This is a genomic window from Dyella jiangningensis (genome assembly GCF_003264855.1).
Classification (GTDB): domain Bacteria; phylum Pseudomonadota; class Gammaproteobacteria; order Xanthomonadales; family Rhodanobacteraceae; genus Dyella; species Dyella jiangningensis_C.
This window is the reverse complement of sequence record NZ_NFZS01000004.1, coordinates 1,080,767-1,194,493: the sequence shown is the minus strand read 5'-3', so window position 1 is coordinate 1,194,493 and position 113,727 is coordinate 1,080,767. Positions and strand designations below refer to the sequence as shown.

General features: G+C 64.2%; 102 protein-coding genes (1 of these 102 running past the window's edge). 64 read left to right on the top strand and 38 right to left on the bottom strand.

Translation table 11 applies throughout. From position 1 onward, the window contains the following. Positions 1 to 7: 7 nt before the first annotated feature. A complete protein-coding gene (locus CA260_RS17985) occupies positions 8 to 355 on the top strand; it encodes a hypothetical protein (RefSeq protein ID WP_038621554.1) in 348 nt (115 codons plus the stop codon). A 95-nt stretch (positions 356 to 450) separates the two neighbouring features. Further along, the gene (locus CA260_RS17980; protein WP_146745377.1) at positions 451 to 888 is read left to right on the top strand and encodes a hypothetical protein; all 438 of its coding nucleotides are present in this window, start codon (positions 451 to 453) and stop codon (positions 886 to 888) included. 128 nt (positions 889 to 1,016) lie between these two features. On the opposite strand, the gene CA260_RS20995 is transcribed toward CA260_RS17980, so the two are convergent. Beyond that, on the bottom strand, positions 1,017 to 1,307 hold the full coding sequence (locus CA260_RS20995; RefSeq protein WP_146745376.1) for a hypothetical protein: 291 nt from the start codon (positions 1,305 to 1,307) through the stop codon (positions 1,017 to 1,019). Between the two features lie 412 nt (positions 1,308 to 1,719). Then, positions 1,720 to 2,790, bottom strand: a complete 1,071-nt coding sequence (locus tag CA260_RS17975; protein ID WP_111984362.1) for a serine hydrolase domain-containing protein — start codon at positions 2,788 to 2,790, stop codon at positions 1,720 to 1,722. A 437-nt stretch (positions 2,791 to 3,227) separates the two neighbouring features. Between CA260_RS17975 and CA260_RS17970 the strand changes: the two genes are divergently transcribed. From CA260_RS17970 to CA260_RS17950, 6 genes are all read left to right on the top strand, one after another. Beyond that, on the top strand, positions 3,228 to 3,698 hold the full coding sequence (locus CA260_RS17970) for a RidA family protein (protein ID WP_111984361.1): 471 nt from the start codon (positions 3,228 to 3,230) through the stop codon (positions 3,696 to 3,698). A gap of 140 nt (positions 3,699 to 3,838) precedes the next feature. Then, entirely contained in the window at positions 3,839 to 4,060 is a 222-nt protein-coding gene (locus tag CA260_RS20990) for a hypothetical protein (RefSeq protein WP_146745375.1), read from the top strand. A 58-nt stretch (positions 4,061 to 4,118) separates the two neighbouring features. Beyond that, positions 4,119 to 4,421: a hypothetical protein gene (locus CA260_RS17965; protein ID WP_111984360.1), complete on the top strand. Its 303-nt coding sequence runs from the start codon at positions 4,119 to 4,121 to the stop codon at positions 4,419 to 4,421. Between the two features lie 93 nt (positions 4,422 to 4,514). Continuing rightward, a complete protein-coding gene (locus tag CA260_RS17960) occupies positions 4,515 to 4,784 on the top strand; it encodes a hypothetical protein (protein WP_146745374.1) in 270 nt (89 codons plus the stop codon). A 602-nt stretch (positions 4,785 to 5,386) separates the two neighbouring features. Next, on the top strand, positions 5,387 to 5,560 hold the full coding sequence (locus tag CA260_RS21210; protein WP_172461893.1) for a hypothetical protein: 174 nt from the start codon (positions 5,387 to 5,389) through the stop codon (positions 5,558 to 5,560). 182 nt (positions 5,561 to 5,742) lie between these two features. Continuing rightward, a complete protein-coding gene (locus CA260_RS17950) occupies positions 5,743 to 5,985 on the top strand; it encodes a helix-turn-helix transcriptional regulator (protein ID WP_111984357.1) in 243 nt (80 codons plus the stop codon). A gap of 23 nt (positions 5,986 to 6,008) precedes the next feature. Here the strand turns inward: CA260_RS17950 and CA260_RS17945 are convergent, their stop codons facing one another. Then, the gene (locus tag CA260_RS17945) at positions 6,009 to 10,889 is read right to left on the bottom strand and encodes an autotransporter-associated beta strand repeat-containing protein (RefSeq protein WP_272946574.1); all 4,881 of its coding nucleotides are present in this window, start codon (positions 10,887 to 10,889) and stop codon (positions 6,009 to 6,011) included. A gap of 440 nt (positions 10,890 to 11,329) precedes the next feature. Beyond that, positions 11,330 to 12,304, bottom strand: a complete 975-nt coding sequence (locus CA260_RS17940) for a PD40 domain-containing protein (RefSeq protein WP_172461891.1) — start codon at positions 12,302 to 12,304, stop codon at positions 11,330 to 11,332. 323 nt (positions 12,305 to 12,627) lie between these two features. Here CA260_RS17940 and CA260_RS17935 point away from each other — a divergent pair, with 323 nt between their 5' ends. The 4 genes from CA260_RS17935 (at position 12,628) to CA260_RS17920 (ending at position 19,025) form a co-directional block, all read left to right on the top strand. Beyond that, on the top strand, positions 12,628 to 14,607 hold the full coding sequence (locus CA260_RS17935; RefSeq protein ID WP_111984354.1) for a winged helix-turn-helix domain-containing tetratricopeptide repeat protein: 1,980 nt from the start codon (positions 12,628 to 12,630) through the stop codon (positions 14,605 to 14,607). A gap of 212 nt (positions 14,608 to 14,819) precedes the next feature. Further along, positions 14,820 to 15,314, top strand: a complete 495-nt coding sequence (locus tag CA260_RS17930) for a hypothetical protein (protein ID WP_111984353.1) — start codon at positions 14,820 to 14,822, stop codon at positions 15,312 to 15,314. Positions 15,315 to 15,497: 183 nt separating this feature from the next. Further along, complete coding sequence (locus tag CA260_RS17925) at positions 15,498 to 17,090, top strand: tetratricopeptide repeat protein (RefSeq protein WP_111984352.1); 1,593 nt, start codon at positions 15,498 to 15,500, stop codon at positions 17,088 to 17,090. A gap of 192 nt (positions 17,091 to 17,282) precedes the next feature. Further along, positions 17,283 to 19,025 carry an N-acyl-D-amino-acid deacylase family protein gene (locus CA260_RS17920; RefSeq protein WP_111984351.1) on the top strand — a complete coding sequence of 581 codons (1,743 nt, stop codon included), beginning with the start codon at positions 17,283 to 17,285 and terminating at the stop codon, positions 19,023 to 19,025. A gap of 213 nt (positions 19,026 to 19,238) precedes the next feature. On the opposite strand, the gene CA260_RS17915 is transcribed toward CA260_RS17920, so the two are convergent. The 3 genes from CA260_RS17915 to CA260_RS17905 form a co-directional block, all read right to left on the bottom strand. Beyond that, entirely contained in the window at positions 19,239 to 19,481 is a 243-nt protein-coding gene (locus CA260_RS17915; RefSeq protein WP_111984350.1) for a hypothetical protein, read from the bottom strand. Positions 19,482 to 20,307: 826 nt separating this feature from the next. Then, positions 20,308 to 21,645, bottom strand: a complete 1,338-nt coding sequence (locus CA260_RS17910) for a peptidoglycan-binding domain-containing protein (protein WP_111984349.1) — start codon at positions 21,643 to 21,645, stop codon at positions 20,308 to 20,310. 45 nt (positions 21,646 to 21,690) lie between these two features. Then, positions 21,691 to 22,113, bottom strand: coding sequence for a lysozyme inhibitor LprI family protein (locus CA260_RS17905; protein ID WP_172461890.1), 423 nt, complete (start codon positions 22,111 to 22,113; stop codon positions 21,691 to 21,693). Between the two features lie 261 nt (positions 22,114 to 22,374). On the opposite strand from CA260_RS17905, the gene CA260_RS21205 reads away from it, so the two are divergent. Further along, the gene (locus CA260_RS21205) at positions 22,375 to 22,548 is read left to right on the top strand and encodes a hypothetical protein (protein ID WP_172461889.1); all 174 of its coding nucleotides are present in this window, start codon (positions 22,375 to 22,377) and stop codon (positions 22,546 to 22,548) included. Positions 22,549 to 23,398: 850 nt separating this feature from the next. Here CA260_RS21205 and CA260_RS17895 read toward each other — a convergent pair. Then, positions 23,399 to 23,896 (bottom strand): hypothetical protein, encoded by a 498-nt coding sequence (locus tag CA260_RS17895; protein WP_111984346.1) that lies wholly within the window; start codon positions 23,894 to 23,896, stop codon positions 23,399 to 23,401. A 226-nt stretch (positions 23,897 to 24,122) separates the two neighbouring features. Further along, the gene (locus CA260_RS17890) at positions 24,123 to 25,121 is read right to left on the bottom strand and encodes a restriction endonuclease (protein WP_111984345.1); all 999 of its coding nucleotides are present in this window, start codon (positions 25,119 to 25,121) and stop codon (positions 24,123 to 24,125) included. 193 nt (positions 25,122 to 25,314) lie between these two features. Here CA260_RS17890 and CA260_RS17885 point away from each other — a divergent pair, with 193 nt between their 5' ends. From CA260_RS17885 to CA260_RS17870, 4 genes are all read left to right on the top strand, one after another. Beyond that, positions 25,315 to 26,262 carry a hypothetical protein gene (locus tag CA260_RS17885; RefSeq protein ID WP_111984344.1) on the top strand — a complete coding sequence of 316 codons (948 nt, stop codon included), beginning with the start codon at positions 25,315 to 25,317 and terminating at the stop codon, positions 26,260 to 26,262. A 159-nt stretch (positions 26,263 to 26,421) separates the two neighbouring features. After that, positions 26,422 to 26,793, top strand: a complete 372-nt coding sequence (locus CA260_RS17880; protein ID WP_111984465.1) for a hypothetical protein — start codon at positions 26,422 to 26,424, stop codon at positions 26,791 to 26,793. Between the two features lie 498 nt (positions 26,794 to 27,291). Further along, complete coding sequence (locus CA260_RS17875) at positions 27,292 to 28,134, top strand: hypothetical protein (RefSeq protein WP_238149808.1); 843 nt, start codon at positions 27,292 to 27,294, stop codon at positions 28,132 to 28,134. Positions 28,135 to 28,575: 441 nt separating this feature from the next. Further along, entirely contained in the window at positions 28,576 to 29,268 is a 693-nt protein-coding gene (locus CA260_RS17870; RefSeq protein ID WP_111984343.1) for a CDGSH iron-sulfur domain-containing protein, read from the top strand. Positions 29,269 to 29,320: 52 nt separating this feature from the next. Here CA260_RS17870 and CA260_RS17865 read toward each other — a convergent pair whose 3' ends face one another. Together CA260_RS17865 and CA260_RS17860 are read right to left on the bottom strand one after the other, a co-directional pair. Next, positions 29,321 to 29,932 carry a TMEM175 family protein gene (locus CA260_RS17865; protein WP_202864103.1) on the bottom strand — a complete coding sequence of 204 codons (612 nt, stop codon included), beginning with the start codon at positions 29,930 to 29,932 and terminating at the stop codon, positions 29,321 to 29,323. A 75-nt stretch (positions 29,933 to 30,007) separates the two neighbouring features. Beyond that, positions 30,008 to 30,496 carry a DoxX family protein gene (locus tag CA260_RS17860; RefSeq protein ID WP_111984342.1) on the bottom strand — a complete coding sequence of 163 codons (489 nt, stop codon included), beginning with the start codon at positions 30,494 to 30,496 and terminating at the stop codon, positions 30,008 to 30,010. Between the two features lie 284 nt (positions 30,497 to 30,780). On the opposite strand from CA260_RS17860, the gene CA260_RS17855 reads away from it, so the two are divergent. From CA260_RS17855 to CA260_RS17840, 4 genes are all read left to right on the top strand, one after another. After that, entirely contained in the window at positions 30,781 to 31,581 is an 801-nt protein-coding gene (locus CA260_RS17855) for a carbonic anhydrase (protein WP_111984341.1), read from the top strand. A gap of 142 nt (positions 31,582 to 31,723) precedes the next feature. Next, positions 31,724 to 32,257, top strand: coding sequence for a DUF6630 family protein (locus CA260_RS17850; protein WP_111984340.1), 534 nt, complete (start codon positions 31,724 to 31,726; stop codon positions 32,255 to 32,257). Between the two features lie 70 nt (positions 32,258 to 32,327). Further along, positions 32,328 to 32,786, top strand: coding sequence for a hypothetical protein (locus tag CA260_RS17845; protein WP_111984339.1), 459 nt, complete (start codon positions 32,328 to 32,330; stop codon positions 32,784 to 32,786). Positions 32,787 to 32,931: 145 nt separating this feature from the next. Beyond that, the gene (locus CA260_RS17840) at positions 32,932 to 33,285 is read left to right on the top strand and encodes a hypothetical protein (protein ID WP_111984338.1); all 354 of its coding nucleotides are present in this window, start codon (positions 32,932 to 32,934) and stop codon (positions 33,283 to 33,285) included. Positions 33,286 to 33,469: 184 nt separating this feature from the next. Here the strand turns inward: CA260_RS17840 and CA260_RS17835 are convergent, their stop codons facing one another. Then, positions 33,470 to 34,315, bottom strand: coding sequence for a class I SAM-dependent methyltransferase (locus tag CA260_RS17835; RefSeq protein ID WP_111984337.1), 846 nt, complete (start codon positions 34,313 to 34,315; stop codon positions 33,470 to 33,472). 243 nt (positions 34,316 to 34,558) lie between these two features. On the opposite strand from CA260_RS17835, the gene CA260_RS17830 reads away from it, so the two are divergent. Continuing rightward, the gene (locus CA260_RS17830) at positions 34,559 to 35,608 is read left to right on the top strand and encodes an alpha/beta fold hydrolase (RefSeq protein ID WP_111984336.1); all 1,050 of its coding nucleotides are present in this window, start codon (positions 34,559 to 34,561) and stop codon (positions 35,606 to 35,608) included. An 82-nt stretch (positions 35,609 to 35,690) separates the two neighbouring features. Here the strand turns inward: CA260_RS17830 and CA260_RS17825 are convergent, their stop codons facing one another. Together CA260_RS17825 and CA260_RS17820 are read right to left on the bottom strand one after the other, a co-directional pair. Continuing rightward, positions 35,691 to 36,218 (bottom strand): PH domain-containing protein, encoded by a 528-nt coding sequence (locus tag CA260_RS17825; RefSeq protein WP_172461888.1) that lies wholly within the window; start codon positions 36,216 to 36,218, stop codon positions 35,691 to 35,693. Between the two features lie 132 nt (positions 36,219 to 36,350). Further along, positions 36,351 to 36,887, bottom strand: coding sequence for a TetR/AcrR family transcriptional regulator (locus CA260_RS17820; protein ID WP_202864102.1), 537 nt, complete (start codon positions 36,885 to 36,887; stop codon positions 36,351 to 36,353). A 158-nt stretch (positions 36,888 to 37,045) separates the two neighbouring features. Between CA260_RS17820 and CA260_RS17815 the strand changes: the two genes are divergently transcribed. Then, positions 37,046 to 37,711: a glutathione S-transferase family protein gene (locus tag CA260_RS17815; RefSeq protein ID WP_111984333.1), complete on the top strand. Its 666-nt coding sequence runs from the start codon at positions 37,046 to 37,048 to the stop codon at positions 37,709 to 37,711. A 40-nt stretch (positions 37,712 to 37,751) separates the two neighbouring features. Beyond that, positions 37,752 to 38,390, top strand: a complete 639-nt coding sequence (locus CA260_RS17810; RefSeq protein WP_111984332.1) for a glutathione S-transferase family protein — start codon at positions 37,752 to 37,754, stop codon at positions 38,388 to 38,390. A gap of 50 nt (positions 38,391 to 38,440) precedes the next feature. On the opposite strand, the gene CA260_RS17805 is transcribed toward CA260_RS17810, so the two are convergent. Then, on the bottom strand, positions 38,441 to 39,268 hold the full coding sequence (locus CA260_RS17805; RefSeq protein WP_111984331.1) for a class I SAM-dependent methyltransferase: 828 nt from the start codon (positions 39,266 to 39,268) through the stop codon (positions 38,441 to 38,443). 162 nt (positions 39,269 to 39,430) lie between these two features. Here CA260_RS17805 and CA260_RS17800 point away from each other — a divergent pair, with 162 nt between their 5' ends. Both CA260_RS17800 and rsgA read left to right on the top strand, forming a co-directional pair. Then, a complete protein-coding gene (locus CA260_RS17800; RefSeq protein WP_111984330.1) occupies positions 39,431 to 40,483 on the top strand; it encodes a LacI family DNA-binding transcriptional regulator in 1,053 nt (350 codons plus the stop codon). Between the two features lie 293 nt (positions 40,484 to 40,776). Continuing rightward, positions 40,777 to 41,829: a ribosome small subunit-dependent GTPase A gene (gene rsgA / locus CA260_RS17795; RefSeq protein ID WP_111984329.1), complete on the top strand. Its 1,053-nt coding sequence runs from the start codon at positions 40,777 to 40,779 to the stop codon at positions 41,827 to 41,829. Between the two features lie 67 nt (positions 41,830 to 41,896). On the opposite strand, the gene CA260_RS17790 is transcribed toward rsgA, so the two are convergent. After that, a complete protein-coding gene (locus CA260_RS17790; RefSeq protein WP_111984328.1) occupies positions 41,897 to 42,673 on the bottom strand; it encodes a hypothetical protein in 777 nt (258 codons plus the stop codon). Positions 42,674 to 43,118: 445 nt separating this feature from the next. After that, positions 43,119 to 43,949 (bottom strand): endonuclease/exonuclease/phosphatase family protein, encoded by an 831-nt coding sequence (locus CA260_RS17785; RefSeq protein ID WP_111984327.1) that lies wholly within the window; start codon positions 43,947 to 43,949, stop codon positions 43,119 to 43,121. A gap of 301 nt (positions 43,950 to 44,250) precedes the next feature. On the opposite strand from CA260_RS17785, the gene CA260_RS17780 reads away from it, so the two are divergent. The 5 genes from CA260_RS17780 to CA260_RS17760 all read left to right on the top strand — a co-directional run bounded on the left by CA260_RS17780 (position 44,251) and on the right by CA260_RS17760 (position 49,702). Further along, positions 44,251 to 44,646 (top strand): GFA family protein, encoded by a 396-nt coding sequence (locus tag CA260_RS17780; RefSeq protein ID WP_111984326.1) that lies wholly within the window; start codon positions 44,251 to 44,253, stop codon positions 44,644 to 44,646. A 142-nt stretch (positions 44,647 to 44,788) separates the two neighbouring features. After that, on the top strand, positions 44,789 to 46,474 hold the full coding sequence (locus tag CA260_RS17775) for a methyl-accepting chemotaxis protein (protein WP_172461887.1): 1,686 nt from the start codon (positions 44,789 to 44,791) through the stop codon (positions 46,472 to 46,474). Between the two features lie 91 nt (positions 46,475 to 46,565). Further along, on the top strand, positions 46,566 to 46,814 hold the full coding sequence (locus CA260_RS17770; protein WP_238149807.1) for a hypothetical protein: 249 nt from the start codon (positions 46,566 to 46,568) through the stop codon (positions 46,812 to 46,814). 260 nt (positions 46,815 to 47,074) lie between these two features. Continuing rightward, on the top strand, positions 47,075 to 47,656 hold the full coding sequence (locus CA260_RS17765; RefSeq protein ID WP_111984323.1) for an OmpA family protein: 582 nt from the start codon (positions 47,075 to 47,077) through the stop codon (positions 47,654 to 47,656). A gap of 288 nt (positions 47,657 to 47,944) precedes the next feature. Further along, a complete protein-coding gene (locus tag CA260_RS17760; RefSeq protein ID WP_111984322.1) occupies positions 47,945 to 49,702 on the top strand; it encodes an LTA synthase family protein in 1,758 nt (585 codons plus the stop codon). A 492-nt stretch (positions 49,703 to 50,194) separates the two neighbouring features. Here CA260_RS17760 and rho read toward each other — a convergent pair whose 3' ends face one another. Next, positions 50,195 to 51,952 carry a transcription termination factor Rho gene (rho, locus tag CA260_RS17750; protein ID WP_111984320.1) on the bottom strand — a complete coding sequence of 586 codons (1,758 nt, stop codon included), beginning with the start codon at positions 51,950 to 51,952 and terminating at the stop codon, positions 50,195 to 50,197. 153 nt (positions 51,953 to 52,105) lie between these two features. Then, a complete protein-coding gene (gene trxA / locus CA260_RS17745) occupies positions 52,106 to 52,432 on the bottom strand; it encodes a thioredoxin TrxA (protein WP_038621456.1) in 327 nt (108 codons plus the stop codon). A 722-nt stretch (positions 52,433 to 53,154) separates the two neighbouring features. On the opposite strand from trxA, the gene CA260_RS17740 reads away from it, so the two are divergent. From CA260_RS17740 to CA260_RS17690, 11 genes are all read left to right on the top strand, one after another. After that, positions 53,155 to 54,855, top strand: a complete 1,701-nt coding sequence (locus tag CA260_RS17740) for a DEAD/DEAH box helicase (RefSeq protein ID WP_111984319.1) — start codon at positions 53,155 to 53,157, stop codon at positions 54,853 to 54,855. Positions 54,856 to 54,994: 139 nt separating this feature from the next. After that, positions 54,995 to 55,672, top strand: coding sequence for a cell division ATP-binding protein FtsE (ftsE, locus tag CA260_RS17735; protein ID WP_111984318.1), 678 nt, complete (start codon positions 54,995 to 54,997; stop codon positions 55,670 to 55,672). Then, positions 55,669 to 56,661: a permease-like cell division protein FtsX gene (gene ftsX / locus CA260_RS17730; RefSeq protein ID WP_425479748.1), complete on the top strand. Its 993-nt coding sequence runs from the start codon at positions 55,669 to 55,671 to the stop codon at positions 56,659 to 56,661. The genes ftsE and ftsX overlap by 4 nt, the downstream gene beginning before the upstream one ends. A 144-nt stretch (positions 56,662 to 56,805) precedes the next feature. After that, positions 56,806 to 57,648 carry a response regulator gene (locus tag CA260_RS17725; RefSeq protein ID WP_111984317.1) on the top strand — a complete coding sequence of 281 codons (843 nt, stop codon included), beginning with the start codon at positions 56,806 to 56,808 and terminating at the stop codon, positions 57,646 to 57,648. Continuing rightward, positions 57,645 to 58,346 carry a uracil-DNA glycosylase gene (ung, locus tag CA260_RS17720; protein WP_111984316.1) on the top strand — a complete coding sequence of 234 codons (702 nt, stop codon included), beginning with the start codon at positions 57,645 to 57,647 and terminating at the stop codon, positions 58,344 to 58,346. The genes CA260_RS17725 and ung overlap by 4 nt, the downstream gene beginning before the upstream one ends. A 188-nt stretch (positions 58,347 to 58,534) precedes the next feature. Beyond that, complete coding sequence (gene rpoH / locus CA260_RS17715; protein WP_038621444.1) at positions 58,535 to 59,392, top strand: RNA polymerase sigma factor RpoH; 858 nt, start codon at positions 58,535 to 58,537, stop codon at positions 59,390 to 59,392. A 110-nt stretch (positions 59,393 to 59,502) separates the two neighbouring features. Next, positions 59,503 to 60,201: a response regulator transcription factor gene (locus CA260_RS17710; protein ID WP_111984315.1), complete on the top strand. Its 699-nt coding sequence runs from the start codon at positions 59,503 to 59,505 to the stop codon at positions 60,199 to 60,201. Beyond that, a complete protein-coding gene (locus CA260_RS17705) occupies positions 60,198 to 61,628 on the top strand; it encodes a sensor histidine kinase (RefSeq protein WP_111984314.1) in 1,431 nt (476 codons plus the stop codon). The genes CA260_RS17710 and CA260_RS17705 overlap by 4 nt, the downstream gene beginning before the upstream one ends. A gap of 113 nt (positions 61,629 to 61,741) precedes the next feature. Beyond that, entirely contained in the window at positions 61,742 to 64,945 is a 3,204-nt protein-coding gene (locus tag CA260_RS17700; protein ID WP_111984313.1) for an efflux RND transporter permease subunit, read from the top strand. Then, entirely contained in the window at positions 64,938 to 66,137 is a 1,200-nt protein-coding gene (locus CA260_RS17695; RefSeq protein ID WP_111984312.1) for an efflux RND transporter periplasmic adaptor subunit, read from the top strand. Before CA260_RS17700 ends, CA260_RS17695 begins: the two co-directional genes overlap by 8 nt. Continuing rightward, positions 66,124 to 67,587 carry an efflux transporter outer membrane subunit gene (locus CA260_RS17690; RefSeq protein WP_111984311.1) on the top strand — a complete coding sequence of 488 codons (1,464 nt, stop codon included), beginning with the start codon at positions 66,124 to 66,126 and terminating at the stop codon, positions 67,585 to 67,587. The genes CA260_RS17695 and CA260_RS17690 overlap by 14 nt, the downstream gene beginning before the upstream one ends. A 661-nt stretch (positions 67,588 to 68,248) precedes the next feature. Here the strand turns inward: CA260_RS17690 and tal are convergent. The 4 genes from tal to CA260_RS17670 form a co-directional block, all read right to left on the bottom strand. Then, the gene (gene tal / locus CA260_RS17685) at positions 68,249 to 69,202 is read right to left on the bottom strand and encodes a transaldolase (RefSeq protein WP_111984461.1); all 954 of its coding nucleotides are present in this window, start codon (positions 69,200 to 69,202) and stop codon (positions 68,249 to 68,251) included. 38 nt (positions 69,203 to 69,240) lie between these two features. Further along, on the bottom strand, positions 69,241 to 70,533 hold the full coding sequence (locus CA260_RS17680; protein WP_111984310.1) for an NAD(P)/FAD-dependent oxidoreductase: 1,293 nt from the start codon (positions 70,531 to 70,533) through the stop codon (positions 69,241 to 69,243). 49 nt (positions 70,534 to 70,582) lie between these two features. Next, complete coding sequence (locus tag CA260_RS17675) at positions 70,583 to 72,751, bottom strand: primosomal protein N' (RefSeq protein ID WP_111984309.1); 2,169 nt, start codon at positions 72,749 to 72,751, stop codon at positions 70,583 to 70,585. Positions 72,752 to 73,211: 460 nt separating this feature from the next. Further along, positions 73,212 to 74,330 carry a DUF3667 domain-containing protein gene (locus CA260_RS17670; protein ID WP_111984308.1) on the bottom strand — a complete coding sequence of 373 codons (1,119 nt, stop codon included), beginning with the start codon at positions 74,328 to 74,330 and terminating at the stop codon, positions 73,212 to 73,214. Between the two features lie 136 nt (positions 74,331 to 74,466). Here CA260_RS17670 and CA260_RS17665 point away from each other — a divergent pair, with 136 nt between their 5' ends. Both CA260_RS17665 and sppA read left to right on the top strand, forming a co-directional pair. Next, positions 74,467 to 75,834: an MATE family efflux transporter gene (locus tag CA260_RS17665; protein WP_111984307.1), complete on the top strand. Its 1,368-nt coding sequence runs from the start codon at positions 74,467 to 74,469 to the stop codon at positions 75,832 to 75,834. A 116-nt stretch (positions 75,835 to 75,950) separates the two neighbouring features. Further along, positions 75,951 to 77,816, top strand: a complete 1,866-nt coding sequence (gene sppA / locus CA260_RS17660) for a signal peptide peptidase SppA (RefSeq protein ID WP_111984306.1) — start codon at positions 75,951 to 75,953, stop codon at positions 77,814 to 77,816. Between the two features lie 74 nt (positions 77,817 to 77,890). Here the strand turns inward: sppA and CA260_RS17655 are convergent, their stop codons facing one another. Both CA260_RS17655 and CA260_RS17650 read right to left on the bottom strand, forming a co-directional pair. Then, a complete protein-coding gene (locus CA260_RS17655; RefSeq protein WP_111984305.1) occupies positions 77,891 to 78,715 on the bottom strand; it encodes an ABC transporter ATP-binding protein in 825 nt (274 codons plus the stop codon). Positions 78,716 to 78,919: 204 nt separating this feature from the next. After that, the gene (locus tag CA260_RS17650; protein WP_111984304.1) at positions 78,920 to 79,138 is read right to left on the bottom strand and encodes a hypothetical protein; all 219 of its coding nucleotides are present in this window, start codon (positions 79,136 to 79,138) and stop codon (positions 78,920 to 78,922) included. Positions 79,139 to 79,232: 94 nt separating this feature from the next. Between CA260_RS17650 and CA260_RS17645 the strand changes: the two genes are divergently transcribed. After that, positions 79,233 to 80,015 (top strand): SDR family oxidoreductase, encoded by a 783-nt coding sequence (locus CA260_RS17645; protein ID WP_111984303.1) that lies wholly within the window; start codon positions 79,233 to 79,235, stop codon positions 80,013 to 80,015. Positions 80,016 to 80,253: 238 nt separating this feature from the next. On the opposite strand, the gene CA260_RS17640 is transcribed toward CA260_RS17645, so the two are convergent. The 3 genes from CA260_RS17640 to CA260_RS17630 all read right to left on the bottom strand — a co-directional run bounded on the left by CA260_RS17640 (position 80,254) and on the right by CA260_RS17630 (position 84,403). Further along, a complete protein-coding gene (locus CA260_RS17640; protein ID WP_111984302.1) occupies positions 80,254 to 80,886 on the bottom strand; it encodes a DUF4124 domain-containing protein in 633 nt (210 codons plus the stop codon). A gap of 28 nt (positions 80,887 to 80,914) precedes the next feature. After that, a complete protein-coding gene (locus tag CA260_RS17635; protein ID WP_172461886.1) occupies positions 80,915 to 81,859 on the bottom strand; it encodes a DegV family protein in 945 nt (314 codons plus the stop codon). A gap of 126 nt (positions 81,860 to 81,985) precedes the next feature. Further along, positions 81,986 to 84,403 carry an acyl-CoA dehydrogenase gene (locus tag CA260_RS17630; RefSeq protein WP_111984300.1) on the bottom strand — a complete coding sequence of 806 codons (2,418 nt, stop codon included), beginning with the start codon at positions 84,401 to 84,403 and terminating at the stop codon, positions 81,986 to 81,988. A 190-nt stretch (positions 84,404 to 84,593) separates the two neighbouring features. Here CA260_RS17630 and CA260_RS17625 point away from each other — a divergent pair, with 190 nt between their 5' ends. The 7 genes from CA260_RS17625 to CA260_RS17595 all read left to right on the top strand — a co-directional run bounded on the left by CA260_RS17625 (position 84,594) and on the right by CA260_RS17595 (position 95,094). Beyond that, the gene (locus CA260_RS17625) at positions 84,594 to 85,385 is read left to right on the top strand and encodes an AMP nucleosidase (protein WP_111984299.1); all 792 of its coding nucleotides are present in this window, start codon (positions 84,594 to 84,596) and stop codon (positions 85,383 to 85,385) included. A gap of 342 nt (positions 85,386 to 85,727) precedes the next feature. After that, entirely contained in the window at positions 85,728 to 88,685 is a 2,958-nt protein-coding gene (locus CA260_RS17620; protein ID WP_111984298.1) for a TonB-dependent receptor domain-containing protein, read from the top strand. Positions 88,686 to 88,767: 82 nt separating this feature from the next. After that, positions 88,768 to 90,594 carry a tetratricopeptide repeat-containing sulfotransferase family protein gene (locus tag CA260_RS17615; RefSeq protein WP_111984297.1) on the top strand — a complete coding sequence of 609 codons (1,827 nt, stop codon included), beginning with the start codon at positions 88,768 to 88,770 and terminating at the stop codon, positions 90,592 to 90,594. Next, positions 90,584 to 91,201 (top strand): 2OG-Fe(II) oxygenase, encoded by a 618-nt coding sequence (locus CA260_RS17610; RefSeq protein ID WP_111984296.1) that lies wholly within the window; start codon positions 90,584 to 90,586, stop codon positions 91,199 to 91,201. Before CA260_RS17615 ends, CA260_RS17610 begins: the two co-directional genes overlap by 11 nt. Positions 91,202 to 91,246: 45 nt before the next feature. Next, the gene (locus CA260_RS17605) at positions 91,247 to 92,608 is read left to right on the top strand and encodes a tetratricopeptide repeat-containing sulfotransferase family protein (RefSeq protein ID WP_111984295.1); all 1,362 of its coding nucleotides are present in this window, start codon (positions 91,247 to 91,249) and stop codon (positions 92,606 to 92,608) included. A gap of 107 nt (positions 92,609 to 92,715) precedes the next feature. Next, on the top strand, positions 92,716 to 94,038 hold the full coding sequence (locus CA260_RS17600; RefSeq protein ID WP_111984294.1) for an aspartyl/asparaginyl beta-hydroxylase domain-containing protein: 1,323 nt from the start codon (positions 92,716 to 92,718) through the stop codon (positions 94,036 to 94,038). 99 nt (positions 94,039 to 94,137) lie between these two features. Beyond that, on the top strand, positions 94,138 to 95,094 hold the full coding sequence (locus tag CA260_RS17595) for a quinone oxidoreductase family protein (RefSeq protein ID WP_111984293.1): 957 nt from the start codon (positions 94,138 to 94,140) through the stop codon (positions 95,092 to 95,094). An 82-nt stretch (positions 95,095 to 95,176) separates the two neighbouring features. On the opposite strand, the gene CA260_RS17590 is transcribed toward CA260_RS17595, so the two are convergent. After that, positions 95,177 to 96,082: an ion channel gene (locus tag CA260_RS17590; RefSeq protein WP_111984292.1), complete on the bottom strand. Its 906-nt coding sequence runs from the start codon at positions 96,080 to 96,082 to the stop codon at positions 95,177 to 95,179. 53 nt (positions 96,083 to 96,135) lie between these two features. After that, a complete protein-coding gene (locus tag CA260_RS17585) occupies positions 96,136 to 96,408 on the bottom strand; it encodes a hypothetical protein (RefSeq protein ID WP_111984291.1) in 273 nt (90 codons plus the stop codon). A gap of 60 nt (positions 96,409 to 96,468) precedes the next feature. Here CA260_RS17585 and CA260_RS17580 point away from each other — a divergent pair, with 60 nt between their 5' ends. The 3 genes from CA260_RS17580 to CA260_RS17570 all read left to right on the top strand — a co-directional run bounded on the left by CA260_RS17580 (position 96,469) and on the right by CA260_RS17570 (position 97,617). Next, a complete protein-coding gene (locus CA260_RS17580; protein ID WP_202864101.1) occupies positions 96,469 to 96,918 on the top strand; it encodes a PIN domain-containing protein in 450 nt (149 codons plus the stop codon). A 71-nt stretch (positions 96,919 to 96,989) separates the two neighbouring features. After that, positions 96,990 to 97,406, top strand: coding sequence for a hypothetical protein (locus CA260_RS17575; RefSeq protein WP_111984289.1), 417 nt, complete (start codon positions 96,990 to 96,992; stop codon positions 97,404 to 97,406). A gap of 22 nt (positions 97,407 to 97,428) precedes the next feature. After that, positions 97,429 to 97,617 carry a CPXCG motif-containing cysteine-rich protein gene (locus CA260_RS17570; protein ID WP_111984460.1) on the top strand — a complete coding sequence of 63 codons (189 nt, stop codon included), beginning with the start codon at positions 97,429 to 97,431 and terminating at the stop codon, positions 97,615 to 97,617. 1 nt (position 97,618) lies between these two features. Here the strand turns inward: CA260_RS17570 and pncA are convergent, their stop codons facing one another. Then, the gene (gene pncA / locus CA260_RS17565) at positions 97,619 to 98,266 is read right to left on the bottom strand and encodes a bifunctional nicotinamidase/pyrazinamidase (RefSeq protein WP_111984288.1); all 648 of its coding nucleotides are present in this window, start codon (positions 98,264 to 98,266) and stop codon (positions 97,619 to 97,621) included. Positions 98,267 to 98,464: 198 nt separating this feature from the next. On the opposite strand from pncA, the gene CA260_RS17560 reads away from it, so the two are divergent. Both CA260_RS17560 and CA260_RS17555 read left to right on the top strand, forming a co-directional pair. Then, positions 98,465 to 98,833 (top strand): hypothetical protein, encoded by a 369-nt coding sequence (locus tag CA260_RS17560; RefSeq protein ID WP_111984287.1) that lies wholly within the window; start codon positions 98,465 to 98,467, stop codon positions 98,831 to 98,833. 57 nt (positions 98,834 to 98,890) lie between these two features. Next, the gene (locus tag CA260_RS17555) at positions 98,891 to 100,090 is read left to right on the top strand and encodes an MFS transporter (protein WP_111984286.1); all 1,200 of its coding nucleotides are present in this window, start codon (positions 98,891 to 98,893) and stop codon (positions 100,088 to 100,090) included. Positions 100,091 to 100,179: 89 nt separating this feature from the next. Here the strand turns inward: CA260_RS17555 and cls are convergent, their stop codons facing one another. After that, the gene (cls, locus tag CA260_RS17550) at positions 100,180 to 101,583 is read right to left on the bottom strand and encodes a cardiolipin synthase (protein ID WP_111984285.1); all 1,404 of its coding nucleotides are present in this window, start codon (positions 101,581 to 101,583) and stop codon (positions 100,180 to 100,182) included. Between the two features lie 67 nt (positions 101,584 to 101,650). Beyond that, complete coding sequence (locus tag CA260_RS17545; protein ID WP_111984459.1) at positions 101,651 to 102,580, bottom strand: LysR family transcriptional regulator; 930 nt, start codon at positions 102,578 to 102,580, stop codon at positions 101,651 to 101,653. A 100-nt stretch (positions 102,581 to 102,680) separates the two neighbouring features. On the opposite strand from CA260_RS17545, the gene CA260_RS17540 reads away from it, so the two are divergent. From CA260_RS17540 to CA260_RS17530, 3 genes are read left to right on the top strand one after another with little or no spacing between them, the layout of a single operon-like run. Continuing rightward, positions 102,681 to 103,922, top strand: coding sequence for an MFS transporter (locus CA260_RS17540; protein WP_111984284.1), 1,242 nt, complete (start codon positions 102,681 to 102,683; stop codon positions 103,920 to 103,922). Between the two features lie 38 nt (positions 103,923 to 103,960). Continuing rightward, the gene (locus CA260_RS17535) at positions 103,961 to 105,019 is read left to right on the top strand and encodes an SDR family oxidoreductase (protein ID WP_111984283.1); all 1,059 of its coding nucleotides are present in this window, start codon (positions 103,961 to 103,963) and stop codon (positions 105,017 to 105,019) included. A gap of 22 nt (positions 105,020 to 105,041) precedes the next feature. Next, complete coding sequence (locus tag CA260_RS17530) at positions 105,042 to 106,058, top strand: zinc-binding alcohol dehydrogenase family protein (protein ID WP_111984282.1); 1,017 nt, start codon at positions 105,042 to 105,044, stop codon at positions 106,056 to 106,058. A 58-nt stretch (positions 106,059 to 106,116) separates the two neighbouring features. Here CA260_RS17530 and CA260_RS17525 read toward each other — a convergent pair whose 3' ends face one another. Beyond that, positions 106,117 to 107,493, bottom strand: coding sequence for an FAD/NAD(P)-binding protein (locus CA260_RS17525; RefSeq protein ID WP_111984281.1), 1,377 nt, complete (start codon positions 107,491 to 107,493; stop codon positions 106,117 to 106,119). Positions 107,494 to 107,530: 37 nt separating this feature from the next. After that, on the bottom strand, positions 107,531 to 108,109 hold the full coding sequence (locus tag CA260_RS17520) for a cysteine dioxygenase (RefSeq protein ID WP_111984280.1): 579 nt from the start codon (positions 108,107 to 108,109) through the stop codon (positions 107,531 to 107,533). 222 nt (positions 108,110 to 108,331) lie between these two features. Here CA260_RS17520 and CA260_RS17515 point away from each other — a divergent pair, with 222 nt between their 5' ends. After that, the gene (locus CA260_RS17515) at positions 108,332 to 108,625 is read left to right on the top strand and encodes a hypothetical protein (protein WP_111984279.1); all 294 of its coding nucleotides are present in this window, start codon (positions 108,332 to 108,334) and stop codon (positions 108,623 to 108,625) included. 97 nt (positions 108,626 to 108,722) lie between these two features. On the opposite strand, the gene CA260_RS17510 is transcribed toward CA260_RS17515, so the two are convergent. Further along, a complete protein-coding gene (locus tag CA260_RS17510; RefSeq protein ID WP_111984278.1) occupies positions 108,723 to 109,376 on the bottom strand; it encodes an energy transducer TonB in 654 nt (217 codons plus the stop codon). Between the two features lie 175 nt (positions 109,377 to 109,551). After that, positions 109,552 to 110,379, bottom strand: coding sequence for a universal stress protein (locus CA260_RS17505; RefSeq protein ID WP_172461885.1), 828 nt, complete (start codon positions 110,377 to 110,379; stop codon positions 109,552 to 109,554). A gap of 314 nt (positions 110,380 to 110,693) precedes the next feature. Here CA260_RS17505 and CA260_RS17500 point away from each other — a divergent pair, with 314 nt between their 5' ends. The 3 genes from CA260_RS17500 to CA260_RS17490 all read left to right on the top strand — a co-directional run bounded on the left by CA260_RS17500 (position 110,694) and on the right by CA260_RS17490 (position 112,273). Beyond that, positions 110,694 to 111,125, top strand: a complete 432-nt coding sequence (locus tag CA260_RS17500; RefSeq protein ID WP_111984276.1) for a hypothetical protein — start codon at positions 110,694 to 110,696, stop codon at positions 111,123 to 111,125. A 105-nt stretch (positions 111,126 to 111,230) separates the two neighbouring features. Beyond that, the gene (gene trhA, locus CA260_RS17495; protein ID WP_111984275.1) at positions 111,231 to 111,899 is read left to right on the top strand and encodes a PAQR family membrane homeostasis protein TrhA; all 669 of its coding nucleotides are present in this window, start codon (positions 111,231 to 111,233) and stop codon (positions 111,897 to 111,899) included. Continuing rightward, positions 111,896 to 112,273, top strand: coding sequence for a TfoX/Sxy family protein (locus tag CA260_RS17490; RefSeq protein ID WP_238149806.1), 378 nt, complete (start codon positions 111,896 to 111,898; stop codon positions 112,271 to 112,273). Before trhA ends, CA260_RS17490 begins: the two co-directional genes overlap by 4 nt. Before the next feature lie 15 nt (positions 112,274 to 112,288). Here the strand turns inward: CA260_RS17490 and CA260_RS17485 are convergent, their stop codons facing one another. Then, positions 112,289 to 113,727, bottom strand: the 3' portion of a protein-coding gene (locus CA260_RS17485; protein ID WP_111984274.1) for a DUF885 domain-containing protein. 331 nt of this gene lie beyond the right edge of the window; the window shows 1,439 of its 1,770 coding nt (coding positions 332-1,770); the start codon falls outside the window, past its right edge; it ends in the stop codon at positions 112,289 to 112,291.

The window sequence follows — 113,727 nt, the reverse complement described above, 5'->3', positions numbered from 1 at the left end:
AGCGGATATGACGCCAGAGAGCTTTGTTTGGAAACTCCACGCCACGGTCGTGGAGGATAACCACGCCATCTATCGCGCCCTGCTGTTGAATACCGACCCCAAGGATGCCTTCGACCCGTACTGGAAGCGCGTACTCACGATCTTCAGTGATCTGAGCGCAGAACAGCGGGAAGTACTTATAGAACTGACGCGTCAGGTCGCGATTGATACGACCGCCAATGTGCTGGGCGTTATCGATGGGACGCGTGCATTGGAGGACGTCGACGGCGAATTTCGCCTGACCTACGGCGCGCGAAATCTGGCCGGTGACTTGCAGAGCCTATTCCTGGAGCGGGCCGAGCAGCTTGCTCCGTGATGTCTGCTTCCGACCCGATATGCATGACCGGACGCAAGACGTATGAGCCTCTAAGAGTCGCTCAATAGGCCGAAGGAGATGTCGTGGGTCCGTTAGTGGCATTCATACTGGTGGCGTTGATGATGCCGATGCTGCTGCAGTTGGCTGGTCGTATGAGGGGCGGCGACCAACTCCTCCAGCGATCCTTTGACGAACAGACCGCGCTTGTCGGTGGTGCGAAAATTCCGGCCTCACGGCTGTCGGTACTTCACCGCTGGCCCAACAACGCCATGCGAGGACGCTATGGCGATCTGATTCAGATCGACGCCAACTGGCTATGTCGGTCGGAGAATGGGCAGTACGTCGTGGCCATCGCTCAAACCATGCGAGAGCCTGGTGAATGGGCCCGCTTCAGTTGGAGAAGCGCTTCTCCCCGAATCACCTGGACGTGGCGAACGCTCAGCGAAGCCCAGGTACGAAACATGCTGACGGGTGAGCAGAAGGTTTATCGCCGGCTGTTTGGATCGGATTCGTCATCACAAGCGAAAACCTGAAAGAAAGAGGCCAGAGTACTTTTTCTAGGGAACGCACTCTGACCCCTTTTTCTCTTTGTTAGAGCACTCGAAACCTATTCTGTTGGCCGATGGGTAACCGCGCCCTTGGCGCAGCACCCATCTGCTACTTACTTGCCCTCGGGGACGAGGTTGGCCAACTTGCCCTTCTTGTCGAACTGGCAGCTGAAATTTTTCTTGCCGTCCATGCCCGCGTCGGCGGTGCCGGTGATCGTATAGCCGGCATCGGCGGCTTGTATCGGCTGCAGCTGGATGTAATCGTTCTTCACGTCGAATTTCTTCGCTGCAGCGTCGAGGCAGCGAGTAGTCAACTTGCCCGGGTCGGGACGATCGGAAGCAATTGCGTGGGAAGTCAGGGCAAGCCCGAGGGAAGCGGCCAACAGTAGGGAAGGGGTACGCATGGGTCTATCTCCGTACGAGGCACGAGGCTGAAATCATTGCCAGGCGAGTTTGCCCCTCGATTCCTTGCGCAAAGATGAATCGCGTGCACCGGAAAGAGGGGCAGAGTTCACTTTTTCCAAAAAGTCGACTCTGGCTCTCTTTCTCCATTTCTCGACACCACCGCCTTCTACTGGCTGGCTCTGCAGGCACGATACGATCTGGAAAGGGCCAAGCCCGTAGTCCAGGCCTATCGTCCTCTCGTTGATTAAGCAGATACGTGAATCGTCCGCTTCCGACGCATGGCAGACCTGGTTTGGGCCGCGTGGCGTGCTTTCCATCGAACGTCCGAAGCGGACACAAGAATGGCGGGCATGCGCTGGGCGTGGCGGGGTTCATGGAGACCACGCCTTTGCTCGTCGATACGGTATGCCGCTAGTGGATAGCGCGCTTGGCGATGTCCTCCACCAGGGCATCGGAGTCGATCACGCTGGTATTGCCCAGCATGATGATGGTGATGTCCTGGTCCATCACGTGGAAGAACTGGGCTTGCGTGCCCATGATGAGACCGGGTCGCTTGATCACCGGATGCTTCGCGCCCTTGGCGGTGAGTTGATAGGACCACAAGCCGTCGCCGTACTCGTCCAGTCCGGGTTTGATCATCTGCTGCAAGGTGGCTGGCGCAATCAGCCGGCCGGCGAACAGGGCGTTGGCGAACTTCAGGAGATCGCCCGTGGTGGAGTACATGGCACCGGCGGCGTACCAGTTTTCCGGATACACCGGCAGCTCCCGGGAGAGGACTTTCTTGTCGTCGGGGTACCAATACGAATCGGCGAGCCGGTCCACGATGTCGCCATGGTGGAGCACGCCGCTGTCGATCATGTGCAGCGGATCGAGGATGCGCTCCTTGAGCACCTGCTCGTAGGGCTGACCACACATGCGTGAAATGATCTGGCCGAGCACAACGTAGTCGGCATTGTTGTAGTTGAACTTCTCGCCTGGCGTGCTGATGAGCTTGCCGCTGCTGAACTGCGCCAACAGTTGATCACTGGTGTGTGGCAGCTGGTAGACGGGAATGCCTTGCTTCAGCGCCGTGGCTTGATCGGTAACCGCATCGAAACTCGGCAGGCCCGAGGTATGGTTGAGAAGTTGCTGGATGGTTACCTTGCTGCCCGCCTCGCCCACATAGTCCGGCAGGTAGGTCTTGATGGGCTGATCGAGAGCGAGCCGGCCCTGTTCGACCAGTTGAAGGATCAATACCGAGGTGAACAGTTTGGTGATCGAAGCAATCTTGAACCGCGTCTGCGACGTATTGGCGACCCGGAAGGGGATGCTGGCAAGCCCGTAGCTCCTGATCAGGTTGGTCCCGTCGTGCCATTGCACCAGGATCGATCCGCTGTAGTTGTGCGCATTTGCGTATTCGTCGACAAAGTCCGCCACGGCATCGTTCTGGGCAAACAGGCGCGCTGAGCACAACAGGCAAATCATCACGACAATGCAACGCATAACTGACTCCCGGGCAGGGCGAGGCGGGCGCTTCGGTCAATCGCATGAAGCTTAGCCACCACGAGCCCCGTCTTCAGACTCCATGCGACGAAAGCGGCCCTGAAGCGACGAAGAGGGCGCAGGCCGGGATGAAATGCCCGGGCGGACCCGATGGGTTGCGCCCGGCGGGGTAGTGGCCGGTTACGAAGCAGAAAATGTCCCGACGGTTTCCGCCAAGTCGTTGCAACGACCGGCTGAACCCGCAACCCGAAGCGGACATGCTAGGAGTTCTTGGCAAGCGTCCCGGCCGGAGTGACCGTCTATGGGATCGCCGCGTCCGCTTTTTTGACTAGACTTGGACGCCACAGGCAAGAGCAGGAGCTTCTGCTCCCGAGCCGATATAGTGCTCCCTCGGAACAACGCTCGATGTAGCGCCCCTTCACAAGGAGACCGTTCTCATGACCCGCCTCTTGATTCAAACGCTAACCGTTGCAACCGTCGCCTTGGCGAGTGCGTTTGGGGTCCATGCCACATCTGCACAGGAGAGCATCACGCACTATGTTACTGGCGAGAGCACCTATCCCTTCTCACCTGCCGTACGTGCCGGCAACACTGTCTATCTCTCTGGACAAATCGGTAACGATGCATCGGGCCTTGGCAAAGACTTCGATACCCAGGCGCATCTCGCAATGGACAATATAATGTCTGCGGCTAAGCTCGCGGGGATGGGGCCGGAGAACATCGTCAAGTGCACCGTCATGCTAGCCGACATGAAGAACTGGGATGACTTCAATAAGATCTATCGGGCCTATTTTCAGGCGGGGAAATTCCCTGCGAGGAGCGCCTTTGGCGTAACGGGTTTGGCTCTAGGGGCCGCCCTGGAAGTGGAGTGCATCGGTTACATCACAACTCCTGCAATCGCTCGCTAATCCAAGACATCGACTGCCGACTCTTTCCAAGCACGTGTTCCTAGGCGACTGTGTCAGTCGGCACACAGAAATGTCTGCTCCCGGCCCGGAGCGGACCTCACCGAGCAGCGGGTCAGAATAGAGTTCATTCGGATTTGACGATGCGTTTCGATGAGACGGATGAGGCACTGAGACCGGCAACTTGCGGTGTAATCGCCGTTCTAGTTGCTTTGTTCGGTGCCGGCCTGTGCGCTCTTGGCTGGAAATTGAACATCCCGGCGCTGGTGCTGCTTGGCGTCATTGCCGTATGCGCAAGCATACTTAGCGGTATTGGCTTCATCCTATGGGGCTGGTGGAAGGCATTTCGAACGCAATCAAAGTAAGTTGGCTTCCGACCCGGAGCGGACTTTCGCAAGGGTGTGCATGAGGAGGAATGATTGGATGTCGACTGAGATATCAATGGAAACAAAGGTAACGCTGAGGCAGGCGTTCCTCATCATGCATGCCTACTTGAGTCTCCACTTCGAGTTGAGGGGCAATCCCGGCGAGATTGGCGCCTTACTGAGTGATTTGTCGCTTTGGGATACCGAAAGCGGCGGCAAAGAGCCGATGGACGGAGCCGTATTTCCGGATTGGCTGAACTGCGCCAAGGAAGTCCTGTCGGCCGACGCAACGCCAGAGGGTTTTCGGGGTGCCGACATTCTGCTCGACGGCAAACCACCTACGATTAAGGTCAAGCGTTAGAGTCGGCTTCTGACTCACCGCGGACAAGTTGGATATGACGAGACTGATCACTAGGAGATAGCTAGTCCGATGATCGCGTTCAGGGTTCGCGAGATGAGCCAAGCCGAAAGGCGGCGGATGATGCTTGCCGGGGTGCCCATTCTGGCCGCCACCTGGGTTGCAGCCCTCGGGCATAGCGCCGTGGTCTACCTTCCGCTTTTGGTCGTCGTCATCCTGATCTATACATTCTTCTACGGGATGATTTTCAGGGCGCTGGAAATAGCGGAGCAACCTCAGCGTAGGATTCGCTTTTACGCCGGCGTGATCGGAGTCGAATTGGTTTGCATCGCCGTAGCTTTTGGCGTGCATTCGTTGTTGGTGTAGAGGTCCGCTAACGACTGCGGGCTCAATGGGTCAACGCAACACCCAGATGCTTGGTCAGCAGAAGGCGAGTTGCGACGGTATCCGGACTCAGGTTCATTGCTTCAAGGCCGGTAGTCAGGAAGTGCCTCAATTCCAGGGTCGAATGGATTCAGGGGCTGTGGAAGACGTTAGGAAAGCTGCCGAATAGTCGTAAAACGTTGAAACGCATGCAGAACATGATCTCGCCCAGGTGTTGCGTTGACCGACTGAAGTCGCAACCCGAAGCGGACGGTTTAGAACCCAGGCTTTAGCGCGATGGTCCTAGCGATTGACAGGATTTGGATCGTCGCTTGCCCGCGCCACATGAGCTTTCCGTCACGCTGGCGCTCAAGCAGCGGCTATTGTCATTAGGAGATCAGCCCATGGAGTACCACGCTCGCTGCCATTGCAAGCGCGTGCGCTTTTCGTTTCGCAGCCCCGAGATCACGTCCGGCAAACGCTGCAATTGCTCGCTGTGTGTCCGCAGGGGGGCGGTGCTGTCGCCAGACTACATTCCAGCCGCCGACTTCACGCCGCACGCCGATGAGAGCGACCTGACCGTATACGTCTAGAACGACAAGGTCTTGCGCCACTATTTCTGCAAGACCTGTGGCATCTCTATCTACAGTGCCGTCGCTGGCGAAGACGGCAAGGACCGTTATCGAGTCAACCTCGGTTGCGTGGAGGGCCTCGACGCGCTGGCGCTCGACATCACGATTGTCGACGGCAAGTCGCTGCCGCTTGCCGATGCGCCTTGAGTCTTCTGAACTCGTTGTCGTTGCGCGGCGGGTTTGAAGTTGCTTGGGGGCTGTTCAAGCGAGCGTCCACTAAGAACGATCGCCAGTTGGCGGTTCAGATGGCGGGTTCGCCATTCCAACAATAACGGGGTCGAGTTCACTCCTCCGGAGTCCAGAAGTGAGCCTGACCCCGTTGTCGTTTCTTGCTGCACGCCTACCTGATCCCCAACGCACTCAACCCCGCCCGACTCGCACGTCGCACCCGCATATCCGCGCGCCACATCAAAGCCTTCATCGACGGCACCCACCCCAGCACCCCCAACATCGCCATCCGCCTTTCCCTCGCCCTCGACACCACCGCCTTCTACCGGCTGGCGCTGCAGGCGCGGTACGACCTGGAAAAGGGAAAGCCCGTGGTCCGCGCCTATCGTCCTCTTGTTGATTGAGCGGGTTCAGAAACCGCGCGCCCCTAGAGCGCCACGACCACCTGCGTCGAGAGCATCTGCGCCTGGTCACGCTGCCCCTTTTCGTAGTCGTAGCCGAATTTCAACGACGTACGCGCCGAAAGCGTTGCATTGAGGCCGACACTCAACACGCCGCTGTATCGCGACAGGCCGATGCCAACCAGTGGCTGCCATTGCTGCAGGCCGACGAAACTGGCATTGAACGCATCGCCCTGCGAAGCGAGCGTGCGACGGAACTGCGCGCTGGCATTGAAATCAATGGTGCGGCCTTCGTCCAGGTCCCAGTGACGGGCCGCACGCAGGCCGAGGCCGGCCTGCCAGCGATCCAGCGTCTGGGCGTTGGCGCGCAAGCCGAAACCGCCGGCGCCCTGCTCGGCAAAACCGCCGCGCTCGATGCTTGCGTATTCCAGATTGGCGAAGGGCGTGACGCGGGTGCCGGCCCAGTTCAAACGCAGGCCGCTCTCGCCATAGGCTACGTTGTAGTTGCCACTGTAGTCGGTGGATACGCCCTGCGTGCCCGTGCCCAGCAGCAGCTGGCGGCTGACGTCCTGCTGGAAGTGGCCAAAGCCGACGCGCCCCTGCGTGTACCAGTCGCCATTGCGCCAGCCGGCATACACCATGCCTTCCGTACTGCGGCTGTGGTTGCGGTCATAACTCTGATCGAGCTGCTGTCGACCCTGGCTCTGGCCGAAAGCGAAACCCGCCACGCCGGAACTGCCGATCCGCCGATCGTTGCCAACCAGCCATCCGTTCAACTGGAAGCCGACACCGTCATAGCCGGCGCGGGCCATATCGCCACCCACGTTGACATCGTGCGTCCACATGCCGAAACCGGAGTTCTTGCCCAGCAGATCGTCGAAGCGATCCGCCAGCGCACGGCTGGATGCATCGATGGCCTCGAAGGTCATCGCCGCGCTCGCGGCGTGCAACTGGCCGGAGAGGCTTTGCAACGAGGCCTGTGCCGCCTGCAAGGTCGGCGCCTGCTGGAACTGGCCGGCGGCTTGCACGAAGCCACTCGACACGCTCGAGAGATTGCCCGCGGCGATTTTGCTGTCCAGCTGGGTGAACGCGCCCTGCACGCGTTGCGCGCTGACGAACGAAGACGGCGTGTAGGACACGCCATTGCCCGCAGCGGCGGTCGTCACGTTGAGGCCGGTGGTATCCAGCCACGCGCTATTGGCGTCGTAGTTGATGGTGGTTGCCGTGAACACCACGCCGGTGTCCTTGACCAGCTGGCCGAAGGTGCCGGTCAGGCCACCGGTTGCGGTAAGGACATTCGTGTGCGCGTTGCCGACGTAGCCGCCGTCGGCGCCGGTGATTTCGAGCGTGCCTCCGTTGAGCGCAGCTGTTCCGCCGACTGCAAGCTTGCTGCCGAGGCTGACTGACAGGGTGCCAGTGGATGGCTGGCTGTAATTGCCGACCACGTTCGTATCGCCGCCATGGACCGCGATCTTGCCGGCGTTGGTGAGATTGCCGCCAATGCCGGGCACGCCAGGATGCACCGATGCGCCCGAGTAACCGTCGAGGGTGCCCGCCGGGTTTATGGTTACGTCGCCAGGCAAGGCATTCATGGACATGACCGAACCGGTATTGATCGTCATGCCGCCCGTGTAAGTGTTGAGCCCCGCAAGGATCAGTGCGGACGAGCCATTCTGCGTGACGGATCCTGTTCCCGTAATGGTCCCGCCGAAAATGGCCAGCGAGCTATCGAATACGAGGGAGCCGTTGTTCAGGATATCTGACCCAAAAAACGTACTGCCGACCGGACTACCGGGCACGTTGCCCGTGTTGTCGATCTGCAACGTACCGCTCTGGATCACGATGTGCGAGGGACTGATGTTGGCCCCCGACAGCGGTAAGGTGAGGGTGCCCGCGCCGGCTTGCACCAGCGTGCCGTCGTACGCTTGCGAGTTGTAGCTCGTAATCGTGCCGCTGAACGTCACGTCGTCGCTGCGGTCAAATACCAGGCTGCCGTGGTAGAGGCTGATAAGAGTGCCCTGTCCGATGGAGCCCGTCGTGCCTCCGTTGCCAATCTGCAGGGTGCCGCCGCTGATGGTGATGCTGCGCGGATTGAGATCGTCGTTGTCGATGATCCAGGTGCCGCTGGTGGGTCCCGACATGAAGCCGGCGAACGTGGTTTTGCCGGTGACTGCCTGCGAATACAACTGCACGGTGCCTGGGCTGCCGTTCAACGTCAGGAGAGACGTGTTGTTCGAGCCGATGTCGAGGTCGCCATGAATGGAGCCACCGGGCGAGAGCGTCACGAAGTTGACTGCGGTGGGATTCATCTGCACATTGCCGACGATGGTGCCCGCATTTGTCAGCGTCAGCGCTCTACCCATGCCCCCGGCAGTCTGGCTGTCCGGGGCCACAAAAATGGCGCAATCGCCGGCACCCGCGCAGTCCCCTGCCATTGTCCCGGTGGTTTCGATGGTGGAACCGGCAGCGTTTGTCACGCTGCCTCCCTGCTGCAGGTAGAGAGCTGTCGTCGCTCCCGAAATGGTTGCGCCCCCGGTATTTTTTACCACCGCGCTGTCGCCGCTCACGCGGATGGCAAAACCGTTGGCGGAACGGATCGAGCTGCCGACGCCGTCATTGGTGATGCTGCCGCCGTATTGCAGGTCGATCGCGCCCGCGCCACCTGCAATGGCGCCGCCTCCCGTATTTTGAACGGTGCCCGCCGCCAGCAGCGCCCGGATCGCGATGCCGCCGACGGAGCGAATGTTGCTGCCGGGACCATCGTTGGCGATCGAGCCGCCATAGCCTGAGTCGATGCCGATGTCCCCGCCTTCTATCAGTCCGCCGCTGCTGTTTTGGACGGTAGCCACATAACCATAAAGCGCGATGCCAGCATGATTTCCCTGGATGATGCCGCCGTCATGGTTCTGCACCGCAGGGGTGTCGAAATAGGCGCTTCCGGCATCCACGGCAACGCTCGTGTTGCCACCAAGCACGCCCGCATTGTCCAGGCCTCCGCGACCTTGCAGCGCGATGTGGTTCGACAGCGAGGCCCCTTGATCTACCTGCAAGGTGGACGTGGGACCATATGACACATTGCTGACGCCAACGGTGATGTCACCGGCCCCCAGTGCCGCTCCCGCAGCAACCTCCAGCGTGCCGGCGTTCACCATCGTGCCGCCTGCATAGGTATTGGCGCCGGTCAGGGTCAGCTTCCCCGTACCGAGCTGGGCCATTGCGCCGCTGCCACTGACGATGCCGCTGAACGCCAGGTTGTCACTGCGGTTGAACGCCAGCGACGCATTGTCCGTCACGTTGCCAAGGATCGAACCGGTGGCGCCGCCGTTGCCGATCTGCAAAACGCCGCCGCTGATGATGGTTCCGCCGGTATAGGTGTTGTTGCCGCCCAGCACCAGCGTGCCGGCGTCGGTCTTGACCAGCGCGGTGCCGCCGTCGAGCGCGCTGTTGATGGTGGCCTTGAAGCCTGCGCCGGCCGAGGTTCCGTCACCGACCCGGAGAATGGACTGCGTCGTATCGTCAACGCTGCCGACGAGGTTTATCGCATCACCCTGGATTACGTAACCGTCGCTGGCGAACTGCATGCCTTGCGCATGGACAATGCCGTTGCCATCGTTCACGGTCACCGTGCCCGGTGCACCCTGGAACACGGCAAAAGAGCTGTCGCTGAAAGGCGCGTTGATGGCACCATCGGCGCCGGTCCAGTTGTTGTTCGTGCCGCCTGTTGCCCAGGTGCCATTGCCACCGTTGATGACATTGTTTCCCTTGGGACCGGCATCGCCGTCCCAGAAACTGAAGACCATGCCCTTGGTGTCGACCAGATTGACCTCATGGGCAACGCCGGTCTGCACCGCCCAGCCCGTGGATGGCATGATGCCGAGCGTCAGGCCGTTGTCGACCAGGGACCCGTCGTAGTTGAACAGGCGGTGCACGCCGGGGCCCAGGTCGCCGCCCGACGCGACGTCGATATTGAGCACGCCATCCAGAGTCAGGTTGCCTTTGACGTTGACCAGGTCGCCGGCCTGGGTGCCGCCCGTGGCTTGTCCAAAGCCGAAATTGAGCAACGAGCCGGAAGACAGGGTGAGATTGCCGTTGATGGTGAGCGTGCCGGTGGCCCCCTTGTCACCTGGCGCCAGCGCCGCACCATCGGCCACGAAGACATCGCCGCCCAGCGTGCCATAGCCGCCGAGCGTGGCACCGTTGGCAACGGTGGTCGCACCCGTTGCGGCGGACTGGTTGCCGTTCACGTAGAGTGCGCCGGCATCGATCTGCGTGGTGCCGGTGTAGCTATTGGTGCCGGTGAGAAAGAGAGTGCCGGTGCCGGCCTGGATGAACCCACCGGTGCCCGTGATCACATGGGCGAAGCTCACGTCGTCAGCGCGGTCGAAGGACAGCGTTCCGTTGTTGAGGACGTCGCCGATGATCGATCCGGTCGTGCCGCCACCGCCGATCCGCAGGAGGCCGCCGCTGATCGTGGTGCCGCCGGCATAGGTGTTGGCGCCGGTGAGGATAAGTGCGCCGTTGCCGGCCTGCACCAGTGCACCGCTGCCGCTGACGATGCCATTGAAGGTGATGTCGTCGCTGCGATTGAACACCAGCAGCGCGTTGTCCACCACATCGCCGGTGATCGAGCCGGCCCAGCTGCCATTGCCGATCTGCAGGACGCCCTGGTTGATCGTGGTGCCGCCGCTATAAGTATTGGTGCCGGTCAGCGTCAGAGTACCTGCGCCGCCTTTGATCAGATTGATCGAGCCGCTCAGGTTGTCCGGCCATACGGTGACGGTGTTGGCGCCCACGTCGATGTTGCCGCCGGTGAAGCCGGTTGGACCTACGGGGGGAGACGTCGGCTGCGTGGGTTTGACGTTGCCGCCGCCACCGCCACCGCCACAACCTGACAACCCAAGTGCCATTGCCACGGCCACAGCCATTGCGCATGGCCTGACTAACACACGCACGATCGTACGACCGGGTGCATCCGCACCGCGCCATGCTTCCATGTTTTTCCCCCCTGTGGTCGCAGCATCTTGCCGCAAGAATTGTCAGGGGGCCAGTACGGCCAGTCCGGGCTTCCCAGGCCGCCAGCAAAGGGGGGCGACCAAGGTATTTGAAAGCGGGGTCAGGTTCACTTCTCTCGAGTTAACAAGTGAATCTGGCCCCATTTCCTTCGCTGTCCTGCGAGAGCCGCAAAGCACATGGCGACGTGTTCGGGCACGGCGCGCACGCCCCAGGCTGATGCCAACACGCATGCCACGGCCAACCACCGTCGGGAAACTGGTGCGCGACCACCACGATGAACTCACCACGACGATCACGATTTGCACCGCGGCCATGTGATGGTCCTTCCGCCAGCTCAGCGGCCGCCCGTAATCTTCGTTCGCGTGCTCACATACACATCGCCCGGATCGTCGACGTTGAGCTTGCGACCGAAGTACAAGCGCGTGTCATCCGCCGACAATGAGGCGCGGGTTTCAGAGGCCGGCGTGTTGATGGCTGGATTGTCGATGCGCTTCGGCGGCGACCATGGCGATGCGGTGTCAGTGCGCGTGGATACGTAGATGTCCTGGTCGAACGCGCTGGTGCCGGCACGGTTGGAACTGAACACGATCTCGAGGCCGTCCTTGCTCACGTTGGGCATGCGGTCGTCGGCGGCTGTGCTCAATTCGGCTATGCGCTCGCCGGGCAGTATCCTGCCATCGGGCAGTACCCGGCTCATGTAGATGTCCTGGCCCTGGCTGTCGGGATAGCCGTTGCTGGAGAAGAACAGGCGCGTGCCCTCGGGGGTCTCCACCAGCGACGGGCTGAACTCCGCGCCCACGGTGTTCGGGCCGCTCGGGAAGCAGCCCAGGTTCACCGGTTCCTCCCAGCCGTGGGCCGGATTCTCCCGCGTGATGTACATGTCGCCAGCGGACGGGCCACCCACGGGCGGAGGTGGCGGCGTGTTGCCGGGATAGCAGTCGTCGGCGTTCTGTCGCGAGCTGACGAACAGCAACCACTTGCCGGGCAGCGGCGTCGGGCAGTAATCGAATTCGGACGAGTTCACCAATGGCCCGAGGTTCTCCGCCGCGCCCCAGTCCGATTGCAGCGTGTCGCGATGCGCGCGGTAGAGGTCGAGCTTGCCCTGCGCCCCGGGCACGTTGCGGCTGGAGGCAATGTACAAGTCCAGACCGCTCGGGGATTCGATCGGGCAGCCTTCGGCGGCGGGCGTGTTGATCGCCGAGACCGGCTGCGGATCGCTCCACGGGCCGAAGTGCTGGGCGCTGACGGTACCGGCCAGCAGCAGCCCGACGACGGCCGAGATACCGCAGGTTGCGGATTGCAGTTTCATATGCCTCTCCTTGCAGGTTGGGTGGTCTGATCGGGCTTCGACGCCGGGCTTCTCGGTTCGACGCTTTGGCGCGCGCGGCCACGTGCCCGACATGGCTGCCGCCGGCCGTAGGGACGGCCATCAGGCACGGGCTGGCCCAGGAGAACTTGGGCTCACGGCGATTCGCCTGGTGCGCATGCCGCTGATGCCGGCACGGCCAGTGTCGCGCCGGCATCGCTGTCGGGTCTTGAGGAAAGGCCGAGGCTTTGTGAGGAGAGCTTGGGGAATGTTGGGGCGCACGGGCGTATGCTTTGGACGCCCTCCCGGACCCAGGCAGGCACCCGATGTCCCAGCCGCAGCCGGCCCGCCTTGCCTTCGACGACGTGGTCATCGATGTCGCCGGCCAGCGCCTGTGGCGCGACGGAGTCAGGCAGCCACTGGAGCCCAAGGCGTTCGCCGTGCTGGCCCTGCTGGCCTGCGCGCCGGGGCGGGTGTTCGGACGCGATGAAATCCTCGATGCGGTCTGGGGCCACCGTCACGTCACACCCGGTGTGCTCAACCGGGTGGTGACCATGCTGCGCCATGCACTGGGCGAGGACGCGCAATCTCCACGCTACCTCCGCACCGTGCATGGCGTCGGTTACCGCTTCGAGCTGCCTGCCGCTACGGAGCCGCGGCCTGATACACCGTCGGAGGCACCGACGGCCGACGCTCCCATGCTCGATACCGCGCTCGTGCCGACGCCACACCCGCGCCGCCGTGCCAGCGATGTGTCGCCCATGCGCAAGCTTCTTAAAGCGACGATGTGGCTGCCACCGTTGCTGGCCTTGGTCGCTCTCGCCGGCTGGAAGCTGTGGCCGCGCGACCTGTCCGCCGCCACGGAAGCGGCACCGGTGCTGGAGCAGCGCAGCATCGCCGTGCTGCCGCTGGTGAACGCCAGCGGTGACGCCGGGCAGCAGTTCTTCTCCGACGGGATCTCCGAAAACCTGATCCACGCCCTGTCCCGGTTCGAGGGCCTGAAGGTCATCGGCCGTACGTCCTCGTTCCGCTTCCGCGACGGCAAGGACGAAAGCAAGGCCATCGGTTCGAAGTTGGACGTGGCGTACCTCGTCAGCGGCAGCGTGCAACGCGAGGGCAGTACCGTTCGCATCGGTGTGGAACTGGTTTCCACCGCCGATGGCCACACCGTCTGGACCGAACATTACGATCGGCCCTACCAGGATCTGTTCGCGCTGCAGGACGAGATCGCCCGCGCCATCGCCGGCGCCCTGCAGGCGAAACTGCTGCGCACGTCCTTCGCCACGAAGCAGGACGACCGGCCGCCCAGCGGCAACATCGAGGCCTACAACGCCTATCTGCAAGGCCTGCGAAGTTTCTACATCGGCGATTACCGCAAGGCCATCGAGCTCCAGGAAAAAGCGACGCGGATCGAACCGGGGTATGCCTCCGCCTGGGCGCAACTGTCGACCGCGTGGGCGCTCGTGGGTCAATCCGCGGTGGAAAGCGAAGAGGCGCAACGCGCGTATGCCGAGGCGCGCAAGGCCACCGACGTCGCGCTGCAACTCGCGCCCGACCTGGGTCTCGCGCACGGTGCGCGCGCGAACTTGCTGCTGGCCGCTGATTTCGACTGGCTCGGTAGCATCGCCGAATTCCGCCGCGGGTCGCAGCTTGCGCCGGAAAACGGCCAGATCCGCGGCGGCCTAAGCCGCGCGCTCGCCGCAAGCGGCCACCTGCACGAAGCCATCGAACAGCGCCAGCGCTTCCTTTCGCTAGACCCGCTCTTCGCAGGCAACCACTACCTGTACGCCCACCTGCTGATCGCCTCAGGCCGGCTGGACGCGGCCGAAAGCAGCATCCGCTTTGGTCGCGAACTGCAGCCGCGACCAGGGCCGCCTTCCGACTTGATGTACGTCGCCATCCTGCGCGGCGATGCGAACACCGCGCTGGATGTGGCCGGGCGCCAACCTCCCCTGTGGCGAGAAATGGCACTGGCCGTGGCGGCGCAGATCGGCCCGGATCGCGCCGCGGCGGATGCGGCACTGGCGAAAGCCCTCGAGGACGGGATGTGGAACAAGACCACGCCCTACCTGATCGCGCAGGCCTATGCGCTGCGCGGCGATGCCGACAAAACCGTCGAATGGCTGGAGCGCACCTGGTCCACGCACGACACCAGCCTCCACCGCATGTTGTACGACCCGTTGATCCTGCGCTTCCGCAACGACCCTCGCCTCGCCGCGTTCTGTGCAAAAGTGGGCCTGCCGCCGCCCTCGGCAAGCGAGGCGCTGAGCATCGACCAGATCCTGGCGAACGCGGGGAAAGGCTGAAGCGATAACGGGGCCAGGTTCACTTCTCTGGAGTCCAGAAGTGCATCTGACCCAGTCGTCGCAGACCCCGTTGTCGCGCTTTCCAATGCTCAGCGAGTAAACGCTTGCCCTGACGAACGAATGGATCGAAAAAGCCGAGGGCGACCGGGCGGCGGCGACCAGGCCAGCCTTTGCCCCTTGCGGGCATCACATTCGCGGAATGATTAAGATCGGTGGGCACGCAGCAGGTGACCGAAGGGGAAAAAATGAAGAAGTTCTTCCAGATCCTTGGCGGGATCTTTCTTGTGCTTGTCTTGATCGTTGCAGTCATGGTGGGTGTTGGCGTCTACCAGGGAGCGGGGCTCGACGCGTCCAGCAAGGCCTATGTCGAAGCGAACGTGAAGCCCGTGGTCGCGACCTGGTCGAAAGACGAGCTGATGTCGCGCGCCGCGCCACAGCTGGTCGAGATCATCCGCAAGGATCCGGATCAGCTGGATCAACTGTTCGCCAAGCTCAGCAAGTTGGGCGCCCTGAAAAGCCTGAGTGAGCCCAAGGGGCAAGCACTCTTGGCGGTCAACGCTGGCAGTGGCAAGACGGTAAGCGCGTCATACACGGAGTCCGGGGAGTTCGAGAACGGTCATGCGGACTTCAATATCAAGCTCATTCAAATAGACGGCCAATGGCGCCTCGCCGGCTTCTACGTGAGCTCGCCGATCATGCTTCAGTGAAACGACCAAACAGGCGGGAAGGGTGCACTTTTTGCAGAAGATCAGGCAGACGTGGGGATTGATGCCTCGCGAGCAGTGACTTGCACGACCGGCACTCAGGAGTGACGTGATCTCGGTGTGACGCATGCTGCGCATGCGAATCGATAATCGTTGAATGGACTTTTCATCCCAGGAGAAAGGCACATGGAACGCTCGGGTAGGGATATCGGCAGTTCATCCGGTCGTGGCAAGGCAACAGGGTCGCGACAACGGGTACTGGCCATCGTGCTGGTTGCGCTGGCCGTTCCGTACGGCATCTTCTCCCTGGTTCAATGGCACGCATCCAATGTCGAAAAACGGGAAGCGTCGGCATACACGAATTTCGTGAAAGCGATGGTGCAGGCGGAGTCCATCTCGGATCCACTGCAGCGTTGCCTCCAATACCCCGAGCTGCCTGGAAGTCACTGGAACGCGGAAACCACGCGGTCCTATTGCGAGTTGCGCACCCACAAGACGATGCGGCTCGCCGAGATCGACGCCCTCCTCAAACAGGGGCGTGCCGCCGAGGTTGATCGCACGTTCCAGCAATACCTGGACACTCAGTTGCATGAGGCCGGTCATCCTGGGCTCTTTGACATCGCTTTCGAGAACGCCGGTTTTGACAAGTCGTCCAGCGACACGCGGCGCATCATTGACGCATGGAAGCAGCAGTCTCCTGACAGTGCCTTTGCATTGGGTGCCAGCGGCGTGCAGTACGTCGATGCTGCCCAGGAAGCACGAGGCCGGGACTGGTCAAGGAACCTCGGCGAGCAGCAGGTGATCGATATGCGTCGCCAACTTGTACTGGCGAAGCAGGATCTGGATCGTTCGGTGGCTCTGCTGCCGTCGTTGACCGCGGTCTACAAGTCCATGATCTATCTCGGGGCACTCGCCGGCGCCCAGGATTACCTGGAGAACGCTGCCGCGATGGGGATGAGGGCGGACCCGTACAACTTCTCCATCCGCCTTGAAATGATGAACCTGGCGCAGCCCCGATGGGGAGGGCAGTTCGGAGGTGTGGAGACACAGCGCGCGAGAGACCAGGCAGACGCGCAGCACAACCCTCTGCTGAGGATCCTTGCCCAATATCCGAACCTATATCGCGCCACGTGCAATTGCGGCTATTCGGCGGAGCAGACCCATCAGCTGGTCCTGCAGGCCAGCGACGGAAATGTCACTTCGTACAAGCTGGTCGATCTTGCCGACATGATGTTCGATGCCGATCCGAAACTGGCCGTGCAGCTCTACGCGCAAGCACTTCGCTTTGATCCCACCCATGCGGACGCGCTGCAGTGGCGTTCGCGGTTGCTGATCAACATGCATGACACGCAAGCTGCCATCGACGTCATCGAGGCGGCAGCAAGGCACCACCCGGAGGACAACGCCGTCGCGAATCGGCTGGCCAATATCTACAGGCACGCGGGTCGTATCCGCGAAGCGGAAGACACCTACCTTGCTGTGCTCAAGCGCGACCCGGATGAGCAGTACGCCATGTCCCAGCTGGGGGATCTCTACAATCATGAAGCGCATCAGCCGGACAAGGCAGAGGCGCTTGCCGATGTACTGATAGAACGCCACCCCGACGACCCCCACGGCTACATCGTGCGGGTCTGCAACCAGATGGATCATGACTTGCCCGGCGTCTACGACACCATCCATTACTTTATCGACCACTTCGGTCTGCAGCCGGAATGGAAGGACCAGGTTGCGGAAATGCGGGCGTATCTGGCAAAGCATCCAGAGCCGCCGCGCACATAAGAGTCTGGGCCGTGGAATGGCTCCGAAAGATGGGCACGAGCCGTCGAGGCCGTTTGCGTTGTCGGATTTGGATGGCTGTGCCGATGCGCTCTACCATCGGGGATGGGGCGTATTCCTAGGCTGCGCCCCCAGGGCCCGGGTTGCACAACGTCGCTGCACACTCGTCAACTAACATCCAGAAAGGGCATTGCCATGGTCGCTATTCTGCGTCGTCGTGTTATTCCTCTGGCCGTACTCATGGGTCTTTCGTCGTCGGCGGCGGCGCATGACGTGGTGATCCGGAGCGGCTTGATCTACGACGGCTCGGGCAGCAAACCTTATGCCGGTGAAGTGGCGATCGATGGTGACCGCATCACTTACGTGGGCCCGGCGCGCAAGGGCACGAGCGGCAGCAGGGACAAGACCGTCATTGATGCGCATGGCCAGGCGATTGCGCCCGGCTTCATCAATATGCTGTCGCATCCGGAAGATTCGCTGTTCGTCGATGGGCGCGCGCTGAGCGACCTGACGCAGGGCGTGACGCTGGAGGTCATGGGGGAGATGTCGATGGGGCCCTTGAACCCTGCCATGCAGCACCTGATGGCCGAGCGCCAGATCGACATCAAGTATCCGGTGACGTGGACGACGCTGGGCGAGTATCTGTCCCTGCTCGAACACAAGGGAATTTCACCGAACATTGCATCGTTTGTCGGCGAAGGAACGGTGCGCACCAACGTGTTGGGCGAACGCAATGTGGTGCCGGACGCGACGCAGCTTGCCGCCATGCGTGCGCTGGTGCGGCAAAGCATGGAGGAGGGCGCACTGGGCGTGACCACGGCCTTGATCTATTCGCCCGAAACCTATGCCAAGACGCCGGAGCTGATCGCCATGGCGCAGGAATCGGCACGTTGCGGCGGCATCTACTCGGCCCACATGCGCAGCGAAGGCGACCGCATCGAGGGCGCCATCGACGAGATGATTGCCATCGCCAAAGCCAGCGAGGCTCCGGTCGAGATCTACCACCTGAAACTGGCGGGCAAGGACAACTGGAACAAGATCGACAAGGTGATCGGCACTATTGAGCAGCAGCGCGCGCAAGGCGTATGCATCACGGCCGACATGTATACCTACACGGCGGGCGCCACTGGACTGGATGCGGCGATGCCCTCCTGGGTACAGGAGGGTGGCTTGGAAGCATGGATCGCGCGCCTGCGCGACCCGGCCGTGCGCAAGCGGGTGCTGGCGGCAATGCGCAACCCTCATCCGGCCGACTGGGAAAACCTGCTGGCAGCTGCGGGCGCGGAGAACACGGTGCTTCTGCAATTCAAGAATCCCGCGCTCAAGAACCTGACCGGTAAAAGCCTGGCGCAGGTCGCGCGCGAGCGTGGCGTGAGTCCGGAAGATGCGGCGATCGATCTGGTGATCGAAGACGGCTCACGCGTCGGCATCGCCTATACGTTGATGAGCGAAGAAAACGTACGCCGCATGGTCGCGCTGTCGTGGGTAAGTTTTGATTCTGACGAAACGGGCGCCGCGCCGGAAGGCGTGTTCCTGAAATCGTCACCGCACCCGCGTGCCTATGGCAGCTTCGCCCGCGTCTTCGCGCAATACGTGCGCAAGGACCATGTGCTGACCGTGGAGCAGGCGGTACGCAAGCTGAGCACGCTGCCGGCCGACGTGCTGTCACTGCCTGATCGAGGTCGGTTGAAGGTGGGCGCGTACGCCGATGTAGTGGTGTTCGATCCCGCAACGATCCAGGACCACGCCACGTACGCCAAACCGCACCAGCTGACGACGGGTGTGCAACAAGTGCTGGTGAACGGCCAATTCGCCATCCGTGACGGCAAGGCAACCGGCGCGCCTACCGGCCGCTTCGTCCGTGGCCGCGCCGCCAAGTCACTCGGCGGCAGCTGCAAGGACTCGGCGAGTCAATGGACCTGGACGTGGACGAAGTAGTGCACGTCCTGCCCTGAGCTATCTGGGCGAAGGCGCTGATGCGTTGCCGGCCCGGCAGCGCTACCCGTACCGTAAAGGCATATTCATTCTCTGCAACGGGAAGTAGCTCAGTCGACGCTGTTCCGATTCCATCTGTCATTGCGCACGTAACAGCAAGGCCATGCGACCGCCTTATACACGCCAACGATAGATCCCAAGCCCCATGGACCCGTGTCAGTGGCGAGAATCGAAGCCGTTGTTCTGCTGATGGCCACGCGCAGCGTTTGTAGCTCGCGCGATTCTGGCGGCAACGTATGTGACGAGCTGGATGGCAAAACCTGCGGCTGCTGCGATGTAGATATATATGCCGTGACCCAGTACCGACATCGGACCGATGATGACCGCATAGCTGAGCATCACGAGCCAGCAGATGAAGGCTGCGAACATGATGTAAAGACCGGCTAGCTTCCATGTCATGACGAATCTCTATGCTTGTTGTGAACAGTACTTTTCCTTGCCCAACGCGGCACTTCAGCGATCAAATGTGCAATCGAATGTATCGAGGTGACGGAGTTATCCGGTGCATCACTTCATTGTTGTGAAGCGGTGCTTATTGTTTGGATGGGTACGAAGGATTTAGTCACAGATCAATCTCGTATCCTCAGGTCAACGCACCTTTCAGACGTTGCTTACGTGGGATGATGTTGACAGCCGGCAATGAGATGTAGTTTTCGCGAGAGAGCGAGGGGTAAGTGAAAAATAGGGGTAAGAGCCGGCATGTCGACTCTGACCCGTCTTTTCCGATGCCCCTCCTTCTTGTCGGCCTAAGCTTAGGTTTGGCTTCCGTAAACGATGCCCCAAACGCAGATAGCCAGAATCAACGACAAGGCCACATGATGCACCTTGGATTTGTCTGACATCCCTGAAATCACGCCAAGCAACACGACAAGAACCAACCAGAAGGGAACGCACATTATTTACTCACTTATGCACGAGAACCGAGCGAACAAGGTGCTCAACGGAAGATGGCGGTAGATGGGTGAGGTATGAAAGGCCAGTCGTTTAGGTGCACATGAATGTGGGGCCAAAGGGAAGATCTTCGTCCATCCAAAGCAAAGGCGACTTGCGTTGGTGGTCTACGATTTATAGGGCCGATTTCGTCACCAGTCTTCGCGATGGTCCCGCCATCGAATACCAAGCCAAGTTAGGGCCGCAACGAGGACGAAGACTACCCCGACAGAACTGAGGGCCGCCTACATGGGCGCTCAGAATCAAGCATGCCCCGTCCCCTCATCTCCCGCTTCTATCTAGCCATCACAGGTATTGCCGCCTGGCCTTGCTGAATTGCTTGCTGCTGTACCGGTTCTTGTTGCTTTGCTGGGGTCTGGTCCTGCTGCGATTGGAGCTGCTGGATGGTTTGCCACCACAGAGATGCGCTTTGTTCCATCGGTGTGTTGACCGCGGAAGTAGGTACGTCGGCGTGTTTGGCGAATAGTGCATCGAGCTGGCCTGCTGGCCTTTGCGTGGCCCAGAGGCGGCTGCCATCATCACTTAAGGTGATCTGGTCGATTCTCTCCAGCCCGTTGGCTCTGGCGGACACGGCCAAGGCCGAAGCGATGTTGTCACTCATTTGGTCCGGTGTCCGACCCAATTGTTGGTCCAGGCGATACACCTGTTCGCGGGCCTGTTGAAATAGAGGCTGATCCGGGTGGGCCGGATCATCCAGCCGGGTCGGCGCCTGGGATGGTTGTTGGGCATCCTGCGATTGAACCTGCTCGGCGAGTACCCGGCGTGTCGCGGGACCGGCAACGCCATCGGGTGTCAGCTGGTGATCGCGCTGAAAGGATTCAACCGCTGCCTTGGTTGCTGGGCCGAAAGAACCGTCAACGTTCAGCGGATAACCCACGTTTGCTAGCTTGTTCTGCAATTCAATGACGGAGGCCCCCTCGCTACCAACTCGGAGAAGAGCACTAGCATTGAGATTCGAGTGGTGCTCGGTACGTCGATGATGCGCGCCAGGGAGATCCCGCCCTTCTGCAAGGGCAATCAGCTCGTCCTTCTCGATCGTCGCGCGACCCAGAACGGATTCCCGCACTTTGGTAGAGGAGCTCCTGAAATAGATGTCGTTGTGTTCGATCTTGTAGTCCTGAATCGCAACGACAATGTCCTTGTCCGATAGTTTGGCAAGGTCATATTGCTCACCGAAGGCGGCCTCGAGGCCTCGTTCAAAAATGCCTTTCGTGAGGCCGCGATACTGGACAGAAGTGCTGAACAGTGCCTCCTGTACGGCAGGGCCTCTGTCGGTCAGGTCGACACCGGCATCCTTGAGCCGTCGTGCCTGGACGTCGTAGTGGGTCGACTTGATGAACTGGGTTTGATCCCTTCCGAAATCGGGATCGTCGTTACCGAGTTTTCGCCATTTCTCATTGAACGTGGGCGTGTCTGGCGTCAGGCCGCGAAACTCGTTCTTGTAAGCCGACACTTTGAGATATTCGTTGATCGTTCCAGTGCTGGTGGACAACTGATATGTCCCATAGGAGACTCCGCCGTGGTCCCCCTTGCCCGTGGAAATAGTGGCTGGCCCCGCGCCCTCGTGCCGCTCGGAAACTTCGCCCAGATGATAGTCCCTATCGTTGGTCATGCTCGCCTCCTTTCTTCGCTACTACCCTGAAAGAAACTCGGATTTCTATTGGATAAACAATCTCGCTTCCAAGTCCGACGCCTGTTTTCCGGTTTCGTCGACCATGCAACTTAGTGCATCGAGTTCTGGCCGCTCGAGACCATCAACAATCGCCGCGCAGCGATTGTCCCGATACTGAATCCATATGGTTTCTTCCGCTTTGAGCTTTGCCTGAAGCGCGGGGCCAAGCTTGGCCATCAGTGCGCGATAGGCCTTATTCAGACGCTTGTCCTGATAGTCAAGCTCATCCATCGCGCATGTCCGCATGGGGGCAGTGGCGGATGACGCTTTGTCTAGACATTGCCCATACGAAGGACGCAAACCGTATAAGCGAGAAATCACCGCCTGCTCGTCATGCACTCCGGAAGAAGCGTTGCTGAGGCTGGGTATCAAAAGCAAGGCCATCACCACAGTCCATTTTGTCGTCATTGAAGCCTCCTTTTTAGGTTGTAATCTGCGTGAACTATCGTATTTTTGTCCACCCTCACGGTTGCAAATCAGCATTGCCTCACGCTGCGCTAGGGCCTGGGCCCGTGAGTCCGGAACGCACCGGTGGACCGCGGCGCTAGTTGTCATCGCTCCACGGGAACAACCCCGTCCACGATTTGAATGCCTGACGTCACTTGGCGGATCGAGGTGAGTAGTGGGTTTGCAAGTGAACTCCGCGCGTGGCCGTGGGAGTTGATGTCAATGAACATCAGCACCTTCCGCTCTATTCGAATCTTCGAAGATGTTGATCAAGCTTTTAACTTGATGTGCCATTCCATCGGGTGGGCGCAACGTCTGCACACGATTTCTATCATTCGCTGTTCGCTTATCACGGCTTTGATGAAGCGGGCAGTTTTCTACAAGCACATCCCGTGATCGGGAGGCCACCGCTCCCGAGGGTCGTAAATGATGTTCCGGTCGGCTATTCGGAGCCATCTGCGCTTTACCTAGTCCAATGGCGAGTGCAGCTTTCATCGGAAGGTGGTGTCTCTCGCCATCGCGACGACACAGGTCGTTGTCGTTTCCCATCCGAACTGCCATTTCTCACGTAGCGCATCGGAAGCGATGTGCTGCTACCCATCTTCCATGCGCACTCGACCTGGATCACTCCCCAGGACGGATTCATTAAGGTCCGCCAGCCTGGCGAGCTGGAATCAGGCCCACAGGGTTCCGCCGACCGCCCTGGTCTACCGCCAAAGCGAGTGGCCCATGTTTGAAAACTGGGCAACGCCGACGTTCTATTTTTCAAGGACGGCAAGTTGGTGCGCGAGGCGAGTGGGCGGCCACCCGAGGGGAATGAAGAAGCTCTCAGAGCAGCGCTTCGCGTGGTGGGGCTTTCTCGACCGAAACGGCAGTGAAAGCGGGCTGAGGTGATCCAAGGTGGAGCTCGCAGGCGAACGCGCCTGCAACGTCACCGAGGCCCTGGGATGAGCCGAAGCCAGAAAAGGAAATGGGCGGCCCTTGCGTGGCCGCCCATCAGTCCAGCCGGTCCGCCGTGCTCAGCGGTCCGTTGGTGCTCCGCCAGGATGGCGGTCGCATGCTTGGCCGAGTTGTCCTGCCAACTCGGGAGCAGGGTCAGATTAGGTGACGGACCGTTGTGGTGCCATCAGTGGAATCTTAGTAAGTCGTAAAATCGGGTTTGCCAGTCAGCTTCAGGCAGGTACCCGTCCCATGGTGGACGCCATGCCAGATCGGCCTCGGGTTTCCCGCTCGACGTGGAGCCATGTCAGGTCATCAGGGTCGGCTTGTCGAAAGGAAGCAGCGTGGCGCCCATGTGTTCCATGGATGGCTCGACTCGCTCAAGCAAATCCCGTGGCGCGTCGAGCACCACCAGGATTCGCCCCTTGGCGAGTTCGTCATGGAATTTCCGACGCACCGGATCCTCGACGGCGGATCCCGCCAGCGCGGTAGCCCAACCGCCTACCGCCGCTCCACCCAGTGTCATGGCGGCCGCACCGGCGAATGTAAAACCCAATGGCGGGATCGCTATGGCCACCAAGCCGCCCAGCAACCCCGTTGCCGCGCCGCCAAGCACCCCTCGTATCGCCGCTGGATAGAAGTCGCCTTCGACGACTTTCCGCTCGCAGGGGATGGCCGCCAACTCGATGTCCGAGCGCGCAATCAAAGAGATGTCCCGGTCGGCGATCCCGCAGTCGCGCGCCACCTTCATCGCGACGCCGGCCGCCTGGATGTCTGGCACGCTGAACACATGACGCGTTTTCATGGCCGCGGTATCTTGATGCCGCCAAAAACGTTAGTCCCGATCGAGTAATCACGATGGCAAGCTTTCGTGGCGTTACTGCTATTTCCTTGCTAAGTAGCATCTCGCCGCCGGAGGGGTTGTTCGCTATTCACTTTCACGTTCTGGCCAACCCGTCGCCAAGAAGGTTCAGGTCGACCTTCGAATGACTGAAGAAGTGCACTTGGTGCATTCTTTGTGGCGATCGGCCTCAATGTGTCGGCGCCGTCTCCAGCTCCGGCGTGGTCTTCTCCAGAATCTTCATGGCTTCGCGATTCCTCTTCTCCCAATCGCGTAGCTCCTCATTCGACATGGGTGGGTCTGCCTTGTAGACCTTTTGGCTCGGCGATGCGGCAGCCTGCACGGGAGTGGAAGCAGTCCGGATCGCCGGCGCGCCTTGCGTGGCAATAGTGCTTTGGCGTGGTGCGGGTGAGGACGGCAATGATGCGTTCGGTACGATGGCAGGACGCTCCGGCTGCTGCTTGGGCGGCGCGACCGCGAACAGCAGGCAGACCGCCAGGCCACCGACGAAAACCAAGGGATGATCCAACGCGCCGTCAGGTTCCTTCCTCGCCTGGATGCCCTTGATCGTGGCGAGCAATGCGTGACCATCGACCAGTTCGATGCGTTTGCCGCGAGCGAACGCTGCGGCATCGGACGTGTAGTGACCGAGGGCGACGATCTTCACGGCGGCGGCGCCCCGGTCCACCAGGATGCCGTACATCTCCCGCACGGTCTGCACACCGACGCGTTGTGAGCGCCATTGTTTGCATTGGACCAGGGTGATCTGGCCGTCCTTGCTCAGCTCCAGATCGATACCGCCGTCAGCACCGCCCTGGCCGGTTTCTTTCACGGCATAGCCCTGCCGCCGAAAGGCTTCGCCGGCCAGGCGTTCGAATGAACGCCAGTCCATGCTGCTGAGGCTGTCCATGCCGGTCTGGGACTCCAGCAGGCGGCGACGTCTGCGCCGGTCGAGGAACGACGCAAATGCTGCGGCGCTGCAAACGAATAGGGCGAACCATGCCAAAGGCCTGTCGAGGCCCATCGACACCGCCTTGGCGAACCCCGCCAAGAACGGATGGCTGCTCGACCCCCACAGCCAACCGATGCCGTACTGGATGCCGATGAAGCCGATCAGCCCCAGCACCAGGCACACCGGCCAGTGCAACGACGCCAGCACGTCGAAACCGCGTTCCTTGCGCTTTCCCATATATCCCCCTGATTAGCGCCACTCAAACGTGGTGAGCTAGCGGCATGCCTGAAGGCTATCGCTGAGGAGAAGCCGGTGCCAGCGTCATGGGCGAGCGGGATCGGGCTTGAACCGCTTCTTCGGTGGGTGGACTCTGCTTCCGGGCTTGCCCCGACGATGAAGCATTCCCTAGGTAGCCTTGTCGCCACCGGCTATGCTGGGCCTGCTCGGCGCGGGGGCGCTGATCCAAAAAGGGGAAAACATGGCGACACGATCCAATGGACCGGCAGCTGGCTTTGGCTGGCTGACGAATGGCTTCAGTGCGGGCTTCCGTCATCCCAAGCCCATGCTGGGAGGCGCAGCCCTGCTGGTCGTGGCGTGCCTGTTGCCGACGCTGGTCACGCTGCCGATGCAGTTCGGCGCGATAGGCACCGGCATGGCGCAGAGCCCGACCGCCCTTGTCTCGATGATGGCCATTTCGATGCTGATCAGCTTGTTGATCATGCCGCTCTACGCGGGCTACCTGCAGGTTGTCGACGCAACGGAGCGTGGTTTGTCGGCGAGCGCGCTCGACATTTTCAACCCGTACCGGCGCGGCGAAGCGTGGCGCCTGATCGCATTCGGGCTGGCGAACATCCTGCTTTACATCATCGTGATCGCCATCGTTATCGCGGTGGCAGGCAGTGGCATTGCCAGCTGGTACATGCAGGTGATGACGGCACAGGCCGCCCACCAGCCACCACCGGGTCTGCCGCCGGGCTTTGGCACCGCCATGGCGCTCATCATGGTGTTTGGTCTTTTCATGACGGGCTATTACGCGATCAGCCTTGGCCAGGTCGCACTGGGCAAACGCAGTGTGTTCGGTGCCATCGGCGACGGCTTGGTCGGCGCGCTGAAGAACCTGCTGCCATTGCTCGTGTTTGCCGTGAGCCTCGTGCTCGCCTGGGTTGTGATCGTGATCGCCTTCGCGATCGTCGCGCTTCTGCTGACCCTGATTGGCAAGCTCGTCGGGGCGTGGTTGACGCTGGTGCTGATGATCCCGCTCTACCTCGCCATGATGCTGGCGATGTTCGCGGTGATGTTCGGCGTCATGTATCACCTATGGCGCGACGTGTGCGGTGACGACGCAGTGAGCGGCGTGGCGGCGGCGACTGCTGCCTGATCTGCTGCACGTCGATAATTCATCATTCAAGGCAGGGCCAGGGCGCACTTTTCCATAAAGGCGACTCTGGCCCTGGTTTTTTGAGGACAGAGCATCGTGGCTATCAAAGGCCAGGGCGATGTCTCGATCTTGCCGAAGTATCCGGATCAGGAGAGACACATGCTCAAGAAGACCGCTAGATGGCTGTTCGTCATCTGTGCGATCACGCTCGCAACCGCCTGTGCGCTCAAGCAGGAGGCTGATGCCAAGTTTGGCGATCAGCATTTCAAGACGACGATCGCTCTTGTCGAGTTGTACAAGCTGCGGCATGGAAGCTACCCGGAAAAGCTTCAGGACCTCACCTTTACCGGCGACTGGGATGCCATCGCACTGAACTCCGTGTCGTACAAGCGTGTAGGCGATGGCTATGAACTCGACGTGGTGCGAGGATGGGTTGGATCCCCGGCGTTGTCCTATCCACCGGAATTCTGGAAGGGACTAGGGCTGGTCGCATCCAATGTCGGTGGAGCTCCGGCGGCCTCTCATCATTGAGAGAAGCGGGGCGCATGTGTCGTTATTTCTTTCGCAATAACCACTCTGAACACGCGCTTCTTTCGAGCAGTACGACAACCCATATGAGGGGCATTCGAACAGCCTCGATGGCTATCGAACCTTCACGGCAACTGCGCTCCCTTTGACTCCTGTTTTGGCTCCCGCCCGGGGAACCCTCGACAAAAGAACCTGTCTATCGTGGCTCGCCTCAACACGCGCCGCCGATATGCGCAGGTTTTTGCCGGGGATAATTGGCTTGCATGAGGCAGGGTCGTGGAACGTTCTGGGCGGGGTGGAGATAAACAAGAAGGTGATCGTGCCCGAGGCCTGGCACTGCTCGACAGCGAAACGCGCCAGGCTTTAGGGCGAAGGCGCTGGCGACAGCCGCCGCTGACGCGGCCGGCACTGACGCTCGCATGGGTTCTTGTGTGTGCGCTGCACGCGCTGTTTGCCTTGGCGTTGTGGTACGAAATGCAGCCCGGGTCGCAGCAACGTGCAATGGAAAGCGCCGGCAACGATCGTGCGTTGATTGTTCGGTTGATCGATCGCCCCAGCAAGTCGCCAGCCGCGCCGCCGCCGGGACCATCCACGGTGCCCGAGAAGACGATGGCGCCGCAGCCAGTGGCGACGTCGCCCATCAAGCCAGTAGCGCGCGAAAAGCCCCGCCGTGACGCCATGGTCATGCAGGATCATCAGGCGGCGCCTGCGCCGGCGGCCTCTGTTGCCACGCCGCCCGCCATTCATGTGTTCGGGGTTCATCTGCCGCCCACGGCATCGACGTCGGCAACAGCAGACGCGAACGCCAAGGCCGAACCGGCCAAGCCGACGGATGATCGCCAGATCATGCAGCACGACAGCAACCGCATGCAGTACAAGGCCACGCGCTTCGAAAAGTACTTCCCGCCGCCGAACGAAACCGCCGGTGGCGCCGTGGGGCGTCATATAGGCGATGCGATCAAGGCAATCGCCAAAAGCGTCTGCGATCCCGACAAGAAGAGCACGGCCGCCAACCCGCTATGCGCCGCGCCGCCGCCTCCAGTGTCGTCCATGGATCGCGATGAACGCCTCAACCTGCCACCCGCGCCTTTGGCCAACAATCCAAATCCACCGAAGACGCCACCACTCGCAAGCTGCATCGCCGAGTACAAGGACGGCCAGCCACTATCGTCCGGTTGCCCGGTGAATACACCTGATCTGGCTTTCAAGGCCGAGATGCGCGAATGCATCGATCTGTTCCGCGCAGGCAAGCGCCTCAAGACCTGGTGCCCGGCCGACACGCCCCAACGGGCAGCCACCGAGGCATCGACGCCAACGACCTCGTCGAGCGCCAGTTCGCCCTAGGTACTATCAGACGTGTAGCGTTCTAGCACTAGCGAAGGGCGGAGACGTCGGATCGGAGCGCAGCTTGGATGTCAGCACGGAGAACGTGCAAATGTGCGCTGCATGGTGGCTGGCCGACGCTACCGATGGCGTCGGCGGAATCGCCTGCGTTGCCGTGCCGGCGTCTCGTCAGGTTCGACATCCTTTCGAAGTTGGCGCCTGATCATTGCCACAAGCGCGATGCTCAGCGGAACGACGGTAAGCACGTAGTCGCTCACTGTCCACGGAGCGTTACTTAGGCGCGCCAGGCCGAATACGCTTGCGGCAAAGTCCACGCTCGAATGCTCCCCGTTCGGCTTCTCGCGCCTCTATGGTGTGGTCCATCTCGAATTCACGCGGCCACTTCGTGCATCGGTCCATGGTAGCGAAGCAGAAGTATCCCATGGCCCGGGAGTGATTCGCATGGCATCGGAAGTGACGAACATCCAGGTGACCGTTTCCAGGAATGGTCCGTATCTGGTCGTGGGCGATATCGCGCTGGCGACACAAACGGTTGTCGCTGACAGCGAAGGCGGTTCGGAGAATTGGCAGGAAGGGCCGCCGATGGATCATCCGGCGAGCTACGCGTTATGTCGCTGTGGCATGTCGCGGTCGAAGCCGTTTTGCGATGGCTCGCATAAGACAGTGGGCTTTGATGGTACCGAAACGGCAAGCCGGCAGCCGTATCTCGATCAGGCGCAGGCACTGAATGGCCCCGCGCATACCCTGACCGATGTGGAAAACCTCTGCGCGTTCGCGCGGTTCTGCGATCCCAACGGGCAGGTCTGGAATCAGGTGGCCGAGAGCGATGATCCGCAGGTACGGGCCATGTTCCTTCGGCAGGTGAATCAGTGCCCGTCTGGCCGCCTTGTGGCCTGGGACAGGGCGACTGGTGAGCCCATCGAAACCGGACTGCCGGTATCCATCGGCCTCATCGAGGATCCGGTGGAAGAGTGCAGCGGCCCCCTCTGGTTGCGCGGTGGCATCCCCGTCGTTTCCGCCGACGGATTCAAGTACGAAGTGCGTAACCGCGTGACGCTCTGCCGATGCGGCCAGTCAAAGAACAAGCCCTTCTGCGATGGCGCGCACGCGGCGGTGCATTTCAGGAGCTATTGAACTGCTCCGAGGCGGAATGAAGCGCGTCCCCTGACTCGAGTGACCCCGTGCCTCAAGGCCGATTGGACACGCTCGGCCGCAAGTAGATCGCCAGGCACGTACAAATCAGCACCATGGCGACCATGGGAAGTCGAACGGCTACCAGGGCGGCCAGCACGAACGTGCTCAGCGTGGCCATCGAGCGAATCCTCATGACCTTGCGCTCCGATGCGGAGAGCTTGCGCACGCCCTGCCGGTCGATGGCTTCCCTGCACAACATCACATAGGTGATGTTGATGAAGGCGAAGACCACGGCGTACAGCACGACAGGCACGGGTGCGAGCTCGGAGTCGGCGATCCACGCGGTGGTGAAGGGTACCAGCGACACGCTGAAAAGGTGTCCGAAGTTTGCCCAGATGAGCGATCGCGAAGCCTCGGTGGAGTAACGAAATACGTGGTGGTGGTTCACCCACACGATCGCGAGAAACAGATAGCTCACCGCATACGCGAGCCCTGATGGCCAGAGTTGAATCAATGCGGCGAACGTAGCTTCATGTGGTGGTCGAAGTTCGAGCACCAGCAGCGTAATGACGATGGCAAACACGCCATCGGAGAAGAACAGCAATCGCTCGGGACTCTTGCTCGCGTCGGCCATCGCCAGCACCTCGCCCGCGTAGGGCAGCATCGACTGTAGGTGGATGCGGCAGCGCGCTATCCGGCACGCGCGGTTGCATCCCTTGGGCCCAGTCTAGCGGGAGGATCATCCCTGTTTGCGTCGGGACGCCCAATAGCTGTCCAGCGCCCAGGGACCGGCGCCGCCGATGCACAGCGCGAGCAGCCCGGCGGCGTAGAGCAGGTCCGTTTCGTAGCCGGGTTGGCCGAAGTGCGCACCCATGGCGTCGTAGGACATCAGCTTGATCGAGCTGAAGCCATTGGGCAGATGCACCGTGAAGATCGCGACTGCCAGCACGACAAGCATTGGCAGCGCCGCTAGTGGTATGAACGCGCCCAGGAGGATAAGCAATCCGCCGATCAGCTCGATCGCGACCGTGGACCAGCCCAACAGGCCAGCAAACGGCATGCCTATTGAATGCAGGATGGCAATGAACGCATCGGGGCCGCGGGCGAGCTTCGCATAGCCATGCTCCATGAAGCCCAGGCCGATGATCAGCCGCAACGGCAGGGCGTAGATATCGCGTGGCAACGGAAGGGGAGCAATGGCAAGCCTGGCGAAAAGGGATGTCTTCATGACAGGTTCTTCGCTGTTGTGACCGCGCCGGTTACATGAGTCCCAAAGGATATTCAGGCCTATCCATGTGGCCGGCGCGACCAAGAAGGTGTGCGTGCTAGCGGTCGGGCCCTTTTTCACGGCAGCGCAAGGGTTTCCGAGTGACAATCCCACGGCCGGTCGGCCCTGTCTGGGGATACACGCGGGTCGACGGCAGGCGGTCACGGTGGCATGTCTGCGCTTCATCGACATGACCGGCGCGACCCGTTCCCGTGGGGCGTACTCAGCGTCGTTGGGGGAAGGTCATGCAGGCATCGAAATGGCATATGGCGGCGGTGGCCGTCATGGCGGTCGCGGCGGCGTCGGCGGGCGCCTTGGCGTTGCCTTTGTCGACGGAAAAGGGCGCTTCATCGCCGCATTGGGCTTATACGGGCGAGGCGGGGCCGGCGCATTGGACATCGCTGGATCCGAGCTTTTCCGCCTGTGGCGTGGGCCTGGCGCAGTCGCCTATCGACCTGGAGTCGCGCGACGCCAAACCCGGCAAGGCGGGCGAGTTCCACATCGATTACGAGAAGGGCGATGTGGACCTGGTGAACAACGGCCACACGGTGCAGGCCAATGTCACCGACGCCAAGGACACCGTGGTCTACGAAGGCGATACCTATCGGCTGGCGCAGTTCCACTTCCACTCGCCCAGCGAACACATCGTGGACAAGACGCGGTTTCCGCTGGAAATCCACTTCGTCAATCAGGATGGCGCCAAGCACATCCTCGTCGTGGGCGTGATGGTCAAGCTCGGCGATGAGAATCCGAGTCTCGCACCGGTGTTCCATAGTCTTCCGCCCGCGATGGGCAACGCATCGTCCACCGCAGGGAAGCCGATTCCCGTGGATCTCGCCGCCGTGCTTCCGAAGAACCACGAGGCCTATGTCTACAGCGGTTCGCTGACCACGCCGCCATGCACGGAAGGTGTGCGCTGGATCGTGCTGGCGCATCCCATCCAGATGTCCAAGGCGCAGGTCGCGTCGTTCTCGAAGATGTTCCCGGACAATCATCGGCCGCTGCAGAAGATCAACGGTCGGGAGGTCGACGACGAATCCGAGTAAGCCCGGGCGCCGGCCACCCGGCATGTCGGGCGGCAGCGATGGATCGCGGGCTGTGGCTCGGGCTCTAGCACCCATGCCAGGCAGTGCTATGCAACACGCCCCACAGCGGCGATCATGCCGTTTCGACTTCAGGTGACACGCCATGACGAGCTCCGACGACGATTTCGAATCCAGCCACCACTTTCACGACGATGGCGACAGCTCGCTGGAGGCCCAGGTCTGGCAGTTGCTGCTGTTGATCAACCCCGGTGACGACGACACGGCCTTCCAGCAATTCGCCGGTTATCGCGATGTGGTGGGCGATACGCCGGACGACGACGTCGACGTGGCGCAGGCGGTGGGGCAGGTGGCCGATTGGCGTTCGACATTCCACGTGGGCGCGGACGACACGCGTGCACTGGTGCAGGCGCTGGATGAGCTTTCGGCGCGCTGGAACATCGACATCGATTGGGATGGCGATCCGGACGACGACGATTTCCATGCCGATGTCGATGCCGCCGAACTCATCGGCACCGCGTACGATAATCTCGCCCCGCACGGATACACCTTGTGGGTTCGCGATACCGACGACGACAGCCTCGCGGGCTGGATGACACTGTCGCGCGACACCGAGGCCATGCGCGAGCTGGCGACGGAGCTCGGCGTTCACCTGCGCCGCGGGAATGAGCTGGGCTGAGGGATACTGGCCCGCTGTTGAACGAACCGAGCGCAGGCGTAGGTCACGCTCTACGAACGATGGTTTTCCTATGACTGCAGCGATGCGCTTTCCCTACGCGGGCTTCCTCGCGCGGCTGGAGCAGGCCGGCAGCGATATTCCACGCGACGCACTGGGCACCTTGCCGCCACTTCTCGAAAGTCTGCTGTCTGTGCCGCCTGAGTCGCGCGCCGAGTTGATGGCATCGCTTGCGCTGCTGCTGACCGCGCGCAAGGCCACCCTGCAGGCCGCGTTCGACACCACGCTCGCGGCGGACGAGCTGCGGCGTTATCAAAAGTTCGCCAAGCCGGGAAAGCCGTCGGCACATATCGTGCAGCTTCGCCAGAAGCAGGCGGCGGCACGCCAGGCCACCAGCATCGCGCGTCAGTCGCTGATCAAGGCAGCCGCGACCTTTGTTCGCGTCGCTGGCATCGACGTGCCGGAACGCACGCCCTTGGATATCTTCATCATCGACTGGATCGATACCCACGTTCCCGCCGAAAGCGCCTGAAAGCCGGGCCGCGCATGCGCCCAAAATATGTTCTTTAACATAAATTGCCGCGGCGTAAGCTGGCCGACCGGTAGAGTCATGCATCGCAGGACGGGCCGTCCCTGGGCTCGCCTGTCGACATCGGACACCTGGCGAGGAGTGGACCATGAAGCAGTTTCTGGCGGTTTATCTTGGCAATGAGGCGTCGTTCAATGCATCCGGATGGAACGCCTTGAGCGAGGACGCGCGCAAGAAGCGCGAGCAGGAAGGCATGCAGGCTTGGGGCAAGTGGGTCGAAACCCACAAGGCGGCCATCATCGATACCGGTGCACCACTGGGCAAGACGCTGCGCGTCTCCAAGGATGGCATCGAGAGCACACGCAACAACCTGACCGGCTACACCGTGGTGCGCGCCGACTCGCAGGAGTCCGCCGCCAGGATGTTCGAAGGTCACCCGCATTTCACGATCTTTCCCGGCGACTCGATCGAGATCGTGGAGTGCCTGCCCATGCCGGGATAACGATGCACTTTGGCATGTGAGCGAAGAGTCGGACGTGTGATCCGGCTCTTCGCCGTGCATCGACGGACTTGTGTCGTTTCGCACTCACGGCCACTCAGGACTTCGGCGCGATGCCGATCGTGCAGCCGAGCGAGCCGGTGGTGAAGACCATCCCGAAAACGCGGCCATCGTCATTGCGGCGGAATCAGATCGCCGCGATCAGGAACGCCTCACCCCGCGGCACCTCCATGCCATCTGCGCGACCGGTGAAGTAACGTGCATTGAGATCATCGTTGGACACGTATCTTGCCGTGTCGAAACCCGCCTCGCGCGCGAGCGTCATGATGTCGTCGGGGCTGAAGAAGCTGATGAAGGGCGTGCCGGAGGCGTGCGCGCGTTCGTGCAGCATCTGGTGCATGGGGCGCTCGGCGGGATCGATCAGCTCCAGCGGCAGCAGGAAGGTCATGGCGAGCGAGGAGCCGGGCGCGAGCGTGCCGACCTGGCGCAGCGTCGCGATGTTGGCTTCGCGACTGAGGTACATGGAGACGCCGGTGGAAACCACCACCGCGGGCTCGCGTGTGTCGAAGCCGGCTTCGACCAGTTTCTCCCACCACGATTGGCCGGCTTCGAAATCCACCGGCACGAAGTGCAGCCACGAGGGTATGCCCAGTCCGGATTCGATCAGGCGTTCGCGCTTCCACAGCTGCGGGCCAGGTTGATCCACTTCGAAGACGCGCAGCTGCGAGGCGATGTCCGGCCGGCGTTGCGCGAAGGTATCGAGGCCGGCGCCAAGCAGCACGTATTGCGTCACGCCGTGCGCTACCTGTTCCGCGACCAGGTCTTCGATGAAGCGCGCCCGGGCCACCACGCCGGCGCGAAAGCCGCGGGTGCCTTGCGGATCCATGTCCGGGCGTTGCCGCCAGGTTTCATCCGGCGCCACCAGCTGCAACCCGACCGCATCGTCCAGCACATGCGGAGGTGGATCGATCAGGGTGTGCATGGCGCGCCACAGCGCGACGCGAACAGCAGTCTTCTCCGGCTCGATCTGCATGGCGAGGTTCCAGTGTGGGGGTGTGGCGCCGCGATGCCGTGCGGCAGGGAGCCCTAGAGGTAACGCCGATCCGGGCGGCGGGCAAGGCCCGGAAGGTCGCTGCGCCTGCATGGCCGGTTTGTATCGGCATGTATCACGGGGCCGTCGGATACACAGGCATGCAAAGATCCCGGGTGGGCGACACGATGGCAATACATGGCGATGCTCTCCTATGCCGGTACACCAACCAGCCGGGAGAGGACCATGTCGGACCGTATCGATCAACGCAGGCGCACGTTTCTGGGCACGGCAGCCCTGGGGCTGGCGGCCACGCAGGTGGGCTGGATGTCGCTCGCCAGCGCACAGACGGCCAAGCCCGCCACCGGCGGCAGGGCGAGCGTTCGCACAGGGCACACATCGTTCTCGTCGATCAAGCGCGTGAAGACGGATGCGCTCGACGTGGCCTATGCGGAAGAAGGTCCGGCCAATGGCAAGCCGGTGTTGCTGCTGCACGGCTGGCCGTATGACATCTACAGCTTCGTGGACGTTGCGCCGATCCTGGCGGCGGCCGGTTACCGCGTGATCATTCCGTACCTGCGCGGTTATGGCGACACGCACTTTCTGTCGGCCGATACGCCACGCAACGGCCAGCAGGCTGCGCTGGCCGCCGATGGCCTGGCGCTGCTGGATGCGCTGCATATCAAGAAGGCCATCGTCGCGGGCTTCGACTGGGGCGCACGCACGGCGGACATCATGGCCGCGTTGTGGCCGGAACGTTGCGAGGCGCTGGTGTCGGTGAGCGGCTACCTGATCGGCAGCCAGGCACTCAATCGCGCACCGCTGCCGCCGAAGGCCGAGCAGCAATGGTGGTATCAGTACTACTTCACCACCGAGCGCGGCGCAGAGGGCTATGCGAAGTACACGCACGACTTCGCCAGGTTGATCTGGGAAACCGCCTCGCCGAAATGGGCGTTCGACGATGCCACGTTCAAGCGCTCGGCGGCGGCGCTGGACAACCCGGATCAGGTCGCCGTGGCGATCCACAACTATCGCTGGCGCCTGGGCCTGGCGCAGGGCGAAGCCAGGTACGACGACCTCGAAAAGAAGCTCGCCATGCTGCCGGCGATCGCGATCCCCACCATCACCATGGAAGGCGACGCCAACGGTGCGCCGCATCCCGAACCCAGTGCCTATGCGAAGAAGTTCACCGGCAGGTACGAGCATCGCCTGATCACCGGCGGTATCGGCCACAACCTGCCGCAGGAAGCGCCCGAGGCGTTCGCCAAGGCGGTGATCGACGTCGCCGCGTTCTGAGGCCGCACGAACCCCTGTGCCTGCATCGCAAAAGAAAGGGGCGCCGTGGCGCCCCTGTTCGCATGCGGAACCGAAACGTGGCTTACATGTTCTCGACCGGCAGCACGCGACGGCGCGTGCGTTCACGCAGCGAGCAGTCGCGCAGCGTGTCCGCCATGGCTTCCAGGTCGGGGATGCCGTACAGGCGAACCGACGGCATGTCGCGATCGGAGGAATGCATGCAGAGCAGGCATTGCCCGAGCAGTCGCATGCCGAGCGGCTTCTCAAGGTCGAAGTGATCGACGCGGAACAGCTCGAGGTTGTCCTGCGTCTTCGACAGCAGGCCGCGCTCGACGCGGATGCGCTGCGTGGTGATGGTGTAGCTGACAGAGATGCTCTGCATCCAGTACACCAGTGCCGCGATGCCCAGCGTAATCACCGCGATGACGTACTGTCCGAAGCTGTAGAACACCGCCGGATGGCCCTGGAAGAGCACCTTTTCCACCGTGGCGTCGCGTGCCGCCTGGTACGCCTCGAGGTCGGTGCCGCAGAACCGGCATTTCCTGGCGACGGCCATGATGGATTCGCCGCATACCGGGCACGGTTTGCGCTCTTCGTTGGCTTCGGTCATGTCCCCTCCCTCGGAATGGATGCGTGCTGCTGCCGCGCAAAGTCTGCCCGATTCTGGCATGGCCGGACATGGGCGCGTGAGCAGCCGTTCACGCCGCGTGGGGCGGGACGAGCCGGCCTATGCGCGGCCCGCTCAATCCAGTTTCAGCAGGGCCAGCGCCTGGTGTCGTGCGGATTCACGCAGGGATTTGCGCAGCTCCGGGTCGTTGGTGGTGCGCGCAAGCACCATGCCGCCCACGCACAGCGCCACCATGGCCTCGGCGCGGCGATCCGCGTCGCGGATACCCTTGAGCGCGCAGCGATAGATGTGGCGCATGCCGCGCATGAGGTCGGTATAGGCCTGCTGCGGTTCCAGCCCGGCGCGCGCCACATCGGACGGCAGCGCATACAGCGGGCAATGCAGGTCGATGTTCTCCAGCACTTCATCGCTGAGGTAGAGATCGACGAGCATGCGCGCCATGCGCTTGGGGTCCTTGACCACCTGGTCCGCGTTGGCGGTGGCGAACGGATTGCAGGTTTCGAAACTCGCGACAGCGGCGGCGTAGAGGTCGTCCTTGCTGTCGAAGTGGTGATAGAACGCACCGCGGGTGAGTCCTGCAGAGGCCATCACCTGGTCGATGGTGACCTGCTCGAAGCCGTGGCGATTGAACAGGCGGCGGGCGGATTCCACGACGCGCGCTCGCGTCTGCACTTTATGTTCAGGGCTGTAGGGCATGACTGCGAACCTCCTCGGGGACAGGTATAGCAGGCCTGAAAATATGTTCTTTAACATATTTTGCGGCGGGGTAACCTCGGTCATCGGTCATGGATAACAACCGGAGATCGAACATGAAGATTTACTGGATCAAGGCGCAGGCGCCGCGCCGTGTGCTGGCGCTGGTGAAGTATCTCGGCATCGACGCCGAGTGCATTCAGGTCGACGCGAAGGCGGGCGGTCTCAAGACCGCCGAGTACAAGGCGCTCAATCCCAACGGCAAGGCGCCGACCCTGGTCGACGGCGACTTCGTGCTGTGGGAATCGTCCGCCATCAATGCCTACCTGTGCATCAAGGAAGGCTCCGACCTGTGGCCGGCGCACAACCCTGCCGAACAGGTCGAGGTCATTCGCTGGCTGTCGTGGAACGACAATCACTGGGCAGGCGCGGTGGGGCCGTTCTACTTCGAGTTCGTGGTGAAGGAAACCTTCAACATCGGCCCGCCGGACCGCTCGGAGCTGGCTGCGGCATTGCCCGGCTTGAAGCAACTTGCCGCCGTTCTCGATAGCCATCTGGAAGGTTGCGACTTCGTGGCATGCGGTCGACTTACCATCGCCGATTTCCAGCTGGCCGCGATGGCCTGCGACTGGCGTCGTTCCGAGATGCCGCTGGCGGAATTTCCGAATATCGTCCGCTGGCTCGATGGGCTGGACCGCCTTCCGGCCTGGGCCGATCCGTGGCCGGCCAGCAAGTCGAACGAGGCGCCGGCCGCGCACGACAGGCATGCCAGCCTGGCGTGATGACCACCAACGATTCCAGGCATGACGAAGGGAGGCACGCGTGGCTGATCTGATCCTCACCACATTCAACTGGGTTCCCGACATGCCACGCGGCTATGTGCGTGATTTGCGCGTGCGCTGGGCGATGGAGGAAGCGGGGTTGCCGTATCGCGTCGAGAGCGTGCCGTTCGATGCACGGGGCGCCGAGCACTTCGCGCATCAGCCCTTCGGGCAGGTGCCGTGGTTGACGGATGGCGACGTCTCGATCTTCGAGAGCGGCGCCATCCTGATGCATCTGGGGCAGCGCAGCGAGTCCTTGATGCCCACCGATCCGCAGGGACGCAGCACCGCGATGGAATGGCTGTTCGCCGCGCTGAATTCGGTGGAAATGGCGAGCGTGCCCTGGTCCATCTTCGTGTTCTCCGGGGTGACCGACGAGGCTGCGGGGCGAAAGCTGCTGGATGGTTTCCTGCATGCGCGGCTCACGCATATGGAACCGATCCTGGCGGGGCGCGAATGGCTGGCGGGAACCTTTTCCGTCGCCGACATCGTCATGGCGGACGTCTTGCGGCTGGTCGACCGCTTCGATGGGCTCGCAGCCCACCCTGCGTGCCGCGATTATGTGGCCCGCGCCACCGCGCGGCCCGCGTTCATCAAGGCACATGCCGATCAGATGGCGCATTTCGCGGCGGCGGATTGAGCGGTTCGTGCTTGCTTGACCGAACGCCCGGATTGGCCTTGCCTGTGCAGTCACGATGCGCGGGCGCGGATGATCCAGCAGGCGGCGTTGTAACGCACTTCGTCGCCAAACACGTACGGATCAAAGGCGGGCCTTACGGCGGCGATGACGCGCGTGCGTGTCGCTTCATCGGCCTGCTGCATCGCGACGCCCACCGGCCCCAGGCGCATGAAGTAGCCGATCAGTTCGCTGGACGGATACGTGCAGGTGACGTCGAGCGGCTGGATGTCGACATGCTTCCAGCCGCCATCCGCCAACAACGATGCCGCGCGTTCCCTTTCGGCGAATCCGAACTGGCCCGGCCCGGGCAGGCGTGGAGGAAGCTCGATCACCGACGCCGCCGCGCGTTCGGCCGTGGTCATGTACGGATTCTCTTCCGCGCTTCGCCACACGATGAAGCACAGCGAGGCGTCGTTGCGCGCGGCATACCGCAGGTTGGCAAAGGCGATGACGGCCTGCTCGAAGAACATCACGCCAAGGCGCGAGATGAACATGTCGATGCTGTCGGCGGCGAAGTCATGCGTCTGGGCGTTGTCGCAGATGAACGTCGCGGAAGAGCCATCGCGCCGTGCACGTTCGACCGCGGCTTCCGTCATCGGGCGGGATATGTCCACGCCCACGCATTCGGCGTCTTCACCCAGCGCCCGGGCGGCCGCGAGCGTGGTGTCGCCGGTTCCGCAGCCGATATCGAGAAGACGGCGCGGCGAGCGGGCGCGTACTTCATCGACCAGCACCTCCTTGAGTGGCCGGAACATGCCGTCGAGCACCGGCTGAAGATCGACCCAGGTGCATCCGGAGTGCCCGTTCCAGGCGTCGATGGGCGAAGGCGTGTGGGTCATGTTCGCGTCCCGAAGCGGCCGATCAGCGAAGGGAAGCCTGGGTCATATCGGGTCGACCGGGCGTCAAGGGGGCGCTCGCGGCCTCGTGGTTGCCGGCGCCTTGTAAGCCCCCCGGTCCGGGAGGCATAGTCACCCGGCAGCTTGGCACGGCCGGGAGAAGACATGCGGGTACGCCTGGAAGATGTAGCGCGCGCGACGGGCGTCTCGCCGAAGACGGTGTCGCGCGTGCTCAACGAGGAGCCCTCGGTCAAGGAGTCCACCCGCCAGAAGGTGTTGGCGGCGATGGAATCGATGAACTATCGCCCCAGCCCTTCCGCGCGCGGCCTGGCCGGCAGCCGCTCGTTCCTGGTGGCGATGCTTTATGACAACAACGACAACCCGGCCTCGACCTATCTCGCCGAAATCCAGGACGGCGTGCTCGATGCCTGCGATGCGCACCGTTACAGCATGATGGTGTGCCCGCTGCGCGTACGCGACCAGGATTTCATCCGTCGCGTCGACGCGCTAGTGTCCGACCACCACATCGACGGCGTGATCGTGACGCCACCGCTCACCGACTACGCGCCCTTGCTCAAGCGCCTGCAAGAACACGGCGTGCCGCACGCAAGCATCTCGCCGGTGAACCACGAAGGCGTGATCGGCGTCTGCATGGACGAGCAGAAGGCTGCGAAGGCGCTGGTCGATCATCTCCTGCAGCAGGGCCATCGCCGCATTGCCTATATCGCCGGCTTTGCCAACCACGGCGCCAGCCGCTGGCGACTCAACGGCTACAAGGACGCGATGGCGGCCGCGGGCATCGCCTACGACCCGAAGTATGTGGTGCAAGGCGAGTTCACCTTCGGCTCCGGCGTGCTCGCCGCCCGGCAGCTGTTTACGCTTGCCGAACCGCCAACGGCCATCTTTGCCGCGAACGACGACATGGCGGCCGGCGTGATGTGGGCGGCGAACGAGCGGGGCCTCAAGGTCCCGCAGGATCTCTCCGTCTGCGGTTTCGACGATACGCCGCTCGCCACGCAACTGTGGCCGCCGCTCACCACCGTGCGCCAGCCAGCCCGCGACATGGGCAAGCTCGCGGCATTGCAACTGATGGAACTGCTGCGCGGCCGAGGCACCGGCCTGCTGGTGCAGGTGCCGTATTCGCTGCAGTTGCGCGAGTCGACCGCGCCCGCGCCGCGCGAGGCGCCCGTGAAGGGGCGGCGCAAGGCTCGCATCTAAGCAGCGAAGACAGCCGGCGTGCGCGTTCGACGCACGCGTTTCCGTCATGGCTAACGAAAGACGTGCAGCACTTGCATGTGCTGCATGGCGTGGCTACTCTGCGCCTCCCATCAACCCAACAAGAGGAGGAATAGAACAATGATTGTTGTAGCAGCAGCCTCCGCCGGGTCGACGCGCTTCTGATTTTCTGCCGGCTTTTCGCCGGCGCGCTTCATCTTCCGCTTCGCACCCAGGCGATTCGTTCGGCCCCGTTTCCGGCTGGCCGTCGTTCTCTTTGTCTGCAGGGTGCTCCCATGCCTTTGAATTTTTCCCTCCACCAGCTCGGCTGGCGGCCTGAGTTTGCGCAACACCTGACGCTCGACGATTTCGAGGCGGGCTATCCCGCGCGCGTCGCGGCGGTGCATCGGGGCGGTCTCGATGTGTTCTCCTCGCGCGGGCAGGGCACCGCCGTGGTGCCGCGCCATGTCGAAGCCGATGCCGGTATCGCCGTCGGCGACTGGGTCCTGGTGGAACATGGGGCGGGTCGCGTGATCCGCCTGCTGGAACGTCAGTCGCTCATCGCGCGCACGGCGGCCGGCGAAGAACATCGCCGCCAGTCCATCGCCGCCAACCTCGACGCGCTATTCATCGTGTCCTCGTGCAACGAGGACTTCAATCCATCGCGCCTGGAGCGCTATCTGGCGCTGGCGTTCGACGCCTCGGTGACGCCGGTGGTGGTGCTCACGAAGGCCGACCTGTGCGCCGACGCGGCGGCCTACGTGGCGATGGCCGAACGCTTGGCGCCCTCCATGGCCGTGGTGGCGGTCAATGCCACCGACCCTTCATCGGTGGAACAACTCTCGCCATGGCTGGCGCCCGGCAGGACGGTCGCCTTCGTGGGCTCGTCGGGCGTAGGCAAATCCACGCTGGCCAACCGCGTCATCGGTGCAGACGTGCAACTGACGCATGGCATTCGCGAGGACGACGCGCGCGGGCGTCACACCACCACGTCGCGCGAGATGTTCGCCACCACGATCGGCGCATGGGTCATCGATACGCCGGGCATGCGTGAACTACGCCTGGGCGCGACTGCGCCCGATCTGGGCATGGTCTTCGATGACGTGGAACGGCTCGCCTCACGGTGCCGCTTCCGCGATTGCCGGCATGAAGACGACAGTGGTTGCGCTGTGATCCAGGCTGTCGCGGAGGGGGTGCTGGATCCACGGCGCCTCGACAACTATCGCAAGCTGCAACGCGAAGCGGCACACGCGCAACGCAGCCAGCGCGAAGAGCGTGAGCATGGTCGTCAGTTCGGGCATGTCGTACGGCAGGCCATTCGTGCCAAGCGCGAGCGGCTCGAGCAGTGAATGGCGCGGCGGTGCGAGACCAAGGCGCGACAGAGGCCGCGGGATGCGGCCTCTGTCATCGCAGGAGCTATTTGCCAGCGCCCTTGTAGCTGAGCTCGGTGTTGTAGCTGTCCACGTGGGATGAACTGCTTTCAGTGGCCTCGTTGAGCGATTTGCGCATCGCCTGCGCATCCTGCTTGCCGTACACGTTTTCGACCATGGTCCAGAGCGGCGTTTCCGGATCCTTGCCAAGGTCTTCCCACGACTTGGCAGGTATCACGACGACGAAATCCGGCGCATCGGGACCGGCCTGCTGCATCTCGCCGATCATGTAGTTGCTGGGCCATTTCGTCTTCTCGGCGGCGGCGGCGATCTTCTTGGCAACGTCGATGAAGGCCTCGTGCGGCTCATGGCCATGCTTGAGCTTGAAATCGACCACCTGGATGTACGGCGACGTCAGAGCCATGCCCTTGGGCATGTGGCTCAGGTCATTGCGTGCCTCGACGAATCCGCTCACCTCGCTTTTCAGATGTGGATTCACGCTGGCGCGAAAGATCTGGTCGCAGGCCTTGCTCGTCTCATGCATCGCATCGAAGGCCGACCACGGCACGGCTTCGGTGGTATAGGAATAGGCGTAGGTATCGCCGGTTTCGTGGGACCAGGCGGTCCACGTGTACTTGAAGCCGTGCTGGTTGAGGCACTGGTTGTAGCTCTTGATGCCGGCTTCGTACGCCTGCTGATCCGCCGGGGCCACAAAGTCGGTGTAGTCGCGAATGAGCATGGGCTTGGGCGCATCGGCCGCGGCAATGGCACTGATGCAGCTGCAGGCGGCCACGCTGGCCAGCCAGAGCGTCGACGATTTCATGATGTTCTCCCTTGAGGCAGCGGCCTCGATGATGGGTGCGGTCGCGTTATGGAGCGAAAGCGCGAGAACGTTCGATCACGATGGCAACAGCGTGGAACGAGGTCCTGTCACACGGACCACGGGGACGAAAGAACGACGGGCACGACGTGTCGGCAACACGTTGTGGGTAGGGTGACGCAACGCGCTGTGGCGTCGTCGTGCCCGGCGTGTCGGAAAGGAAAGGTGATGTATTGGCGAACATGGCGCGCCCCGACGTGGTCGATGTTGGCGGCGTCACGCGGAACCGGCCGTTGACCGAAGTGGCGTGACGCGTCTGCCTGAAACAAAGCCGGGCGGCTGGACGAATGTTGCGCTCGTCACGCAAGGTGGAAATACGTCGAAAAGCATAGGCCGCCCATGGGGCGGCCTGGCGGTACCTGGAAACGACCGGCGAAACGCCGGCGAATCAGGGTTTGCTTGCTGTCCAGGTCAGGTCGGTCACGACAGGGAAGTGATCGGACGGATAGCGTCCGGCCTCCTGCGTGGTGACCGTGGCGTAGTGCGTCGGCGTGAAACCGCGCGTGAGGATGAAGTCAATGCGCTGGTCCGGTTGGCCGGTGAAGTTGTGGAAGGTCTTTTCCGGCCCCTCCACTTTGGGCGACGCCACGCGGGCATCCTGCAGCGTCTTCGTCAGTAGCGCGTAAGTCTCGCTGCTCGGCGTGGTGTTGAGATCGCCGGTGAGGATGAAGGGCACGCCCTTGGGCAGTGCCGCGATCCGCGCGACGATTTCCTTCGCGCCCTTCAGTCGCGCCGGCTCGTCTTCCTCGCGATAGGGCAGGTGCGTGTTGTAGTAGTAGAACGTGCGACCCGTGGCGATCTGTTCGAACAGCGCCCAGGTCACCATGCGTGGAAGCGGATGGCCCCAGGTGATGCTGCCGGGTTTGTCGGGCGTATCGGACAGCCAGAAGTTGCCCGAGTCCTTCAGCCGCAGCACGTCCTTTCGATAGAACACGCCCATGTGCTCATCCGCATGCCCACCGAAGCGGTCGATACCGAACCAGGTGTACTCGGGCAACTTGCTCACGACGTAGTCGCCCTGTTCCTTGTGCAGCTCCTGCGTGCCCATCAGGTCGGGGTGCTGTTCGCGGACGGTACGCACGAAGATGTCGCGCCGCGCTTCCCAGCGGTTGGGGCCATCGGCGGCCATGGGCGTGCGCACGTTGAAGCTCATCACGCGCAGCGTCTGCGCGGCGGCGGGGAGGCTGGCAGCCGCCAGCATGGTGAACAGCAGGGACATCAGACGAGGGCGGAACAGGGACACGATCACCTCCGGCGTGCTGAGAAGGTAGGGACCGTAGCACGATCGCCCGACACGATCACTTGGCCTTGAGGTATCGTGCGCGCCACCACCCGGCTACCCACGGTGCACATGGCATGAGCGACACCTCAATCCACTGCAACGGGCAGCCTTGCACAGGCGCGTCGTCACCGTCGTCTCGCGTCCACCCTGCGCAGGCGCATGGAACATCGCCGGCGGTTTCGAACTGGCCTGGCACGACGCCTGACGCATCGCCTCATCGCACCACGGAAGCTCCGCCATGACCCAGCGCGTCGCCACCTGCAGTTGCCGCCAGCTGATGCTGCGCACGACGGAAGAACCGTTGCGCGTCTCCATCTGCCATTGCCACGCCTGCCAGCGCCGCACCGGCAGCGTGTTCGGCGTGCAGGCGCGCTTTCGCGAGGGGAGCGTGGTGATCCGCGGCCGTGCGACCGCGTATGTACGCAAGGGCGATACCGGGCAGGACGCCACCTTTCATTTCTGCCCGGTATGCGGTTCGACGCTCTATTACCGGCTGGATTCCGTCGAAGGCCTGATCGGCGTACCGGTCGGCGCCTTCGCCAACCCGGGGTTTCCGGCACCGAACATCTCGGTGTTCGAGGAGTGCATGCATCCGTGGGTCACGGTGCCCTCGGACATCGAGCACATCCACTAGCCCACAGCGTTTGGACGGCCGATCGCGCGAAGGCAGCCACGTCGATGAACGCAGGCTGGCGCGCAAGAACTTGCTCATCAAGGACAAGCACGCAGCGCCGATATCCGCCATGAGGGGAGATACCGTCTGTGGCAGGGCTATCATGCGCTTTACCGTTCGTCTGAAAATCATCGCGGCCATGGGCATCGCCCTGGCCATCGCTGCTGTCGTGGGTCTGGTCGGCCTGTACGGAGTCCGCGCGACGTACCGGCTCGTCGACGACATGTATCGCACCAACGTGCTGGCCATCGTGGCGGTCACCGACGTGCGCGCCGCCATCATCGATGACCGCCTGGCATTGAACCGCTCGATCATCGATCCCAGCCAGCGAGGTTTGGCGAAGAAGATCGCGGCCGACAAGGAACGACTGGACGCTGCGTGGCGCCGCTACTATCCGGGCATGGTGTCCACGGCGGCCGAACGCCGCGTGGCGGAACAGTTCGAGGCGGTGCGCAAGGAAACGCTGCCCTTGATGGACCATGAGGTCGCGCTGCTGGACGCGGGCAAGACCGACGAGGGGCGCGCGCTCCACGTGAGCAAAGTGTCCCAGGGCATGACCGGCGAGACCGCTGCGATCGACCAGCTCATCAGCATCAACGAAAAGCAGGCCGGGGGTTCGGCGGCCGATGCGGCGACGCACTTTGCGCGTACCTGGCGGCTTTCGCTGGCCATCCTCGCGCTGGGCGTACTGGTGCTGCTGGTCGTCGCTGCGGCCCTCATCCGCACCGTGACGCGGCCACTGAACCAGGCGCGTATGCTTGCGGGTGCCATCCAGCAGGGTAGGCTCAACAACGCCACCATCGTCACCGGCAACGACGAATTCAGCGACACGTTGCATTCGCTGGACGCCATGGATCGCCAGCTCACCGCCATCGTCACCCAGGTGCGCGACGTGGCCGAGCAGGTGAACAGTGCCGCGCGCGACCTTTCCCAGGGCAACGACGACCTGTCCCAGCGAACGCAGGAGCAGGCCAGCTCGCTGGAGGAAACCGCCGCATCGATGGAAGAACTCGCCGCCACCGTGAAGCAGAATGCCGAAGGCGCCGGTCAGGCACGCGAGATGGCGCTGCGCATGCGTCGACGCGCGGAAGAGGGCCGCGACATCGCAGGTTCCGCTGTCGGCGCGATGCAGGCGATTACCCAGGCAAGCAAGGAAGTGGGCGAAATCGTCGGCATGATCGACGAGATCGCCTTCCAGACCAACCTGCTCGCCCTGAACGCGGCGGTCGAAGCCGCGCGCGCAGGCGAACAGGGTCGCGGCTTCGCGGTGGTGGCCACCGAGGTGCGCAACCTCGCACAGCGCAGCAGCGCAGCCGCCAGGAGCATCAAGTCGCTGATCCAGGACACGACGCTCAAGGTGTCCGAAGGTGCCGGGCTGGTGGAGCGCACCGGGCAGGCGCTCAACGACATCGCCGGCGAAGTGCGCGAAGTCAGCACGATCATCGAAGTGATCGCCGCGGCTTCGGAAGAACAATCCGCCGGCATCGGCCAGGTCAACAACGCGGTGACGACGCTGGACGAAGTCACGCAGCAGAATGCTGCGCTCGTGGAAGAGGCCAGTGCGGCCAGCCGGAACACGCTGGATCTGTCCCAGGCGTTGATCAAGCAGGTCGCCTATTTCGCGGTGCAAGGCGAAGCAGAGGCAGCGACGAAGACGGCCGCAACCACCGTGGTCGCCCACGCAGCGCCGTCGAAGCCCTCCGGCACGGCGACGTTCCAGGCTCGCCCGGCGCGACCGTCGGCCACGGCCGAACTGGTCACCGCCGGCGATCACTGGAAGGAATTCTGATCCATACTTCTCTATTGGTACTCAACGCATGGCGCGCTCGCGCGTTCCCTGCGTTGGCCACACCAGCAATGCAACAAGGCGAGAAGGACGCATGCAGTCAGGAGAGTTCGATCGATGGGCAAGGACGCGCAAGCGAGGCATGCTGCGCTTTGTGCTGCGCAGCGGCGTGGTCTTCTACGGCCTGCCGATGTTCTTCATCATGACGTACCTCATTCCGCACCCGCGTCTCACCACCGCGCAGTCGGCGATGCTCTGGCTGATCGCCGGCACAGGCTTTGGCGTGGCGATGTGGCTCGTGCAGGAGCATCGATTCAGAAAGGTGACTCGTCGTCCATCGTGAGTCGCGCTTAACGAAAAACTCCCCTCGATCTTCATCTGGTCTTTCGCCGCAGCGGCGCAGTGTCTCGTGAGACCGCGGTCAGGCGGTTGATGGCTGCGGTGGGTCGGTGTGTGCGTGTGCCTGCATGGCTATGGCATGCGTGACAACCGGGAGGCTTCAGCATAGTCCGCCTGACGTAGGGGGCGGGGTCTCTCGGCATGCAGCTGTCTTGCTGTTCTGGGCAGGCGCACGCATGAAGCCAAACAAGAGGAGACCAACCCATGGCACGCCATACCACCTACGTCGTTCGTGCATTCGCGGGTGCAATGATCGTCGCGCTCTGCGGCTGTTCCGACTTCGTCAAGAAGACCGACTACGACGCCGCCCTCACCGAGTTGCGCGGCAACGATCAGAAGCAGCAGCAGGAGATCGACTCGATCAAGCAGGAGATGCAGCAGAAGTTCGCGCAATACGACTCGCAGATCACGGCCATGCAGGGCCGCATCAGCGTGAATACGATCGCGCATTTCGATACCAATCAGTCGACCATCCGCGATGACGACAAGAAGCAGCTCGATGACTTCGCCAAGATCATCAAGGACCATCACTCCAACGCGGTCATCACCGCCGAAGGCTTCGCCGATCCTTCCGGCAGCGCAGCCCACAACCGCCGCCTGGCGCAGAAGCGCGCCGACGCCGTGCGCGATTACCTGATCCAGACCGGCGGCCTCAACGCCGAACAGGTCCGCGCCGTCGGCTACGGCGAAGTGAAGAACCGCCAGGTCGTGAAGGGCGCCCACGGCGACGAAGGCCAACCGAACCGCCGCGTGACCCTGGTGACGGATTTCACGGGTAGCACCTGAGTCGAGATAGCAATCCCGGTGCACGAACAAGGCCACCCCGGTGGCCTTGTTCGTTTTTGAGGCCGACGCGCCGGCAACATAATTAAGCTTTCGTGAAGCTTGCGTAGAATGGTTTGTGACAGTAAGGTTCCCGCCGGGGAGTCAGGTTCATGCAAGCTTCGACTTAGAACCCTTTTCCGGTGTTCCATCGCAGGCGAGGCGGAAGCCGCTGTAAGAGCGGTTTTGGTCGATATACGGGTGCTTGCTCCCTCTGTCGTTACCGTGCAGCGAAGGAGTTAGCCCGTGAGGATGACCTGGCTATATCGCCTGGGGGTAGTCGTGGCCGCCCTTATGACATTGTCAATTAGTTCGTGGGCGATGGACCGTCTGTCGCTGAATGTCGAGATCGACAGTTATCTGTTTTCGTACGGCTTCTGGGTCAGCTCCATCCCCGTTTCATTGCTGCTGATCAGCCTGATCGCGCTTACGGGGCGTGCATGCGTGTCCCTGTTGGTTTCGCTGGCGTTCCTCGCCGCACTGTATGCGATCAATACGCAAAAGACCGTTCATCTCGCTTCAACCTTGAACGTCTTTGATTTTTATCTGTTGAAAGGCATCGACTGGAGTTCGGTGAGCCTGTTCGCTCACTACATAAACTGGACTTGGATATTGCTGGCATGCGTCGCGCTCGTGCTTGCTGTCGGGTTGCTTTTGCGCCTGGAGAAGCCCGTTCTGCCCCGGAATCTGCTATTGCGCATCTGCATGCTTGCATGTGCCATTGGCGTGGCCGATCAGGTGCTTGTCGGAGATACCGGTCGGCATATTTATGACGCTGATCGGTTGCGTGTGTCATCGCCTTCGCCGTTTCTTACTCAGTTTCACGCGGGCCTGATAGGCAGCCTGTTTTACGCCGGTAACGATATGAATGCCGCGCTGAATGAGCCCATTGACCGGCAGGCGGTCAAAGGTCTCCTGGCTCGCCTGGATATCCATGACAGGTTTGTTCCGGACGCACGTGAGGGGCAGCAGCCGGACGTTGTTGTCATCCAGAGCGAATCATTCTTCGATCCGGGCATCCTGAATCAGGTGTCCGATACGCATCAGCTCCTGCCGACGCTGCATCGGGCATTCGAACATGGTGTAGGCGGGTCCATGACGGTGCCCACGTTTGGAGGTGGCACGTTGCGAACCGAGTTTGAAGTGCTCACGGGCATTCCTCTGGCTGCGTATCCGCACGTCCAGTTTCCTTACCTGCAGATTTCGCGTTTAACCATTCCCGGTCTCGCGCGTGATTTTGAACAGGCAGGCTACGAGACCGTCGCCGTACATGGCAACGGCGGCGAATTTTGGAATCGTCGGCATACGTTCAAGTCGTTGGGATTTTCAAAATTCATAACGGCAAAGACGTTTGGGCCGCAATCGTACAAGGATGGCCTGTACCTGTCTGATCATTCGATGACGGACGAGATCATAGGTCAGCTGGAAAGGGGCGGGCGGCCGCAATTCGTATTCGCGATCAGCATTGAGGCGCACGGCCCGTACAGGGGAGTGCAGGTCAAGGATGAAGCCCTCCGTAGCAGCATTCCAGCTCCCGCGGGGGTATCAGCTACGGCTTGCGAAGAATTCTCGCACTACGGTTACCACATAGCGGCTGCAGATCGGGAATTCGGGCGGCTCTGGGACTACCTCGAGCACAGGAGGCGACCGTATATCCTCGTTTTCTATGGAGATCATCTGCCAGGTCTGGAGGTGGTCTACCAGGAGACGACCTTCCGCAATGGCAAGCCGGCAGAGATGCAGCAAGTTCCATGGGTCGTGGTTGGCAGCGGACTCGATGGTGCCAATAGGCAAGAGATCTACGCCTGGATGCTTCCGCACGAAATATTGAAGCTTGCGCAGGTAAATGGTTCGGAATACCTCGATGTGGCCTTTGCCGCCGGCCGCCTCGCTCTTTCGGGTGGGGACGACGCCGATGGACACCTGCTTGACGATCTCTATTCGGCTGCGCGATTGAATCTGAGCGGTGAATTTGAAGACGCAGACGGGGCCCACAGCAATGCGCCTTAAAACGGGGCTCCGGCTTTCTCGAAAAGGCATGGTGAATATCACGGCGGTATTGCTGCTCGCGAGTCTCGTCACAGTGGTTTATTGGTTGTCGAATCATGGAAGGAAGGCCATGTTGGTCGTGACTCCTTCACGCATTGAGCAATGCTCGCGGCCTCGCATCGCAGCGGATGTGCGCTGGGTAGTCCCCAAAGGGCAGACGGCCGTGATTTACATTTATATGGTGGGCCAAAGCCCGCCTGTCCCGTGGCACGGGGCTGAGGGGCATGGGGAGGCGAGGACAGGTGAATGGGTGGCTGACGGAACCACCCTTGCGCTTACGGCACAGGATGGAACGGTGCTTTCCAAGCACACCATGACGTCCATTGCATGTGAGTGACGACGGCTTAGGGATTTCGCATCCTCCCGTCCTGTGCGTGTGCCGAGGGGCCGGAGAAAATGGTGCAAAAAAAGCCGCCCCGAAGGCGGCTTTTTCTATCGGCGAAGCGCTGGTGATCAGCGCTTCATCGAATTGAAGAACTCGTCGTTGGACTTGGTGTTCTTCATCTTGTCGAGCATGAACTCCATCGCGGCCAGCTCGTCCATCGGATGCAGCAGCTTGCGCAGGATCCATATCTTGGAGAGCAGGTCCGGTTCGATCAGCAGGTCCTCGCGGCGGGTGCCGGAGCGGTTGATGTCGATGGCCGGGTACACGCGCTTCTCGGAGATGCGGCGGCTCAGGTGCACTTCCATGTTGCCGGTGCCCTTGAACTCTTCGTAGATCACCTCGTCCATCTTGCTGCCGGTGTCGGTCAGCGCGGTGGCGATGATGGTCAGGCTGCCGCCTTCTTCCACGTTGCGGGCGGCCCCGAAGAAGCGCTTCGGGCGCTGCAGCGCGTTGGCGTCCACACCACCGGTGAGCACCTTGCCGGAGCTCGGCACCACGGTGTTGTAGGCACGGGCGAGGCGGGTGATGGAGTCGAGCAGGATGACCACATCCTTCTTGTGCTCGACCAGGCGCTTGGCGCGCTCGATCACCATTTCGGCGACCTGCACGTGGCGCACGGCCGGCTCGTCGAAGGTCGAGGAGATCACTTCCGCACGCACGGTGCGGGCGATTTCCGTCACTTCTTCCGGGCGCTCATCGATCAACAGCATGATCAGATGGACGTCCGGATGGTTGTACTGGATGGCCTGCGCGACGTTCTGCAGCATCATCGTCTTGCCGGACTTCGGCTGGGAGACGATGAGGCCACGCTGGCCGCGACCGACCGGCGCCACCAGGTCCAGGATGCGGCCCGTGATGTCTTCGGTGGAGCCGTTGCCGCGCTCGAGCTTGAACGCCTTGCGCGGGAACAGCGGCGTCAAGTTCTCGAACAGCATCTTGTTCTTCGACGCCTCCGGCGGATCGCCGTTGATGTCGTCGACCTTGAGCATCGCGAAGTAACGCTCGCCTTCCTTCGGATGGCGCACGCGTCCGGTGATGTAGTCGCCGGTGCGCAGGTTGAAGCGGCGGATCTGGCTGGGCGACACGTAGATGTCGTCCGGACCGGCGAGGTAGGACTCGTCGGCCGAGCGCAGGAAGCCGAAACCGTCCTGCAGGATTTCCAGCACGCCCTCGGCCCAGATGCCACCGCCGGAGCGGGCGTGGGCCTTGAGGATGGAGAAGATCACGTCCTGCTTGCGGGCGCGCGCGACGCCTTCCTGGATGCCCAGCGACTCGGCGAATTCCAGCAGCTGGATCGCGTTCTTGCGCTTGAGTTCCGTGAGGTTGATCAGGCGATCGTTGCTGCCCGCATCGGCGTAATCATCGTCGACCGGCAGGCCGTTGTTGTTGCGCGGATGCTGCTGATTGCCGCCACCGCCACCGCCCTGGCCACGCTGCTGATTGCGTTCGTGGCGGCGACGACGACCGCGGCCATCGCGATCATTGCGGTTGAACGGCTGGTTGCCGTTGCCGCCACCTTGCTGCTGGCCGCCCTCGCGAGCTTCCTGCGGCGGGCGCTGGCCACCTTCATTTTGCTGCGACTGGCCTGCGGAAGACTCGGTGGCAGGGGCGGGCGCCGGCGCTTCGACGGGCGGCGCGGCGCGTTCGGCGCGCTCGACCGGCGGAGGCGGCGGCATGTCCAGCTGGGCCTGCTTTTCGGCCTTGGCTTCCGCGGCGGCTGCGGCAGCAGCGGCGGATCGGCGTGGTGCGCGAGTGCGGGTTTCAGCCACAGGTTTGGCGTCGGCGCTCTTTGCGTCGTTGGTTTCTTTGCTTTCGATATCAGACACGGGCAAACCTCTGCGGGGCGCCGTTGATGAACAGGAGGGAAGGTTGCGTTGCGCGGACGGCGCGGGGGACAGGACAGTCCCGACGGACGAGAAGAAATCTAGCACTGGGATCGCGGCGGCGTAAAGCGCCGCGATCCAGGAAATTCAGAAAACTTAGATGGCCTTGTCGATCAGCTGGGTGAGCTGACCCTTGCTGACGGCGCCGATCTGGGTGGCTTCGACCTTGCCGTTCTTGAACACCATCAGGGTCGGGATGCCGCGGACGCCGTAGTTGCGGGGCGTCTTCTGGTTATGGTCGATGTTGATCTTGGCGATGCGCAGCTTGCCCTCGTACTGCTGGGCCAGCTCGTCCAGGATCGGCGCAATGGCCTTGCAGGGGCCGCACCATTCCGCCCAGAAATCGAGCAGCACGGGCGTATCGGAATTGAGCACTTCCTGCTCGAAGGCGTCATCGCTTACATGGGTAATCAGGTCGCTCACCGGGGTCTCCGAAGGTAGGCGGGATGGGGCTTTCACGACCTCGCGCCCAGCATCGGCTACACTGGGGCGCCCATGAAGCGCGGGATCGTACTGGAAGGAAGGCTGATGCCGTTGCGGCAGGCCTCCATTCCAACGTAACTCGGGGCACGATTCAAGCGATTCAAGGGAGACACTGGCCCTTTCGCGCGGGTGGCATGATGCCCAGAAAGCCCACAGGGGGTGGGGCGTGGCGCAGCCCAGGCTGGTTGCCTGAGCAAGCCACGCACCGCGGTCTGTGGGCTTTCTGGGCATCACCCGCAGGGCCGCTTCTGTATGCCCACCGCTAGGCGTCGCACCATCTCGACAGGCAACCAGCCTGCCTTCGCTGGCGCAACACCTAGCGGTGGGCATACAGAAGCGGTGACACTCGCGCGAAAGGGCCAGTGTCTCCCTTGGGCGGCCACGGACGGCTCCGTTGACATAGGTGAAAGGGTTTTCCTGGCAGGACAAGCCCTTACATGGGTGCAGTCCTTTGACCTATGCCAGCGGAGCTGTCGGATTACCGCCGCTCCCTCCGGCGCCCGCCAAGGCAAGCGTCGCCGGCACGCGCAATCTCACGATTGGGCCTGCCGCCGTGCCCTCTGGCTGCGCCGAACATCCACCTGTTCCTTGTAACGTCTCACCAGCAAGGAGCCGGGCGGTCGCCGCTGATGGCGCTGCCCGTACCAGAGTCTCCATAAGCAATGTCTCAAACCGTACTCACTGATACTTTTTTCACCAATTTCGACCTCCATCCGCTGCTCCAGCAAGGCCTTGACGAGGCCGGCTTCACCCGCTGCACGCCGATCCAGGCGCTGACCCTGCCGGTCGCGCTCACCGGCCGTGACGTGGCGGGCCAGGCCCAGACCGGCACGGGCAAGACCTGCGCGTTCCTGGTGGCGATGATGAATCGCCTGCTCACCACGCCCGCCGTGGCCGAGCGCAAGGACAGCGACCCGCGCGCCCTGGTGATCGCACCGACCCGCGAGCTGGCCATCCAGATCGAGAAGGACGCCAAGGCCATCGGCCGCCACACCGGCCTGCGCACCGCGCTGATCTACGGCGGCGTGGACTACGACAAGCAGCGCCAGCAGCTCAAGGACGGCTGCGACATCATCATTGCCACCCCCGGCCGCCTGCTCGACTACTACAAGCAGCACGTGTTCGGCTTCGACGGCGTCGAGGTGATGGTGATCGACGAGGCGGACCGCATGTTCGACCTCGGCTTCATCAAGGACGTGCGCTTCATCTTCCGCCGCCTGCCGGCGCGCGAGCAGCGCCAGGTGCTGCTGTTCTCCGCCACGCTGAGCCATCGCGTGCTGGAGCTGGCGTACGAGCACATGCACAACGCGGAGAAGCTCGAGGTGGAGACGGATAACGTCACTGCCGACCGCGTGCGCCAGGTCGTCTACTTCCCCGCCAAGGAAGAGAAGATGCCGCTGCTGCTCAACCTGCTTGAGCGCACCACGCCCACGCGCAGCATCATCTTCGTCAACACCAAGGCAGCGGCCGAGAAGATCACGGATCGCCTGAAGCGCCAGGGCTATCGCGTCGGTGCGCTGTCCGGCGACGTGCCGCAGCTGAAGCGCCAGAAGCTGCTGCAGCGATTCCAGGAAAGCCAGCTCGACATCCTGGTGTGCACCGACGTCGCTGCGCGCGGCCTGCACATCCCGGCGGTCAGCCACGTGTTCAACTACGACCTGCCGCAGGACGCCGAAGACTACGTGCACCGCATCGGCCGCACCGCGCGCCTGGGCGCCGAAGGCGACGCGATCAGCTTCGCCTGCGACCTGTACGCGATGAGCCTGCCGGACATCGAGAGCTACATCGGCCAGCGCATCCCGGTGGCGAACATCGAGGCCGACATGCTGGTGATGCCGAAGGCGCGCGAGCAGGACGCCCAGTTCATGGCCGACACGGCTGCCGACAGCGCCGCGTTTGGCGACAAGGTGGAGCAGCGTGGCGAGAAGGACGGTGGCCCGCGTGGCCGTTCGCGCAGCCGTGGTGGCCGCGACGGCGATCGTCCGCGCAGCGACAAGCCGCGCGAACCGCGCAAGCCGCGTGCCGAGGCCCCGGTCGAAGCGAAGCCCGAAAAGCCCATGGCACCGGAGGCCAACCCGGCCGAAAACGCCGAGGGCGATGGTGCTGCGCGCAAGCGTCGCCGCCGCCGCGGTGGTCGCAATCGTCGTCGCGAGGGCGAAGTGGCGACGACGGAAACCGCCGCACCGGTCGAAGGCCGTGGCCAGCGTGGCGAGCGTCGCCAGCAGCGGGAGCGCACCGGCAACGACGCGAACCACGCGCGTCCGTCCCGCCACGTGGCGATCACCTCGGGCGTGCAGGGCGAAAGCGCCCCCAAGAAGGTGGGCTTCTTCCGCCGCCTGAGCCGGTTCTTCACCGGCCGCTGAGCATGGGCGCGCACGGCGCGCCTACGCATGGCTGTCGCGGACTGAATCCGCGGCAGCCAATGCAAACAAACCGCCTGACCTTCGCGCGTGCTTCCCTTATCCTTGTCGCCAATGCGACATCCAGGATCGGGGACACGCGGTGATCCGCTTCGACCAAGTCAGCAAGCGCTATGAAGGTGGCCATGAGGCCTTGTCGCAGCTTTCCTTTGAAGTGGCGGCCGGCGAGATGGCCTTCGTCACCGGTCACTCCGGTGCGGGCAAGAGCACGCTGCTCAAGCTGCTCGGCCTGATCGAGCGTCCGTCGCACGGCAACATCACGCTGGACGGGCAGAACCTCGGCAAGGTCGGTCGCAGCGGCATTCCGAAATTGCGTCGTCGCATCGGCATGGTGTTCCAGGATCACCGCCTGCTGATGGACCGCACCGTGTTCGCCAACGTCGAGCTGCCGCTGATGATCGGCGGCATGGCGCCGGGCGATCGCAGCAAGCGCGTGCGTGCGGCCCTCGAGAAAGTGGGGCTGCTTTCCTACGAACGCCAGTTGCCCGCCACGCTCTCGGCGGGCGAGCAGCAGCGCGTGGGCATTGCGCGTGCCATCGTGGCCAAGCCGATGCTGCTGATCGCCGACGAACCCACCGGCAACCTCGATCCGACGCTGGCGGTGGAAATCATGGGCCTTTTCGCCGAATTCCAGCAGGTGGGCACCACCGTGCTCGTCGCCAGCCACGACCTGCCGTTGATCAAGCGCATGAAGAAGCGCGTGGTGGTACTGGACCACGGGCGCCTGGTGGCCGATATCGCTTCCGAGGAGGTCCTGTGAACACGCAGACCGACATTCCGCTCAACGAAAGCCCGTTGCTCTCGGAAACGCACGGGCGAGGCGGTCGCCATCGCGCGCGGCCAGTGGCGAGCTGGCGCGAGCATCATGGCTGGAGCGCGGCGGCGAGCCTGCGTCGATTGATGTCGCGTCCGGTCGGCACGCTGCTCACGGTGGCGGTGATGGCGATCGCACTGGCCTTGCCGCTCACCTTCTACCTGCTGCTCGGCAACGTGCAGAAGATGGGCGAGGCGCTGGGCCAGAACCAGACCATCAGCGTGTTCCTGCAGCCCAGCCAGAGCGCGGCGTCCGCCGACCTGATGGCCAAGAAGCTGCGTGACCACGCGAGCGTGGCCGCGGTGACGGTCAAGACCCCGCAGCAGGGCATGGACGAGCTGGCGAAGATGCAAGGTTTCTCCGGCGCGCTGCATACGCTGGACGCCAACCCGCTGCCCTACGTGCTCGAAGTGCTGCCCAAGCCCGACGCCACCGCCGACAGCGTCGACAACCTCGTGTCCGACGTGCGTGGCATGCAGGGCGTGGACCAGGTGCAGGATGGCGGCACCTGGCGCCAGCGCCTGGAAGCCCTGCTTGGCGTGGGCGAGCGCGCGGTGCTGATTCTCGCCGTGTTGCTCGCGGTGGCGGTGCTGCTGGTGGTGGGCAACACGGTGCGCGTGGATATCGCCAGCCGCAGCGAGGAAATCGGCGTGCTGATGCTGGTGGGCGCGAGCCGCGCTTTCGTGCGCCGCCCCTATCTTTATGCCGGTATCTGGTACGGCCTCTTCGGCGGCGTGCTTGCGGTGGGTTTTGCCGTACTGGTGGAATGGGCGCTGGCCGAGCCGGTTGCCCGCCTGGGCCAGGTGTATGCCGGCAAGCTGCAGATCAACGTGCTGCCGGTCTGGCTGCTGGCGGCGGTGCCGCTGGCATCGGCTCTGCTGGGCTGGCTGGGCGCCCGCCTGGTCAGTGCCTGGCAGTTGCGCAAGGCCGCATGAAGCGTGCGCGGGCTCACGTCCGCGCCCAAGTGGTAATGCGGGTGGTGGATTACCGGTGCAAGATACCGGCTGGGATCGCGGTGCGGAGGGTTGCACCCGGGGGACAGGGATAGGGAATCCCGGCCAACAGGTGGATGACAGGGGATGAGTACGAGTTTCAGTAGTCGAGTGATAGGAACGGCGCCCCGGGTGCTGGTGGTGGACGGCTCCAAGGTGGTGCGTCAGCTGATCGCTCGCGTGCTGAAGGCCGAACTGCCGGAATCGGAGGTGGTGGGTGCCGGTTCGGGCGCGGAAGCCAAGGAGCTGCTCGAGGGCGGCGCGTTCGACTTCATCACCATTGCCTTGCGTCTGCCCGACATCGACGGCCTCGAGCTGGCGCGCCATGTGCGTGAATCGGCTGCACAGGCCTATGTCCCCATCGTCGTGGTCTCGGGCGATGTCGACGGTCGCCTGCACAGCCGCACCCTGGGCGAACACGTCACCGACTACTTCGACAAGTCGCTGGGCTTCCAGGCCCTGGCGGAATTCATCCGCGGCTATGTGCGCCCGGCCGATTCGGCCGAAGGCGAAGTGCTGTACGTGGAAGACAGCCGCGTGGTGGCGCTCGCCACCCGTCGCATCCTGGAGAAGCATGGCCTCACCGTGCGCCACGTGATCAGCGCCGAGGACGCGCTGGCGCTGCTGGATACCGCGCGCGAGCAGGGCAAGGTGGGCGCCGACATCGTGCTCACCGACGTCAGCCTGAAGGGCGAACTCACTGGCGGCGACCTGCTCGAACGCATTCGCCGCGAATACGGCTACGGCAAGGGCCGCCTGCCGGTGCTGGTGATGACGGGCGACGAGAACCCGGTCAACCAGGCCGCCTTGCTGCGCACGGGCGCCAACGACCTGGTCGAGAAGCCGATCGAGGAAAAGCTGCTGATCACCAAGCTGCTGTTCCAGTTGCGCGTGTCGCAGCACCTGCGCGAACACGACGAGGCGGCATGACCGAGGACCGCGTGAAGCTGGAGCCGTCCTGGAAGGAGCGCATCGGCGACTACCTCGGCCGGCCGGACATGCAGGCGTTGTCGGCCTTCCTGCGCACGGAGAAACAGGCCGGCAAGGTGATCTACCCGCCGGGGCCGGAAATTTTCGCCGCCTTCGACCACACGCCGTTCGATGCCGTGCGGGTGGTGATCCTCGGGCAGGACCCGTACCACGGCCCGAACCAGGCCCATGGCCTGTGTTTCTCCGTGCGGCCGGGCGTGCAGACGCCGCCGTCGCTGCAGAACATCTTCAAGGAGATCAACCGGGATCTAGGCATCGCGCCGCCGGACCACGGTTGCCTCACGCCCTGGGCGGATCGCGGCGTGCTGCTGCTGAACGCCACGCTTACCGTGCAACAGGCCGCGGCCGGTTCCCACCAGGGCAAGGGTTGGGAGGGTTTCACCGATGCCGCCATCGATGCCCTGAACCGGGAACGGGAAGGCCTGGTCTTCATGCTCTGGGGCTCCTACGCCCAGAAGAAGGGCCAGCTCATAGATGCCCGCCGCCATTGCGTTTTGCGGTCCGTGCACCCATCTCCTTTGTCGGCGCACCGAGGCTTCCTGGGTTGCGGTCACTTCTCGGCGGCAAACCGGTATCTGGAGAGCCGCGGGGTGGCCCCGATCGACTGGTCCCTTCCGCCCCGCGCCGAACTCGGCTGAAACGGGCTTTTCACCACTGCTGAACCGCCCGCCAGGCACAGTGGAGCCTCCCCTGGGATGCACCACTGGACGTGTGTCCCAAATTCCTGTACTATTCAGTTCATGAAAAGGCCGCGGAACTTGCCGGGGCCTTTAGCACTCCTACCACCCGAGTGCTAAGCTGATCCCTCATTCAGGAGGTTCCACACATGTCTCAAGCTTTGGTGACCGCCAACCTGCCGGTGCCGAGTGTCGTCGGCAGTCTGGATGCCTATATTTCGGCGGTCCATCGGATCCCGGTGCTGACCCAGGAAGAAGAGCAGTCCCTGTCGCGTCGCTACAACGAGAGCGACGACCTGGAGTCGGCCCGCAAACTAGTGATGTCGCACCTGCGTTTCGTGGTGCACGTGGCCCGCGGTTACAGCGGCTACGGCCTGCAGCTTTCCGACCTCATCCAGGAAGGCAACATCGGCCTGATGAAGGCCGTGAAGCGCTTCAACCCGGACCAGGGCGTTCGCCTGGTCAGCTTCGCGGTGCACTGGATCCGTGCCGAAATGCACGAGTTCATCCTGCGCAACTGGCGCATCGTCAAGGTGGCTACCACCAAGGCGCAGCGCAAGCTGTTCTTCAACCTGCGCAAGAGCAAGAAGCGCCTGGGCTGGATGAACGCCGAGGAAGTGCGCACGGTGGCGAAGGACCTGGGCGTGCCGGAGGCGACCGTCCGCGAGATGGAATCGCGCCTGTCCGGCCGCGACATCGGCTTCGAAGCCCCGGCCGATGCCGAGGAAGACGCCAAGCCGGCGCCGGAAGCGTTTCTGATCGACGATGGTGCCGACCCGTACGACAACGTGGCCGACGCCGATCAGGCCGACAACCAGCTCGACACGCTGTCGACCGCTCTGCAGAAGCTGGACGAGCGTTCGCGCGACATCATCCAGCGCCGCTGGCTGAACGAAGACAAGGCCACGCTGCAGGATCTTGCCGATGAGTACGGCGTCTCCGCCGAGCGCATCCGCCAGGTCGAGGCCAACGCCATGAAGAAGATGCGCTCGCTGTTTGCCGCGTAACCGCATCGAACGGCGTAACATGCCAACGGCCCCGCTCGGGGCCGTTGGTTTTTGCGGGGCAGGGAAGGCTCCGCGTTCCTGTCACTGGATACGCGCATAGCCTCCTAGCCATGGCCCGAGTGCTGGTCATCGAAGACGACGAAACCACGGCGCGAGAAATCGTCGCCGAGCTCAGCGTGCACGGCATGACCGCCGAATGGATAGCCAATGGGCGCGAAGGGCTCGAACGTGCCTGCCAGGACGGCTACGACCTCATCACGCTGGATCGCATGCTGCCCGGCATGGATGGCATCGACGTGGTCGCCGAATTGCGCCGCGCGCAGGTCGACACGCCCGTGTTGATGATCAGCGCGCTGAGCGATGTGGACGAACGCGTACGCGGACTGCGTGCGGGCGGTGACGACTATCTCACCAAGCCGTTTGCGCCGGACGAGATGGCCGCCCGGGCGGAAGTGCTGCTGCGTCGGCGGCAACCGCAGGCCGTGCAGCGATTGCGCGTGGCCAATCTCGAACTGGACCTGGTGAGCCATGTCGCCTACCGCGACGGCCAGCCGCTCACGCTGCTGCCCACCGAATACCGCCTCCTGGAGTTCCTCATGCGCAACTCCGGCCAGGTGCTCACGCGTTCCATGATCTTCGAGACCGTGTGGGGCTTTCATTTCGACCCCGGCACCAACGTGATCGACGTGCATATCGCGCGGCTGCGCCGCAAGATCGATACGGCCGGCCAGCCGCCGCTCATCCACACCGTGCGCGGCACCGGCTACATGCTGACGGCCGCGCAGGAAACCGCATCGGTGACGCCATGAACGCGCGCCCCAACGCCTGGCATTCGGCCACGTCGCGACTGATCCTGATCTATGGCGCGCTGTTCGCGCTGTGGGGCTTCGTGCTGGTTGGCGTGATCCAGTGGGAAACCACGCGCTATCTCAACAACGTGATCGACCAGATGCTGCTGCAGCGCATGCACTACATCGGCTCGACCGAACCCGATCGCCTGCCGGCGACGGTGGATGCGGCGAGCAAGATCGATCCGCACGGCATCATGTCGGTCGGCCTGTTCGACCACGAGCATCGTCCGCTGGCGGGCAACATCGACAACCTGCCGCGCGCATTGCCGCGCGATGGGCTGGTGCACCAGCTCGCCCACGGCCTGCCGCGCCCGGATCGCGACGCCGAGCGCGTGCGCGCGCGCGGCCTGGCATCCGAGCTGCCCAACGGCGACATCCTGGTGATCGCCAAGGACACCAGCACCATCGACGGCATTGGCGCGATCATCCGGCGTGCGCTGCTATGGGGCGTGTCGCTCACCATCATCCCCGGCCTGCTCGGCGGCTTCCTGCTGCGGCGCGGGCCGGAGAAGCGCATACGCGCCTTGCAGGAAGCCACCGATCCGATCCGCCAGGGCGATCTTTCCAAGCGCTTGCCGGTGAGCCGCCGCGGCGATGAAGTGGACCAGCTCGCCGGCATCGTGAACACCATGCTGGGCGAAATCGAGCGCCTGATGAACGAAGTGAAGGGCGTGTGCGACAACATCGCGCACGATCTGCGTACGCCGCTCACGCGTCTGCGTGCCCGCCTCTATCGCACGCAACAGCAACTGGAAGGCCAGCCCGAGGCGACCCTGATCGAGGCGTGCATGGTCGACATCGACGCCGTGCTGACGCGTTTTCGCGCGTTGCTTCGCGTGTCGGAGCTGGAAGACCGCAACCGCGCCGCCTGCTTCGACGAAGTGGACGTCGGCCAGGTGTTGAGGCAGGTGCATGAGTTCTATGCGCCGGTGGCCGAGGATCGCGGGCAGCCATTCGAACTGGACATCCAGACGCTGGCGCCGATCCGCGCCGATGCGCATCTGCTGTTCGAGGCGCTGGCCAACCTCGTGGGCAACGCCATCAAGTTCACGCCGCCGGGCGGACAGGTGCGCCTGCGCGCGAGCATGGACAAGCGAGGCCCGCGCGTGGACATCATCGACAGCGGCCCGGGTATTCCCGCCGACGAACGCGACGCGGTGACGCGACGCTTCTATCGCGGCGACAACAGCCGCACGACGGCTGGCTCCGGTCTGGGCTTGAGCATCGTCAGCGCGATCGTGCGCCTGCATGGCTACGCGTTGGATATCGGCGAAGCAGGCACGGGCGCACGTCTCACGTTGTACTGCTATGCGCTCGCGCCGGGTGAAAAGCCGGGCACGTGCCTGTCGCGATCCGTGCCAGAAGTCACGCCTGCCATCGTGTGACAGCCGGTTTGCCGGCAACATGAAATTATCTTCATGCGTCCGGATGATCCGGGCGCATCAGGTGCATGCGAAAATTTGCCGCGACGCATCATTCGCGCACGGAAATCCCCCGCATGCTTGGCATCGTCCGGATCGCGCTCACGCGGCCCTACACCTTTGTTGTCCTTGCTCTGACCATCCTGATCTTCGGCGTGATGTCGGCGGTGCGTACGCCCACCGACATCTTCCCGGACATCAACATCCCGGTGATCGCCGTCGCCTGGCAGTTCACCGGCATGACGCCCGACCAGATGGCCGGCCGCATGAACACGCCGTTCGAGCGCGTGCTCACCACCACGGTGAACGACATCGAGCACATCGAGTCGGAATCGCTCAATGGCATGGGCATCACCAAGATCTTCTTCCAGCCCGGCGTGAACATCGCCACGGCGAATGCGCAGGTGACTGCGGTCGCGCAGACGCTGCTCAAGCAGATGCCGCCGGGCGCGACGCCACCGTTGATCGTCAACTACAACGCATCCACCGTGCCGATCCTGCAGCTGGCGCTGTCCGGCAAGGGGCTGAGCGAACAGCAGCTCGGTGACCTCGGCCTCAACCTGCTGCGTCCGCAGCTGGTGACCGTGCCCGGCGCGGCGATTCCCTATCCATTCGGTGGCAAGACGCGACAGATCCAGCTCGATGTGGATCCCGCGGCGCTGCAGGCTCGCGGTCTCTCGACGCAGGACGTCGCCAATGCGCTCGCCGCGCAGCAGCAGATCAGCCCGATCGGTACGCAGAAAATCGGCAAATACGAGTACGTGATGCTGCTGAACAATGCAGCCGAACGTGTTGCCGAACTGGAAAACCTGCCGATCAAGACGGTCAACGGCGCGACCATCTACATCCGTGATGTGGCCCACGTGCGCGACGGCAATCCACCTCAGACCAACATCGTGCACGTCGATGGCGTGCGCTCGACGCTGTTGTCGGTGCTGAAGAACGGCTCGACGTCCACGCTCGCCATCGTGGCCGGCGTGCGTGACCGTCTCGAGAGCATGAAGGATGCGCTGCCCGAGAACCTGACGATCACACCGATCGGCGATCAGTCGCTGTTCGTGCGCGCGTCCATCAACGGCGTGATCCGCGAAGGCGTGATTGCCGCGGCGCTCACCAGCCTGATGATCCTGCTGTTCCTCGGCAGCTGGCGCTCGACGCTGATCATCGCCACATCGATTCCGCTGGCGGTGCTCGGTTCGGTGTTCGCGCTGTCGGCGCTCGGCCAGACGATCAACATCATGACGCTCGGCGGGCTCGCGCTTGCGGTCGGGATCCTCGTCGACGACGCCACGGTGACGATCGAGAACATCAACTGGCACCTGGAGCAGGGCAAGGACGTGATCACGGCGATCGTCGACGGTTCGTCGCAGATCATCGTGCCGGCCTTCGTCTCGCTGCTGTGCATCTGCATCGTGTTCGTGCCGATGTTCTTCCTGACGGGCGTCGCGCGCTACCTGTTCGTGCCGCTCGCCGAGGCCGTGATCTTCGCGATGATCGCCTCGTACATCCTGTCGCGCACGCTGGTGCTGACGATGGCGAAATACCTGCTGCACGAGCATCCGCCGACCGTGGACGAGCACGGCCAGCACCTGCCGCTGCCGCCGCCGAAGTCGGCGCTCGGCCGCTTCCAGCGCGGTTTCGTCGATCGCTTCGAAGTGTTCCGCGCCGGCTACAGCGGCATGCTCAACCTCGCGTTGCAGCATCGCAAGGTGTTCGTCACGGGCTTCCTTGCGTTCGTGCTGTTGTCGTTCCTGCTGCTGCCGGGCCTGGGCAGCAACTTCTTCCCGGACGTGGATGGCGGCCAGATCCTGGTGCACGCCCGCGTACCGGTGGGTTCGCGCGTGGAAGTGACGTCGGCCGAATTCGCGGACATCCAGAAGGCCATTCGGCAGGTCATTCCACCGGATGAACTGGAAGCCATGGTCGACAACATCGGCCAGTATTCCAGCTCCATCAACACGATCTACAACAACACCGGACAGATCGGCGAGCAGGACGGCGACATCCAGATCTCGCTGAAGGAAGGCCATCGTCCCAGCGCCGAGTACGTGAAGGCGCTGCGCGAGAAGCTGCCGCGGCTGTTCCCGGGCACGGTGTTCTCGTTCCCGCCGGCGGATATCGTGAGCCAGATCCTCAACTTCGGCTCGCCGGCGCCGATCGACCTGCAGATCCGCGGTTTCCATCTCGACAAGAACTTCGAGTACGCGAACCTGCTGCTCAACCGTATCCGCAAGATCCCGGGCGTGGTGGACGCGCGCATCCAGCAATCGCAGGCCACGCCGGCATTCCGCATCGATGTGGATCGCACGCGTGCCGGCGTATTGGGCCTGACGGAGCAGGACGTCACCAGCAGCCTCGTGGCCGACCTCTCGGGCACGTCGCAGGTATCACCGACGTTCTGGCTCAATCCCGACAACAACGTCACCTATCCGATCTCGGCGCAGGTGCCGCAGTACCGGCTCGACTCGCTGGCGTCGCTCGCCAACCTGCCGATCACCGCCAGGAACGGCGGCAATCCGCAGGTGCTTGGTGCGCTGGCCGACGTGTCGCGCACGCATAGCAACATGGTCGTGAGCCAGTACAACATCCAGGCGATGGTGGAGATCTATGCCACCACGCAGGGGCGCGACCTCGGCGCGGTGGCCGGTGACATCCAGCAGATCCTCAAGGACACCGAGAAGTCCAAGCCCAAGGGCGCCAACATCGCGCTGCTGGGCCAGGTGCAGACGATGAACGCGGCGTACTCGGGCCTGCTGTTCGGCCTGCTGGGCTCGGGCGTGCTGGTGTACCTGCTGATCGTGGTGAACTTCCAGTCGTGGACCGACCCATTCGTGATCATCACCGCGCTACCCGCGGCACTGGCCGGCATCGTATGGATGCTGTTCGTGACGCGCACCACGCTGTCGGTGCCCGCACTCACCGGCGCGATCATGTGCATGGGCGTGGCCACCGCCAACTCGGTCCTGGTGGTGAGTTTCTGCCGCGAGCGCCTGGCCTTCCATGGCGATGCCACGTTGGCGGCGCGCGAAGCGGGCTTCGTGCGCTTCCGCCCGGTGCTGATGACGGCACTCGCCATGATCATCGGCATGGTGCCGATGGCACTGGGTCTTGGCGATGGTGGCGAACAGAACGCGCCGCTGGGCCGTGCCGTGATCGGCGGCCTGCTGTTCGCCACCACCGCCACCCTCATCTTCGTCCCCGTCGTCTTTTCCATCGTGCATGCGCGACGCGGTCGCGCCTCCGATTCGGCTCCTGTTGCCGGAGAACCTGTCCATGTCTGAGCACATTTCCTCTCTGCCGGAATCGACGCCGTCGCTGCGTCGCCTGCGCCTCGCCGCGCTGATCGCTGCTGTCGTCTTCGGATCGGTCGTGGTCGTCGGCGTGACGATGCGCATCTCCGATGCGCGCAGCCTGCGCCAGTGGACCGACGAACAGGCCATTCCCACCGTGGTGGTCACCACGCCGGAGGCCGGCAACGGCAAGTCGCCGCTGGAACTGCCTGCGCAGATGGACGCCTATACGAATGCGCCCATCTATGCGCGCACCAGCGGCTACCTGAAGTCCTGGAACAAGGACATCGGCGCGGTGGTGAAGGCCGGCGACGTGCTTGGCGAGATCGACACGCCGGACCTCGACCAGCAGCTGCTGCAGGCGCAAGCGGATCTCGCCAGCGCCAAGGCGAACTCGGCGCTTGCGGCCACCACCGCCAAGCGCTGGCAGGTGCTGCACCAGACCGATCCCGACTCCGTGTCGCAGCAATCGGTGGACCAGTACAACGGTGACTACGCCGCCAAGCAGGCCCAGGTCAATGCGGCGCAGGCCAATGTCGACCGGCTGAAGGCGCTGAAATCGTATGCGCGCCTCGTCGCGCCGTTCGATGGCCGCGTGACCGCGCGCAACACCGACGTCGGCGCACTGGTCACGGCCGACAGCGGTGGCGGCACGCCGCTGTTCCAGGTATCTGACACCAGCAAGCTGCGCGTGTACGTGCGCGTGCCGCAGGTGTACGCGCCCAGCATCCATCGCGGCGACGAGGCCACGCTCACCGTGCCGGAATATCCGGGCAAGACATTCACCGCGAAGGTCGAAGCCGACGCGCGCTCGATTTCGCCGACCTCGGGCACCACGCTGGTGCAGCTGCTGGTGGACAACCCGGATGGCAAGCTGCTGCCCAGCAGCTACGCCAGCATCAGCTTCAACCTCGCGTCCGCCGCACTCGGCGTGCGCGTGCCGGCCGAGGCGCTGATCTTCGATGACAAGGGTCTGCGTGTCGCGACGCTGGACGCGAATGACCAGGTCAAGTTCAAGGAGGTGACCATCCGTCGCGATTACGGCAAGTCGGTGGAACTGGGTTCGGGACTGGAGCCGGGCGACCGCGTGATTAGCAATCCGCCGGATGGCCTCGTCGATGGCGATCCGGTGCGCATCGCCAAGAACCCGCAGCCGGCGGCGAAGCCCCATGAAAAAGCCTAAGCATCTCGCACTGACGCTGGGCGCCACGCTCGCGTTGGGCGCATGTTCGATGGCGCCGACGTACAAGACGCCGGAAGCGCCGGTGGCCGATCACTATCAGCCGGCCGGTCCGTGGACCTCGGCCGCGCCCGCCGACCAGCTGCCTCGCGAGGGCTGGTGGAAGCTGTATGGCGACGCGCGCCTGGATGATCTGGAAGGCCAGTTGCTCGCGCACAATGCAGATCTCGCGGCGGCGCTTGCAAGCTACCAGCAGTCACGCGACTTCCTGCAGCAGGTGCGAGCGGATTTGTTTCCGCAGGTACAGCTGGGCGCGGGCGCCGTGCGCAATCGCCAGTCGGACAACTCGGCGCTGCGTGGCCCCACCTCGCCCACGTGGTACGACACCTATTCGCTGACCGGGCAGGCTACCTATGAAGTGGACCTGTGGGGGCGCGTGCACGACAACGTCGCCGCGGGCCGCGCCTCGATGCAGGCATCGGCGGCCGATCTCGCGTCGGTGCGCCTGAGCCTGGAGGCGCAGCTCGCCGACAGCTATCTCGTGCTGGTGGGCCTGGATCGCCAGATCGACCTGTTGCAGAAGAGCGTGGATGCGTATCAGCGTGCGTTGCAGCTCACACGCACGCTGCAGGCAGGCGGCGCGGTGTCCGGTCTGGACGTGAACCGTGCGCAGACGCAATTGTCATCCACGCGCTCGCAGCTGTCGCAGACGAAGGCACAGCGCGACCTGCTGCTGCACGCCATTGCCGTGCTGGTCGGCCAGCCGGCATCGAGCTTCACGCTGGAAGCGAAGACGGAACTGCCGGCGTTGCCGGTGATCCCGGTGGGCCTGCCGTCGACGCTGTTGCAACGGCGCCCGGATATCGCCGCCGCGGAGCGGCGTACGGCCGAGGCGAACGCGCAGATCGGCGTGGCGCGTTCGGCCTTCTTTCCATCCTTGACGCTCAGTGCGGGCGGCGGTTTCAGCAGCGGTGCGTGGGGTAATTTGCTTACCGCGCCGAGCCAGGTATGGGCGCTGGGCCCGAGCCTGCTGATGGATATCTTCGATGGCGGTCGCCGTCGCGCGCAGGTCGATGCGGCGCACGCAGCCTTCGACGAGGCCAGCGCGCACTACCGCAGCACGGTGCTTACGGCGTTCCAGCAGGTGGAAGACAACCAGTCGTTGCTCAACAACTATGGCAATGCGTTGGTGGACCAGAGCGACGCGGCCAAGGCGGCAGATCACACGCTCAATCTGTCGACGGCGTTGTACAAGCAGGGCGCCAACAGCTATCTCGATGTGGTGACGGCACAGGTGGCGTCGCTGGATGCGCATCTCACCCTGCTGGGGCTGCAGACGAACCAGCTGCGCGCGAGTGTGGGGCTGGTGCGGGCGCTGGGTGGTGGTTGGGAGAGTGGGGATATGTCGCCGGAGGTGTTGGCGAAGGATGCGAAGGCGCAAGCGAAGAAGTAGGTGCTTCTCCTCGCGTTTTTGTAGGAGTGCACCCAGTCCGCGATCGCTTTCCGCGCCGGGCTGCGCTCTTCGTCTCTCTGCTGTGAGCGGTCACGGTGATTTGGTTGTTGTGCTTTAGCAACCTGGCTCGCCTGCGACCGAAGGGAGTCCCGTGGGGCGGCGGGCTTCCGTCCTTCTGCCGAAGGCCGGGTCACTTTTCTTTGCTTGCTCACGCACGCGCAGGAGCGCGTGCGAACGGCGAAGCCGGCCCGAAGGGCGAAGGGCAGGATGCCCTGAGTCAAGAAAAGTAACCAAAAGAAAGAGCACTCCGCTTTGGCGCTGGCTGGGCTTACAGCCCAGCCAGTCCGTGAGGGACGGCCGGGCTTTTCGACCGGGCTCCTGCGCGGACGAAAAGTGCCCGACGTCCTGTCGGGCACCCCTGCGGGGCCTATTCGTCCACCCCTCACCGCCACACAGGGTTTCAATGACGGCTCGTGCCGCGGAGCGGCACATCGCGTTGAAGAGATGTGGTCGCAGTTTCTTTGTAGGAGCGCACCCAGTGCGCGACCGCAGCGGTCATCGTCGACGCCGATCGCGCACTGGGTGCGCTCCTACAAGGGAGCGGCGAAAAAAAACGCCCCGTAACCGGGGCGTTTTTTTTCATTCCCAATGGAAAACCCGCTTACAGCTTCTTCGCCAGCAACGCTTCCAGCTTGCGCTGGTCGACGGCGAACTTGCGGATGCCGTCGGCGAGCTTGTCGGTGGCCATGGCGTCTTCGTTATGGCCCCAGCGGAAAGCGGCTTCGGTGAGCGGGGTGACCTTGGCTTCGCGGGTACCGTCGTCGTTCAGTGCGCGCGGCAGCGGCGACTGCTCCTGCTGCAGTTTGTCGAGCAGGTCGGGGCTGATGGTGAGGCGGTCGCAGCCGGCGAGGGCCTGGATCTGGCCGATGTTGCGGAAGCTGGCGCCCATCACCACGGTGTCGAAGCCGTGCTTCTTGTACCAGGCGTAGATGCGGCGCACCGACTTCACGCCCGGGTCTTCTTCCGGCGCGTAGCTCTTGGTGTCGGTGTTGGCGACGTACCAGTCCATGATGCGGCCGACGAACGGCGAGATCAGGAATACGCCGGCTTCGGCGCATGCCACGGCCTGCTCGAACGAGAACAGCAACGTGAGGTTGCAGTTGATGCCGCGCTTCTCCAGCTGCTCGGCCGCGCGGATGCCTTCCCAGGTGGACGCCATCTTGATGAGGATGCGATCGCGCTTCACGCCGGCTTCTTCGTACAGCGCGATGAGTCGCTCGGCCTTGGCGATGGTGGCGTCGGTGTCGAACGAGAGGCGCGCGTCGACTTCGGTGGACACGCGGCCCGGCACCAGCTCGACGATCTTGCGGCCCACGGCGACCGCGAGGTGGTCGCTGGCGTCGATCAGCTGCTGCTCGCGCGAGTTGCTCTCGGACTTGGCGCGCTGCACCGATTCATCGATTAGCGGTGCGTACGCCGCCGATTCCGTCGCCTTCAACAGCAGCGAGGGATTGGTGGTGGCGTCCACCGGGTGATAGCGGGCGATGGCGTCGATGTCACCGGTATCGGCGACGACGGTGGTGTACTGGCGCAGCTGTTCGAGTTGGGAAGACACGGCGTGGTCCGGCTGGAAAAGACGTCCATTGTCCACGGCTAGGCGTCCCGGGGCAAAGTCGCCGTCTCATCGCGGCCGGTGACGATGCGGGCGTGACGCTGGTAGGTCCAGTACGCCCAGGCCCAGTCAAGCATGACGACCAGGCGGTTACGGAAGCCGATCAGGAACGCGATGTGTGCCACCAGCCACACCCACCAGGCGAGCAGGCCGGAGAGTTTCAGACGGCCAAACTGCGCGACGGCGGCCATGCGGCCGATGGTGGCCAGCGAGCCGTCGTCGCGATAGCGGAACGGCGGGCTGGTCTTTCCCTGCCAGCGAGCCTTGAGTGCTGCGGCCACATGGCGGCCCATCTGCTTGGCGGCCGGTGCGACGCCCGGTACCGGCTTGCCGTCGGGCTGGGTGACGCTGGCGAGGTCGCCGATCACGAACACTTCCGGATGGCCGGGCACGCTGAGGTCCGGCTCGACCAGTACGCGTCCGGCACGATCCACGGGTGCGCCGAGGCGGCTGCCCAGCGGTGAGGCGGCGACGCCGGCCGCCCACAGCACGGTGCGCGCGGCGTGGGGTGTATCGCCGAGCATGACGCCTTGGCCGTCGATCCGCGTGACCGCCGTGCCCAGGCGCACTTCCACGCCAAGTTTTTCCAGTTGCCGACGTGCTTTTTCCGAGAGCTCGGGCGCGAAAGCCGGCAACAGGCGAGGGCCGGCTTCCACCAGCAGCACATTGGCGCGGCGCGGATCGGCGCGGCGGAATTCGCGGGGCAGCGTGTGACGCGCGATCTCCGCCAGCGTGCCGGCGAGTTCCACGCCGGTCGCGCCGCCGCCGACCACCACGAAGTTGAGCCAGGCCTGCCGTTGCGCGGGATCGTCCTCGCGCTCGGCGCGCTCGAAGGCGAGCAGCACGCGGCGGCGGATGGTGAAGGCGTCATCCAGTGTCTTCAGGCCTGGCGCATGGCGCTCCCAATCGTCATGGCCGAAGTAGGCGTGTGTGGCGCCGGTGGCGACGACCAGCGCGTCGTAGCCGAGCGTGCCGTGGCCGAGCGTCACGCAGCGTTGCGCGAGATCGACGTCGAGCGCTTCATCCATCAACACGGTGACGTTGGCCTGGCGTCGCAGGATCTGCCGCAACGGTGCGGCGATGGAAGGCGCGGAAAGCCCCGCCGTGGCGACCTGGTAAAGCAGCGGCTGGAACAGATGATGGTTGCGCCGGTCGATCAGGGTGACGCGGGCGTTCGTATCGGCGAGTCCGCGCGCCACGGCGAGGCCGCCGAAGCCGCCGCCGAGAATGACAACGTGAGGATGTGAGCCGGAGGAGGATGCGTTGCCTTCCATGTGATGCCTCGTGTGAAGTCGGGAATCATGGGAAGTCGCGTCGTCGCCCTTAGTAAAGATCGACGGGGTCGACGTCGAGCGACCAGCGCACGCGACGCGCCGAAGGCAGCGTCGAGAGCATGCGATACCAGGGACGCAAGGCGGTGTGCAGTGCGCTGCGCGTCTCCGCCTCGATCAGCAATTGGCCACGATGACGGCCCGCGCGCAGCGGCATCGGCGCGGGCATGGGGCCGGCCAGTTGCAGCGGTGCGCCGGCAAGCGCGTGGGCGGCGTCGACGAGGAACGCATCGACGTGCTCGCGCTGGTGCGCTTCGGCACGCAACAACACCTGGTGACCGTAAGGCGGCAGCTGCACGCTGCGGCGTTCATCCAGCAGCGTGGCCGCCGCGGCGGCGTAGCCCTGTGCGAGCAGCTGGCGCAACAGCGGATGGTCGGGATGATGCGTCTGCAGCAGCACGCGTCCGGGCTTGCGCGCACGGCCGGCGCGACCGGCCACCTGCACCACCAGCTGGGACAATCGCTCGCTGGCGCGGAAATCCACGCTGTGCAGGCCTTCATCCACGCCCACGATGGCGACCAGGGTGAGGTTGGGCAGGTCATGTCCCTTGGCCAGCATCTGCGTGCCGACCAGGATCGCGGGGCGGTCCTCGTGCAGGCTTTCCAGCAGTTGCTCGAAGGCATCGCGGCGGCGCGTGGTCTCGCGGTCGATGCGCAGCACCGGCACCTCGGGAAACTGCGCGGCCAGCGCTTCTTCCAGCCGCTCCGTACCCTGGCCCTGCGGCTTGAGGTCGGGCGCGGCGCAGGCGGGACACTGCGCAGGCAGGCGCGCGGTGTAGTCGCAGTGATGGCAGATGAGCTGGCGACGCCCGGCATGCAGCGTCATCGGGTGTTCGCAGCGGGGGCATTCGGCATGCCAGCCGCAGGCGTGACAGAGCAGCACCGGCGCATAGCCGCGGCGATTGCGGAACACCAGCGCCTGCTCGCCGCGCGCCACCGTGTCGGCCACCGCCGCCAGCAGCGCGGGCGACAGGCCGTGTTCCAGGCGTTGCGCACGCATGTCCACGATCTGGACCTGCGGCGCGCGGATCGCGCCGGGGCGTGCGCGCAGATGCAGGGCGCGATAACGGCCGGCCTGCACGTTGGCCAATGATTCCAGCGACGGCGTGGCGGAGCCCAGCACCACCGGCACGTCGAGCGCGCGGGCGCGGAGCAGGGCGAGATCGCGGGCGTGGTAGCGGAAGCCTTCCTGCTGCTTGTAGGCACCGTCGTGCTCCTCGTCGACCACGATCAGGCCCGCATGAGGCAGCGGGGTGAACACGGCTGAGCGCGTGCCGAGGATGACCTTGGCCTCGCCGGATCGTGCGCGCAGCCAGGCGCGCGCGCGATCGCCTTCGGCGAGATTGGAATGCAGCACTTCCACCGCGACGCCCAGGCGATCCCGCACGCGGCGCACGGTCTGCGGCGCCAGCCCGATTTCGGGCACCAGCAGCAGCGCCTGCTTGCCCTGGGCCACCACCTGTTCGATCAGGGCGAGGTAGACCTCGGTCTTGCCGCTGCCGGTCACGCCATCGAGCAGGAACGATTGGAACTGGCCGAGCGACGCGGCGATGGTATCGACCGCCTGCCGCTGCTCCGGCATGAGCTCGGGCGGCGTGCTGGTCGGGAGGGGGGCGGCGCCGGCAACGCCGGTCCGCTCGATCAGCCCGGCCTCGTCGAGGCGTCGGGCCGCGTCACGCCAGCCGGGCAGCAGCTCGTGGAGCAGCTCGGCGGTGACCGGGCCCGGCGCCAGCGCTTCGAGCAGGGCGCGACTGCCGCCGCGGCGGCTGCCGGCATCCAGCGCGCTCTGCCCTGCAGCGGTCAACGCCCAGGCTTCTTCCCGCAGGTCGGGGAGCGGCCGGTCTTCGCGCAGGGCCAGTGGGAGCGCGTTGGCATAGGCCTCGCCCGGCGCGCCGAGCCAGTAGTCGGCTGCGCGGGCCAGGGTGGCCATCAATTCGGCGTCGAGCAGCGGGCCGTCATCCAGCACCTTGAGTACCCGCTTGAGCCGCGCATGGCCGACGGCAGACTCCACATTCGTTTCCACCACCACGCCCACGGCCTTGCCCTTGCCGAACGGCACCAGGACGCGGCTGCCCACATCCGCCCGGCCCGAAGCGGCGGGCAAGTAATCGAACAGGGTCGGCAGGGGAACCGGGAGGGCGACGCGTAGGACGGCGGGCATGAACACCTCGTGACGTCGCAGTGTAACCGGGCTGCCATCGCGGGGACGAGGGATGCATGCGCGGGCGAATGGTCTGCCGACGGCCGTTTGCGGGGGCTTGCTGCCCCGCCATCTAGGAAAGGGGGCTAAGTGACTATCGGCATGGGGCTTTTGCGGTTATCCACAGCATCTGTGGATAAGTCTGTGGATCGTGCGTTGAAGGAGGCCCTTCAAGCGCATGAAAACGGCCTTGGGCACGTACTGTTCAACTTTTAACCAGGCTGAAATCTACATATAAATCAGCTAGTTAAATTTTCCAGCAGGCTGGGGTTCATACAATTGCCATAGGCACGGGTCTTGCCTTGACAGGCCTGTGACGCTGTGCAAAACCCCCGTCGGGACAACGGGGGCTTGGCCAGAAAGTGGCTCACGTGCGCGGTTTGTGTGTGATGCATGTCACAAAAAATTCGCGTAGCGAACGTCAATGCGCCAGGCCCAGCAAGGCCGCAAAACCCAGCGCAAAACCGATCAGCCACGAGTAGCACCAACCGATGAACAGGTACTTCACCGTGGTCAGGAACCAGCCCTGGCGATAGACCCGCTTCTGCATGATCAGCAGGTAGACCGGCACCCAGATCCCCAGCGCCCAGATCACCAGCAGCAGGGGCGTGCTCGCCCAGGCGGCGTGCGGCACCAGCCAGCTGCGCAGGCCGCCGACCAGCACGCCCAGGAACAGGACCAGGAACATGAAGGCGTGGCTGTGCAGCGCCACGATCAGGTGCTCCATATAAAGGCGGCGCTTGAACAGGTACATCAGCTTCAAGAGCAAGGCGAACAGCGGCATCACCACGAACATGGTCTGGGGTAGCACGCCAAAGACGCCCGCCAGGATGCGCTCCTGGGCGGCGGCGCCTTCCTCGCCGCCAACCATGGCACCCCGCAGGTTGGTGCCCATGTGCTCAAGGGAGCGATTGAGGCTCCGGACCATGCTGTCAGGCAGCCAGCTTGATTCGATCTTGTTCTGGTGGAAGTCCCAGCCATCCTCCGTCTGCGCCGCCAGCGGCGCGGCGCCCAGCTGTTCGAGGCGGTGGTTGGCGTGGTCGCGCTCCACGCTGATCAGCTTGCGGATGGTCTTCTTGCCGTGCTCGGCGTTGTCGGCCGCCTTGTCGATGTCCTTGCGCATCGTCTCGAAGCGGGCGCGGACCGCATCGGCGGCGTTGTCCTTGGCGAAGTCGCCGGTGCCGGCGCTGGCTTCGAGGTTGGTGTCGGTGAAACCGACGTTGTCGATGGCGATGCGGGTGACGAAGAAGGCCAGCAGGCACAGCACGAACATCAGGCGGAACGGCGCCACGTAGCGCTGCCGGCGGCCGGCGAAGTATTCCATGGTGAGGAAGCCGGGCTTGTAGAACAGCGGCGGCACCGTGTGCACCACGCGGCCATCGATGTGCAGCACCATGTCGAGCGTGTCCTCGACCATGTGGTGCATCGGCCGCAGCACCGAATGGATCGATTGCCCGCATTCGTGGCAAAACTCGCCCTGCATCGGCGCGCTGCAGTTGGCGCAGTACAGCCCCTCGAACGACACCAGTTCCTTCTTCATGCGTCCCCCTGACTCAATCAGCCAAAGATCTTGGCACAAGAGGGCGATATCGGCACGGCCTGCAGGCGTGCTGCGATCCACGCTGTCGGGAGGCTGCCGACGGGTGCGCTAGAATGCCGGGCCCAGGAGTCTTCCCATGTTCTCTTTCCGCCCCGATCGCGCCAGGGTGGCGCACGAGGTCGGCGCCACGGTGCGCCTTGCCCTTCCGTTGATCGCCGCGCAATTGGCTGCGGTGGGTCCGAACTTCGTCGATGCCGTGCTTGCCGGGCACCTGAGTGCGCACGTGCAGGCCGCCGTCACCACGGCGGTGAGCATCTGGGCGCTGGCACTGGTAAGTGGACTGGGCATGATGATGGCGGTGCCGCCGTCGGTCGCGCAGCTCGATGGCGCGGGCCGTCGCCACGAAGTGGGCGCGGTGTTCGTGCAGGCGCTGTGGCTGGCCTGGGCCATGGGCATCGTGATGTGGTTCCTGGTGCGCAACGCCACCCCGATGCTGGACTGGATCGGCGTGGTGCCGACGCTGCGCGCCGACGTGATGCACTTCCTGCACGCGATCAGCTGGGCCGGCCCGGCGCTCACCAGCTACTTCGCGTTGCGCGGCCTGTCCGAGGGCCTGTCGATGACGCGTCCCTCGATGTACTTCAGCTTCGGCGGCCTGCTGGTGCTGGCGCCGCTGGGCTATGTGCTGATGTACGGCAAGTTCGGCCTGCCGGCGCTGGGTTCGCTGGGCAGCGGCATCGCCACGGCGACCGTGCTGTGGCTGGAGATGGCGGGCTTTGCGCTGTACATCGCCAAGTACCCGGCGTATCGCGACCTTGGCCTGCGCGAAGGCATCGCATGGCCCAAGCCGAAGATGCTGCTGGAGCTGCTGAAGATCGGCGGTCCGATGGCGGTGACCCTGCTGGCCGAAGGCGGCCTGTTCGTCGCGGTGGCGCTCGCCATCGCGACACTCGGCGAGACGGTGGTCGCCAGCCACCAGGTCGCGTTGAGCGTGGCGACGGTGGCCTTCATGGTTCCGCTGGGCCTGTCGATGGCGATCACCGTGCGCGTGGGCAACGCGGTGGGCCGCGGCGATGCACGTGGCGTGCGCTATGCGGGCCTGTGCGGCATCGGCCTGGCGCTGTGCGTGCAGACGGTGTCGTCGTCGCTGATGCTCGGCATCCCGCACCTGCTTGCGCGGATGTACACGCATGACGCTGCCGTGATTGCGCTGGCCGCGCAGCTGATGCTGCTCGCGGGCTTCTTCCAGTTCTCCGACGGCATCCAGGTCACGTCCAACGGCGCGTTGCGTGGCCTCAAGGACACCCGCGTGCCGATGGTGATCACCCTGTTTGCCTACTGGGGCGTGGGCATGCCGGTGGGCTGGTGGCTGGCCTTCCGCCACGGCATGGGCGCGCGCGGCATGTGGATGGGCCTGATTGCCGGCCTGACCATGGCGGCCATCCTGCTGTTCACCCGCTTCTGTCGCAGCGCCTTTCGCGAACGCTGGCAGCGACCCGCTTGAGGGCGCCTGGTGGCGCCCCGCACGGGCGCCGGCCGTCAGCCGCATGTGTCTTCAGCACCACATGACCTTCGCCGTACGAACGGCTACGCTGTCACCGACCTTCTGAGGACCTTCGCATGACGGAACGCCGCCCCAACGGTTTCTGGGCTTTTCTCTGCGCACTCGGGCGCGGCATCAACGTGGTCAGGGTGGTCATCCTCAACCTGGTCTTCTTCTTCTTTTTCTCCATCCTGCTGCTGGTGCTGCTCGGCGGCTACCTGGGCAGCCGCGGCGAGCACGCGATCCTCAGCGACAGCGTGCTGGTCATCAAGCCCAAGGGCGAACTGGTCGAGCAGTACAGCATCGAGCCGATGGAGCGCCTGCTGGCGCAGCTGTCAGGCAATCCGCCGAAGCAGATCCAGCTGCGCGACCTCGTAGGTGCCATCGACGCGGCCGCGAAGGACACACGCATCACGCGCATCCTGCTGGAACCCGGTGACCTGCAGGGCGGCGGTTTCGCCGCGTTGCGCGAAGTGGGCGCTGCGCTGGATCGATTCCGCGCCGCTGGCAAACCGGTGATCGTTTGGGCGGCCAATTACGACCAGGGCCAGTACTACCTCGCCGCGCATGCCGATCGCGTGCTGGTCGATCCGCAAGGTGGCGTGCTGATCACCGGCCTGGCCAACTATCGCCTGTTCTACAAGGACCTGCTCGACAAGCTCGGCGTGGACGTACACCTGTTCCGCGTGGGCCAGTTCAAGAGCGCCGCCGAGCCGTACATCCTCGACCACGCTTCACCGGAGGCGAAGGAGGCCGACAGCTTCTGGATGGGCGGTCTGTGGGACAGCTACATCAACGAAGTGGCGAAGCTGCGCAAGCTCGAACCGGCCACGCTGCGCGCCGACATCGACAGCCTGCCGCAGAAGATCGCGGACGCGCGCGGCGACCTCGGCCGTCTCTCGCTGGACCAGCATCTGGTCGATGGCGTGGCGACGCCGGCCGAACTCGAAGCGATGATGCGCAAGGAAGGCGTGCCCGCCGGCAAGAAGGGCGAGGGCTTCCGCCAGATTTCGCTGCAACGCTATGGCGCCAACCTGCCCGACAACGACGGCGGTTTCGCACCGGGCGTGTCGGTGGTGGTGGCCGAGGGCGAGATTTCCGGCGGCAAGCAGCCGCAGGGCACGGTGGGCGGCGACTCCACCGCCGCGCTGATCCGTGCCGCACGCACCGACAAGCGCACCAAGGCGCTGGTGCTGCGCGTGAATTCGCCGGGCGGCGAAGTCTACGCGGCCGAACAGATCCGCCGTGAAGTGGCGCTGACCCGCGATGCGGGCATTCCGGTCGTGGTGTCGATGGGCAATGTGGCGGCCAGCGGCGGCTACTGGATCTCGATGAACGCCGATCGCATCTACGCCGAGCCGAACACCATCACCGGTTCCATCGGCATCTTCGGCATGGTGCTGACGGTACCTGGCACGCTGGACAAGCTGGGCGTGAAGAACGACGGCGTGGGCACCGGCCCGCTCGCCGGCGCATTCGACATCACGCGTCCGCTCGATCCGAAGGTGGGCACGGTGATCCAGGCCACCATCGAAAAGGGCTATCGCGATTTCGTGGGACAGGTCGCCAAGGCGCGCGGCAAGCCGTACGACGCGGTCGACACCATTGCCCAGGGTCGCGTGTGGACCGGCCAGCAGGCGCTCGATCGCGGCCTGGTCGACCAGTTGGGCGGCCTGGGCGACGCCGTCGCCGATGCGGCGCAGCGCGCCAAGCTCGGCAAGGACTATCCGGTACGTTACGTGGAGGAATCGCTGGGCGGCTTCGAGCAGTTCCTGGTCAACCTCAACGAGAGCGCGATGGTGCGGGTGGCGCAGTCCTACGGCCTGCAGTTGCCGGCCTGGGTGGCGCATATCGACACGATGGCGCCGGAGCTGAAACTGCTGCGCCATGCGGAAACGGGTCGGCCGAACATCTACGCCTATTGCTTCTGCACGCCGCGCTGAGCGAATCGTCCTCGCCAAAAAACCAAGGCCCCGGCTTCCACCGGGGCCTTTTCACTTTTTGGTGCGCGCACAGGTCACATCACGGCGGCGTTGTAGTAGTCGCCATTCCTCTGCACGCGCACCGGCATGCCGAAGGCATCGCCCAGCGCCTCGCTGGTAAGCACATCGGCCTTGTCGCCCTGGCGCAGCACGCGACCATCACGCAGCAGCACCACGCGCTCGATCTCGGGCAACACCTCTTCGATGTGATGCGTTACCAGCAGCAGCGTGGTGCCGCTGCGGGCGAGGCCGCGCAGGCTTTCCAGGAAGCGCCGCCGGCTGGCCATGTCCAGGCCGGCACAGGGTTCGTCCAGCAACAGCGCACGCGGACGGTGGACCAGTGCCCGCGCGATCAGCACGCGCCTCGCCTCACCGGTGGACAGGCTCGCCATGCGTCGGCCCAGCAGATGCGTGGCGCCGGCGTGGGCAATCGCTTCATCAGCGCGTTCGCGCATGGCCGCCGTGACGCGATGATCCAGCCCCAGCCGCCGCGCCGCGAAGAAACTCGACAACACCGCCTCGGAAACCTCCAGCGTCGCATCACTGGTGCAGTCGTCCTGCAGCGAGGGCGAGACGATGCCCAGCAATCCACGCAGATCCGACACATGCCAGCGATCGCGTCCGAACACGTGCATGGAAGACGTGCCGTCCTTGCGGGCCAACGGATAGAGCTCACGCGTGATCAGGCGCACCAGGGTGGACTTGCCCGCACCATTCGCACCGAGGATGGCGGTGTGTTCGCCCGCGTCGATGCGCAGGCTGAAGTGGTCGAGGATGAGGCGATCGCCGCGCATCACGCTGGCGCCGTCGATCTCCAGCAGCGGCGCGGACGCCAGCTCGTCGGGGTAGTGGGCGTTCATGCCCTCAACCATGCCTGCAGCCGGTCGCGTTGCCAAGCCCCGGCAGTCTGGACGTCCAATTGAACGGGCACATCTTTTGTAGGAGCGCACCCAGTAGGCGACAGCGGCAGGGCAGTTTCGCCGCAGCCTGGTCGCTGGCTACCTCACGTCTTTTCCCATTCGCTGATCGCGCACTGGGTGCGCTCCTACAAGGGGAGGGCGACGTTACTGCGTCACCGTGTCGATGTCCTGTCGCTGCTTCTCCGCCTGCTGGTCGACCGTCTTCTGCACGTCGCGGGCGCGCTGCTCATCTTTCTTCAGCTCATCCCACGGCGTGGCGAGGCGCGTGGTGGTGGCGGAGGCCGGCTGTGAGACGGGCGCAGGCGGCTTGCCTGAACAGGCGGCGAGGGAACAGAGGCACAGCAGCAGGGCAAGGCGTGTCATGGGCGTTCCTCGGGGCGCGTGGCCGGCAGTGTCGGGCCTGCGCGCGCCGTCGGCAAGCTTGGCGCGGCACGGACGCAGGCTCTAAGCTCGACCCATGAACGCACGCATCGACGCCTGGCAACTGCAGGGACATACCGCGCTGATCACCGGCGCCAGCAAGGGTATCGGCTATGCCACGGCACGCGAGCTGGCGGGCCTGGGCGCGAATCTCCTGCTGGTCGCGCGCGACGCCGATTATCTCGAACAGGTGCGCGTGGACCTGCTGGACGACTTTCCCGGCATCGAGGTGATGGCCTTCGACGCCGACCTCAGCGAACAGGAGGACCGCCTGGCGGTGTTCGACTGGATCGCCGATCTTGGGGCGCCGCTGTCGTTGCTCATCAACAATGCCGGCGGCAACCAGCCGGCGCCCACGCTGGCGTATCGTGACGAGGAGTACCGCGCGATCTTCGAGCAGAACCTGTTTTCCGCCTTCGAGATGTGCCGCCTCGCGCATCCGCAACTCGTGCAGCACGCGAATGCGGCCATCGTCAACGTGGGCTCGGTTTCGGGCACCACCCATGTGCGGACGGGCTCGCCCTACGGCATGACCAAGGCTGCGCTGCATCAGCTCACGCGCAACCTCGCCGTCGAGTGGGCCACCGACGGCATCCGCGTCAACGCGGTGGCTCCGTGGTACATCCGCACGCAGCGCTCCGAGCCGGCGCTCGCGAACGACGACTACCTCGACGAGGTGCTGGATCGCACGCCGCTGCGCCGCATCGGCGAGCCCGAGGAAGTGGCCGCAGCGATTGCCTTCCTGTGCCTGCCTGCCGCGAGCTATGTCACCGGCCAGGTGCTGGCCGTGGACGGTGGCTTCCTCAGCTACGGTTTCTAGGCAAACCCGGCATTGTTTTCCACAGGCGGTGTGGACGGCCTTGGGGCAAGCCTGTGGATAGATGATGCAAGTGCGCGCCACGCGTGGATTTTCATCACGCTGCTCAGTTTTGCGTCATGCCGCGGGCGGTTTTCCACAGCATTTGGGGAAAGCCTGGTGGCAAGCCTGTGGACAACCCGGCGGCGCGCTTTCGCAGCAGGCACTTGCATGGCTTTGCGCAATACATGCGCAGCGACGCTCAGCAGTTGCGTAGCTGGGCGAGCAAGGTGGCTTCGCGTTTTTCCAGCGGCGGCCGGTCGCTCTTGAAGGAGCGGCGCAGCCTGGTTTCGTTTTCGTCGTATGCGTCGCGCAGCGCGTGGCAGGTTTCAGCAGGCGTGAGTTCGTGGCACTGGTCCTGCACCCAGACGAAGTGGCGCGCGATCAGGCCGGGGGTGATGCGTCCGCGATTGAGCTCGGGCGCGGATGCACCCGCGCCGCCGGGCGGACCGTAGGCCTGAGACAGCGACAGGCCCCCGCCACCGACCATGCCGTAGGGCACCTGGTACGGTTCCGGGTTGCCGTTTTCGCTCAGATACGTCGTGCGGTCGGTGGCGCGCACGCACGCGTACATGACCGGCAGTGGTGCTGCGGGTGTGGCAGGGGCTGGAGGCGGAGCCGCGGGCTCGACGATGGCCTGCTTGGGCGCTGGCGCGGGTGGAGCGGCCTGCGGTTCGGAGTCGTCGAGCTGCAACGTGCGCTGTCGCTGTCCGGCGGCGCATGGCTTGTCCTGGTAGATGACCTTGCCGTCCGCGGTGGTGCATTGATAAGCCGTCCCCGCCCGCGCCGGCGCGCCGAGCGAAAGCAGCAGGACCAGGATGCACAGGCGGATCATGCACGGCCTCCCGTGGGCAGGCATCGGCTCAGAACTCGGCGACGTGTTCCTCGGCAGCGAAACCCAGCGTCACCGCGCCTTCGCCGACGTTGACCATGCCGGTGATGCTCATGGGGGCTTCCATCAGTTCCACGCCGCATTCCTCGCAGGCCGCGCGCAGGCCGTCGTAGCCCGGCAATTTGGCCAGCTCCGCCAGGTCGCCGCCGTAGCTGACGCACACGGCCGGCACCAGCAGGCCGGCATGCACGCGCTTGGCCGCGTAATCGAACAAGGTCTCGGCGCCGTGCTCGAAGCCGCGCACTTTGCCGACCGGGCCGGTTTCGCCGCGATAGCCGCGCAGCAAGGGCTTGATGTCCAGCGCCGAGCCGAGCACCGCGCTCATCAGGCCCACGCTGCGGTCACCCTTCTTCTTGGCGCGGGCACGCAGGTAGTAGAGATCGCGCGGCAACATATAGCCGTACGAGTTGTTGGCGATATAGGTGAGGCGCTCGCGGATCGCCGCAGGCGCTTCGCCGGCATCGATCAGGCGGGTGGCCTCGACGATGGCCGGCCCCGAGCCGGCGAACAGGCTGCGCGTATCGATCACGCGCATCAGGAACGGACCGGTGACGTTGTTGCGCTCGCGCACATCGCGATAGTTCTTCAGCACCGCGAAGCTGGCCTTGATCACGTGATCGTTGATGGCGCTGCGGGTGGCGGTGATGGTCAGGCAGAACACGCAATCCTGTTCCAGCACCAGCTTGTCCAGGAACAGCTTCTGCACTTCCTCGATCGAGCAGGGCTCGGTCTCGGCCGAGTGGCTGCGGCTGCCGAGATTGCGGTCGAGGAAGCGATGCAGTTCGACCTGGCTGCGGTTGTCCAGGAAGATTTCGTCGTCCACGCGAATGGTGATGGGCATCACCGCGATGTTGTGTTTCTGCAGAAACGCCTGCGGCAAATCGCAGGACGCATCGATGGCCAGTCCCATCCGCATCGTCTCACCCCCCATCTTTGACAGAGGCAACATAGCACGCACCCTTGCCGGTGCCGACCCTGACGCTTGGCGCATGCCCTAGGATTTTTTCACCTGTCTGCAGGCGTGCTGTTCTCCAGCGCATCGCTAACGAAGCTGCTTGTAGACGGCCGCGTCGAACGCGTCGACCTGCACCACCTTGTCGCGCGCTTCGTTGGCCTCGCCGAGCGCAGCGTATTCCTCGGCCGTGATGATGCCGGCGGCCAGCGCGATGTCGTCGAGCTGGTCCTTCGGCGCACGGTCGATCCGTCCTGCGCGCACGGCGTCGCGCAGCTTGGTTTCCACCAGCAGGGCGCGCACGGCCTTGTCCAACGCGGCTTCGAGTTCGCCCAGTCCCGGCTCGTGCGGGCCGGGTACGTGGATGTCCTCGGTGAGATGGATGCGTGCCTCGCGGTCTTCCAGGATCGCCCGCGCCGCCCGCTGTCCCAGCCCGTCCGATGGTGGGCGGAAGCGTGCGCCCAGCGGGAACACCAGCAGACGGGCGACCCCGGCAGTGAAGCCGGCAGGGAGATTGTCGAGTACACCGCGCAGCGCTTCCTGGGTGCGATACAGCGCGAGGGCCACGCCCCAGTGCGCGAGGTCGTAGTTGGAGGCGAGCTTGGGTTCGTCGTGGTAGCGCTTGAGCGTGGCGGCGGCGAGGTATTGCCACGCCAGTGCATCGGCGAGCCGCCCGGAGATCTTCTCGCGCCGCTTCAGCGAACCACCCAGGGTCACCATGCACAGATCCGATACCAGGGCGAACGCCGAGGCGAACCGCGTGAGATGTTGGTACTGGCGCTGCATCTCGGTATCCGCCGGCGCCGAGGCGAGTCGCGATCCGGTCAGCCCCAGCAGCAACGCACGCACGCCGCGGGTGAATACGAAGTTGATGTAGCCGAACGTCGCCCGGTCGAAGGCGACCCGATCCTTCGCCGCGATGGCCTCGATCAGCTTCTGCACCCAGGGGTGGCAGCGGATCGCCCCCTGCCCGTAGATGATCATCGAACGGGTGAGGATGTTGGCGCCCTCCACGGTGATGCCGATCGGCACCGACATCCACATGCGCGACAGCGCGTTGCGCGGCCCGCGCTGGATGGCGGCGCCGGCGCGGATGTCCATCGCATCGCTCACCACCTCGCGCATGGCGTCGGTGAGGTAGGCCTTGGCAATGGAGCCGAGCACGGCGGGCTTCTCGCCCGCATCGAGCGCGCCACAGGTAAGCGTGCGCGTGGCCGTCATCAGATAGGTAAGGCCGGCAATGCGCGCCAGCGGTTCCTCGATGCCTTCGAAGCGGCCGATCGGCGTGTCGAACTGCTCGCGCACGGTGGCGTAAGCGCCGCAGATGCGCGTGGCCATCTGCGCGGCGCCGACGGCCAGCGCGGGCAGCGAGATGGAGCGGCCGGCGGCGAGGCTTTCCATCAGCATGCGCCAGCCATGGCCGGCCTGCGCCACGCCGCCGATGATGGCGTCCAGCGGCACGAACACGTCGTGGCCTTCGATAGGGCCGTTGGCGAACGGCACGCCCATCGGGTCGTGGTGCTTGCCGACCACCACGCCCGGGAGGTCACGCGGAATCAGCGCGCAGGTGATGCCGCGGTCCGCCGGGCCGCCAAGCAGACCGTTCGGATCTTTCAGCCGGAAGGCCAGGCCGATCAGCGTCGCGACCGGAGCCAGGGTGATGTAGCGCTTGTTCCAGTTGAGGCGCAGGCCAATGACGTCTTCGCCCTGCCAACGACCCCATTCGACGATACCTTCCGACTGCGTGGCGGCGGCATCGGAACCGGCTTCCGGGCCGGTCAAGGCAAAGCAGGGGACTTCCAGGCCTTCAGCGAGACGAGGCAGGTAGCGCCGTTTCTGTTCCTCGGTGCCGTAATGGACCAGCAGTTCGCCCGGCCCCAGCGAGTTGGGCACCATCACCGTCACCGCCGCGGCGACCGAGCGCGTGGCGATGCGCGTGACCACACGCGAATGCCCGATCTCGGACATGCCCAGCCCGCCGTAGTTCTCGGGCAGCACCATGCCGAAGAAGCGCTCGCGCTTGATGAAATCCCAGACCTCGGGCGGCAGGTCGCGATCCTGCTCGACCTGCCAGTCGTCCAGCATCTCGCACAGCGTCGTCACCGGCCCGTCCAGGAAGGCTTGCTCGCGTGGCGACAGCGGCTTGCACTCGAAACGCCGCAGCGCCTCCCAGTCGGGCATGCCGGAGAAGATCTGCGCGTCCCACCAGACCGTGCCGGCTTCCAGCGCGATGCGTTCGGTTTCCCCGAGGCGTGGCATCACCTTGCCCAGCACGGGCAGCAGGGCGCTGGCGAACAGCGCGCGGCGCAGGGGCGGGAAGCCCGTGGCCAGCGCGATGAGCGCCGTGACAAATAGCAGTCCATATAAAAGGAGTGGCGAGTCGACGCCGCGCACGTACCAGGTCGCGAACAGCGCCGCCGCGGCGGTGACCCAGGCCAGCCATCCGCGACCCGCGAAGGCAAAGCCCAGCAGGAGCAGCAGTGCAACGAGCAGTCCGATGATCAGCATGGTGTCCTCCTGGCATCCGCGGCCATGGTGGGCAGGCCGGCTTCAAGAAAATGAAAAGACCCTCGACCTACGGCGCGTGCGGCGCCCTTGCAGCAGGTAAGATGCGCGCACTGATCTGGCATCTTGCCGGCGTGGCGTCGCCGGTAACGCGTAGCGGGACAACAAACGCTGCGCCGACCCAAGGGGTCTTATGAAGGACAAACAGGAGATCGTCTCCAACTGGCTGCCGCGCTATACCGGCACGCCGCTGGAGCAGTTCGGCGAGCACATACTGCTCACCAACTTCGGCCATTACGTCGAGCTGTTCGCACAATGGCACGGCGTCGACGTGCAGGGCCGCGACAAGCCCATGCCCAACGCCACCGCCGACGGCATCACCCTCATCAACTTCGGCATGGGCAGCCCCAACGCCGCCACGGTGATGGACCTGCTCAGCGCCATCGCACCCAAGGCCGCGCTGTTCCTGGGCAAGTGCGGTGGCCTGAAGAAGAAGAACGCCATCGGCGACCTGGTGCTGCCGATCGCCGCCATCCGCGGCGAAGGCACGTCCAACGATTACCTGTTGCCGGAAGTGCCGGCATTGCCGGCGTTCCAGCTGCAACGTGGCGTGTCGACCATGATCCGCGACCTCGGCTACGACTATTGGACGGGCACGGTGTACACCACCAACCGCCGCGTCTGGGAGCACGACGAAGCGTTCAAGGATTATCTGCGCCGCACCCGCTGCATGGCGATCGACATGGAAACCGCCACCATCTTCGCCGCGGGGTTCGCCAACAAGATTCCCTGCGGCGCCCTGTTGCTGGTTTCGGACCAGCCGATGATTCCCGAGGGCGTTAAGACTGAGTTAAGTGATCGTACCGTGACGGCCCAATTCGTGGAGCGCCACATACGCATCGGTATCGAGGCCCTGAAGCTGGTGCGCCGCCGCGGGCGCAGCGTCAAGCACTTGCGGTTCGAGGACGATGGTGGGCTCGATTAACTTGTGAAATCAGCAGCCTGGCGGCGTGCAACGCGTCCGCCCAGGCTTTCTTCACCGTGGTTTCACCATCTTCACACGATGGTCGAACGGTCGAGGCGATGGACACTCGGCGTTAGGGTTTGGTCTAAACGCGGGGATGAAATCGAAATAAATTACGCTGAGTATAGGCGAACGGCAAATTCTTGCCGTATAGATTTTATTGACTATCTGTAAGTAAAGCGTGATAAATGCGTAGCGCTGTAGACCAAGGTCTACCTAATGCCTTTAGGTGACTCGGGCGCGGGTTTGAGGCGGGGAAATCTTTCAAACCCAGTCATAAATAAATAACGGGAGGGTGTTCTCATGAAGTTTGGGGTTAAGAAACTGTCTGCGTCAGTGCATCTGGCGCTTTCTCTGGGTGCGGTGCTCACCCTTGGTGGTGTGTCCACGGCTGTGTTCGCCCAGGATGCTGGCACGAGCGCAAACGTTGATGCCCAGGACCAGTCGGCAGGGGCCCAGCAGGCTCCGGACCAGAAGGCCAAGACGCTCGAAACCGTCACCGTGACGGGTTCGCGCATCCGCCGCGTCGACGTCGAGACCGCTAGCCCGGTGCACACGATCGACCGCTCGCAGATCCAGCAGAGCGGTAAGGCCACGCTCGGCGACCTGTTGCAGGAAATTCCGTCGGTGGCCGGTGCGGCGACCAACCCGCAGGTGAACAACGGTGGTGGTGACGGTGCGTCCACCGTGTCGCTGCGCGGCCTCGGTTCGCAGCGTACGTTGATCCTGGTGAACGGCCATCGCGTGGCCCGCAACGACATCAACGCGATCCCGGCCTCGATGGTCGAGCGCGTGGAAGTGCTGAAGGACGGCGCCTCGGCGACCTACGGTTCCGACGCCATCGGCGGCGTGGTGAACTTCATCCTGCGCAAGGACTACCAGGGCGCCGAAATCAGCGCCAACGTCGGTGAGTCCGACCAGAACGACGGTTTCCGTCGTGGCTTCTCGGCCATCTTTGGCCACAGCAGCGAGAAGGGCAACATCACCGCCGGCCTCGACTACAACAAGTTCGATGGCATTTCGTCGGCTCGCCGCGACTTCGCCAAGAACGCGACCTACCTGTCGTCGGGCTCGGTGTTCAATTCGGGCTCCAGTCGTACCCCTTCGGGCCAGCTGATCATTCCGGCCCCTGCCAGCGCCACCAACCCTGACGGCAACACGGCGGGTTTGGCGAAGGGTAGTTATACCCTCAACGGCAACCCGACCGGCCGGACCACCGGTGCGGACTATCGTCCGTACAACTCCAGGACGGATGCGTACAACTATCAGGAACAGAACCTGATCCAGACGCCGCAGGAGCGTACCAACGCTTTCGCACTGGCCAACTATCAGCTGACCGATAGCATCCAGGCCCACCTGGACTACTTCTACAACAAGACCACGTCCAACTTCGCGATCGCGCCGCTGCCGTTCGACGCGCTGTCCGACGGCGTGCTGGTGTCGAAGAACAACTACTACAACCCGTTCGGCGTCGATTTCGGTACCGATGGCACCACCCAGGGCCAGGGCTTCCGCTCGCGCTTCACCACGCTTGGCCAGCGCCAGGGTCACTACAGCACCGAAACCAACCAGGTCAACGCTGGCCTGCGCGGCAACTTCGGCAACGACTCGACCTGGCAGTGGGATGCCGACCTGAACTACGGTCACATCACCCAGGCGCAGCGTAGCTTCGGCTACATCTACTACGCCGGCCTGCGTCAGGCGCTCGGTCCATCCTTCCAGGATCCGACCACGGGCGCGATCACCTGCGGGACTGCTGCGAACCCCATCACGGGTTGCACCCCGCTGAACATCTTCAACGTCAACGATCCGCAGACGATCGCCACGCTGAAGAACTACGCGGCCAACCCGTACTACAACACGCTGACCATTTCGCGTCGTGCCGAGGCCAACGCCAGCGGCGAGCTGTTCAACCTGCCGGCCGGCGCCGTGTCGCTCGCCGTGGGTGCGGACTACGACAAGGAATACCAGAACTACGGCGTCGACTACATCGCGACGACCTCGGGCGCTGGCGGTACCTGCCAGATCTCGCAGGAAGCCTGCTCCACGCCGCTGTCGGGTAGCTTCAACGTCAAGGAAGTCTATTACGAAGCCCTGGTGCCGATCCTCGCGGACAAGCCGTTCGTGAAGTCGTTGAACCTGACCATCGGCCAGCGCTATTCCGACTACTCCTCGGTGGGCAGCAAGACCACCACCAAGGTGGCCGTTGAATGGCGTCCGATCGACGACCTGCTGCTGCGTGGCACCATGGACGGCGTGTTCCGCGCTCCGACCATCAACGACCTGTACGCCGGTGCCGCCGGTTCGGCCCCGCCGCTTACCGACCCCTGCATTGGCTACACCGGTGGTCATGCTGCCGCCTGCCAAAACGTTCCGACCGATGGTTCGTTCAAGGGTTCGGGTCTCAGCCAGACCACGGGCGTGAACTCGGGTTCGGTGGCCGCTGGTTACAAGCTGAAGCCGGAATACGGTCATACCTACGATTTCGGTATCGTGTACGACCCGAGCTGGGCACAGGGCCTGTCGGTGAGTGCTGACCTGTGGCGTGTCACGCTGAACGACACGATCACCAACGTCGGCGCCAACACGGTGGTGAACTCCTGCTACAACAACGACGCCAGCCCGTTCTGCTCGTTCATTCATCGCTTCAACGACGGTCAGATCAATTACATCAACCAGCCGACTGTGAACCTGGGCTCGTTGAACGTGAAGGGCACTGACTTCAGCGCCAAGTACCGCATCCCGCACTTCGACGTGGCCGGCACCAATGTCGGTGACTTCGCGGTGTCCCTGGATGCCACGTACCTGATCCGCTACGACAACGACACGGCTCCGGGCCAGGTGGGCGATGTGGTCAACCACATGGCCGGCGTGTACAACCAGCAGGCTCAGTACGGCAACTTCACGCGCTGGCGCGCGCTGGGTGGCCTGAACTGGACGGCCGGTGCGTGGTCGGCATCGTGGACGCTGCGCTACATCGGTGCGGTCAACGTCGGTTCGAAGGACCCGTCGATGGGCTTCAGTGCTGACGCGGCCCTTCCGAACGTGGTGCTGCGCATCCCGTCGGTGACGTACAACAACTTCCAGTTCGGTTATAACATCGCCCAGTACAACACCCGCGTGGACGTTGGTGTGGACAACGCGTTCGACAAGCAGCCGCCGCTGTTCTATCAGAACAACGTGCTCAATGCGAACACGGACGTGAACACCTACGACACCATCGGCCGCTACTTCTGGGCTCGCGTGACCGTGAAGTTCTGATCGACATCGGGCAGTTAGCCGATAATGAAACCGCGCGGTGTGAGCCGCGCGGTTTTTTTTCACTTACACGATATGAGTCGTGATGCAAGCAAGCATTGAAACCATTGCCGCCTTGGCGCAAAAAGGGGCTTTGACCGAGGCCGAGGGGGCCTGCAGGCAGTTGCTGAGCGAGCAACCAGCGTTTGAGCCCGCGCTCGAATGGCTGGCCTATGTGCTGCAGCTGCAGCAGCGCTCGGCCGAAGCCCGTGACTGCTACCGGCAATTGACCGAGCTTAACCCCCGAAACGGAGGCCACTGGAGCAACCTGGCCACGTTGTTGAGGGATGAGGGAAAGCTGGAAGAAGCCGAGCGCGCCTATACCACCTCGCTGCGCATCGATCCCGATGACTGCATCGTGCAGGGAAATCTTGGTCTGCTGTACATGGAGCGTGGCGAATACGTGCGCGCGCGTTCGCTGCTGGTGGAGGCGACCCGGCGCCAGCCGGGCGTCATGAGTGTCCGGATCTACGCCGTGATGGCCAGCTACGAATGCGGCGACACGCTGGGTGTGGAAGAGCTGCTCGCCGGTTGGGAAAGCTGGCCTCCGCTGACGGAAGACTTGCGAGTCGACCTTGCATGGATCTTCGCCCAGCTCGGGCGAGCCGCGGAAGCGGAGCATCTGCTCAACGAAACCTTGGATACCTCGGGACAGCGACCGAGGACGCTTGCGCGCCTGATCCATCTCTACGAGCGCGTGAATCGCCTCGACGAGGCGCGCGTGCTGCTCGAAGGGTTGCCGGATCCTGAAACGCTCACGGATGAAGTGGACCGGTACGAAGTGATCGCAGCACACGGTGTGATGGCTCAGCGAGGCCATGACCCCGCGATGACGCGCAACCTCCTGGAGCGGCTGGTTATCCAGACCAGGGAGCGCAAGCACCGCAGCAATCTTTATTTCGGCATCGCCAAGGCGTGTGACAAGGCGGGTGAGACCGCTGCGGCCATGCAGGCGCTGGCTGAGGCGCATGCCATCCAGCTGGAGAATGCCGCCCAGCTCGTTCCGGAGCTGATGGCGCCTGGTGTCGAACCGCTGGCGCCATCGACCTTGCGCGTGGAAGCCTCGGATCTCGGTTCGGATGAGTCGTGGAGGGAAGCCGGCGACGTAGCCACCTCGCCAGTATTCGTTGTGGGTTTTCCACGCTCTGGCACGACCATGCTGGAGCAAATGCTCGATGCCCATCCTGGCCTTACCTCGATGGACGAGCGTCCGTTCATGCAGGCCATCGCCGAACGTCTTCAGCATCATGGGGTGCTTTATCCTGAGCACCTTTGGAAGTTGAGCGAAGACGATGCCGCTGAGTTGCGCCGGTACTACTGGCACCTGGTGTCGCGAGCCGTCGAGCTGGCTCCGGGGCAGCGCGTCGTCGACAAGAATCCGCTGAACCTTCTGCATCTGCCGCTGATCGTGCGGCTCTTCCCGAAGGCGCCGGTCATCCTCGCGTTGCGGCATCCTTGCGATGTGCTGCTCAGCTGTTACATGCAGAATTTCCGTTCACCTGGCTTCCAGGTGTTGTGCTCTTCGCTGGAACGCCTCGCCCGCGGCTATGTGAACGCCATGCGCTTCTGGGTACACCACGAAGCGCTGCTCAAGCCGCACGTGTTGCGCCTGCGCTATGAAGACCTGCTCGACGATTTCGAGCCAATGGTGAAGCGCATCGGTGATTTCATCGGCGTCGAGGATTCCACGCCGCTGCTGCGCTTCCACGAGCATGCCCAACAGAAGGGTTTCATCAGCACGCCGAGCTATTCCCAGGTGACGCAGCCGCCGAACAAGCGTGCCGTGGGACGCTGGAAGCGGTATGCCGAAGCGTTCGAACCGTTGCGGCCGACGCTGGCCGAGGTGATGGAGCTCTGGGGTTATGACTACTGAATCGCTGCAGCGGGACCGTTATGACGTGCGCAGCTACGTCCAGTACTTCGACGCGGCGCTCCCGGTGCCGTTCTGCGAGCAGCTCATCGCCTCGTTCCACCAGTCGGTGGAGCATCAGTTGGTGCGAGGCAAGGGATGGCGTGCGGGCCTCGATGAGAGCGCGTGGACCGAGCTCGATCTGACGCCGCTGGCGGACGACGCCTTCAAGGGTTTCTTCTATCGGCAGATCGACGAGTACCTGGAGCGCTACAACCGCAGCCTCGGTCTCACCATCGACGTGCCGTCGTCGAACGTGATCGCACCGTTGCGCATCAAGCGATACATCGCCGGATCGGGCGATGGCTTCCAGCCACATTTCGATTCGCTCGGCGAGGTGGCCAGCCGCTACCTGGTGTTCCTGTGGTATCTCAACGACGTGGAGCAGGGCGGGGAGACCCGGTTCTGCGATCTCGGCCTCTCGGTGCAGGCGCGTGCGGGTCGGCTGCTGGTTTTCCCGCCGTACTGGATGTACCAGCATGCCGGCTTGCCGCCGCAGTCGAACGACAAGTACATCCTTTCCACCTACCTGATGTTCCCCGCCGCGTCGATCCAGGGCGGAGGGCTATGATGCGAGCATGCGCAGCGGCAGCGCGTGGTACGAGGTGATGCGGGCATGAGCGGTTCCACGCCGGCAGGGCAGGCACCTGCATTTGCTGATCCGATGCAGGCGCGTGCCATGGCCCAGCAGCTGCGGCAGCAGGGGAGGCTGGATGCGGCGGCGGGCATCATGCATGCCGCGGGGTTGAAGTCGCTGGGCCAGGCGGACACGGTGTTCGACTGCGCCCTGTTCATCAAGGAAAGCGGCAGGCATGCATTGGCGGCGGAGCTGTGCGACAGGCAGCTGGCGTTGTCGCCGAACCACCTGCGTCTGCTGGCTCTGGCTGGCAGCATCGATCACGAGCTGGGGCGCTTCGACGCCGCGCGTGCGCGTTACCTGGCCGCCATCCACGGGGGCATCGATCTCAACCAATGGTTCCTGCTGCATGCGTTGTCCACCACGCAGCGGTATACCGACGCGAACCATCCTGATTTCGCTTTGTTCGAGGCGCACGTGCACGATGCGCGCCTGTCGCCCCGCGCCCGCGCGGCGGTGTGCTTCGCGCTCGGCAAGGCCTGTGACGACGTCGGTGATATGCAGCGTGCGGCCGCGATGTTTCGCGAAGCCAACGGCCTGGTGAAGCGCGAGATCCACTGGTCGCGCGATGTATGGGAGCGCTTCGTCGCGGCACAGATCCAGGAACCGCCCGCGGGGTCGCTGAGCGAACCGTCCGGCTGTATCCCGGTATTCGTGGTGGGCATGGTACGTAGCGGCACCACGCTGCTGGCCGAGCGCCTGGCCCGTCATGCGGACGTGCGTAACCGGGGAGAAATGCCGTTCATCGCCTACCTGGCCGGGCAGCTCAAGGCTCAGGGTTTGCTGCATGATCTTCGCGCCTGTGCGCAGGCACGCCAGATCTACCTGGCGCACCTGCGCCAGGACGATGCGCCAGCGCGTTGGTACATCGACAAGCATCCACTGAACTTCCGCTACGTGGGGCTGATCCATCGGCTGTTTCCGGAGGCGCGCGTGCTCTATTGCCGGCGGGACCGCCGCGATAACTCGCTGTCGATCTACAGCCAGTATTTCGGTCACGCGGACAATGACTACGCCTACGATTTCGAGGATATTGCGAGTTACGCGCACGGCTGCGATCGTCTGATGGCGCACTGGATGCAGTCGCGGGGACTGCCGGTGCACGCTGTCGATTACGAACAGATGGTGGGCAATCCGGAGGCGACCCTGGCGGGGGCCAGGGCGTTTCTCGGCCTGCCGCCCGAGGAGAGTGCAGCTGCGACACCTGCCGAAGGGGCGATTGCCACCGCGAGCATGTGGCAGGCGCGGCAGCCGATCTATCATCGGTCCGTGGGCCGGTGGCGCAGCTACGGGGAGTGGCTGCCGGAATTGGAGCAGTGGGGCGCTGGCGGAAACGCCTAGCGCAGCGGCAGGGGAAGCATCGCAGGGCCGTGGCCATGCGATGTGCCGCCAGTGACAGTGGCCGGGCAGACGTTTTGCTGCCCGGAGGGTCGATGTATGGGGGAGCGATGAGTACGGAGTTTCAAGGCGGTTCCAAGGCCCTGCGCGAACAGGCGCACGAGGGCTTGCGTCAAGGCAATCTCCCGTTGGCCGAACAGTCTTTCGCGCGACTGCTTGAGCTCGTTCCCGACGATGTGGAAGCCTTGCAGTTCGTGGCGAGCCAGCGTCTGGCGCGCGGCGAATCGCTGCAGGCGATCGCGATGCTGCTCGCCGCCGAGCGCATCCGTCCCGACGACGCCAACATCCTTCATCAGCTCGGCGTCGCGCAGATGGCTGCCGGCGAATGGCGTGGGGCTGCGGACAGCCTTCGCCGCTGTGTCGACCAGGCGGCCGACATGTTTGTGGCACGGCTGCGCCTGGGCATCGCGCTGGAGCGGCTCGGCGAAACGCACCAGGCCTTGCTCGCCTATTTCGGGGCGGTGAACTCCGCCCAGGCACAGGGGCGCTGGCTGAGCGACGACACGACAGCTCCCGGCTTGCGTGACATGGTGAAGTACGCCATGCGCTTCATCGATATCGGACGCCGCCAGCTGTTCGATCGCGTCATTGCGCCCTTGCGCGATCGCTACGGCCGCGCGGAGCTGTCGCGTGTGGAGCAATGCCTCGCGATCTACCTCGGCGAGCAGCCGGCGCGTCTGCCCGATGCGCGGCAGAAGCCCAAGTTCCTCTATTTCCCCGGTGTGCCGAGCCAGACCTACTACCCAACCAGCCGGTTCCCGTGGCAGTCGCGGCTGGAAGAAGCCACCGACATCATCAGGGAAGAGTTGCAGGCCGTATTGGCCCAGGACGAAAGCCTGGAGCCTTTCATGAAGTTCAGTTCGGCCGATGCCGCGGAAGGCTACCTGCGCTCGTCCAGCCAACAGACGGCGGCGTGGGATGCCTTTTTCTTCTATCGCCACGGCACCCGCTACGACGATAACTGCAAGCGTTGCCCGCGCACGTCGCAGTTGCTCGATGATCTGCCGTTGGTGCGCATTCGCGACCACGCTCCCGAAACACTGTTCTCGGTGCTGAGCCCGGGTACGCACATCCTTCCGCACCGTGGCGTTACCAATACGCGCCTCGTCACGCATCTTCCGCTGATCGTTCCGCCGGATTGCGCCATCAAGGTGGGTGGCGAGCTGCATGAGTGGCAAGAGGGGCGCTGCGTGTCCTTTGACGACACCTTCGAACACGAGGCGTGGAATCGCAGCGAGCGGACGCGCGTGGTGATGATCCTGGACAGCTGGAATCCCGACCTTACCGAGGTGGAACGTGCTGCCGTCACCGACCTCGTCGAGGCGATCGGTGACTTCAATCGGGCGAGTGAGGTGGCGGTCCCCGGCGGCTGAGTTCAAGCGTCGGAAAGCTCAGTCCGGTCCTCGCGAACCATCGGGTCAAGCGGGAAGCTGTCATGCTTGCGTCGACACCTCCGATGCCAGGAATGCCCCATGCACGCGTTGACCTTCGATCACTTCGGCCCGGCTGACGTCCTGCGCTGGACCGAACGTCCCGATCCGGTGCCAGGCCCGGGTCAGCTGCTGGTGCGCATGCAGGCTGCGGGCCTGAATTTCGCCGATGTGTACCGTCGCAACGGCAACTACCACCTCAGCGGTGCGGCCCCCTGGGTGCTGGGCTATGAAGGCGCCGGCGTGGTGGAGGGCGGCAACGATCCTCTGTTTCCGGCGGGAAGGCGCGTCGGGTTCGCCGACATGCCGCATGCCAACGCGGAGCTGGTGGTGGTGGATCGCGAGCGATTGATCCCCCTGCCCGACGACATCGATGCGGACACGGCGGCCGCCGTGCTGCTGCAGGGACTCACGGCGCAGTACCTCGTCAGCGACAGTTTTCGCGTGCAGCCGGGCGACGTGGCTGTCGTGCATGCAGCGGCAGGCGGGGTCGGGTTGTTGCTGGTGCAGATGCTCAAGGCGCTGGGTGCCGTGGTGCTTGGCGTGGCGTCCAGCGAGGCCAAGCGTGACGCCGTCATCACCGCCGGTGCGGATGTGGCGGTGGGTTATGACGAATGGGTATCGGCCACCAAGGCGTTGACGGGCGGACATGGCGCGAGCGTCGTGTACGACTCGGTGGGGCGCACGCTGGGCGACAGCCTTGCGGTCGCTCGCATCGGCGGCACGGTGGTGTTCTACGGCATGGCGGCGGGCGATCCCGCGCCGGTCGATCCGCGTCTGCTGATGGATCGCTCGCTGACGCTGACCGGTGGCGATCTGTGGAACGTGCTCACGGGCGCCGAGGTGCGCCGCGAGCGTGCCGCCGCGTTGTTCGAGCAGATCCGCAACGGCGTGCTGAAGCCGTGCATCGCGGCCCGCTTTCCCTTGCGCGACGGGGCCAGGGCGCACGCCTATCTGGAAAGCCGCGCAGCCATCGGCAAGGTCCTGCTCACCTTGTAGAAGCGCACCCAGTGCGCGATCGCACCATTAAAAGCAGCCAAGCCATCCCAGGCCTGGATCGACTTGCATCCGCGTCGCGCGCCTACGAAACATCCGACTCATCATCCACCGGCAGCACATGGTGGAACACGCTGTAGTCGATATGGCTCACGCCGAGTTCGTCGTCATGCACCAGGTCGACGTAGCGATGGTTCCAGCGCCACTCGCGATAGCTCCATTGCCGCCGCGCCAGCATCGATTGCGAGGTGGTTTCGTCGATGCCTTCGATCGACAGCATCAGCGTGGCTTCCGTCGCGGCCAGCAGGTCGGGCGTCAGGTCGTGCAGCGGGCTGCTTTCATCGATCACATGCATCAGGCTCCAGCTCAGCACGAACACCGGATGGCGGTCACGCAGCAGCTTGAGGTCGTGGATGCGGCGCAGCCGGAAGCCCTCGGGCGAAGACTCGCGCAGCAGCAGATGAAGCTTGGCCGAGGCTTCGGCGATCACGTTCTGTCGCGCGTTCGCCGCGCGAATCATCAGCGTCGGCTGGCCGTGGATGCGTCGTATCACCGGATGGTCGGCGAAGATCATCTTCGCCCGCGGCCGCGAGAAACGCGCAAACACCAGGCCGGTGACCAGCGCGATGCTCAGCATGCCGGTGAAGATTTCCACGGTGGCGACGACATGGCCGTACACCGTCTGCGGATGCATGTCGCCATAGCCCACCGTCGCCAGCGTTTCCACGCTGAAGAAGAACGCCCCGCCGAAGTTGGCCGGAAACTGGTTGGCGATGGCATGGTCGCCGAGCTGGTAGAGCGTGGCGAACAGCGTGTTGAGCAGTACGAAAACCGTGGCTGCCAGGCCGAAGAACACCGGCCAGCGGATGGTGAGCGCGAAATGGTAGATGTCGTCCCAGAACCGGCGCATCAGGCCGTGGCTGACAAAAGGACGGCCGCCGATGCTGATCGTGCGAGGACGTGGTGGCATCGGCGGCAGCCAGCGTGGCATCGTGCAAAACCGTTCGTGGGAACTGGCGTCGATGTTATCGCGGCGCCCTGCGATCACGCAGGGGGCAGGGCATCGTCGAAGCCGGTGTAGTCGTCCGGGAAGATCGGCGTGCCGTCGCCTTCCAGCCCAATGATCGCGGCCAACGCCTTCGCCGAAGCCTGCTCGGCCAATTCGCGCTCGCGGAAGCTGCGATTTTCTGCGATCGCGTAGTACACCGGGTAGCCGTGGCGCGCGCGGGGCGTGACCACGAGGCAGGCGGCGTAGCGCGAGCCTTCCGCCACCGCCGTGGCGCGGACTGCGTAATCGTCGAAGAGGCGGTCGGTCATGGCGGTGGTCCGGTTGGGGTGCCACCATTTTAGCGGGTTGGCTGTGCCACCATGCGCGCCATGTCCGTGTCTTTTCCTCCGCGCATCGTCCTCGACACCAATGTCGCGCTCGACCTGTTCGTGTTCCGCGATCCCGCCGTGCGCCACCTGCTGGATGCCCTGCAGGCCGGCACCGTGCAGGCGGTGGTCGACGAGGCCTGCCGCGCCGAATGGCTGGCCGTGCTCGACTATCCCGAATTCGCGCTCGATGCCGCGGCCCGACAGGATGCCGCTTTGGCCTTCGATCGTTGCGCCCGGTTGCTGGCGGTCACGCAGCTGCCGCCACGGGCCGATGTCAGGCTGCCGCGCTGCGCCGATCCGGACGACCAGAAATTCCTCGAGCTCGCCTTGCTTGCCGACGCCCGCTGGCTGCTGAGCAAGGACAAGGCCGTGTTGCGGCTGGCGCGGCGCACCGCGCGCGAGGGCTGGTTCCAGATCCTGACCCCGGCCACGTGGGAACCGCCGCCGTGAGGGCGCGGTTCACGCCGGATTGATCGACCATTCGCGATGCTCCCGCCGTTGACCAGGCATGGAGTCCGACGATGAAGGCAGCTCAGAGCGTGGCAGGTGCGATCGTGGCGGGAATGCTGCTCACGGGTTGCGGCGTCACCAACAACCACGACACGGTGATCAGGGACGCGGTGGCCAATCGCGTGTTCCTCTACCAGACGCCCGGCGCCAATGACGCCACCGTGCAGGTGGTGCGCGCCAATGGCTATTTCGGCGGAGGCTGTTCCAGCCAGATCCTGATCGACGACAAGTTCGCGGCGCAGCTGGAAACCGGCGAGCAGGTGTCGTTCTCGGTGCCCAGCGGTTCGCATGTGGTGACGCTGCAGAATTCCGGTGCCTGTCACAAGCCGGGCAGCGATGCGCAGGTGCAGACCACGCTGGCAGCGGGCGAAACCACCCAGCTCGCGGTCAACAAGTGGGGTTCATCGCTTTCGCAGGTCAAGCGCTAGGGCAGTCGTTGTCATGACGCCGATGCTCGAACCGGTTCTCACCTACTGCCCGTATTGCGGCGAGCCGATCGAAGTGCTGGTGGACAGCTCGGTGCAGAGCCAGCACTACATCGAGGATTGCCAGGTGTGCTGCCGCCCCATGCAGGTCTCGGTGGAGGTCGACGAGGATGGCGCGCTGCATGTGCGCGCCACCTCCGAGAACGAAGGCTGACTCAACCCAGTGAGCTGGATTCCACCGTATCCACGCCCAGCTGATCGAAGCGGAAGCGCGTGGCGATATCGCTATCGGGCGTCACCGGGCGGGTGAGATCCCACACCACGTGCGTGCGATAGCCGAGGTCCACTGCGTCCTGCGCCGTCCACAGCACGCATACGTCGCGGGCCAGGCCACAGACGTAGATTTCGTCCACGTTCTTGGCGCGCAGCCAGTCGTGCAGTTCGGTGCTGGGGCGCGTGCCGTCGGGTCCGTGGTTTTCGCGGAAGCCGCTGTAGGAATCCACGCGCGGATCATCGCCCTTGCGGATCACCTTCTCCACGCCGGACCAGTCGATGGACGGATGCAGGGCCGCGCCCGGTGTCTCCTGCACGCAATGGTCGGGCCACAGCGTCTGGGCATGGCCGTAGAGCGGGATGCGATCGAACGCCCTGCGCCCGGGGTGCGAGCTGGCGAACGAGACGTGCCCGGCAGGGTGCCAGTCCTGCGTCGCCACCACGTGCTGGAACACGTGCCGTTCCAGCAGCCGGGAGATGCCGGGAACGATGGCATCGCCCTCATGGCAGGCGAGGGCGCCGCCGGGCATGAAATCGGGCTGCACGTCGACCAGGACCAGGGCTGCGCGGTTGCTGACGGGGTGGCTCATGGGGCGCATCGGGCTCGTAAAAGTCTGCGGCCGCAAAGTCTAGTCGGGCGCCGTATCAACGAGATGTGACCGGTTCGACGAGTGCCCTGTACGCGATAGGCGGGGTTAACAGTAGGAGATTCCCTACGTGATGCAGGTCATTGTTCCGGGTACAGGCATAATGGCCTTCAAACAACAACGACGCATGGGACAGGGGCGATGCCTTACGACCAATCTTGGATGGGATACGGCATGGTGGGCGCGTTCGAAGCGGGCGCGATCGCCGCGGCGGCCGGGTTCCTCGTGTTCGCGCTGCTCTCCCGCATCGGCCGCAGCCAGGGCTGGAGCATCGCGATGGAGCTGAGCTGGTCGTACGTGGCGGCCATGGCATTGGCCGGCGGCCAGGACCTGTGGAACCTGTTCTATTTCAACTATGGGCGCCTGCAGTCGCTGCAGCTGCTGCGCATCCGGTTGGCCGCCGTGCACGACGCGGACAACCTGGGTCAGCGCGTGCTGTTCGAATTCATCGGCGTCGGCATCGGCGTGTATCTGGGTTGGCTGGCGCTCGGCCGCCGTCACCCGACGTGATGCGCTGGCGGGCGCTGCCCGTCGACGCATGTTCCTCCTCGCATCCAAGCTGTACTCATGTCCCATCAGGCTGACACCGAGGTCTCCGGTTCCCGGCTGACCCTGCGCATCGTCCAGATCGTGTGCTTCACGTTCCTGGCCTATCTCGTCATCGGCATGCAGTTGGCGGTGCTGCCGCCCTTCGTGCACGACGATCTCGGCATGGGTGCGGTCATCGCCGGCCTGGTGATCAGCACGCAGTACGTCGCGACCTTGCTGAGCCGGGGTTTCGCCGGCCGCACGTCGGACACCGCCGGCCCCAAGCGTACGGCCTGGATCGGCCTGCTGGCCTGCGCGGTGAGTGGATCGCTGATGATCGTGGCGGCCCTGCTGCGCGCATGGCCGATGGCTTCGCTCGGCACGATGCTGCTGGCGCGACTCGCCCTGGGCATGGGCGAGAGCTGCGTCGCCACGGGCTGCATCATGTGGGGCATCGGGCGCGTAGGCAGCGAGCACACGGCCAAGGTCATCTCATGGAACGGCATCGCCACCTACGGCGCGCTGGCGGTCGGTGCGCCGCTCGGCGTGGTGCTGGTGGCGATCGGCGGCTTCGTGATGATCGGCCTATCGGCGGTATCGCTGATGCTGCTGGCGCTGCTGCTCGCCTGGCGACGTCCGCCGGTGCGGGTGGAGGCGGGCGAGCGCCTGCCCATGCATCGCGTGTTCGGCCGCGTGGCGCCCTACGGTATGGGCCTGGCGCTGGGTTCGGTGGGGTTCGGGGTGATCGCCACCTTCATCACCCTGTATTACGCGAGCCAGGGCTGGTCGGGGGCGGCGCCGACGCTGAGTGCGTTTGGTGTCTGTTTCGTGGGTGTTCGACTGCTCCTGGGCTGGACCATCGCGCACTTCGGCGGCTATCGCGTCGCCTTGGGTTCGCTGCTGGTCGAGACGGTCGGCCTCATCGTGCTCGCAACCGCAGGCCATGTCGGCGTGGCGATGATCGGAGCCTCGTTGTGCGGCATCGGTTTTTCGCTGGTTTTCCCCGCGCTGGGCGTGGTGGCCGTGGAACGCGTGAGCGCGGGCAATCGCGGCGCGGCGCTGGCGGCCTATTCGGTGTTCATCGACGTGGCCCTGGGTGTGACCGGCCCGCTGGGCGGCTGGATCGCCTCCGGCGGACGTTACGGGCCGATGTTCGTGGTGGCGGCCGTGCTGTCGCTCGCCGCCGCGTTGCTGACGGGCACGCTGTACATCGGTTACGGCAACAAGGCCCGAGGCTGAGAAGCTCTTGTTGTAGGAGCGCACCCAGTGCGCGATGAACATACGGAGTGGCCGCGACGAAGCGTTGCGGTCGCGCACTGGGTGCGCTCCTACAACACAGGGTCGAACAGCCGCGCGACATGCATCGCCAGTCGTCGCAGATACGGCGCCTTCAGGTATTCCGCTTCGGTCACTTCGTGCGCGTGCGAGAAATCCTCGCGCAGCATGGCTTCCACCTCGGCGGCGAATTCCGTTCCCACGCTGAGCGCACCGATTTCGAAGTTGAGACGAAACGAGCGGTTGTCCAGGTTCATGCTGCCCACGGACGCGGTGTCGTCGTCCACCAGCACCACCTTCTCGTGCAGGAAACCGGGCTGGTACCGATACACGCGGATGCCTGCACGCACCGCGTCGTGCGCGTACAGGCCGGTGGCGAGGAAGACCGCGTGGTGATCCGGTCGCGAGGGAATCAGCACGCGCACGTCCACACCGCGGAAGACCGCCAGCCGCAGCGCCGACATCACCGCCTGGTCGGGCACGAAGTAGGGCGTGGTGATCCACAGCCGCCGCCGCGCGGCATGGATCAGCGTGACGAAGAACAGCGAACACGTTTCCTGTCGATCGGCCGGACCGGTGGCGGCAATCAGGGTATGCGTGTGGCCTGCAGCGTGCTCGGGACGCAGCAAGGGCGGCAGCGCGCCGGTGACCCAGTGCCAGTCTTCGGCGAAGCTGCGCTGCAGGTCGGCCACGGCCGGGCCTTCGATCTGCAGGTGCGTATCGCGCCATGGCGACAGCGGCGGCTTGAGGCCGAGGTATTCGTCGCCCACGTTGAGCCCGCCGACGAAGCCGCGCGTGCCGTCGACCACCAAGATCTTGCGATGGTTGCGGAAGTTGAGCTGGAAGCGGTTGCTGCGTCGCTGCGTAGCGAACGGATGGATCGCCACGCCGCCCTCGCGCAGCGTATCCACATAGTGGCTGGGCAGGGCGTGGCTGCCGATGCCGTCGTACAGCACGCACACTTCTACGCCCGCGCGCGCGCGTTCGAGCAGCACCTGCTGCAGGCGCCGCCCCAGCGCATCGTCATGGATGATGAAGAACTGCATCAGCACGCAATGCCTGGCTTCGCCGATCGCCGAGAGCATCGCGTTGAACGTCGTTTCGCCGTTCACCAGCAAGCGCAGGCGTTGTCCGGGGTGAAAGCGCGCACGCAGCATCGTGGCGATTTCTTCATAGCGCTCGCACACCCACGGCGTCGACAGCGCGGATTGAAGCGTGGTGTTCGCCATCGCCTGCATTTGCTCGCGGCGCAGGCGGTGCAGGTCGACATAGCCGTGGAAGCGGCTGCGACCCAGGTAGAGATACGGCACGAGCGTGATATAGGGCAGCAGCACCAGCCCCAGCGCCCACGCAAACGCACCTTGCGGCGTGCGCGTGTTCATGACCGCATGCATCGCTGCCAGCACGCCGGCGGCGTGGACCAGAAGCAGGATGACGCCGATGACGCTGCTCAGCATGGGCAGCGCTCGTGGCGTGAGGAAAGGCGCGTGCGAATCGGGTCCGGCATGCTGTCCTCGCGGCGGTTCAGGTCATCGCGTTGCGTACGCTATCGAGCACGTCGCGTTCGCGTTGCTGCAGTGCGTGCTGCAGATGATCCACGAACAGGCGGATGCGTGCAGGCAGGTAGCAGCGGCTGGGATAGATCGCGTAGATGTGCGCATCGGGCAGGATCACGTCACCTTTCAGCGGCACCAGGCGGCCGGCGCGTACATCCTCGGCGATGTCCCACGCCGACTTGAAGGCCAGTCCGTGGCCGGCCACCGCCAGGGCGCGCATCAGATCGCCGTTGTCGCAGGTGATCGAGGCATCCATCCGAAGCGGGCGCGGCCCCTCCGCCGTCTGCACGATCCAGGGCAGGATGCCGTGGCCGGGCCGGTGCAGCATCAGGCAGTCGTGCTGCTGCAGGTCTTCGATCGTGCGCGGGTGTCCGCGGCGGGCGAGATAGGCCGGCGAGGCGCACAGCACGCGGAAATTGCTGGTCAGCAGTCGCGACACGAGTCGCGAATCGGTCATGGTGCCGCCGCGCACCGCCACGTCCACGCCGTGTTCGAACAGGTCGAGCACGGCGTCCGAGTTGGTCAGCCGCAGGGTGAGGGCGGCATGTCCGGCGGCGAAGTCCGCCGCGATCGGGCCGACATACTGGCGGCCCATGTCCACCGAGGCGGAGACGTGCAGCTGGCCGCGCACCTCGATCTGGCGCAGGCCCACCGCCGAATTGGCGTCGTCCACATCGGCAATGATCGCCTGGGCGCGCTCGAAGTAGATGGTGCCCTCCTCGGTGAGCGCCAGCCGCCGCGAGCTGCGCTGCAGGAGCCGGACGCCCAGGGATTGCTCCAGCCGGTTCAGGCGCTTGCTGGCGGCCGCCGGCGATAGCCCAAGCGCCCTCCCGGCGGCCGAGAGGCTGCCGTCGGTGACGGCGCGGACGAACAGCCGCATGTCTTCGAAATCGACCATCTTCAACTTTTTGGAAAAGATGCCTCTCTAGTTTGCTCAATTCCGGCCAAGCCGGACAAGCCGCACAGTAGCGGTCAGTTCCTTTTCCAGGCATTCCCCCATGAACCTTCCCACTTCTCCCGACGGGGCGAGTGAGGCCGACGCGACGGACCAGGGTGCATCGCGCCTGGCCCTGCTGGCCCTGTCCGTGGCGGCCTTCGCCATCGGCACCACCGAGTTCGTGATCATGGGCCTGCTGCCCGAGGTGGCCGGCGACCTGCACGTGAGCATCCCCTCTGCCGGCCTGTTGGTCTCCGGCTATGCGCTGGGCGTGGCGGCCGGCGCCCCGCTGCTGGCGGCCCTCACGGCGCGCATGGAGCGCCGCAACGCACTGCTGCTCCTGCTCGGTCTCTTCATCCTCGGCAATGCGCTATGCGCGGTGGCGCCGACCTACGGTGTGCTGATGGTGGCGCGCGTGGTGGCGGCGTTCTGCCATGGCTCGTTCTTCGGCATCGGTGCCGTGGTCGCCTCGCACATCGTGCCCCGCGGCCAGGCAGCCCGCGCCATCGCCTTGATGTTCACCGGCCTCACGCTTGCCAATGTGCTGGGCGTGCCGTTCGGCACCTTCCTTGGTCAGTGGGCCGGCTGGCGGTCCACCTTCGGCGCGGTGACCGTGCTGGGCGTGGTCGCGGCCATCGCCGTGTGGCGGCTGGTGCCGGCGCTGCCGGGCATGCCGTCGCCCGACATGCGGCGCGAGCTTGGCGTATTGCGCCAGCCGCAGGTCCTGCTGGCACTGGCGATGACGGTGCTCGGCTTCGGCGGTGTGTTCACCGTGTTCACCTACATCGCGCCGATCCTCCAGCAGCAATCGCACGTGAGCGTGGGCGCCACCGGTTGGGTGCTGATCCTGTTCGGCGTGGGTACCACCATCGGCAACATGCTGGGCGGCCGCCTCGCGGACTGGCGACTGATGCCGTCGCTGGCCGGCGTGCTGGTGGTGCTGGCGCTGGTGATGTTCGCCTTCGCATGGACCATGCACAGCACCGCCGCGGCCATCGTCACGGTGTTCGTGTGGGGCGTGTTCGCCTTCGCCACCGTGCCGCCGCTGCAGATGCGCGTCGTGCAGCAGGCGAGCGAAGGGCCGCATCTGGCGTCCACGTTGAACATCGCGGCGTTCAATCTCGGCAATGCGATCGGCGCCTTCATCGGCGGCTCGATGATCGATCTCAAGCTCGGCCTGTCGTCGGTGAGCATCGCCGGTGCAGTGGTCACGTTGCTGGGCCTGCTGGTCACCCTGGCCAGCGCGGCGCTTGAGCGTCGCGGTGCATCCCGTGGCGCGGTGGCCAGCGCGGCTGGTGCCTGAGCGCCGACCTCTTCATTATCCATTCGAGGATTTTTTTCATGACGACACCAAGCAAGGTGGCGCTGGTGGTCGGTGCGCAGGGCGTCATCGGCCGCAATCTGGTCGATCATCTCGCATCGCTCGATGACTGGCAGGTGATCGGTCTCTCCCGTCGCGGCGGCGCATCGTCGGAACGCGTCAGCCATGTTGCGGTGGATCTGCTGGATCCCGCCGATGCGCGAGAGAAGCTGTCGTCGCTCACGCAGGTGACGCACGTGTTCTACGCCGCCTATCAGGATCGCCCGAGCTGGGCCGAGCTGGTGCCGCCGAACCTGGCGATGCTGGTCAACGTCGTCGATGCGATCGAGCCGGTGGCGAAAGGCTTGCAGCACATCAGCCTGATGCAAGGCTACAAGGTGTACGGCGGTCATCTGGGACCGTTCAAGACACCGGCGCGCGAAACCGATGCGGCCTTCATGCCGCCGGAGTTCATGCACGACCAGCAACGTTTCCTCGAGCAGCGTCAACGGGGCGCGACGTGGAGCTGGTCGGCGATTCGTCCCGCCGTGGTCGGCGGTTTCGCGCTGGGCAATCCGATGAATCTTGCACTGGCGATTGCCGTGTACGCCTCGATGAGCAAGGAGCTGGGGCTGCCGCTGCGCTTCCCCGGCAAGCCCGGCGCCTACGACCACCTGCTGGAAATGACGGATGCGGGCCTGCTTGCCCGCGCCACCGTGTGGGCCGCGACCGAACCCTCGTGCGCCAACCAGGCCTTCAACATCACCAATGGCGACCTGTTCCGGTGGAACGACATGTGGCCCGTGGTTGCCGAGTACTTCGGCATGGAGGTGGCGCCACCGTTGCCGCTCTCGCTGGAGTCGGTCATGGCGGACAAGGAGCCGCTGTGGCGTACGATGATCGGGGCGCATGGCCTGGCCGAACATGCCTACGCCGATGTGTCGTCCTGGCGCTTCGCCGATTTCGTGTTTTCCTGGGACTACGACCTGTTCGGCGACGGTTCGAAGGCGCGGCGCTTCGGTTTTCACGAACACATCGAAACGAAGGCGATGTTCACGCGACTTTTCGACGACTTCCGTCGGCGCAGAATCATTCCCTGACGATCCATTTTCCGGAGCATCCATGAAAGCCGTCGCCTACCGCCAAAGCCTGCCCGTCAGCGATCCGCAGAGCCTGCTGGATATCGAGCTGCCCGATCCCGTCGCGCAAGGACGCGACCTGTTGGTGAAAGTCGAGGCGGTATCCGTCAATCCGGTGGATACCAAGATACGCAAACGGGCGGATCCGCAAGGCGCCGATAAAGTGCTTGGCTGGGATGCCGCGGGCACGGTGGTCGCGACAGGCGCCGATGTCACCTTGTTCAAGCCGGGCGATACCGTGTACTACGCAGGCGCGATCGACCGTGCCGGCAGCAACGCCGCATTGCAGCTGGTCGATGAGCGCATCGTGGGTCGCAAGCCGTCGACGCTGGATTTCGCGCAGGCCGCCGCCATGCCGCTGACCACGCTTACCGCGTGGGAGCTGCTGTTCGATCGGTTGGGCGTGCCGCGCGGAAGCGCGGCGCGCAGCGGCGTGGTGCTCATCGTCGGTGGTGCGGGCGGCGTGGGTTCGATGGCCATCCAGCTCGCGCGGCGACTGACCAACGTCACCGTGGTCGCCACGGCGTCACGTGACGACAGTCGCGCGTGGGCCACCAAGCTTGGCGCGCATCACGTGGTCGATCATCGCCACGACCTGGCGGCTGCCGTGAAGGCGGTGGCGCCGCAGGGCGTGGACTATGTGCTCAGCCTCACGCACACCGAGCAGCACTTTCCGGCGCTGGTCGAACTGCTCAAGCCGCAAGGCAAGCTGGGCCTCATCGACGATCCGTCGACGCCGCTGGACATCGGCCTGATGAAGTCCAAGAGCCTGTCGCTGCATTGGGAGTTCATGTACACGCGCTCGCTGCATCACACCGAAGACATGCAGGCGCAGCATCGCATCCTCAACGAAGCGAGCGACCTCGTCGACGCAGGCGTGCTCCGCAGCACCCTGCGTGAAAACCTCGGCACCATCACCGCGGACAACCTGCGTCGCGCCCACGCGCGGCTGGAAAGCGGCAGCACGATCGGCAAGCTGGTGCTTGCTGGTTTCGAATAGCACCGGAACGCGAAGGGGCGGCGCCGCCGCGTCGCCCCTTGTCGTGTCTGCCGATCGATCAGGCGACCTGTGGTGCCAGCAGGCGATCCGCGAGGTTGCGGGCTTGCTGGCGAATCTCGGGTATCGCGGTGGATTCCCACAAGGTGCCGCGCAACAGCGTGCCGATGGCGTAAAAGTGCTGCCATGTGTGGCCGTTGTGTTGCAGGCGGCCTTCCGTGGTTGCGGCGCAACCCAGGCCGAGCGGATCGGGCGTGATGTGGCCGTTGGTGGCGAGCTGTCGCACCAGCGGATGCTGGGTGCGACGCACGTCGGTGTTGAGGCCGATGGTCTGCACCACCAGGTCCGCGTCCATCGTGTGCACGCCCTTGCCGTGCGGCAAACGGACGTCCAAATGCAGTTTGCCGTCCACCACGTTGACGGCCTGCAGGCGACCGCGACGGCGATGCAGTCGGCCTTCACGTTCCAGCTGCTTCAGCGACGACATGACCTGCGGCGCCATGCGATGACGCACGCGCTCCCATGCCCAGCGCGCATGACGCAGGAATCGCGAACGTTCCGCCGGTGGCAGCAAGGCCCATAGCGAAGGCGTGTGTGGGCGCAGGCTGTCGATCACGGTGCGCCAATCCGCGCTCTGTGCCACGGCTTCGCGCAGCAGGCGGATCCAGGCGCGGATGTCGGGTGCGTCCCGCATCGCTTCGATCAGCTCGCCGCTGTCGTCCGCCGGTGCCGAGGCGGATTCCAGGTGGGGTTCGGGCAGCAACCCATGTCGCGAGATCGCCTCGAAGGTCGCGTTGGGCCACAACGCCGACAGTTCCAGCAAGACATCCACCGCGGTGAGGCCAAGGCCGATCAGCACGACCTTGCGCGGGCGCGGATCGGGCTTGGCGGACGCGAGGAAGCTCCAGGGCTCCGTGACGTACAAGCCGCTTTCGAGCGCTGCATCGCTGACGCCGGCCAGCGGTTGCGGCGGAAGCGAGCCGATCGCGAGCACGGCAGCGTCCACGTGCGTGTTTTCTTCACCGTGGATGACGGTGACGCCATCGCTTTCGGGCACCACGGCGTCCGCCGCGAACGGCAGCACGCGCACGTCGTGCCCGGCTTCGCGCGCGCGCGTAAGGGCGCGGTTGACCTCGGCCTCAAGGTAATCGCCATACAGGCGGCGCGGCAGGAAATCGGTACCGGAGATGCTGTGGTCACCGCGCTGCGCGAACTCGAGAAAACCCTGCGGCCTGGCGACGAACATGCTCATGGACGCGGCGCGCACATTCAGCAGATGCCGGTCCGAGCGCGTGCCATAGGCGACACCGCGCGCCGGCGTGCCACCGCCGGTATACCAGTCCAGGTGCAACGGCTGCGGCGGCTGGCGGTCCAGCAACTCGCTCAGCAGCGCTGCCGCTGCAGCGCCGCCGCCGATGATGGCGACCCGTCGATACATGCCACTCCCTTGAAAAAGCGTGATTGTCTGGTGCGGCTCAGGCGTACAGCTGGCCTGCGATGGCGCTGCGCTGCTGCTTCACGAGCCATTGGCCGGGCTGTCCGGCTTCTTCGTATGTGAAGTACTGTGCCAGATCGCCACCATAGACGTGAAGCGTCAACGCTGTTTCCTGTCGCGAGAGATTGCGACACCGGTGCGCATGGTTGTCGTCGACGTCGAACCAGGTGGCATCGCCAGGGCCCAGCCAGTCGCGACCGGTCTGCCTCAGCGCTTTCCCATCCGCGCCGCGATCCCACGATTCCACTTCCAGCGCGCCGTGCAGGGCGAGTTCCAGGCCCCAGAGTCCGCCATGGTCGTGGATGGGCGTGGTGTAGTTGGCCGGCCACGCCATCACCAGCACGCTGACGTCCGGCTTGCCGCGCTGCGCCAGCAGCCAGCGCTCGAAACCCTTGTTGCGCGTGCGCAGGTCGCCCAGGCCATCATGGATGGCCTGCCTATGCTGGAACACGACCCGGCTCAAATCCCGCGCCATCGACGCGAGATCGGGATGTTCGCCCACACCGTAATCGAGCGCGATGTCGCGCAGCGCCTTGAGGTGTTGCATGTGTCTGGCCATGCGAGGCTACTCGATGGGAACCGGCGCGCAGTGGACCATGCACATCGTTAAAGTCCCGTAACCTGAAAGCGCCGGACGCCGCGTCGATGGCATGACTTTCGCGACATGTGCGGGCGATGGCAAAAGCGCACGATCATGGCCAAGCAGGCCTTGAAATGCGCCTTGGTTGCCAGCATGAGGATCGGGCGCCACGGCTACCGGATGTTCCGGAGGAGGATCGCCATGATCACGATGAGCGTGCTCTTGATGTTGTTCGTGGGTCTCTGGCTCGCGGTGGCGTTGGTCGGCGCGGTGTTCAAGCTGACCTTCGCACTGGTCGGCGGACTGTTCCATCTCGTTGGCGCCGTACTTGGCCTGGTGTTTGGCGGATTGGCGCTGTTGATCGTCGCGCCGATCGTGGCGCTGGCCGTGCTGCCGTTCTGCCTGCCGGTGATCCTGCTGGTTGCGGTGATCTGGGCGATCGCGCGTTCGTCCCATCGCACGCCAACGCCAGCACCCGCCAACGTGGCGCATTGATTTCGATTGCCGTGGAAGGGCCCGGTCTGACACTGGATGCAGGCCGGGCCTTCCCCTTCGATGCGCGTGACGCGGGGCACTCGCGCCACGCGTGTGGTCATAGCTGATTGACGTTGAAACTCACCGGCACCCGAGCCCATGCGCGCACCGCCTGCCCACTCACGGTTGCCGGCTGAAAGCGCCAACCGCGTAACACCTGATCGCGCGCGCTGCGGTCGAGCAGTGCGTAACCGCTGCTCTGTTCGACCGTCACTTCCTGCGGCACGCCCTGCTCATCCACCAGCACCTTGAGTATCACCGTGCCTTCCATATGCGCACGCAGTGCGGCGGGCGGATATTTCAGTGGAACGGCGCGATAGGCGAGGGTGGCTTCGACGGGCGCGGTACCGACGTTGGGTTCGATGGCGGGCGTGGCGGCCGGAGGCACGGGTGGTGCTGCCGTGTTGCCCTCGTCGGTGATTGTCGGCGGCGGCGACACAGGCTTGGGCTGGGCGTGCGTGCGCGGCACGGGCATGGGCTTGGGCGCCGGTTTGAGCTCGATGTCCGGCGGGGGCTCAACCTTGGGTGGTGCGGGGATCCAATGGATGGTCATCTCGCTGATGTGCTGCATCTGTTGCATCAGTTGCGGCGCCATCGGCCGCAGGACGGCCAGCAGCGCAACGAGATTGACGGCGATGGCGGCACTCAACGCCGCGATGCGCGCGGCGTCGGGATGGGCATGACGGGGTACGGCCAGGCTTGCGGACGACATAGGCGACCTCCTGACGTTTCGATGTGGATGGTTCGCACCGGTCGCGCCGCATGGGGATGCGGTGGGGATCGCGGTGGTGCGATTTCAGCCTAAGCCGATCGAAAACGCTTGCACAAGTAGCCGTATGGAAGGCTATTCTGTGCGGAGTGCCCGCAGGAGCCGCGGAAAGGAATTTTCAGTGCGCCACCAGCATCGGCACGTCGCCGTGCATGAACAGGTGGCGGGTGGTGCCGCCCAGCACCATCTGCGCCAGCCGCGAACGGCTCCAGGCGCCCATCACGATCAGGTCGGTGCCCCGCTCGTGGGCCGCATCCAGCACGGCGGGGCCGGCAGCGTGGCTGGGTCCCGTGGTGAAGGTTTCCACCGTGGCCCGGATGCCATGCCGCTGCAGCCAGTCGACGAGGCCCGGCGGCGGCAGCACCGGCAACATGTCGGCATTCATCTCGCTGCCGTCGAGCACCTGCACCTCGTCGGCCCGCTGCAGCACGGGCAGGGCGGCGGCCAGCGCCAGCGCCGATTCGCGGCTGCCGTTCCACGCCACCAGCACGCGGCTGCCGATGCCGGCCACGGGTGACACGTCCGGCACCACCAGCACGGGTCGTCCGCAGGCGAACACGCAGCGCGAGACCGAACCGAATCCCACCGGGGCGTCGCTGCGCTGCTGGCTGCGTTCCATCACCAGCAGGTCGTAGCCGGAGGCCGCCTGGCTGACCGTCTGCACGGTATCGCCCTGGGTCACCCGCCATGTGCCTGCAAGGCCGCGGGCTGAGAGCACGCCTTGCCATTCGGCATCGTGCGTCTGCGCCTCGGCCACGCGGCGCTGGGTTTCCTCGAGCTGCACCGGTACTGCTTCGGGCAGGCTGAAGGCGGTGGCGGGGAGGTCGGCGACGTAGAGCGCGTCGAGCCTGGCGCCCAGGCGCTGCGCCAGGGCTATGGCCGCCCGGGGTGCGGCGACGCTGAGGTCAAGATGGTCCAGATGCAACAGCAGGTCGATGGCTGACATCGCGTGATCCTCCCGGTCCTGATTCATCTCCAGCTTAGAGCCTGCCATGGACGTCCGTGTAGCCCGCGTTGCCGCACCGCGCTCGTGGCCGGGCGTGGCGCAAAAAAAAGCCCCGCACAGGGTGGCGGGGCAGCAAGGCCGGATGTCGGGGGAGAGAGAGGGGACATCCGGTGCTGCCATTTTCCCGATGCTGTGCTTCTTTTGTCGTACATCCAGGGTGAAGAATGCATTCACGTGGGAGACGGCAAATGCTTGCCAGAATCGATGGGATTGCCCGCTGGCACAGCGAGCGGGCCCTGACAGGAGACACCCGCATGGCCATGGCGAAGTTCATGAGCGCGGCCACATTGGCGCTTGCCGGCATGCTGGCCATCCCTGCCCGCGCGGGCGACCTCGAGTGCAAGATGAATTTCCGCCTGTCCGGCTGGTCGGTCTTCTACCAGACCGCTACCGGCAGCGGCACCGTCCATTGCAGCAACGGGCAGACCATGGGCGTGCACATCCGCGTCAAGGGCGGCGGCCTGACCTTCGGCAAGAACCAGATCGACAACGGCGTCGGCAAGTTCTCGGGCATCACCAGCATCAGCGAGATCAAGGGTCATTACGCCGATGCCGGCGTGCATGCCGGCGCGGCCAAATCGGCCGGCGCGCGGGTGATGACCAAGGGCAACGTCTCGCTGGCCCTCAGCGGCACCGGCAAGGGCTGGGATCTGGGCATCGCCTTCGGCGCTTTCATCATCGAGTGACCGGGGCACGGCGCGGCGTTTCATACGCTCCGCGCCGCTTGCAATCGGGGCCGGGGCGGCTAAGGTGGCGTACGCTCCCGTACGTTGCCCCACGAGGAACTCCCCATGCCCGTCAGCTCCGGCTCGGTGCTACCCCGCTACGCGTTTGGCGATGAACTCGCCAGCAGCGTCATTCACGGCATCGGCATCCTGCTGAGCATTGCCGGCCTCGCTACGCTCGTGGCGTTCGCCTCGCTGCATGCGGACGTGCGGGCGATAGTGGCCAGCGCCGTGTTCGGCACCTCGCTGATCCTTTGCTACACCGCGTCCACGCTGTACCACTCGATCCCTGGCGCGCCGGCCAAGCGGGTGCTGCGGACGCTGGACCACATCGCCATTTTCCTGCTGATCGCCGGCACGTATACGCCGTTCACCCTGATCGCCCTGCCCGGGCTGTGGGGCTGGAGCCTGTTCGGCACGGTGTGGGCGCTTGCGCTGATGGGCAGTGCCCTGGAACTGGGCCTGCTGAAGAAGTACCGCAAGCTTGCCGTATTGATGTACGTGGGCATGGGCTGGGTAGGCGTGATCGCGTTCAAGCCCTTGCTGGCGCATCTGCAGACGGGCGGCATGGTGCTGCTGCTGGCCGGCGGCGCGGCGTACACGCTGGGCGTGCCGTTCTATCTGGGCCGCAAGATCCCGTATCACCACTCGATCTGGCACTTCTTCGTGCTCACCGGCAGCGTGCTGCATTTCCTCGCCGTGCTGCTTTACGTGCTGCCCGACGGGCCGGCGTGAACCCGACGCTGGAAGCGCTGCGCGCCGACCTGGAGGATGCGGCCATGCACCTCGGTCGCCCGCACGACCTGCGCTTCAAGCCGATGTTCGGCGGCCTCATGGCTTACTTCGCGGAAAAGCCCTGTGCCTGGTTGTCTCTCGATGGCCTTGCGTTGAAGGTCGCTGCCGCCGACCAGGACGAGTTGCTGGCCATCGAAGGCGCGCGACGCTTCCGCCATACCCCGGCGGCCGCGCCCAGTCGCGGTTACATCCTGGTGCCGCCGTCGCTGTCCCATGACACGCCCCGCTTCGCCGCCTGGCTCGCACGCAGCGCTCTCGCCGCGCCCATGGCGCAAAGAAAAGGGCCGCGCCCGAAGACGCGGCCCCTGCGTTGACGAAACCGTCTTCGCTTACTTCTTCTTCTGCGACGGAATGAACTGCGTGCGCACCGCTTCGGCAAGCTGCTCGGGCGGCAGCAGGCCCTGGCCGATCACGAAGTCGTTGAACGCCTGGCGGTTGAAGTCCTTGCCCAGCGCCAGCTCGGTGTTCAGGCGCGTCTGCTGCAGGCGCATGTAACCGTAGAAGTACGCCGTGGCCTGGCCCGGGCTGTTGAAGGTGTAGCGATCCAGTTCCTGCTGCGTCATCGCTTCGGACAGGCCGACGTCGTAACGCAACACGTCATGCGCGCGTTCCTTGCTGATCAGCCCCAAGTTGAGCATTGGATCGAGGTAGGCGCGTGCCGCGCGCTGCAGGCGCGCCTGCAATGCGACGAACTGGCCCGACGGCGGCTCGTACGGCAGCATTTCCGATTCGGCATACAGCGCCCAGCCTTCCACGTTCACGCTGTTGAAGGCGAACAGGCTGCGTGCCAGTGACACGCCGCGCTCGACCATCGCCGCGAACTGCAGCTCATGGCCCGGGCGGCCTTCATGCGCGGTGAGCGTCCACGCGGCGGCCTTGTAGGTGAAGTCGTCGTACGAGTCCGACTTGCTGCCGCTGGGGTTGCCCATGGTCAGCACGAAGGTGCCCTGTTCGCCGTGGTTGTTGATGAACGGCGGCGGGTCCATGTGCGGCGCCGGCACGGCGGCCGTCTCGGCTTCCGAGGCAAGGCGCATCTGCATCTTGCGCTGCGGCAGCGTGATGATGTGCTCGCGGCGGATGGTGTCCTCGATCTTGCCGATGATCTCGTGGTACCACGGCACCACGTCATCCTTGCCGAGCTGCTGCTTCTTGAGCGCCTTCAGCACGTCGCGGTAGTCGTTGGACTGGATGCCTTCTTCCTTCGCCACCACCGGCGCCATCATCTGCATGGCCGAGCGCAGCTCGACGAATTCCAGCTGCGCCTGCTTGATCAGTTCCTGCGGCGCGATGTCGATGCCGACCTGCTTGAGGTTGTAGGCATACAGCGGCTCGGGCAGGCGGAAATCCTCGCGCTGGCGCGGCACGATGGTGCTGCGTACCCAGCCGTCGTAATCCTTCAGCTGCGCATCCATCGCATCGAGCGCCGCCTTGCCGTCGGCATTGTCGAGCTTGTACTTGGCGAACAGCTGGCGGATGCCCTGCGCATAACGCTGCGTGTTGGAAAGCTTCTGCTCGACTTCGTTCTTGTACGGACCGATCAGGTCTTTCTCGCCGATGCGTGCCTGCGTTTGCGCCTTGGCCAGTTCCACGATCGGCGTGCAGCCCGGCGCCTTGCCCACGTAGCACTGCAGGCGCTTGAGCGCGGACGGGCGTCGCTTGGCGTCCACGTCGTCCTTCAACAGCGCGAACTCACCCTGGAAGATGGTCTGGCCCACATCCTGGTAGGGCAGCATGTACTTGTGGTTGAGGTCGATGCCTTCGACCTGCT

What these genes read in the sequence shown, in the direction of transcription:
- CA260_RS17800 (WP_111984330.1), top strand. Translation starts at nt 39,431, where the DNA reads ATGCGGGTACGCCTGGAAGATGTAGCGCGCGCGACGGGCGTCTCGCCG.
- CA260_RS17935 (WP_111984354.1), top strand. Translation starts at nt 12,628, where the DNA reads ATGTCCCAGCCGCAGCCGGCCCGCCTTGCCTTCGACGACGTGGTCATC.
- CA260_RS17970 (WP_111984361.1), top strand. Translation starts at nt 3,228, where the DNA reads ATGACCCGCCTCTTGATTCAAACGCTAACCGTTGCAACCGTCGCCTTG.
- CA260_RS17535 (WP_111984283.1), top strand. Translation starts at nt 103,961, where the DNA reads ATGACGACACCAAGCAAGGTGGCGCTGGTGGTCGGTGCGCAGGGCGTC.
- CA260_RS17960 (WP_146745374.1), top strand. Translation starts at nt 4,515, where the DNA reads ATGAGCCAAGCCGAAAGGCGGCGGATGATGCTTGCCGGGGTGCCCATT.
- CA260_RS17920 (WP_111984351.1), top strand. Translation starts at nt 17,283, where the DNA reads ATGGTCGCTATTCTGCGTCGTCGTGTTATTCCTCTGGCCGTACTCATG.
- rpoH (WP_038621444.1), top strand. Translation starts at nt 58,535, where the DNA reads ATGTCTCAAGCTTTGGTGACCGCCAACCTGCCGGTGCCGAGTGTCGTC.
- CA260_RS17790 (WP_111984328.1), bottom strand. Translation starts at nt 42,673, where the DNA reads ATGAAATCGTCGACGCTCTGGCTGGCCAGCGTGGCCGCCTGCAGCTGC.
- CA260_RS17835 (WP_111984337.1), bottom strand. Translation starts at nt 34,315, where the DNA reads ATGCAGATCGAGCCGGAGAAGACTGCTGTTCGCGTCGCGCTGTGGCGC.
- CA260_RS17680 (WP_111984310.1), bottom strand. Translation starts at nt 70,533, where the DNA reads ATGGAAGGCAACGCATCCTCCTCCGGCTCACATCCTCACGTTGTCATT.
- CA260_RS17555 (WP_111984286.1), top strand. Translation starts at nt 98,891, where the DNA reads ATGTCCCATCAGGCTGACACCGAGGTCTCCGGTTCCCGGCTGACCCTG.
- CA260_RS17520 (WP_111984280.1), bottom strand. Translation starts at nt 108,109, where the DNA reads ATGGCCAGACACATGCAACACCTCAAGGCGCTGCGCGACATCGCGCTC.
- CA260_RS17910 (WP_111984349.1), bottom strand. Translation starts at nt 21,645, where the DNA reads ATGACCAACGATAGGGACTATCATCTGGGCGAAGTTTCCGAGCGGCAC.
- CA260_RS17570 (WP_111984460.1), top strand. Translation starts at nt 97,429, where the DNA reads ATGCTCGAACCGGTTCTCACCTACTGCCCGTATTGCGGCGAGCCGATC.
- CA260_RS17670 (WP_111984308.1), bottom strand. Translation starts at nt 74,330, where the DNA reads ATGAAGAAGGAACTGGTGTCGTTCGAGGGGCTGTACTGCGCCAACTGC.
- CA260_RS17965 (WP_111984360.1), top strand. Translation starts at nt 4,119, where the DNA reads ATGTCGACTGAGATATCAATGGAAACAAAGGTAACGCTGAGGCAGGCG.
- CA260_RS17575 (WP_111984289.1), top strand. Translation starts at nt 96,990, where the DNA reads ATGAAGGCAGCTCAGAGCGTGGCAGGTGCGATCGTGGCGGGAATGCTG.
- CA260_RS17760 (WP_111984322.1), top strand. Translation starts at nt 47,945, where the DNA reads ATGACCTGGCTATATCGCCTGGGGGTAGTCGTGGCCGCCCTTATGACA.
- CA260_RS17515 (WP_111984279.1), top strand. Translation starts at nt 108,332, where the DNA reads ATGATCACGATGAGCGTGCTCTTGATGTTGTTCGTGGGTCTCTGGCTC.
- CA260_RS17630 (WP_111984300.1), bottom strand. Translation starts at nt 84,403, where the DNA reads ATGCTGATCATCGGACTGCTCGTTGCACTGCTGCTCCTGCTGGGCTTT.
- CA260_RS17780 (WP_111984326.1), top strand. Translation starts at nt 44,251, where the DNA reads ATGACCCAGCGCGTCGCCACCTGCAGTTGCCGCCAGCTGATGCTGCGC.
- CA260_RS17590 (WP_111984292.1), bottom strand. Translation starts at nt 96,082, where the DNA reads ATGCCACGCTGGCTGCCGCCGATGCCACCACGTCCTCGCACGATCAGC.
- CA260_RS17540 (WP_111984284.1), top strand. Translation starts at nt 102,681, where the DNA reads ATGAACCTTCCCACTTCTCCCGACGGGGCGAGTGAGGCCGACGCGACG.
- ung (WP_111984316.1), top strand. Translation starts at nt 57,645, where the DNA reads ATGACCGAGGACCGCGTGAAGCTGGAGCCGTCCTGGAAGGAGCGCATC.
- CA260_RS17595 (WP_111984293.1), top strand. Translation starts at nt 94,138, where the DNA reads ATGCACGCGTTGACCTTCGATCACTTCGGCCCGGCTGACGTCCTGCGC.
- CA260_RS17945 (WP_272946574.1), bottom strand. Translation starts at nt 10,889, where the DNA reads ATGGCACTTGGGTTGTCAGGTTGTGGCGGTGGCGGTGGCGGCGGCAAC.
- CA260_RS17675 (WP_111984309.1), bottom strand. Translation starts at nt 72,751, where the DNA reads ATGCCCGCCGTCCTACGCGTCGCCCTCCCGGTTCCCCTGCCGACCCTG.
- CA260_RS17985 (WP_038621554.1), top strand. Translation starts at nt 8, where the DNA reads ATGACGCCAGAGAGCTTTGTTTGGAAACTCCACGCCACGGTCGTGGAG.
- CA260_RS17805 (WP_111984331.1), bottom strand. Translation starts at nt 39,268, where the DNA reads ATGACCCACACGCCTTCGCCCATCGACGCCTGGAACGGGCACTCCGGA.
- CA260_RS17925 (WP_111984352.1), top strand. Translation starts at nt 15,498, where the DNA reads ATGGAACGCTCGGGTAGGGATATCGGCAGTTCATCCGGTCGTGGCAAG.
- CA260_RS17895 (WP_111984346.1), bottom strand. Translation starts at nt 23,896, where the DNA reads ATGAAAACGCGTCATGTGTTCAGCGTGCCAGACATCCAGGCGGCCGGC.
- CA260_RS17885 (WP_111984344.1), top strand. Translation starts at nt 25,315, where the DNA reads ATGCTGGGCCTGCTCGGCGCGGGGGCGCTGATCCAAAAAGGGGAAAAC.
- CA260_RS17655 (WP_111984305.1), bottom strand. Translation starts at nt 78,715, where the DNA reads ATGAACGCCCACTACCCCGACGAGCTGGCGTCCGCGCCGCTGCTGGAG.
- CA260_RS17705 (WP_111984314.1), top strand. Translation starts at nt 60,198, where the DNA reads ATGAACGCGCGCCCCAACGCCTGGCATTCGGCCACGTCGCGACTGATC.
- CA260_RS17775 (WP_172461887.1), top strand. Translation starts at nt 44,789, where the DNA reads ATGCGCTTTACCGTTCGTCTGAAAATCATCGCGGCCATGGGCATCGCC.
- CA260_RS17865 (WP_202864103.1), bottom strand. Translation starts at nt 29,932, where the DNA reads ATGCTGCCCTACGCGGGCGAGGTGCTGGCGATGGCCGACGCGAGCAAG.
- CA260_RS17825 (WP_172461888.1), bottom strand. Translation starts at nt 36,218, where the DNA reads ATGACCGAAGCCAACGAAGAGCGCAAACCGTGCCCGGTATGCGGCGAA.
- CA260_RS17530 (WP_111984282.1), top strand. Translation starts at nt 105,042, where the DNA reads ATGAAAGCCGTCGCCTACCGCCAAAGCCTGCCCGTCAGCGATCCGCAG.
- CA260_RS17975 (WP_111984362.1), bottom strand. Translation starts at nt 2,790, where the DNA reads ATGCGTTGCATTGTCGTGATGATTTGCCTGTTGTGCTCAGCGCGCCTG.
- CA260_RS17600 (WP_111984294.1), top strand. Translation starts at nt 92,716, where the DNA reads ATGAGTACGGAGTTTCAAGGCGGTTCCAAGGCCCTGCGCGAACAGGCG.
- CA260_RS17650 (WP_111984304.1), bottom strand. Translation starts at nt 79,138, where the DNA reads ATGACACGCCTTGCCCTGCTGCTGTGCCTCTGTTCCCTCGCCGCCTGT.
- CA260_RS17860 (WP_111984342.1), bottom strand. Translation starts at nt 30,496, where the DNA reads ATGAAGACATCCCTTTTCGCCAGGCTTGCCATTGCTCCCCTTCCGTTG.
- CA260_RS17770 (WP_238149807.1), top strand. Translation starts at nt 46,566, where the DNA reads ATGCAGTCAGGAGAGTTCGATCGATGGGCAAGGACGCGCAAGCGAGGC.
- CA260_RS17940 (WP_172461891.1), bottom strand. Translation starts at nt 12,304, where the DNA reads ATGAAACTGCAATCCGCAACCTGCGGTATCTCGGCCGTCGTCGGGCTG.
- CA260_RS17615 (WP_111984297.1), top strand. Translation starts at nt 88,768, where the DNA reads ATGCAAGCAAGCATTGAAACCATTGCCGCCTTGGCGCAAAAAGGGGCT.
- CA260_RS17545 (WP_111984459.1), bottom strand. Translation starts at nt 102,580, where the DNA reads ATGGTCGATTTCGAAGACATGCGGCTGTTCGTCCGCGCCGTCACCGAC.
- CA260_RS17915 (WP_111984350.1), bottom strand. Translation starts at nt 19,481, where the DNA reads ATGACATGGAAGCTAGCCGGTCTTTACATCATGTTCGCAGCCTTCATC.
- CA260_RS17870 (WP_111984343.1), top strand. Translation starts at nt 28,576, where the DNA reads ATGGCATCGGAAGTGACGAACATCCAGGTGACCGTTTCCAGGAATGGT.
- cls (WP_111984285.1), bottom strand. Translation starts at nt 101,583, where the DNA reads ATGCTGAGCAGCGTCATCGGCGTCATCCTGCTTCTGGTCCACGCCGCC.
- CA260_RS17765 (WP_111984323.1), top strand. Translation starts at nt 47,075, where the DNA reads ATGGCACGCCATACCACCTACGTCGTTCGTGCATTCGCGGGTGCAATG.
- CA260_RS17695 (WP_111984312.1), top strand. Translation starts at nt 64,938, where the DNA reads ATGTCTGAGCACATTTCCTCTCTGCCGGAATCGACGCCGTCGCTGCGT.
- CA260_RS17890 (WP_111984345.1), bottom strand. Translation starts at nt 25,121, where the DNA reads ATGGGAAAGCGCAAGGAACGCGGTTTCGACGTGCTGGCGTCGTTGCAC.
- CA260_RS17840 (WP_111984338.1), top strand. Translation starts at nt 32,932, where the DNA reads ATGAAGCAGTTTCTGGCGGTTTATCTTGGCAATGAGGCGTCGTTCAAT.
- CA260_RS17815 (WP_111984333.1), top strand. Translation starts at nt 37,046, where the DNA reads ATGAAGATTTACTGGATCAAGGCGCAGGCGCCGCGCCGTGTGCTGGCG.
- CA260_RS20990 (WP_146745375.1), top strand. Translation starts at nt 3,839, where the DNA reads ATGCGTTTCGATGAGACGGATGAGGCACTGAGACCGGCAACTTGCGGT.
- CA260_RS17880 (WP_111984465.1), top strand. Translation starts at nt 26,422, where the DNA reads ATGCTCAAGAAGACCGCTAGATGGCTGTTCGTCATCTGTGCGATCACG.
- CA260_RS17740 (WP_111984319.1), top strand. Translation starts at nt 53,155, where the DNA reads ATGTCTCAAACCGTACTCACTGATACTTTTTTCACCAATTTCGACCTC.
- CA260_RS17560 (WP_111984287.1), top strand. Translation starts at nt 98,465, where the DNA reads ATGCCTTACGACCAATCTTGGATGGGATACGGCATGGTGGGCGCGTTC.
- CA260_RS17640 (WP_111984302.1), bottom strand. Translation starts at nt 80,886, where the DNA reads ATGATCCGCCTGTGCATCCTGGTCCTGCTGCTTTCGCTCGGCGCGCCG.
- CA260_RS17850 (WP_111984340.1), top strand. Translation starts at nt 31,724, where the DNA reads ATGACGAGCTCCGACGACGATTTCGAATCCAGCCACCACTTTCACGAC.
- CA260_RS17500 (WP_111984276.1), top strand. Translation starts at nt 110,694, where the DNA reads ATGGCCATGGCGAAGTTCATGAGCGCGGCCACATTGGCGCTTGCCGGC.
- CA260_RS17605 (WP_111984295.1), top strand. Translation starts at nt 91,247, where the DNA reads ATGAGCGGTTCCACGCCGGCAGGGCAGGCACCTGCATTTGCTGATCCG.
- rsgA (WP_111984329.1), top strand. Translation starts at nt 40,777, where the DNA reads ATGCCTTTGAATTTTTCCCTCCACCAGCTCGGCTGGCGGCCTGAGTTT.
- sppA (WP_111984306.1), top strand. Translation starts at nt 75,951, where the DNA reads ATGACGGAACGCCGCCCCAACGGTTTCTGGGCTTTTCTCTGCGCACTC.
- CA260_RS17690 (WP_111984311.1), top strand. Translation starts at nt 66,124, where the DNA reads ATGAAAAAGCCTAAGCATCTCGCACTGACGCTGGGCGCCACGCTCGCG.
- CA260_RS17635 (WP_172461886.1), bottom strand. Translation starts at nt 81,859, where the DNA reads ATGCGGATGGGACTGGCCATCGATGCGTCCTGCGATTTGCCGCAGGCG.
- CA260_RS17830 (WP_111984336.1), top strand. Translation starts at nt 34,559, where the DNA reads ATGTCGGACCGTATCGATCAACGCAGGCGCACGTTTCTGGGCACGGCA.
- CA260_RS17625 (WP_111984299.1), top strand. Translation starts at nt 84,594, where the DNA reads ATGAAGGACAAACAGGAGATCGTCTCCAACTGGCTGCCGCGCTATACC.
- CA260_RS17645 (WP_111984303.1), top strand. Translation starts at nt 79,233, where the DNA reads ATGAACGCACGCATCGACGCCTGGCAACTGCAGGGACATACCGCGCTG.
- CA260_RS17875 (WP_238149808.1), top strand. Translation starts at nt 27,292, where the DNA reads ATGGAAAGCGCCGGCAACGATCGTGCGTTGATTGTTCGGTTGATCGAT.
- CA260_RS17610 (WP_111984296.1), top strand. Translation starts at nt 90,584, where the DNA reads ATGACTACTGAATCGCTGCAGCGGGACCGTTATGACGTGCGCAGCTAC.
- CA260_RS17505 (WP_172461885.1), bottom strand. Translation starts at nt 110,379, where the DNA reads ATGTCAGCCATCGACCTGCTGTTGCATCTGGACCATCTTGACCTCAGC.
- CA260_RS17725 (WP_111984317.1), top strand. Translation starts at nt 56,806, where the DNA reads ATGAGTACGAGTTTCAGTAGTCGAGTGATAGGAACGGCGCCCCGGGTG.
- CA260_RS17525 (WP_111984281.1), bottom strand. Translation starts at nt 107,493, where the DNA reads ATGTATCGACGGGTCGCCATCATCGGCGGCGGCGCTGCAGCGGCAGCG.
- CA260_RS17510 (WP_111984278.1), bottom strand. Translation starts at nt 109,376, where the DNA reads ATGTCGTCCGCAAGCCTGGCCGTACCCCGTCATGCCCATCCCGACGCC.
- CA260_RS17905 (WP_172461890.1), bottom strand. Translation starts at nt 22,113, where the DNA reads ATGACGACAAAATGGACTGTGGTGATGGCCTTGCTTTTGATACCCAGC.
- CA260_RS17700 (WP_111984313.1), top strand. Translation starts at nt 61,742, where the DNA reads ATGCTTGGCATCGTCCGGATCGCGCTCACGCGGCCCTACACCTTTGTT.
- CA260_RS17855 (WP_111984341.1), top strand. Translation starts at nt 30,781, where the DNA reads ATGCAGGCATCGAAATGGCATATGGCGGCGGTGGCCGTCATGGCGGTC.
- CA260_RS17585 (WP_111984291.1), bottom strand. Translation starts at nt 96,408, where the DNA reads ATGACCGACCGCCTCTTCGACGATTACGCAGTCCGCGCCACGGCGGTG.
- CA260_RS17785 (WP_111984327.1), bottom strand. Translation starts at nt 43,949, where the DNA reads ATGTCCCTGCTGTTCACCATGCTGGCGGCTGCCAGCCTCCCCGCCGCC.
- CA260_RS17665 (WP_111984307.1), top strand. Translation starts at nt 74,467, where the DNA reads ATGTTCTCTTTCCGCCCCGATCGCGCCAGGGTGGCGCACGAGGTCGGC.
- CA260_RS17580 (WP_202864101.1), top strand. Translation starts at nt 96,469, where the DNA reads ATGTCCGTGTCTTTTCCTCCGCGCATCGTCCTCGACACCAATGTCGCG.
- CA260_RS21205 (WP_172461889.1), top strand. Translation starts at nt 22,375, where the DNA reads ATGAACATCAGCACCTTCCGCTCTATTCGAATCTTCGAAGATGTTGAT.
- CA260_RS17845 (WP_111984339.1), top strand. Translation starts at nt 32,328, where the DNA reads ATGACTGCAGCGATGCGCTTTCCCTACGCGGGCTTCCTCGCGCGGCTG.
- pncA (WP_111984288.1), bottom strand. Translation starts at nt 98,266, where the DNA reads ATGAGCCACCCCGTCAGCAACCGCGCAGCCCTGGTCCTGGTCGACGTG.
- trhA (WP_111984275.1), top strand. Translation starts at nt 111,231, where the DNA reads ATGCCCGTCAGCTCCGGCTCGGTGCTACCCCGCTACGCGTTTGGCGAT.
- CA260_RS17620 (WP_111984298.1), top strand. Translation starts at nt 85,728, where the DNA reads ATGAAGTTTGGGGTTAAGAAACTGTCTGCGTCAGTGCATCTGGCGCTT.
- CA260_RS20995 (WP_146745376.1), bottom strand. Translation starts at nt 1,307, where the DNA reads ATGCGTACCCCTTCCCTACTGTTGGCCGCTTCCCTCGGGCTTGCCCTG.
- CA260_RS17710 (WP_111984315.1), top strand. Translation starts at nt 59,503, where the DNA reads ATGGCCCGAGTGCTGGTCATCGAAGACGACGAAACCACGGCGCGAGAA.